This is a genomic window from Eisenbergiella porci, assembly GCF_009696275.1.
Lineage (GTDB): Bacteria > Bacillota > Clostridia > Lachnospirales > Lachnospiraceae > Eisenbergiella > Eisenbergiella porci.
On sequence record NZ_VUMI01000017.1, the window covers coordinates 1 to 103,232 of the forward strand.

At 49.5% G+C, this 103,232-nt stretch carries 106 protein-coding genes and 3 pseudogenes; 5 read left to right on the forward strand and 104 right to left on the reverse strand.

The annotated features are described in order from the left end of the window. Positions 1 to 124 precede the first annotated feature (124 nt). The 19 genes and pseudogenes from FYJ45_RS11850 to FYJ45_RS11945 all read right to left on the reverse strand — a co-directional run. Positions 125 to 382, reverse strand: a pseudogene (locus FYJ45_RS11850) (recombinase family protein); the annotation flags it as partial. 2 nt (positions 383 to 384) lie between these two features. Continuing rightward, on the reverse strand, positions 385 to 1,854 hold the full coding sequence (locus tag FYJ45_RS11855) for a DNA topoisomerase (RefSeq protein ID WP_321170230.1): 1,470 nt from the start codon (positions 1,852 to 1,854) through the stop codon (positions 385 to 387). Between the two features lie 180 nt (positions 1,855 to 2,034). Further along, entirely contained in the window at positions 2,035 to 4,041 is a 2,007-nt protein-coding gene (locus tag FYJ45_RS11860) for a CD1107 family mobile element protein (RefSeq protein WP_154464755.1), read from the reverse strand. Then, positions 4,013 to 4,279 (reverse strand): DUF4315 family protein, encoded by a 267-nt coding sequence (locus tag FYJ45_RS11865; RefSeq protein ID WP_154464756.1) that lies wholly within the window; start codon positions 4,277 to 4,279, stop codon positions 4,013 to 4,015. Before FYJ45_RS11865 ends, FYJ45_RS11860 begins: the two co-directional genes overlap by 29 nt. 16 nt (positions 4,280 to 4,295) lie before the next feature. Beyond that, positions 4,296 to 6,059 carry a CD1108 family mobile element protein gene (locus tag FYJ45_RS11870; RefSeq protein ID WP_154464757.1) on the reverse strand — a complete coding sequence of 588 codons (1,764 nt, stop codon included), beginning with the start codon at positions 6,057 to 6,059 and terminating at the stop codon, positions 4,296 to 4,298. An 11-nt stretch (positions 6,060 to 6,070) separates the two neighbouring features. Further along, positions 6,071 to 8,464 (reverse strand): VirB4-like conjugal transfer ATPase, CD1110 family, encoded by a 2,394-nt coding sequence (locus FYJ45_RS11875; RefSeq protein ID WP_276891485.1) that lies wholly within the window; start codon positions 8,462 to 8,464, stop codon positions 6,071 to 6,073. After that, positions 8,364 to 8,855 (reverse strand): PrgI family protein, encoded by a 492-nt coding sequence (locus FYJ45_RS11880; protein ID WP_154464758.1) that lies wholly within the window; start codon positions 8,853 to 8,855, stop codon positions 8,364 to 8,366. Before FYJ45_RS11880 ends, FYJ45_RS11875 begins: the two co-directional genes overlap by 101 nt. A gap of 23 nt (positions 8,856 to 8,878) precedes the next feature. Continuing rightward, a complete protein-coding gene (locus tag FYJ45_RS11885; RefSeq protein ID WP_154464759.1) occupies positions 8,879 to 9,748 on the reverse strand; it encodes a VirB6/TrbL-like conjugal transfer protein, CD1112 family in 870 nt (289 codons plus the stop codon). Positions 9,749 to 9,767: 19 nt separating this feature from the next. After that, positions 9,768 to 9,857, reverse strand: a complete 90-nt coding sequence (locus tag FYJ45_RS33150) for a Maff2 family mobile element protein (protein WP_408609495.1) — start codon at positions 9,855 to 9,857, stop codon at positions 9,768 to 9,770. 91 nt (positions 9,858 to 9,948) lie between these two features. Then, positions 9,949 to 11,613 carry a recombinase family protein gene (locus tag FYJ45_RS11895; protein ID WP_044478882.1) on the reverse strand — a complete coding sequence of 555 codons (1,665 nt, stop codon included), beginning with the start codon at positions 11,611 to 11,613 and terminating at the stop codon, positions 9,949 to 9,951. Positions 11,614 to 11,619: 6 nt separating this feature from the next. Beyond that, entirely contained in the window at positions 11,620 to 11,817 is a 198-nt protein-coding gene (locus FYJ45_RS11900) for a hypothetical protein (protein WP_070470237.1), read from the reverse strand. A gap of 253 nt (positions 11,818 to 12,070) precedes the next feature. Beyond that, positions 12,071 to 13,426 (reverse strand): virulence-associated E family protein, encoded by a 1,356-nt coding sequence (locus tag FYJ45_RS11910; protein ID WP_072853254.1) that lies wholly within the window; start codon positions 13,424 to 13,426, stop codon positions 12,071 to 12,073. Next, positions 13,392 to 14,039 carry a CHC2 zinc finger domain-containing protein gene (locus FYJ45_RS11915; RefSeq protein WP_044478888.1) on the reverse strand — a complete coding sequence of 216 codons (648 nt, stop codon included), beginning with the start codon at positions 14,037 to 14,039 and terminating at the stop codon, positions 13,392 to 13,394. The genes FYJ45_RS11910 and FYJ45_RS11915 overlap by 35 nt, the downstream gene beginning before the upstream one ends. 68 nt (positions 14,040 to 14,107) lie before the next feature. Continuing rightward, positions 14,108 to 15,715: a MobQ family relaxase gene (gene mobQ / locus FYJ45_RS11920; protein WP_070470244.1), complete on the reverse strand. Its 1,608-nt coding sequence runs from the start codon at positions 15,713 to 15,715 to the stop codon at positions 14,108 to 14,110. Positions 15,716 to 15,857: 142 nt separating this feature from the next. Next, positions 15,858 to 16,691 carry a methyltransferase domain-containing protein gene (locus FYJ45_RS11925; RefSeq protein WP_002592690.1) on the reverse strand — a complete coding sequence of 278 codons (834 nt, stop codon included), beginning with the start codon at positions 16,689 to 16,691 and terminating at the stop codon, positions 15,858 to 15,860. Positions 16,692 to 17,126: 435 nt separating this feature from the next. Further along, positions 17,127 to 17,447, reverse strand: coding sequence for a transposon-transfer assisting family protein (locus FYJ45_RS11930; RefSeq protein WP_070470246.1), 321 nt, complete (start codon positions 17,445 to 17,447; stop codon positions 17,127 to 17,129). Beyond that, positions 17,444 to 17,743 (reverse strand): DUF3847 domain-containing protein, encoded by a 300-nt coding sequence (locus FYJ45_RS11935; protein ID WP_070470249.1) that lies wholly within the window; start codon positions 17,741 to 17,743, stop codon positions 17,444 to 17,446. Before FYJ45_RS11935 ends, FYJ45_RS11930 begins: the two co-directional genes overlap by 4 nt. Positions 17,744 to 17,747: 4 nt before the next feature. Continuing rightward, complete coding sequence (locus FYJ45_RS11940; RefSeq protein ID WP_070470252.1) at positions 17,748 to 18,077, reverse strand: DeoR family transcriptional regulator; 330 nt, start codon at positions 18,075 to 18,077, stop codon at positions 17,748 to 17,750. After that, the gene (locus FYJ45_RS11945) at positions 18,078 to 18,266 is read right to left on the reverse strand and encodes a hypothetical protein (RefSeq protein ID WP_083283837.1); all 189 of its coding nucleotides are present in this window, start codon (positions 18,264 to 18,266) and stop codon (positions 18,078 to 18,080) included. It abuts the gene before it with no gap. A gap of 534 nt (positions 18,267 to 18,800) precedes the next feature. On the opposite strand from FYJ45_RS11945, the gene FYJ45_RS11950 reads away from it, so the two are divergent. Further along, on the forward strand, positions 18,801 to 19,613 hold the full coding sequence (locus tag FYJ45_RS11950; RefSeq protein ID WP_070470257.1) for a helix-turn-helix domain-containing protein: 813 nt from the start codon (positions 18,801 to 18,803) through the stop codon (positions 19,611 to 19,613). A 44-nt stretch (positions 19,614 to 19,657) separates the two neighbouring features. Here the strand turns inward: FYJ45_RS11950 and FYJ45_RS11955 are convergent, their stop codons facing one another. After that, positions 19,658 to 20,479 carry an RING finger protein gene (locus FYJ45_RS11955; RefSeq protein WP_070470260.1) on the reverse strand — a complete coding sequence of 274 codons (822 nt, stop codon included), beginning with the start codon at positions 20,477 to 20,479 and terminating at the stop codon, positions 19,658 to 19,660. Between the two features lie 127 nt (positions 20,480 to 20,606). On the opposite strand from FYJ45_RS11955, the gene FYJ45_RS11960 reads away from it, so the two are divergent. Continuing rightward, positions 20,607 to 20,933 carry a helix-turn-helix domain-containing protein gene (locus FYJ45_RS11960; protein ID WP_070470262.1) on the forward strand — a complete coding sequence of 109 codons (327 nt, stop codon included), beginning with the start codon at positions 20,607 to 20,609 and terminating at the stop codon, positions 20,931 to 20,933. 126 nt (positions 20,934 to 21,059) lie between these two features. On the opposite strand, the gene FYJ45_RS11965 is transcribed toward FYJ45_RS11960, so the two are convergent. The 24 genes and pseudogenes from FYJ45_RS11965 to FYJ45_RS12075 form a co-directional block, all read right to left on the reverse strand. Then, a complete protein-coding gene (locus tag FYJ45_RS11965; protein ID WP_070470264.1) occupies positions 21,060 to 21,536 on the reverse strand; it encodes an Hsp20/alpha crystallin family protein in 477 nt (158 codons plus the stop codon). A 195-nt stretch (positions 21,537 to 21,731) separates the two neighbouring features. After that, on the reverse strand, positions 21,732 to 22,577 hold the full coding sequence (locus FYJ45_RS11970) for a magnesium transporter CorA family protein (protein WP_070470268.1): 846 nt from the start codon (positions 22,575 to 22,577) through the stop codon (positions 21,732 to 21,734). A gap of 55 nt (positions 22,578 to 22,632) precedes the next feature. Next, complete coding sequence (locus tag FYJ45_RS11975; protein ID WP_070470271.1) at positions 22,633 to 22,890, reverse strand: helix-turn-helix domain-containing protein; 258 nt, start codon at positions 22,888 to 22,890, stop codon at positions 22,633 to 22,635. A gap of 177 nt (positions 22,891 to 23,067) precedes the next feature. Next, a pseudogene (locus FYJ45_RS33405) lies at positions 23,068 to 23,130 on the reverse strand (Maff2 family mobile element protein); the annotation flags it as partial. Between the two features lie 21 nt (positions 23,131 to 23,151). Further along, complete coding sequence (locus FYJ45_RS11980) at positions 23,152 to 24,624, reverse strand: recombinase family protein (protein ID WP_321170231.1); 1,473 nt, start codon at positions 24,622 to 24,624, stop codon at positions 23,152 to 23,154. A 50-nt stretch (positions 24,625 to 24,674) separates the two neighbouring features. Beyond that, a complete protein-coding gene (locus FYJ45_RS11985; protein ID WP_154464761.1) occupies positions 24,675 to 25,010 on the reverse strand; it encodes a recombinase family protein in 336 nt (111 codons plus the stop codon). After that, positions 25,000 to 26,634 (reverse strand): recombinase family protein, encoded by a 1,635-nt coding sequence (locus FYJ45_RS11990; protein WP_154464762.1) that lies wholly within the window; start codon positions 26,632 to 26,634, stop codon positions 25,000 to 25,002. Before FYJ45_RS11990 ends, FYJ45_RS11985 begins: the two co-directional genes overlap by 11 nt. Then, entirely contained in the window at positions 26,618 to 28,348 is a 1,731-nt protein-coding gene (locus tag FYJ45_RS11995; RefSeq protein WP_154464763.1) for a recombinase family protein, read from the reverse strand. The genes FYJ45_RS11990 and FYJ45_RS11995 overlap by 17 nt, the downstream gene beginning before the upstream one ends. Next, complete coding sequence (locus FYJ45_RS12000; RefSeq protein ID WP_154464764.1) at positions 28,349 to 30,007, reverse strand: recombinase family protein; 1,659 nt, start codon at positions 30,005 to 30,007, stop codon at positions 28,349 to 28,351. A 130-nt stretch (positions 30,008 to 30,137) separates the two neighbouring features. Further along, the gene (locus tag FYJ45_RS12005; protein ID WP_154464765.1) at positions 30,138 to 30,401 is read right to left on the reverse strand and encodes a DUF6870 family protein; all 264 of its coding nucleotides are present in this window, start codon (positions 30,399 to 30,401) and stop codon (positions 30,138 to 30,140) included. A 56-nt stretch (positions 30,402 to 30,457) separates the two neighbouring features. Next, a complete protein-coding gene (locus FYJ45_RS12010; RefSeq protein WP_154464766.1) occupies positions 30,458 to 30,808 on the reverse strand; it encodes a type II toxin-antitoxin system PemK/MazF family toxin in 351 nt (116 codons plus the stop codon). A gap of 545 nt (positions 30,809 to 31,353) precedes the next feature. Further along, the gene (locus tag FYJ45_RS12015) at positions 31,354 to 31,863 is read right to left on the reverse strand and encodes a sigma-70 family RNA polymerase sigma factor (protein WP_154464767.1); all 510 of its coding nucleotides are present in this window, start codon (positions 31,861 to 31,863) and stop codon (positions 31,354 to 31,356) included. Positions 31,864 to 32,563: 700 nt separating this feature from the next. Continuing rightward, complete coding sequence (locus tag FYJ45_RS12020; RefSeq protein WP_154464768.1) at positions 32,564 to 32,989, reverse strand: winged helix-turn-helix domain-containing protein; 426 nt, start codon at positions 32,987 to 32,989, stop codon at positions 32,564 to 32,566. A 27-nt stretch (positions 32,990 to 33,016) separates the two neighbouring features. Beyond that, positions 33,017 to 33,385, reverse strand: a complete 369-nt coding sequence (locus FYJ45_RS12025; protein WP_154464769.1) for a metal-dependent transcriptional regulator — start codon at positions 33,383 to 33,385, stop codon at positions 33,017 to 33,019. A gap of 24 nt (positions 33,386 to 33,409) precedes the next feature. Beyond that, entirely contained in the window at positions 33,410 to 35,143 is a 1,734-nt protein-coding gene (locus FYJ45_RS12030) for an ABC transporter ATP-binding protein (RefSeq protein WP_154464770.1), read from the reverse strand. Between the two features lie 3 nt (positions 35,144 to 35,146). After that, positions 35,147 to 36,961, reverse strand: coding sequence for an ABC transporter ATP-binding protein (locus FYJ45_RS12035; RefSeq protein WP_321170220.1), 1,815 nt, complete (start codon positions 36,959 to 36,961; stop codon positions 35,147 to 35,149). 2 nt (positions 36,962 to 36,963) lie between these two features. Beyond that, complete coding sequence (locus FYJ45_RS12040) at positions 36,964 to 38,442, reverse strand: ABC transporter ATP-binding protein (protein WP_154464771.1); 1,479 nt, start codon at positions 38,440 to 38,442, stop codon at positions 36,964 to 36,966. Positions 38,443 to 38,452: 10 nt separating this feature from the next. Continuing rightward, positions 38,453 to 39,154, reverse strand: coding sequence for an energy-coupling factor transporter transmembrane component T family protein (locus FYJ45_RS12045; protein WP_154464772.1), 702 nt, complete (start codon positions 39,152 to 39,154; stop codon positions 38,453 to 38,455). Then, on the reverse strand, positions 39,151 to 39,762 hold the full coding sequence (locus FYJ45_RS12050) for an MptD family putative ECF transporter S component (protein WP_154464773.1): 612 nt from the start codon (positions 39,760 to 39,762) through the stop codon (positions 39,151 to 39,153). The genes FYJ45_RS12045 and FYJ45_RS12050 overlap by 4 nt, the downstream gene beginning before the upstream one ends. A gap of 132 nt (positions 39,763 to 39,894) precedes the next feature. Next, entirely contained in the window at positions 39,895 to 40,845 is a 951-nt protein-coding gene (locus FYJ45_RS12055; RefSeq protein ID WP_154464774.1) for a helix-turn-helix domain-containing protein, read from the reverse strand. A 130-nt stretch (positions 40,846 to 40,975) separates the two neighbouring features. Next, positions 40,976 to 41,395, reverse strand: a complete 420-nt coding sequence (locus FYJ45_RS12060; protein ID WP_154464775.1) for a winged helix-turn-helix domain-containing protein — start codon at positions 41,393 to 41,395, stop codon at positions 40,976 to 40,978. A 261-nt stretch (positions 41,396 to 41,656) separates the two neighbouring features. Then, positions 41,657 to 43,024, reverse strand: a complete 1,368-nt coding sequence (locus FYJ45_RS12065; protein WP_321170221.1) for an MATE family efflux transporter — start codon at positions 43,022 to 43,024, stop codon at positions 41,657 to 41,659. Positions 43,025 to 43,034: 10 nt separating this feature from the next. Next, a complete protein-coding gene (locus FYJ45_RS12070; protein WP_235930775.1) occupies positions 43,035 to 45,533 on the reverse strand; it encodes a PEP/pyruvate-binding domain-containing protein in 2,499 nt (832 codons plus the stop codon). A gap of 3 nt (positions 45,534 to 45,536) precedes the next feature. Further along, entirely contained in the window at positions 45,537 to 46,145 is a 609-nt protein-coding gene (locus tag FYJ45_RS12075) for a TetR/AcrR family transcriptional regulator (protein ID WP_154024180.1), read from the reverse strand. Positions 46,146 to 46,572: 427 nt separating this feature from the next. On the opposite strand from FYJ45_RS12075, the pseudogene FYJ45_RS12085 reads away from it, so the two are divergent. Beyond that, positions 46,573 to 46,866 (forward strand): annotated as a pseudogene (locus tag FYJ45_RS12085) (transposase); the annotation flags it as partial. A 76-nt stretch (positions 46,867 to 46,942) separates the two neighbouring features. Here FYJ45_RS12085 and FYJ45_RS12090 read toward each other — a convergent pair. From FYJ45_RS12090 to FYJ45_RS12125, 8 genes are all read right to left on the reverse strand, one after another. Continuing rightward, on the reverse strand, positions 46,943 to 47,359 hold the full coding sequence (locus FYJ45_RS12090) for a winged helix-turn-helix domain-containing protein (RefSeq protein WP_154464776.1): 417 nt from the start codon (positions 47,357 to 47,359) through the stop codon (positions 46,943 to 46,945). A gap of 178 nt (positions 47,360 to 47,537) precedes the next feature. Further along, positions 47,538 to 49,289: an ABC transporter ATP-binding protein gene (locus tag FYJ45_RS12095; protein WP_154464777.1), complete on the reverse strand. Its 1,752-nt coding sequence runs from the start codon at positions 49,287 to 49,289 to the stop codon at positions 47,538 to 47,540. Position 49,290: 1 nt separating this feature from the next. Then, positions 49,291 to 51,057, reverse strand: a complete 1,767-nt coding sequence (locus FYJ45_RS12100; RefSeq protein WP_154464778.1) for an ABC transporter ATP-binding protein — start codon at positions 51,055 to 51,057, stop codon at positions 49,291 to 49,293. Between the two features lie 111 nt (positions 51,058 to 51,168). Next, positions 51,169 to 52,125 (reverse strand): AraC family transcriptional regulator, encoded by a 957-nt coding sequence (locus FYJ45_RS12105; protein WP_195841794.1) that lies wholly within the window; start codon positions 52,123 to 52,125, stop codon positions 51,169 to 51,171. Positions 52,126 to 52,132: 7 nt separating this feature from the next. Further along, positions 52,133 to 53,596 (reverse strand): ABC transporter ATP-binding protein, encoded by a 1,464-nt coding sequence (locus tag FYJ45_RS12110; protein ID WP_154464780.1) that lies wholly within the window; start codon positions 53,594 to 53,596, stop codon positions 52,133 to 52,135. Between the two features lie 13 nt (positions 53,597 to 53,609). Then, positions 53,610 to 54,332 carry an energy-coupling factor transporter transmembrane component T gene (locus FYJ45_RS12115; RefSeq protein WP_154464781.1) on the reverse strand — a complete coding sequence of 241 codons (723 nt, stop codon included), beginning with the start codon at positions 54,330 to 54,332 and terminating at the stop codon, positions 53,610 to 53,612. Then, positions 54,332 to 54,922: an MptD family putative ECF transporter S component gene (locus FYJ45_RS12120; protein WP_154464782.1), complete on the reverse strand. Its 591-nt coding sequence runs from the start codon at positions 54,920 to 54,922 to the stop codon at positions 54,332 to 54,334. The genes FYJ45_RS12115 and FYJ45_RS12120 overlap by 1 nt, the downstream gene beginning before the upstream one ends. Before the next feature lie 330 nt (positions 54,923 to 55,252). Next, positions 55,253 to 55,915, reverse strand: a complete 663-nt coding sequence (locus tag FYJ45_RS12125) for an SLOG family protein (RefSeq protein WP_330588648.1) — start codon at positions 55,913 to 55,915, stop codon at positions 55,253 to 55,255. A gap of 31 nt (positions 55,916 to 55,946) precedes the next feature. On the opposite strand from FYJ45_RS12125, the gene FYJ45_RS12130 reads away from it, so the two are divergent. Further along, positions 55,947 to 56,261 carry a helix-turn-helix transcriptional regulator gene (locus tag FYJ45_RS12130; RefSeq protein ID WP_154464783.1) on the forward strand — a complete coding sequence of 105 codons (315 nt, stop codon included), beginning with the start codon at positions 55,947 to 55,949 and terminating at the stop codon, positions 56,259 to 56,261. Positions 56,262 to 56,358: 97 nt separating this feature from the next. Here FYJ45_RS12130 and FYJ45_RS12135 read toward each other — a convergent pair whose 3' ends face one another. The 50 genes from FYJ45_RS12135 to FYJ45_RS12375 form a co-directional block, all read right to left on the reverse strand. Beyond that, a complete protein-coding gene (locus FYJ45_RS12135) occupies positions 56,359 to 56,889 on the reverse strand; it encodes a helix-turn-helix domain-containing protein (RefSeq protein ID WP_154464784.1) in 531 nt (176 codons plus the stop codon). A 29-nt stretch (positions 56,890 to 56,918) separates the two neighbouring features. After that, positions 56,919 to 57,950: a hypothetical protein gene (locus FYJ45_RS12140; RefSeq protein WP_154464785.1), complete on the reverse strand. Its 1,032-nt coding sequence runs from the start codon at positions 57,948 to 57,950 to the stop codon at positions 56,919 to 56,921. Beyond that, positions 57,928 to 58,077: a hypothetical protein gene (locus FYJ45_RS29585; RefSeq protein ID WP_021632293.1), complete on the reverse strand. Its 150-nt coding sequence runs from the start codon at positions 58,075 to 58,077 to the stop codon at positions 57,928 to 57,930. Before FYJ45_RS29585 ends, FYJ45_RS12140 begins: the two co-directional genes overlap by 23 nt. Positions 58,078 to 58,088: 11 nt before the next feature. Then, on the reverse strand, positions 58,089 to 58,931 hold the full coding sequence (locus tag FYJ45_RS12145; protein WP_330588649.1) for a C39 family peptidase: 843 nt from the start codon (positions 58,929 to 58,931) through the stop codon (positions 58,089 to 58,091). Further along, positions 58,931 to 59,410 carry a hypothetical protein gene (locus tag FYJ45_RS12150; RefSeq protein WP_154464786.1) on the reverse strand — a complete coding sequence of 160 codons (480 nt, stop codon included), beginning with the start codon at positions 59,408 to 59,410 and terminating at the stop codon, positions 58,931 to 58,933. The genes FYJ45_RS12145 and FYJ45_RS12150 overlap by 1 nt, the downstream gene beginning before the upstream one ends. Positions 59,411 to 59,470: 60 nt before the next feature. After that, positions 59,471 to 61,297, reverse strand: coding sequence for a VirB4 family type IV secretion system protein (locus tag FYJ45_RS12155; protein WP_154464787.1), 1,827 nt, complete (start codon positions 61,295 to 61,297; stop codon positions 59,471 to 59,473). Then, positions 61,291 to 62,256 carry a phosphoadenosine phosphosulfate reductase family protein gene (locus FYJ45_RS12160; protein ID WP_154464788.1) on the reverse strand — a complete coding sequence of 322 codons (966 nt, stop codon included), beginning with the start codon at positions 62,254 to 62,256 and terminating at the stop codon, positions 61,291 to 61,293. Before FYJ45_RS12160 ends, FYJ45_RS12155 begins: the two co-directional genes overlap by 7 nt. 2 nt (positions 62,257 to 62,258) lie before the next feature. Next, a complete protein-coding gene (locus tag FYJ45_RS12165; protein ID WP_321170222.1) occupies positions 62,259 to 63,014 on the reverse strand; it encodes a hypothetical protein in 756 nt (251 codons plus the stop codon). 3 nt (positions 63,015 to 63,017) lie between these two features. Continuing rightward, positions 63,018 to 63,380: a hypothetical protein gene (locus tag FYJ45_RS12170; protein ID WP_154464789.1), complete on the reverse strand. Its 363-nt coding sequence runs from the start codon at positions 63,378 to 63,380 to the stop codon at positions 63,018 to 63,020. Beyond that, positions 63,377 to 63,814, reverse strand: a complete 438-nt coding sequence (locus tag FYJ45_RS12175; RefSeq protein WP_235930776.1) for a DUF3846 domain-containing protein — start codon at positions 63,812 to 63,814, stop codon at positions 63,377 to 63,379. Before FYJ45_RS12175 ends, FYJ45_RS12170 begins: the two co-directional genes overlap by 4 nt. Before the next feature lie 15 nt (positions 63,815 to 63,829). Further along, on the reverse strand, positions 63,830 to 65,185 hold the full coding sequence (locus tag FYJ45_RS12180) for a hypothetical protein (protein WP_321170223.1): 1,356 nt from the start codon (positions 65,183 to 65,185) through the stop codon (positions 63,830 to 63,832). A 417-nt stretch (positions 65,186 to 65,602) separates the two neighbouring features. Continuing rightward, positions 65,603 to 66,148 (reverse strand): DUF6550 family protein, encoded by a 546-nt coding sequence (locus FYJ45_RS12185; RefSeq protein WP_154464791.1) that lies wholly within the window; start codon positions 66,146 to 66,148, stop codon positions 65,603 to 65,605. A gap of 152 nt (positions 66,149 to 66,300) precedes the next feature. After that, positions 66,301 to 66,852: a hypothetical protein gene (locus tag FYJ45_RS12190; protein WP_235930777.1), complete on the reverse strand. Its 552-nt coding sequence runs from the start codon at positions 66,850 to 66,852 to the stop codon at positions 66,301 to 66,303. Then, positions 66,843 to 67,238 (reverse strand): DUF4320 family protein, encoded by a 396-nt coding sequence (locus FYJ45_RS12195; RefSeq protein ID WP_321170224.1) that lies wholly within the window; start codon positions 67,236 to 67,238, stop codon positions 66,843 to 66,845. The genes FYJ45_RS12190 and FYJ45_RS12195 overlap by 10 nt, the downstream gene beginning before the upstream one ends. A gap of 16 nt (positions 67,239 to 67,254) precedes the next feature. Next, the gene (locus FYJ45_RS12200) at positions 67,255 to 68,127 is read right to left on the reverse strand and encodes a type II secretion system F family protein (RefSeq protein WP_154464793.1); all 873 of its coding nucleotides are present in this window, start codon (positions 68,125 to 68,127) and stop codon (positions 67,255 to 67,257) included. An 8-nt stretch (positions 68,128 to 68,135) separates the two neighbouring features. Beyond that, complete coding sequence (locus FYJ45_RS12205; protein WP_321170225.1) at positions 68,136 to 68,636, reverse strand: XF1762 family protein; 501 nt, start codon at positions 68,634 to 68,636, stop codon at positions 68,136 to 68,138. Then, on the reverse strand, positions 68,633 to 69,781 hold the full coding sequence (locus FYJ45_RS12210) for a Fic family protein (RefSeq protein ID WP_195841795.1): 1,149 nt from the start codon (positions 69,779 to 69,781) through the stop codon (positions 68,633 to 68,635). Before FYJ45_RS12210 ends, FYJ45_RS12205 begins: the two co-directional genes overlap by 4 nt. Before the next feature lie 169 nt (positions 69,782 to 69,950). After that, on the reverse strand, positions 69,951 to 70,880 hold the full coding sequence (locus tag FYJ45_RS12215; RefSeq protein WP_321170226.1) for a type II secretion system F family protein: 930 nt from the start codon (positions 70,878 to 70,880) through the stop codon (positions 69,951 to 69,953). Beyond that, on the reverse strand, positions 70,877 to 72,253 hold the full coding sequence (locus FYJ45_RS12220) for a CpaF/VirB11 family protein (RefSeq protein ID WP_154464795.1): 1,377 nt from the start codon (positions 72,251 to 72,253) through the stop codon (positions 70,877 to 70,879). The genes FYJ45_RS12215 and FYJ45_RS12220 overlap by 4 nt, the downstream gene beginning before the upstream one ends. Continuing rightward, entirely contained in the window at positions 72,243 to 72,998 is a 756-nt protein-coding gene (locus tag FYJ45_RS12225) for an AAA family ATPase (RefSeq protein WP_154464796.1), read from the reverse strand. Before FYJ45_RS12225 ends, FYJ45_RS12220 begins: the two co-directional genes overlap by 11 nt. Then, the gene (gene cpaB / locus FYJ45_RS12230) at positions 72,988 to 73,863 is read right to left on the reverse strand and encodes a Flp pilus assembly protein CpaB (protein WP_154464797.1); all 876 of its coding nucleotides are present in this window, start codon (positions 73,861 to 73,863) and stop codon (positions 72,988 to 72,990) included. Before cpaB ends, FYJ45_RS12225 begins: the two co-directional genes overlap by 11 nt. A gap of 18 nt (positions 73,864 to 73,881) precedes the next feature. Next, entirely contained in the window at positions 73,882 to 74,328 is a 447-nt protein-coding gene (locus FYJ45_RS12235; protein WP_154464798.1) for a prepilin peptidase, read from the reverse strand. After that, entirely contained in the window at positions 74,325 to 75,008 is a 684-nt protein-coding gene (locus FYJ45_RS12240) for a DUF3848 domain-containing protein (RefSeq protein WP_154464799.1), read from the reverse strand. The genes FYJ45_RS12235 and FYJ45_RS12240 overlap by 4 nt, the downstream gene beginning before the upstream one ends. Positions 75,009 to 75,154: 146 nt before the next feature. Then, a complete protein-coding gene (gene dcm, locus FYJ45_RS12245; protein WP_154464800.1) occupies positions 75,155 to 76,612 on the reverse strand; it encodes a DNA (cytosine-5-)-methyltransferase in 1,458 nt (485 codons plus the stop codon). Between the two features lie 8 nt (positions 76,613 to 76,620). Beyond that, positions 76,621 to 77,103 (reverse strand): DUF3849 domain-containing protein, encoded by a 483-nt coding sequence (locus FYJ45_RS12250; RefSeq protein ID WP_154464801.1) that lies wholly within the window; start codon positions 77,101 to 77,103, stop codon positions 76,621 to 76,623. Beyond that, positions 77,103 to 77,426: a hypothetical protein gene (locus FYJ45_RS12255; RefSeq protein ID WP_154464802.1), complete on the reverse strand. Its 324-nt coding sequence runs from the start codon at positions 77,424 to 77,426 to the stop codon at positions 77,103 to 77,105. The genes FYJ45_RS12250 and FYJ45_RS12255 overlap by 1 nt, the downstream gene beginning before the upstream one ends. A 12-nt stretch (positions 77,427 to 77,438) precedes the next feature. Then, on the reverse strand, positions 77,439 to 77,639 hold the full coding sequence (locus FYJ45_RS12260) for a mercury transporter (RefSeq protein ID WP_334296510.1): 201 nt from the start codon (positions 77,637 to 77,639) through the stop codon (positions 77,439 to 77,441). A 20-nt stretch (positions 77,640 to 77,659) separates the two neighbouring features. Beyond that, a complete protein-coding gene (locus FYJ45_RS12265) occupies positions 77,660 to 78,496 on the reverse strand; it encodes a conjugal transfer protein TrbL family protein (protein ID WP_154464804.1) in 837 nt (278 codons plus the stop codon). A gap of 70 nt (positions 78,497 to 78,566) precedes the next feature. Further along, positions 78,567 to 78,845 carry a SpoVG family protein gene (locus FYJ45_RS12270; protein ID WP_154464805.1) on the reverse strand — a complete coding sequence of 93 codons (279 nt, stop codon included), beginning with the start codon at positions 78,843 to 78,845 and terminating at the stop codon, positions 78,567 to 78,569. Positions 78,846 to 78,902: 57 nt separating this feature from the next. Continuing rightward, complete coding sequence (locus FYJ45_RS12275) at positions 78,903 to 79,166, reverse strand: DUF6133 family protein (RefSeq protein WP_154464806.1); 264 nt, start codon at positions 79,164 to 79,166, stop codon at positions 78,903 to 78,905. A 77-nt stretch (positions 79,167 to 79,243) separates the two neighbouring features. Continuing rightward, positions 79,244 to 79,606 carry an Mbov_0395 family pilin-like conjugal transfer protein gene (locus FYJ45_RS12280; RefSeq protein ID WP_154464807.1) on the reverse strand — a complete coding sequence of 121 codons (363 nt, stop codon included), beginning with the start codon at positions 79,604 to 79,606 and terminating at the stop codon, positions 79,244 to 79,246. Positions 79,607 to 79,623: 17 nt separating this feature from the next. After that, entirely contained in the window at positions 79,624 to 81,189 is a 1,566-nt protein-coding gene (locus FYJ45_RS12285) for a VirD4-like conjugal transfer protein, CD1115 family (protein WP_154464808.1), read from the reverse strand. After that, on the reverse strand, positions 81,186 to 81,650 hold the full coding sequence (locus tag FYJ45_RS12290) for a TRAG family protein (protein ID WP_154464809.1): 465 nt from the start codon (positions 81,648 to 81,650) through the stop codon (positions 81,186 to 81,188). The genes FYJ45_RS12285 and FYJ45_RS12290 overlap by 4 nt, the downstream gene beginning before the upstream one ends. Continuing rightward, entirely contained in the window at positions 81,647 to 82,696 is a 1,050-nt protein-coding gene (locus tag FYJ45_RS12295; RefSeq protein ID WP_268890936.1) for a DUF7768 domain-containing protein, read from the reverse strand. The genes FYJ45_RS12290 and FYJ45_RS12295 overlap by 4 nt, the downstream gene beginning before the upstream one ends. Before the next feature lie 110 nt (positions 82,697 to 82,806). Continuing rightward, on the reverse strand, positions 82,807 to 83,421 hold the full coding sequence (locus tag FYJ45_RS12300) for a hypothetical protein (protein WP_087415531.1): 615 nt from the start codon (positions 83,419 to 83,421) through the stop codon (positions 82,807 to 82,809). Positions 83,422 to 83,430: 9 nt separating this feature from the next. Next, complete coding sequence (locus FYJ45_RS12305) at positions 83,431 to 83,799, reverse strand: hypothetical protein (RefSeq protein ID WP_154464811.1); 369 nt, start codon at positions 83,797 to 83,799, stop codon at positions 83,431 to 83,433. After that, positions 83,792 to 84,076, reverse strand: coding sequence for an aldo-keto reductase family protein (locus tag FYJ45_RS12310; RefSeq protein WP_006354118.1), 285 nt, complete (start codon positions 84,074 to 84,076; stop codon positions 83,792 to 83,794). Before FYJ45_RS12310 ends, FYJ45_RS12305 begins: the two co-directional genes overlap by 8 nt. Positions 84,077 to 84,081: 5 nt before the next feature. Further along, positions 84,082 to 84,765 (reverse strand): hypothetical protein, encoded by a 684-nt coding sequence (locus tag FYJ45_RS12315; RefSeq protein WP_055180676.1) that lies wholly within the window; start codon positions 84,763 to 84,765, stop codon positions 84,082 to 84,084. Further along, positions 84,755 to 85,105, reverse strand: a complete 351-nt coding sequence (locus FYJ45_RS12320; protein WP_058963980.1) for a hypothetical protein — start codon at positions 85,103 to 85,105, stop codon at positions 84,755 to 84,757. Before FYJ45_RS12320 ends, FYJ45_RS12315 begins: the two co-directional genes overlap by 11 nt. 197 nt (positions 85,106 to 85,302) lie before the next feature. Next, positions 85,303 to 86,538 (reverse strand): MobP3 family relaxase, encoded by a 1,236-nt coding sequence (gene mobP3, locus FYJ45_RS12325; RefSeq protein ID WP_321170227.1) that lies wholly within the window; start codon positions 86,536 to 86,538, stop codon positions 85,303 to 85,305. Further along, positions 86,519 to 87,001: a ribbon-helix-helix domain-containing protein gene (locus FYJ45_RS12330; RefSeq protein ID WP_154464813.1), complete on the reverse strand. Its 483-nt coding sequence runs from the start codon at positions 86,999 to 87,001 to the stop codon at positions 86,519 to 86,521. The genes mobP3 and FYJ45_RS12330 overlap by 20 nt, the downstream gene beginning before the upstream one ends. A 342-nt stretch (positions 87,002 to 87,343) precedes the next feature. Next, positions 87,344 to 88,249: a hypothetical protein gene (locus tag FYJ45_RS12335; protein WP_154464814.1), complete on the reverse strand. Its 906-nt coding sequence runs from the start codon at positions 88,247 to 88,249 to the stop codon at positions 87,344 to 87,346. Between the two features lie 2 nt (positions 88,250 to 88,251). After that, positions 88,252 to 89,310 carry a DUF3991 domain-containing protein gene (locus FYJ45_RS12340; protein WP_154464815.1) on the reverse strand — a complete coding sequence of 353 codons (1,059 nt, stop codon included), beginning with the start codon at positions 89,308 to 89,310 and terminating at the stop codon, positions 88,252 to 88,254. An 11-nt stretch (positions 89,311 to 89,321) separates the two neighbouring features. Next, positions 89,322 to 89,912, reverse strand: a complete 591-nt coding sequence (locus tag FYJ45_RS12345; protein WP_235930778.1) for a DUF4314 domain-containing protein — start codon at positions 89,910 to 89,912, stop codon at positions 89,322 to 89,324. Beyond that, on the reverse strand, positions 89,896 to 90,483 hold the full coding sequence (locus tag FYJ45_RS12350) for a hypothetical protein (RefSeq protein ID WP_321170228.1): 588 nt from the start codon (positions 90,481 to 90,483) through the stop codon (positions 89,896 to 89,898). Before FYJ45_RS12350 ends, FYJ45_RS12345 begins: the two co-directional genes overlap by 17 nt. Further along, the gene (locus FYJ45_RS12355) at positions 90,470 to 91,363 is read right to left on the reverse strand and encodes a hypothetical protein (RefSeq protein ID WP_154464816.1); all 894 of its coding nucleotides are present in this window, start codon (positions 91,361 to 91,363) and stop codon (positions 90,470 to 90,472) included. The genes FYJ45_RS12350 and FYJ45_RS12355 overlap by 14 nt, the downstream gene beginning before the upstream one ends. Before the next feature lie 154 nt (positions 91,364 to 91,517). Beyond that, entirely contained in the window at positions 91,518 to 92,612 is a 1,095-nt protein-coding gene (locus FYJ45_RS12360) for a hypothetical protein (RefSeq protein ID WP_154464817.1), read from the reverse strand. Then, the gene (locus FYJ45_RS12365; RefSeq protein WP_154464818.1) at positions 92,605 to 92,826 is read right to left on the reverse strand and encodes a hypothetical protein; all 222 of its coding nucleotides are present in this window, start codon (positions 92,824 to 92,826) and stop codon (positions 92,605 to 92,607) included. Before FYJ45_RS12365 ends, FYJ45_RS12360 begins: the two co-directional genes overlap by 8 nt. 10 nt (positions 92,827 to 92,836) lie before the next feature. Next, positions 92,837 to 100,093 carry a GNAT family N-acetyltransferase gene (locus FYJ45_RS12370; protein ID WP_154464819.1) on the reverse strand — a complete coding sequence of 2,419 codons (7,257 nt, stop codon included), beginning with the start codon at positions 100,091 to 100,093 and terminating at the stop codon, positions 92,837 to 92,839. Positions 100,094 to 100,155: 62 nt separating this feature from the next. Next, on the reverse strand, positions 100,156 to 100,524 hold the full coding sequence (locus FYJ45_RS12375; RefSeq protein ID WP_154464820.1) for a TnpV protein: 369 nt from the start codon (positions 100,522 to 100,524) through the stop codon (positions 100,156 to 100,158). 118 nt (positions 100,525 to 100,642) lie between these two features. Between FYJ45_RS12375 and FYJ45_RS12380 the strand changes: the two genes are divergently transcribed. Continuing rightward, positions 100,643 to 101,302, forward strand: a complete 660-nt coding sequence (locus tag FYJ45_RS12380; RefSeq protein WP_154464821.1) for a hypothetical protein — start codon at positions 100,643 to 100,645, stop codon at positions 101,300 to 101,302. A 10-nt stretch (positions 101,303 to 101,312) separates the two neighbouring features. Here the strand turns inward: FYJ45_RS12380 and FYJ45_RS12385 are convergent, their stop codons facing one another. Beyond that, on the reverse strand, positions 101,313 to 102,353 hold the full coding sequence (locus FYJ45_RS12385; RefSeq protein ID WP_154464822.1) for a ParB N-terminal domain-containing protein: 1,041 nt from the start codon (positions 102,351 to 102,353) through the stop codon (positions 101,313 to 101,315). Beyond that, the gene (locus tag FYJ45_RS12390; RefSeq protein ID WP_321170229.1) at positions 102,346 to 103,080 is read right to left on the reverse strand and encodes a ParA family protein; all 735 of its coding nucleotides are present in this window, start codon (positions 103,078 to 103,080) and stop codon (positions 102,346 to 102,348) included. Before FYJ45_RS12390 ends, FYJ45_RS12385 begins: the two co-directional genes overlap by 8 nt. Positions 103,081 to 103,232 lie beyond the last annotated feature (152 nt).

Below are 103,232 nucleotides of genomic sequence, written 5' to 3' on the forward strand. Positions count from 1 at the left end.
TTCTACCCTCCTTGCGCCGCCCTGCGCTCTTGTTATCCTCTGTTTTGGGTCAAAAAACAGAACCAACACCACAAAACCCGCATTTTTAGGGGCTTTCTGCGTTTAGTTCTAAAATAACACAATCATCCTTTACAATGACAGTACCCACCTTGCCAGCTTCAATATCCGCAAGCATTCTCTTCCAGTCGGGTCTGTCAAAATTTGTGCCAGTCCATCCATCATCCGTGTAATGCTCAATATTCTCATATCCATGCTGTTCTGCATACTGCGTCAACATCCGCTTCTGATTGACGATACTGTTTGACTCTCCCTGCACCTCATCATCCTTTGAAAGTCGCTCGTATAAAGCTGTGATTTTAAATCTCTTATCCTTGATTTTCATTGCTATCCTGCTCCTTTGCGTTCTGAATATTTCCACTGCCTACTCTCAAAGTGTATTACATCCGTGAAATGTTTGGGTGGGCTGGTTGTTCCTTCTTTGACGGCAGCTTTCACTCGTTCAAAGGTCTGGCCTTCGGTAAGGGGCGGCAGTGCTTTGGCATCCTCGTCCTTGGTATCGTCCTCCGGTTTTTTCTTCAGGGAAGAAAGGTGTGCCTGTTCCACGGCCTTAAAACCGGGAACCGTAATGACACGCCCTTTGGCTGTAAAAGAAGTACCGCCGCAGTCCAGAACTGCGACGGTATCTTCATAAGACTGTTTTTCTCCCACAGCGCATAAGAGCCGCACCGTTACAAGGGTCAGGATATTGCGTTCACCGGCAGGCAGGGCGGCAAGGTCGGTGCTTTTTACCTGTCTGGTAGGAAGCAGAGCATGATGGTCGCTGACCTTGGCATTGTTGATGACACGGCCTGCATCAACAGTAAATGTTGGAATGGCAAACGGCAGAGCTGACGCCGCCAGTTCACAAAGGCCCGCAATCGTATCTTTCATATCCTCCGTCAAATAGTTGGAGTCAGTACGGGGATAAGTGAGTAGCTTTTTCTCGTACAATGCCTGGGCATAGTCTAAAACCTGCTGGGCGGTATATCCGAAAAGCCGGTTGCCGTCCCTCTGGAGGGAAGTCAGATCGTAGAGCTTTGGGAGCTGTGTGGATTTTTGCTTGCGCTCCACACGTTTGACCACCGCCGCCTGCGTGCTGCAGGCGGAAGCCAGATGATCGGCTGCTTTGCGGTTTTCGCATCGGTCACTGACGGCAGTAAATTTGCCGCAGTCTAAGACCACTGTGTAGAACTTTTCCTTTTTAAAATTGGAAATAGCAGCTTCACGTTCAACCACAAGAGCCAAGGTCGGGGTCATTACACGCCCAATGTTCAGGGTTTTCCGGTAGAGCGTTGAAAACAGACGGGTGCCGGAAATGCCCACCATCCAGTCCGCTTTCGCACGACACAGGGCAGCTTCATATAAAAGGTCGTAATCCCTGCCAGGGCGCAGGCTTTCAAACCCTTCACGAATAGCGGTATCCTCCATACTGCTGATCCACAGGCGTTCAATGGGCTTTTGGCACCCGGCATGGTCATAGACCAAGCGGAAAATAAGTTCCCCTTCACGTCCGGCATCCGTGGCACAGACCAGACTTTCCACGTCCGGACGGTTCATCAATGACACCAGCACTTCGTACTGTTCCTTTTTGTCCGGTGCTACAGCGTATTTCCAAACCTTTGGGATAATAGGCAGATCTTCATAGCACCAGTTGGAATAGCGGGCATCATAGGCATCAGCCGCCGCCAGCCCGATTAAATGACCGACACACCAGGAAACCACATAGCCGTTTCCCTGTAAGTATCCCTGCTCACGTTCTTTTGCTCCCAGCACGGCGGCAAGGCTCTGTGCCACACTGGGCTTTTCTGCAATCACTAATTTCAAGCGGTTTTCCTCCTTTCGCCTAACAGCTCCTTGTAGCAAATTCCCACACAGCGCCGCCCCTTGCCATAAGCACATCCATAGCAGGGCGAATCGGGGGCAGGTGCCGGTCTTGCCTCCGGTACCTGCCGCCCAGCGGGTTTCTGCTGCATCATTCGTTCCAGTCCGGGATTATTAGAAAACAAGGTCATCGTCGCCCTCGATAGGAATGTCCTCGTTATCCTCCTCATAAAGCCTGCGCTGTTCGGCTTCTTCTTCCTCGGACAATTCTTCATGGGATGTTTCCTCAAGCATGGCGGTTTCTTCGTCCTCATTGACCATCGGTTCCTCCGGCCCTTCAAACTCGAAATCGTCAATATCCTCTGCATCGTCCAGCTCATGCTTCGGCTTATAGACCTTGAAATAGTAGCCCAGGCCGCCAGCGGCCAGAGCGATCACCACAACTACCAGCATCATGCTGTTGCCGCCTTTTTCCGCAGGCTGTTCCGGTTCTTCCAAAGGGGTTTCCGGTTCAACAGGTTCTTCCGGTTCCTGTGTAACAGGCTCTGTCGGGGTCGTATCAACCGGTGCCGTTGTCTGGCTGTTTTCATCCTTCTGCGCCAGTGCCATCAGGTCACTTTCTGTCACGACATTCAGGAAATACACATTTTCGCCCTCACGCTGCTTGTCGATGATGAGATAGAAAATGTTTTCGTTGGGGGTGGTAATGGTGTAGAACTCCTTTCCCTCATCATCGGTAGCATTATCAACCACCGTAGCGTTGCCAGCAGGTGTAAAAGGATTTGCTTCGGTTTCTTCCTCCGTATCCGTTTCCGCAGCAGAGGCATCCTTTACCGTATCGGTCTTAGTAACGGTACTGCCGGTGCTGCCGGTAGGCTTGGCAGTCTGCCCGGTGGAAACTGTGCCGCCGCTTTGGGTCAAAGTGGTGCCGCTGCCGGAAGGTGTTACTGTGGTGGAAGGAGCAGTCGGAACCGTAGTGGTTCCAACAGAAGAATTGCCAGTGTCTTTCTCAGGTTCCTCATAATAAGGATTGTTGAGTTGCGTCATGCGGCTTTTATTGCCTGCATGGTCGATGGCCTGAATCGTGATTTTTTCGTAATCGTCGGCATAGTCCTTCAGCCTGATGTCCAATGTGCCATTGGTCAGCTTGGAGAAGGAATTGCCGCAGACGTAAATCTTATATACACCTGATAAATCATCGTTCGCTTCCACACGGAGCAGTTCATCATCAATCCCGACACGGACAGTCGGGGCTTCCCGGTCAAAGACTTCGATGTAACGATTCTTGGTATGCGCCTTACCGTTTTTATCGGTAACAGTCACATAAATGGTGCAGTTTTCAGAGATTTCCAGATACATCTTATCCGTATCAATCAGATCATCGGTCAGATCAATCCAGCTTCCTCCGCTATTGATCTTGGCTTTCACGTTTTCCCAGCCGGTTTCGTTTACGTCCTTGATACGGATTTCCACGTCAGCCTTATCGGTGTACCAGCCGTCCGATTCCAGAATGGAGATCGTAAACTTGGGGTCGGCCTGTTCCACACCCACACACGGGGTCAGGTCATTTTTGCAGATGGAGCAATCTGTATTGACCGCACCGGCAACGCACTTTTCCGTACAGGTGCAAGTTTCTGGTTCATCAGGTTCTTCCGGTTCCGTGGGTTCCACCGGCTCCGTAGGCTGATCGGGTTCGGTAGGAGGTTCCGTTTCTGCCGCTATGCCCACACACTGGGTCACATCCTGCAAGCAAAGGGTACATTCCTGATTGACAGCATCTGGCAGGCACAGATTGACACAAAGACAGCTTACCGGCTCCAGTGCTGCCGGTGGTGCGATGCACAAGTCCATATCAGCGGCACAGGCTGGGCACTGTGCATCATGGGCATCCTTCGTGCATTGCACTTCGCAGAAACAAGGCAGGTTTTCCGGCTCTGCCGTAATTCCGGCGCAATTCTCCGCAGTTTCTTTGCATACCGGGCATTCCAGGTTGGGCACTTCCTCCGTGCATTTCGTTTCACAGATGCAGGCCGCAAGAGCATCATTTCCCGACACCGTATCCACTTCTGTCGCATTTGCCGAAGCCATCCCCAAAAGGGGCACGGTCATAAGGAGCATGAAGAGCATCAGGCAGACAGACCCGATAAATCTTTTATTCCGTTTCGTATTCCACATTTTCATGGTTGGTTCCCTCGCTTTCCATAAAATCAGGCGTCCCGGCCTGAGAGGTGCGGAACGCCTTGATGAATGCTGCCAGTTCTTCCGGGTCTACATCCAGCCCACGAACCATACCGACAATCTCTGTGTTTTCCAGTTCTGTTTTCTGCTGTTCCAGTTCCCGGAGCCGGGTCTGCTGGGCAGCAATCTTGTTCTTGGTCTTGTCGATCTCCGACAAGACTTTCTGCAACTTAGGGTTCAATCGTAAGACCTCCTTTTTAATTCAATCGCCCGAAAGCGTAAAAATGCTGTGACCAGTAGCTGCTGTCAGTCCGTGCGTACTGGATCGGTGACCCACAATGGATCATCATATTGTCGCCAACGTATATTCCCACATGGCTCACAGGGCCGGATGAGTTATAAGTGCCCGTAAAGAAAATGATGTCGCCCGGTTTTGCTTCGCTTGGGGAGATGTGGGCACACTGGTTAAAGATGCCCTGGGCAGTGGTACGGGGCAGGTTGTGGACGCCGCTGTTGGTAAACACATAGCAGACAAAACCGCTGCAATCAAAGCTGGTGCTTGGACTGGAGCCGCCCCAGACGTAAGGATAGCCCAGGTATTTTTCTGCTTCTGTAATAAGAGCGGCAAATTCCGGGTCTGCCAGTGCTTCGCCCGGAATATCGTAATCCTCACCGGCGCTTTCATTGGCATAAATGTCATTTCCGAACAGATAAGGCTTATTGCCTTTCATGGAAAGAGTTGCCGCATAACGCTCTTTCTGTTCCTCCGTCAAGCCCTCCACGGCAACCGTGCCAAATCCTTTGTTCCGCAGGGTCACATAGAGAATTGTATACTCATAAGGGACTTCCACTTCATAGGTGTATTCCTCTGTGGTGGTTTCGCCGGTTTCCGGGTCAGTGCTGGTGGTCGTGCCGGTACGGGTTTCTGTCCGGTAGCGGATTTCCGCTACTTCACGGGTGGTCAGGCTGTACTGCTTTTCAAAGACTGCTTCCAGCTCCGCCTGCACCTGTTCAGGGGTAAAAGCGTCAAATTTGGCGGTCAGATAGGAAATCAGCTCATTGGGATTGTGGCCCACGCTGTCCACATCGTAGCGGTATTCGTCATAGCCGGAATACGTGCTTTCGATGTTCGCTAACTTCCGTTGCAGCTCGCTTTCCAGAGCGGTGTAATTAGCTTCCGTCTGGATAATGTCGGGATCTTCCGAAGTGTAGGAAGTGCCCAGGATGGAACCAATGGCTCCCTCCATCATCACAGAGCAGGAAGAAAGGGACGAGAACACCATAATAACCAACAATGCCAGAATGCCAAAGACCATAAGGCCGCCCTTGTGGTTCTTAACGGCATTTACAACCGCCTGACCTGCGGAGCTGATGACTTCCTTGGCCTTCTTGGTTGCCGCAACGCCCTGACCCGCGTTTTTCTGGGCTTTTCGGAACTCCTTGGCATATTGACGCTTGATACGCCGTTTCTGAAAGAAACTCTTGACCGTATTCTGCTGTAACTCTGGGTTGTCCCGAACAGTGGCACGAAAGGCAGCTTCCGCATTGGCCTTGTTTACCTTGACTTCCAGTTTCTCCACCCGTTTATAAGGAGCATTCAAATGGTGTTTCCTTGCTGCATGGGTGGCTGCGGTGGCGGCACCTTCAGCAGCCAGTTCCGTCCGGTGGGCAGCTTTGGTGCCGACGTTTTCTTCCTCCACCTGATGGAGCTTGGAATGGACGGCAGCGCTGGCACTCTGAGCCATGCGGCGGCTCGCTTTTTTCGGCAGGGCTTCCTTGCCACGCTTTTTCTCTACTTCCTCAAAGCGGAGCGTATGCTTCAGCTTGCTTTTTTGGGGGTCAAGTTCCTTTTGCAGACGCAATTTTTTCTTCTTGGGGATTTTCTTCTGCGCCTGTTCCAGCTTTTTGCCCAGGACTTCCGCCTTATGTTCCGCACGGGCGGCACGTTCCTCCGGGGTAAAAGTTAGCCGTTTACTGCGTTCTACATCGTCAGCGTCATAGATATTGGATTTTTTTCTCATGGCAGACCTCCTTATGCTGCCAAATCCGCAGGCTTCGTTGTCATGACTTTATAAAGCTGGGTATCCACCGGGAACTTATCTACAAACGGGATGATTTTATCCCCGAAGAACAGCAGGCCCTCACCGGCACCGCTGTTTGTGATGTGGGTCAATTCCTTTGGAGAAATCGCCAGACGCTGTGCCAGAATGTTTCGGTCACTGGCAGCCTGATTGAGCATCAGGATGAAATCACTGTTTTCCAGAATGTTTTCAATCTCCGGGCTGTCCAACAGATCTTTCACATTCTGCGTCAGGGCTGTCGGTATGCCATTCCATTTCCGGAATCTTTTGTAGATTTCGGCGGTATAGGCGGCTGTCTGCGGCTCCTTCAGGAGTAAGTGAAATTCGTCCAGGTAAATTCTGGTGGTTTTCCCTGCATAACGATTTACCGTGGTGCGCTGCCAGATGTTATTCTGAACGGTCAGCATACCCGGCTTTTTCAGGTTTTGCCCCAGGGCGCTGATGTTATAGCAGACCACCCGGTTATTGATGTTGACGTTGGTGCGATGGTTCAGATAAGACAGGGAGCCGGTCACATACAATTCCATCGCTGTGGCAAGTTCCTGTGCCTGGGGTTCCTGCTGTGCCCTCAGACAATCGTAAAGGTCGCCCAGAACCGGCATATTCTCCGGCACGGGGTTCTTGATGTATTCCCGGTAGACTTTGGGGATACAGCGGTCAATGACGGATTTCTCAATCGGCTTTAAGCCGCCCTGGGAAGCAGACAGGATCAGCTCACAGAAGGACATGATAAAATCCGCTTTCATCAACAGCGGGTTTTCACCGGTATCGGTGGAAAGGTCAATATCCATAGGGTTGATATAATCGTCACTGTCCGGGGCCAGCCGGATAATCTGTCCGCCAAGCTGTTCCACCAGCGAAGTGTATTCATTTTCAGCATCCAAAAACAGCAGATCGTCATTGGTATGCAGATACACATCGGCAGCCTCCCTCTTACACGAGAAGGACTTGCCAGAACCAGGAGTCCCCAGTACCACACCATTGGGACATTTCAGCTTCTTTCGGTCTGCCAGTATCATACGCCCGGTGGTAGCGTTCAGGCCGTAGTAGACGCCACCCGGCTGGAACACTTCACAGGCACGGAACGGCAAAAAGATTGCCGTCCCGCTGGTGGTAAGCCCACGCTGGATTTCCACCTGATTGATACCGATAGGCAGCGCAGACATAAAGCCCTGTTCCTGCTGATAATCCAAACGGATCAAATCGCAGTTGTGGGTGTTGGCGATGCCATTGGCAGAGTAAATCAGGTTCTCCAATTTCTGGCGGCTGGTGGCCGCATGGACAATCAGGATCGTGACCAGGAACATCTTTTCATCGTGGTTCTGCAAATCCTCCAGAAGTTTCTGGGCTTCTTTGCCGAAGGTAACAAGGTCAGGCGGCAGAATATCCATATCGAAACCGGAGCGCACGGCTCGTTTCTGTTCGTCGATCTTTGCCTTATCCAGATCACTCAGCTTACGCTTGACGGTTTTCAATGCGGCATTCTGGTCGAGAGCCTTGGCATGGATGCTGACGATCTGACTTCCTTCCATATTTAAAAGGTCGTTCAGCAGTGTGTCATAAATCTTGGTTGCCCGTATCTGCAAAAAAGAAACCGCACCGAAAGATGCTCCGCTGCGGAAGTAGCGCCCGTCCTTAAAGAAGAAGGAACTGGGAGCAATATAGTCTTTACTGGAAAGCCCGGTGTGGTTCAAGGAGTCCCAGTTGAAACGGAATTTACGGGTTTCCTCCAGATTCAGGCACTTATGCAGGGTGGCAAGGCGTTCATACCCACTCATGGAACGGGCTGCAACGTTCAGGGAACGGAAGTGGCCTACCACATCGTTATCAATCTGTCCCAATCGGGAACGGGCCTGCTTTACATCATCCGCTTCAATGGTATAGGTCAGGCAGATGCGCCGTTCATAACGGCTTTTGGAAACCTGACGCACCAGCATATCGCTGTATTCCTTACGGATAGCATCAAACTGGTCGCCCTTCGGATTGATGGCAAGCATCTTTTGATATTCGCTTAAGTCTGCCGGATAGCAGATGACGGAAAGTTCAAATCCCACCGCAGGGCCGAAATAATTGACCAACTTGCAGTACAGCTCAAACAGCACAGCCTTTTCATCGTCCGATGCTTCGGAGTAGTTGATGTCCTCGCAGAGAACACTTTTACTGTAAAGCCGGTTCGTGATGCGGCAGATGCCATCCTGGTACATTTCTTCGTAGGGAATGGTCTGCTGGGCTGTCAGGGCAATCTTACCTTCTTTTTTTGCCCTGCGGATTGCCTTTTCGACCCGCTTTTTGTCCGCAGGTGTCAGCTTGGTGTCGGGACGGATCACCAGATGTTCCCAGCCCACGGCTGTTCTTGCCAGTGGTTTTGTTCGGAATGGAAACAAGTTGTTCTACCTCCTTTTCATAGCGTTCCTGCCGCTCCAAAGCAGCAAAGCGATTCTGTGTCCGGTACGGTCTGGCTGCCGGTACAATCAGACGGACACGAATGATATTCTTCAGGATTTTCTCCAAAGGCTGGCCGTTCTTCTCATACAGACCAAAGAGCATGAATGGCGCAGCCAGGGCAATCAGCATAAGGAGCGCTATGTCGTTGCCCAAAGGCTGGCGCAGCAAAAAGTATGCGCCCACACCGGTCACTCCGGCCAGGGAAAAGCAGATGATCTGGCGTTTCGTCATGCCAAAGGCTACTTTATCCTTCACTTCGGTCAAATCCTTAGTTATGGTTACATAGGCCAATTTCAAACCTCCTATTTCTCAGATTAGTGGGCGTTCAGGATACTCTTTGCCACGGAGCCGGTCTTAAACAAACTGAAACACAATAGCACCGTGTATGCGGCGCAGCTCCAAATGGCTGAGTGCAAATCTCCGCCCAGCGTTAATGCGTTGACCAGTACAGCGTAAATTCCCAAACAGATCATAATGAGAAAGCCCTGCAAGCCGAGAGCGACAAGCCCACGCACATAGTTCGTTCCGATGTTGCCCCATTCACGGTTCATAAATGTGGCAAACGGCACCGGGCCAACACTGGCATAGATATAGATTTCAATCATACGGCCATAGAGAATGACCGTGATAATCAGGCCCATGGCTTTCATGGCAAAGGATACAATCCAGGTTTCCAGCATGAGTGCGAACAGATCACCCAGCTCCATTGCCTGGAGCTGGGTGGTAATATCCGCTATCGCTGTGGAAATATCAATGCTGGCGTTGGTGTTGATGACACCAGCGCTCCTTTGCACCATGGTCTGTGCGACATCGAAAATCGCTATGATGAAATCAAAGGTATGATTAACGATGATTGCCGCCGCTGCTGACTTGAAAGCCCACTTGAAAAAATCAAAGGTATCGACTTCGTGCATATTGTTCTTGTCGATAATCATTGAAATCAGCTCATACGTCAGGACGGCGGCTATTACAAGCCCCGCTAAGGGCACAACCACGTTCCGGGATAGCGATAAGATAATAGAAAAGACGTCGGAGTTCCATGTTTCCGGCGTCTTTCCCACCTCAGTTGCTATCGTGGCGACTTTTGTGTTCACATCGCTAAACATATTCGACAGATTGCCAGTGATGGCTCCGATTAAGAAGTCTTTCAGCCACTGTTCAATGGCGTCGATTATGCTTTGCATAAGCCGCTACCCGTGCCGATTAAACGGAGATCAGGGAAGAAAGCAGAGGCACAACCTTCAAGCCAAGCAGCATGACACCGCCACCGGCCATGAGCTGTGTTATCCCCAATTAGTAGGAACAATACAGCTTTCTGGCGGGCGGCGGCACGTCAAGAAATATATATGGAGTTTTTAAAGAACCTCCCCGGAGCGGGGAGCGGTCAGCCTGTGACCTGCTCCACTTCCGGTATGGGTTTGAGATTAAAATGAATTTCGATAGAAATGTGTCTTGTCTTATCGCTGCCTATGGTTTCATGGACAACGATTTCTTTAATCAGGCGGTTTAAGGTGGAAGCGTCCAGTTCGGTGATGTCCCGGTATTCCTGTATGGATTCCACCCACTGCCTTGCGTCCACGGCAAGCCGGATTTCATCGGCAAGGTGCTTCCTGCCTTTCTCGACTTTTGCCTTTAATTCCGCCTGTTCCTTCTGCGTCTTTTCCAGCAGGAGATTGAAGTTTGCGTCTGTGATTCGTCCGGCAACCATGTCCTCATAGAGCCGCAGCACCATCTTTTCCAACACTTCAATCCGTTCCTCGTCTTTGGCAAGGGTGCGCTCCATCGCTTCCCTCTGGCCTTTCTGCTCGGCTTCGCAGGTGTCGGTCAGCCGCCCGGCCACCGCTTCACTGTCGGTCAGGGCAGCGGCGGCGCACTCCCGGATTTTATTCAGCACAAGGGCATAGAGCGTGTCATAATCAATCCGGTGCTGGGTGCAGTGCTGTTTCCCAAAGGCATTGTAAGTCTTGCAGGAATAAATCCTCTGGGGGTGCTTGGCATTGGTGTAGCGGACAGTCAGGGACTTTCCGCACTCACCACATTTGAGAAGTCCGGCAAACAGGCTCGGCTCCCCGGACTGCCCCGGCCGCTGGCGGGATTTCAGCTTCTCCTGCACGATGGCAAAACTCTTTTTGTCCACCAGCGGCTCATGCGTCCCTTCCACCACAATCCAGTCCTCCGGCTTCTTGTCCCGGATAGTGCCGATTTTAAAGCGGTACTCGGTCTTTTGGGAAGCGATTGCGCCGGTGTAGACGGGGTTCATCAGGATTTCCTTAATCACTGTAAAATCCCAGATGTACCGCCCATTCTCCGGGTCTTTCTTCTCCCATTTGGTGCGGATGTTCCTGTGCCCACGCTGCCGGTTCCACCATGTGGGGCAGGGGTGCTTTTCTTCCTCCAGCCTGCGCCGGATGTAGTTGGGGCCGTGCCCGTCCAGCGCATACCCGAAAATCAGCCGGACAACCGGGGCGGTTTCCTCGTCTACCAGCAGGCGGTTCCTGTCCTCCGGGTCTTTTTTGTAGCCGAAGGGGGCAAGGCAGCCGGTGAACTGGCCTTTCTGGGCTTTCAGCACATAGGAAGAATGGACTTTCTTGGAAATATCCTTGCTGTACATCTCATTCAGGATATTTTTGAAGGGCGCAATGTCGTTGTTGTCCCGCATGGTGTCGATACCGTCATTCATGGCGATATAGCGCACGCCGTTCCTTGGGAAGAAGTCCTCGATAAGCTGCCCGGTCTGCAAGTAGTTCCGCCCTAACCTTGATAAATCTTTCGTAATGACAAGGTTTATCTGCTTCCGCTCAATGGCCTTCAACATCCGTTTCAGGTCGGGGCGTTCCATGTTCAGGCCGGTGAAGCCGTCGTCCTGATAGACTGCCGCAACCTCCCATCCCTGCTTTTCACAGAACTTTTCCAGCATATCCCGCTGGTTTGCGATGCTGGCACTCTCGCCCTGAAGGTCATCGTCTTTCGAGAGCCTGCAATAGATAGCTGCCCGGAATCCCCCGGCAAGCGCCGTGCCAATCACGTCATAATCTAATCCGTTCATCATAACCGTTTACCCACACAATCCAGACGGAACACGGTCACTTTGAACCTCGTCTTTATTATATCTCATTTCTTGCGTTTTAGCAAGATATTCTTTATCTGTTTTTCTGGTGTGTTTCTGTGCGATAAGGCTCACGAAAACGTCCGTAGCGTCCAGTTCGCCGTCAAATACTGTGGTGACATGAATCTCTGTTTTATTTTTCGCCATAGGCAGTTGTCCTCCATACATGAAATAAGCCAGACAGGGGATAGCGGCAACGAAGTCCGGCAACGGGCTTCAAAAAACCTTGGAGCTAATCCTTGTCTGGCAGTTGGGTTATTTTATACTTTTTCTTTTATTTTTCTGTTGCTTTGGTTGTTAAAGGGGAGAAAAGCCCGCAGTTACGGGATTTTTCCCGGCAACCGGGTCGGCAACGGGATAGCAACGGAGTGTGCAACGGGCTGTCCCTGCCCGGATTTTTTCAGAATGGAAGCTCCATCTGTTCCGGCACCGGCGTAAATCCTTCCGGGATTTTTTCCGTCCCGTTGCCGCTGTCCGTTGCCGGTTCTGTCCGTGCGTTTTCCCGTTCCCATCCTTTCTGCCTGCCGTACCCGGCAAACATCCGGGGGTTGGAGAAATAATTCCAGCCAGTGATGCACTGGTTCATTATCTCGTTGATTTCCCGTATCTCCCATTGTTTCGGCTCGTCAAAGTCATGGTTCAGGGCTTCTTTGTAAAGCTGTTTGGAGCAGACGGTATCGCCGGGGTAGCTGTCAAGGAAAGCCTGTATCATACCGGCCTTGGTGTCCTCCGGCATGAAGTCCCGCTGGTGTTCCTTTAAATGGCGCACCATTTCCGGGCTGAATGTCAGCTTCCACCTGCCGCTCCTGTAAATCTCCATCGCTTCCGCCCATACCTGATTCAGATAGGCTCTGGAAGCGGCTTCGTCCTCTAAAATGTGTGTTTCCGCCTGTTCCGGGCATACCTGTATAGGAATGAAGCGGCGGTTTCCTGAACGGTCAAGGGGCAGGAAGTCAAGGGCATTGGATGTCCCGCCGAACACGCACTGCCTTGGACGGTCTGCCGGGTGGGTTTCATAGGGTATCTTGTAGACTTCCTTCTGGCGGCTCAAAAATGACTTGATTTCCTCTATGCTCCTGGCGTTTGCGGTGGCAATCATCTCCGACATCTCGATTATCCAGTGGCCTTGGAGTTTGCGGTATACGTTGTCATCGTCCAGCTTCCGCAGGTCATCGGAGAACCACTCGTCTTTGACTGCCAGCAGGCGGAAGAAGGTGGACTTCCCGGCTCCCTGCCCGCCCACCAGACAGAGCATGACTTCAAACTTGCAGCCGGGGGAAAATGCCCGGTGGATGGCTCCCAACAAAAACAGGCGCAGGGATTGGAAAGTATACTCGTCCTCACCGGCTCCCAGAAAGTGACGCAGGCAGGAGCGTATCCGTTCGGTTCCGTCCCATGTCAGGCCGTTTAAATAATCCCGGACAGGGTGGTAGCTGTTCTCATCGGCGGCAAGGGCGGCGGCGTCCTGTATCTTTTTCTCGCTTGTCAGGCCATAGGTCTTTTCCAGATACAGCCGGATATATTTCATGTCCGTGTCGGTCATGGGGCTTCCGGCAGTTCTTTTGTAGCCGATTGGCTTTAAAATATCGGTGCGGTCGGTCAGCAGGTTGTAGGCAACCGCCCCGGAAAGGAGCGGGTCGCACTGGAACACGGTCAGGCAGTTGCTCATGCTGTTGCGGAAGCCGCCTTTTTCGGTGGTTTCCAGCATGGCCTTCACTTCCTCAACGCTCCGGGGCGGCTCTGCGCTGTCTGCCATGTTCGCTGTTTCCTGCCGTATCTGGGGCGGTAAATTCTGCCATCCGTCTTTCAAGGTTCCTCACTTCCTTTCCGTGTCCTGTGATAAGGGCTGCCCGCTCCTGAATGTCCCCGGAGAGAAGCACGTCCATCAGGTATTCCACCCGGCTCATGTTCTGCAGGGCTTCCACAAACCGGGGGTTCCACGCTTCATCCGGCTGGCGTGGGGCGTATTCCTCCTTCCAGCGGCGCAGGAGATGGTAATAGTCGGACAGCACCCGGAAGCAGTGCCGCTCCATGTGCCTGAATTTCTGTTCCTCCGTTTCTTTTCGCAAGCGTGGCCTTATGGGCTGCTTTTTGCCGTTCCTCCCATCCTCATAAGGGATAGAGAAGTCCTGTGCCAGCATAAGGGCGGCTTCTTTGCTGCTGATACCATGGAGCCGGGAAACAAAATCTATCACGTCCCCGGTGGCTCCGCAGCCGAAACAGTAAAAGCGGCGGTCAACCTTCATGCTTGGGTTCTTATCGTTGTGGAACGGGCAGACGCACATCCCGTTCCGGTTTACTTTGATTCCATAACGCTCCGCAGCCTGCCTTGTGGTGACGGACTGCTTCACGGCTTCAAATACGTTCAATAGGCGTTCCCTCCTGATAATGAAAAAGGCACCTGCCAGCGATTTCAAATCACAAAACAAGTGCCTGTTTAAAGTTCCATATTCTGTTGTTTCTGTGTCCGGGGCGGCTTCTGTGTCCGGGGCGGCTTCTGTTTCCCTGCCTGCTCCTGCCGGATGCGTTCCTGCCGCCCTTTCAGGCTCTCCTGTACGGATGGTTTCTTCCCCGGCTCGGCGGTCTGGCGGTACTGCTCGGATGGCAAAACCTGATTCAGCCAGTGGCGCACGTCACGCAGCACCTTCACATCTGCCTGAACCGCTTCCAGTTCCTTCTTTTGTCCGGGCAGGGCGGCGGCAAGCTGTTCCCGTTCCGCTTCCAAATCTTTGCGGGAGTAGGAATTGCCTTTCAGGTTGGCTTTCAAATACCGGATGGCGGCATTATAAGCGTCCAGTTCCTCCCGGTGGCTCTCCGCAAACTTCTCCTTTTTCTTCTTCCAGCCGATGGCGGCATACTCCGCATGGACTGGCTTGGCGGCTTCGTATTTGTCAATGTAGGAGAGCATGGTATTGATGGCTTTTATCCGCTTCTCGCTTTTTTTCATGCTCCCCATGACGGAAACAGCGGTCTGGCCGATTTCATCCAGCCGGGTGTCAAGGCTCTCCACGGTGGAGATTCCCTTTTTCCGCAGGAAGTCCATCGCCGCCTGCACTTTATTGTAATCGGCAACGGTTCCTTTCAGCTTCCCTCTGGAAGTCCAGTCGGCACGTTCCCCACTCCGCTGTTCCAGATACCGGAATAACAGTTCCGGGAGTGTCGGCTCCTTCGCCTGCTCCAATGCTTCCAGTAATACAGCCTTTTTCTCTTTTAAGTCAGACAGCCATCCCTTTAGGCTCCGTACCATCTGCCGGATGGACTGCATGAGCCGGTTGGCGGTTTTGATGTCCCGGTTCAGATTGCCGATGTTGGTCTGGATTCCTTTCTTCTCCATCTGGCAGGCGGCCGCTCCCATGTGGACGGTAGGGATTTGGTCAATCCCCTGTCGGGCATAGGAGCGCAGGTCAAGCCGTTCCGGGCGGTCATTGGCTTCCAGATAGCGGTTGGCCGTGTCCGCCCATCCCTGCCGCCAGATTTCGGCGTACTTCCGGTTGTTCCAGTCTACTGTGTTCTCCTTATGGCTTTTCCATCTGCCGGACGCAAGCCGGATGCGCTCCCCGTTCTTGTCAAGGTCGTACACTTTACGGCTCTTGGGGAGCCATTTGCCTTTTTCGTCCATCGCCCGCATGGTGAGCAGGATATGGGCGTGTGGGTTGCCGTCCCCCTTGTCATGGATGGCAAAGTCGGCAATCATGCCTTTGGAAACAAAAAACTCCCGGCAGTAGTCACGGATAAGGTCGGCGTACTGTCCCGGCGGGATTTCCCTTGGGATGGCAAGCACGAATCTCCGGGCAAGCTGGGAGTTCCATTGTTTTTCCTGCGCTTCGGCTGAGTTCCATAAAGTATTGCGGTCTGCAAACTCCGGCGGCACATGGGGCGGGAGCATGATTTCTTTGTGGGTGACTTCGTTCTTGTAGGGATAGTATTTCTGTTCCTGGTCATATTCAGAGAACAGCTTCTCGCCGCTCTGGTAGGCGGCGGCAGAAACAGCGGATTCATTGTTGCTCCGCTTGATGATGGTGATTTTACAATGCGGGCATGGCAAGAGTACGTCCTCCTTTCTCCCGGATTCGGGGCAAAAAAATAGCAGGATACCTTTTCAGATTTCCTGCTTGGGTGTGCCGTTGATGGGCGGCGGGTTATTTAATTTTTTAATAGTTTGTCAATTCGACAAATTGAAATTGAATTTATAATTTCCCTGCAAATATCTCTGCATCAATAGTGATTTCTTTTGTTTTTTTTAAATCTATTCCATCTTTATTTACACAAAACAGTAGTGGAGTCATATCCGCAAAGGTTTTTATTTCCTCGGATGTCATTGTATACGTTGCTGAAACTTTCTTGTGATAAACAACGGAATACTTCTTTTGGAAATAATCTACGACAGCCGCATTAGAATATTGATTGCTTTTCAATTGTTCTTTTGCCGTCTCTCGAAGCTCCTTAAGATGAGCATTTCCCGGAATTACCTTAATTACATAACCGCCTTCTTTCAAAACTCTGTTAAATTCGGAATAGTTAGCAGGAGTAAAAATATCTAATATGCAATCTATCCTTTTGTCTTTTATGGGCATTTCTTCCAAATTTCCCACAAACCATTTGATAGAATTACTGAAATCACTTTTTGCTGCAAGCTGAACAGCATCTTTAGAAATATCAAATGCAATAATTTCTTTATCACCTGATACTTCTTTTATCTGCTTTGAATAATATCCTTCACCGCAGCCAATATCAAGTATTGTATCAATGCTGCTAAAGCTTTTTATAAGCTGCACCACTTCATTCAGGATATGTGAATAATAGCCTTTTTCTAAAACCTCCCGCCTAATTTGAAAAGTCTCTCTGCTATAATGTTTTGAAGATTTTGTTCCTACAGCAAAGTTCACATAACCCGTTTTTGAAATATCGAAACAATGATGATTAGAACAAAATAAACTTTTTTGTTTCAATTTTAAATCTGTTTTACATATAGGACATTGAAAAACTTTTTCACTGTCACTAAATCTAAGTATTTTATTCATTATTCCCTCCGTTATTATATTACTTGCCCAATAAGCGAGCTATGCAATACGGATTCACCGCAACATAACCCGCGGTGTTATCTTAATCTCATATGCGCTGTCATATTCTCACCTCCAAACTCCGATTTGTCACCGGCTCCATTATACGCTATCTCATAAAAAAAGTATAGCCGAATTTCAGCAAACTTGTCAGATGGAAACAACTTGCAACGCAAGATAATTCCGGGCGGCAAGTCCACAAAGGGGTAGCTGGCGTAAGCCAGCGCAGGGGAAGGGTAACTTCCCCTGTGATGATTGGAGCAGATTGAAAATCTACGGAAATCATCTGCTGTCCGCAGGACGCCTCCGGCAGGGCGCAATGCACCACTTCCCGAAGTGGTGTATAATTGCGCCCTCTTTCAGAGGGGGAAGCCACGCTTACCGCTCTGGAAGCTATTATGACCGTTCCCGGTCTGGCTCTTTTCTCTTGGAATGGGGCGTTTTCTCCCTCGTCTGCGCCTTTGCTTCCGCCAGCCTGCGCCGGATTGAATTGTCCCGCTTCTGGATAAACCGCTGTCTGGTGTCAGCGATAAAGCGGCGGCACTCCGGCTCCGGGATAGCGTCCAGCTTTCGGATTGTGCTTTCCACAATCTCCCTCGCCTGCCTGTCACGAATGACCGGCACGATTTCCCGAAGTCCGGCAAGAGTTTCCTGTTTCGTGGCGGCGGCGTACTGGTAAACCATAGCCAGCTCGTCCTTTGAAAATTTCACATTCATTCCGTGTCCTCCTTTTCTGTGCCGGTTCCGGCAAATATCTGTTCTATGAGCTGCCGGGTGCTGTCCCGATGAAAGAGCAGCTTCAAGAACAGTTTGACCTGTTCCTCCGGCAAAAGCTCCGGGTGGGGCAGGTATCTTTCCAACTCCGCCCCTCTGGTACAGAGCCGGTGCGTCCGCTCTTTTCGGGTCAGCGTCTTTATCTGGTGTTCCAGAATCTTTTCCTCATGCTGCGCCCTCCGCAACTTTGCTTCGGTTTTCTCTATTTCCTGATTGAGTTTTTCCAGCTTTTCACTCATAGCGTCAGCCCTCCGTTCTGGGAATGAGTACATATATCTTGTTCGGCTCCCCAAAGCCTTGACGCACCCGCACAATCAGTCCGGCAGCTTCCAGCTCGTTTAAGGAACGCTTCACGGTCATGGTGCTGCGGGAGAGCGCCGCCGACAATTCCACAATCGGGAAACAGATAAATAAAATCCCGTTCATGTCCTCTATGCCATTTGCCAGAACATCGTCCAGCATACGGGCGTACATGATTTTTGCGGTGCTGCTGATCGGGAGCCGCAGCATGGCTCTCGGCAGAGGCATACTGGGCGGCAGGGGTGTGTCAATCGTCATAAATTCATATTCCATTCAGTTGGTGTCCTCCTTTTTCTGTTTTGAGCGTTTGGAAAGATAGCGGGGGCAAGCCACAATGACCGCCCGGAAGCTCTGCTTGCAATCATGCTGGCATTTCCGGCAAAGCTCGTTGTAGCTCCTGCGTCCACGCTCGTTTAAGAAGAAAGCAAGCTCTTTCTTCAACTTCTTTGACATTCTCGGCATAGTGCCTCCTTAATGAAAAATCCGCCCATGCTGGCGGTAACAGCCGCCGGTGGACGGATAGCAGATTTTTGTGTTGCATTTCGGGGCGATTTTCAGGGAAATTCAAGCCATAGAGCCGCCCGAAAATCCCCCGTGGTATTACGGGCAGGGTAGGCTATACCTTGCCCGATTGTTGGTTTTTGGTATCGTTTTGGTGTCCATTTTGCCGGTTCTCCCCGGTGTCGTTCCTGCCCCCGATTCTCACGGCGGCGTTTCGCTCCCCTTGGTACGCTCGCTGCGGTCAGGGTTCCTCCATTTCCCTGCCGCAGGTCACGGCGCTACATCTCCGGGGCGCATATCCCACACAAGCCGGTCATTCGGTTGAATTGATTCACCGATGAACTACTTGTATGATAGAACATTTTTGTACCCTGCTCCGTATATCCATAAAGTAGGAAATCCAGCTGAAAATCGAAAATTTCCACGTTCTCGGAAATGGTGTGGTATAATCTTTAGAGAGCGGCGGGGGAGCCGCCGGAAAGGAGCCATTCGCCTATGAAATCACGCCTTAGCATACAGGAACGGCTAAAGGATTTACGCACAGAGAGAAAGCTGAAGCTGGAAGAACTATCAAACCTGACCGGCATTTCAAAGTCTGCCCTTGGCAGCTATGAAGCGGACGATTACAAAGAAATCAATCATGGCAACCTCGTTATTCTGGCGGACTTCTACGGGGTGTCCCTTGATTACCTGCTGTGCCGGACAGAAAACAGGGAGCAGGTAAACACGCCCTTAATGGAGCTGCACCTGAATGATGAAACAGTGGAGCTTTTGAAAAGCGGCAAAATCAATAACCGTCTGCTCTGTGAGATTATCACCCACGGAAAGTTTGAGCGGCTGATGACCGATACGGAAATTTACATAGACGGTCATGCGACCGCCCGCTTCCGGGATATGAACGAAGGGCTGGAAGAACAGCGGCTTGCCCTCATTCAGAAGCACCGCTATGTGGACGGGGATTTATATTCGGAAACGCTTCTTGCCGCCCAATTAGAGGAAGAAGATTTTTTCTGCCATATAACGCATAAAACATGGGATTCCATTCTCCACGATATACGGAAAGCCCATGAACACGACATTGACAGCACGCCGGATTTCTCCCTCGCAAAGAAAATGGCGCAAGATATTCAAAACGCCCTGAAATTCCCCGGCGACCACCTGACAAAAATCTGGAAAGTCATTTTAAATATGCTGGGTATCGACTTTGACAAGCTGCCCCCTGATGAGCAGAAAGTCTTGAAAAAAGTGCTGGCAAAATCGCCGGTCATTAAAAACAATCCTTTGAATTTCCGGCGCAGGAGAAAATAAAAACTGCCGTTGTTGGAATTGCGGTTCCTGCAACGGCAGCGCCTTTATTCGCTGACATATTCTATATCAATCCTGAAATCCCCGCTGTCATAGCTGACAGCCAGCCCATAGCTTCCGATTTGAAGCGTTTCCTCGTCCTTGACCGGATAAAAGGCTTTTTGTTCTGCGTCAAAAAGAACAACTTCCTCCAATAGCTGCCCGTCAATCGTGTTTAGAATCTCCCTGATACAATCGTCACAAAAAACAGACTTCATCTTGTGGGCGCTGACAATCCGCCGCCCCCGGAAAATCTCTGCATAGCCGTCTTGTTCTCCCGGATATGATGTTACATGAATACTCGCTTCGCTGATTTCATCATAACCAAAGGACAGGCGCATACCGCCGTATTCATCATCCGGGCTTTCGTCTGTGTGATACACGTCAAGGGAATAGGTTTCTCCTGTATTGACACAAACAAGAAATGCCTGTGCCGGATAGCTTTCCTGGCAGGTGGGGCAGCTCTCGGACGTGTTCGGAATGTACTGTATCAAATTCTCCATATCCCTGCCGTATTCACTGAATACCAAATCATGGCGGATAGTCTGGGCTATCTCGTCATACTCGTCCTCGGTGGCGGTGGCAAAGTAGGTTGCTATCATATTTAGTGTTTCTTCCACGTCCTGCTCATACTGGCGGTTGTTACGGATATTCCCGATTGCAATTCCAGCCATACATAGAACCGCCGTGAACGCACACATAAGAAATGAGCCGCACCAGATACTTTGCTTATCTGACCGGCTTAGGTGTTGTGTGGAATCTTCCTCGTCCTCATAAACGAACCAAAATTCCCGCCATGTTTCCTTTACTTTTTCCCACATTCTTTTCATCTCATGCCCTCCGTTTAGCTATTAGCTAATATAACATAGTCTAACAGAATCTATGATAAATGACAATCATATTATAGGCTTATGGTGTACAAAATAATAACTGACAGCTAACAAACGGGTGGTGGCAATGGAGAGAAAAGGATTAGGAAAGCGTATCAATGAGGTACGAAAAGACCGGGGCTTTACCGCAGACAAGCTCTCGGAATTATGCAATATCAACGCAACGTATCTTCGCCAGATTGAGGGCGGTGTGAAAATGCCCAGTCTGCCGGTATTCATAGATATTTGTAACTCCCTGCGGATTTCCCCTGATTATCTGCTTCAAGATGAATTGGAAGAAAACGAAATCAGCAAAATCAAGGAGCTGGAAGCACTCTGGAAAGACGTGTCGCCCAGCAAACAGGAGCTTGCCGTTGCTATGATAAAAGCGGTGTTGGAGCATAATGAACAGTAGGACAGCCAGCCGGTTCCGGCTGGCTGAATTGTTTTTTGTTTAAATGATATAGAAAAGCCCAGAACGGGCAACTTCACAGCTTCCCGCTCCGGGCAATATCCTTTTATTCTATGTTAAGAGGTGCCGTTATCCCTCGATGGCAATGTATTTCTTTTTTTCAGCTTCCGGTTCTTTCGCTTCTTCTTTTGGAATGTTAATCTTCAATACCCCGCTTTCATATTTTGCATGGATATCGTCCTCTTTCACATTCTCGCCGATGTAGAAAGAACGGCTCATACTGCCTGCATAACGTTCCTGACGTACAAATTTGCCTGTTTCTTTTTCCTTCTCATCCTTGTCAAGGCCCTTTGCGGCGCTGATTACCAGATAGCCGTCCTTCAGTTCCAGAGTAATCTCATCCTTCTTGAAACCAGGCAGGTCAATATCCACCTCATAATGGTCATCGTGCTCCTGCACATCCGTCTTCATCATTTTTGCTGCATGGTGCCCGTATAACTTCCGCTCTGCTTTACGCATTGCTTTATCATCAAATGACGGGAACCCCCAAAAATCATCAAAAACATCATCAAATAAGTTTTCACCAAAAACACTAGGTAACATCATAAGTCATCGCTCCTTTTTTAATGTTAAAACCGAATTGTCAATCAGAACCAAGAATACTTGGGAAGAAATCGGAACCTCTCATCTGTTCCGTTTCCCTTTCCTTTGTTCTATCTGTGTTATAGCACGCTTGTTAGCATTTGTCAATGGTGAGTGCTAATTTTTTTGTGAACTTTTTGTGTCCTCTTAAAAAGCGAATCATAACCATTTTTTCTTTTTGAATTTCCAAATTAACGCTGCGACTGTCACAATGCTCACCAGAATTACCAATGGATATCCATATTTCCATTTGAGTTCCGGTATATGTGAAAAATTCATCCCGTACCACCCTGCCAGAAGCGAAAGCGGGAGAAATATTACTGTCACCACTGTAAAAATTTTCATCAGATCATTCTGCTCAATCGCCAGCTGGGATTGATATGCTTCCCGGAGCTGGGACACCATTTCCTGCAAATTCTTAACGGCACTCAGGTAACGGTCCGTTCTATTCCTCAAAGTCATCAATCTGCGGACTCCGTCTTCGCTAAATAGTTGGTTGTCATTCACGGTCATTTCATCAAAAATGAAATTAAGCTGCTCATAGTAGCGTTTCAGGCGCAACAGTTCCTGCCTCCATGCAGTAATGTATTTCAAATAGGATGCCTTGTCGCCGGACAGCACCTTGTCTTCATTATTGCTGATTTCTTCCTCAAGATTATTCAAAAAATCCATGTCTCCTTTCAGCAGTAACGAAAAAAAATGGTAGAAAAGCCGCTCATTTGTTGCTCCTTCTTCCCCTGTCATCGTATGCAGAATCATATTTGCTTTTTCTTCTGCCTCAGAGGTTTCACAAAATACCAGCAAATCCTTTCCGTCCAGATATAAGAGCATCTTAAAATCCTCTTTTTTTTCACTCTGAACATCGTACCAGTCAAATGCAAGGATATCGCAGTCCTTAAAACACTCAAAACTGTCCGTAATCTGTTCATCAATATACCGAAGAATCTTTTTATCCATATAAGGAGCAGCTTCATCGGTGTTTGTAAATGAAAATACTTTGTACATTTATCCTCCACGTCCTAACTTTGTTATATTTTCAATGTTGGAATATTGCTATTCTTCAGCAAGGAATTTTCGACTTTTTGATTCTATCTTCTGCTTCACCAGAAGAAGATTTTTCTCGTTCCAGTTCAATCACATCTGAAATATCACAATCCAACGCCCCGCAGATACGAAGCAGGGTTTCCATGCTGATATGCAATCCCTTTCCCATATTGGCAATCTGGTTTGTGGTGAGTCCTGCGGCAAGCCGCAAGTCCTCTTTTCTCATGTTCCGCTCTTTCAATGTATTCCAAAGCGGTTGATAGCTTATGTGCATTTATCGTCCTGCCTTTCTCCCAGTGCTGGGGTTCGTGCTTCCCATTATAGCAGTTTTCTTGCTAACTCGCAATATTTCTTGACGGCTCGCCGGTTCCGTCTGGATTGTGCTTTTCCTTTCCGCTTTTATTTACATCTAATTAGCCATAACCTGCTTGACACCCTGGGACTTTGCTTATGTGTGATAAAGAAGCAATAGAAGTGCAAAAAATTTTGCCGTTCCTATCCGACACTTGGCCATTGTGTCGGATAGGTCGGGCGGTTATTCGGGCAAGTCAATCTTGCCGACAAAGCTGTAATAAATCTCAATGTCCTGCCTGCGGGTGCCGTTCTCATCATAGCTGCACTCATGCACCACAATTTTCTCGATCATTTCCCGCAAGAGAGTGGGGGTCAGTTCTTCAAAGGCAAGGTGCTTGCGGACAATGCCCATAAATTTCTCGGCGTTGACGGTAGCTGCCTGTGACTTGTCCAGTTCGGCTTGCAGGGCGGCGGCTCTCTTTTTCAGCTCCGCTTGCTCGGCTTCGTAGTCAGCCGACAGTTCCATGAAACGCTCATCGCTGATTTTGCCGTTTACATTGTCCTCATACAGCCGCTTGATAATGCGGCTGATTTCAGAAATGCGTTCCTGCGCCTGTTCAAGCTGCTTGATGGCTGCGGCGGTCTTTCGCTTGCCGCCGATCTCGTTCTGCTGGACAAGTAGTTTCACAAACCGGCTCTCATGCTTGGCTGCGTATTCGGTCACTTGCCGGAGATTTGCCAGGACACCAGCGGTCAACAGATCGGTGCGGATAAAGTGCGCCGTACAGTTGCGGGTGCGCTTCTTGTAGCTGCCGCAGATGTAGCAGTCCTGTTTGCGGTCTTTGTTCTGATACCGCTGCTGATACAGCACATGGCCGCAGTCGGCGCAGAACAAAATCCCGGAGAACAGCCCCACTTCATCGTAGCGGTTCGGGCGTTTGCGCTGTTTGCGTAACTCCTGCACCCGTTCCCATGTTTCCTTGTCGATGATCGGCTCATGGTGGTTCTCGAAAATGGCCTGCTTCTCGACGGGGTTCTCTATGCTGTGCTTGACCTTATAAGAAGGCTTTTCCGTTTTGAAGTTCACCAGACATCCGGTGTACTCTCGGTTTTCGAGGATATGAACGACGGTGTTGGTCGCCCATTTGCACTCATAGCCTGGGTGATAACGGCGGGTGCTGCCTGTCCGCTGATATTCCAGCGTCCCCGGCGTGGGGATTTGCTGCTCCGTCAGCATACGGGCAATCTTGGTCGGGCCGTTCCCGGCAAGGCAAAGCTGGTAAATCTGCTGCACCACCGGGGCGGCTTCCTCGTCTATAATAAAATTCTCGTCCTCGTCCATCACATAGCCGTAAACCGGCTTGCTGGTAACAGGCTTGCCGCTCATGCCTTTTGACTTTTTCACTGCCTTGATTTTCTTGCTCGTATCTCTCACCAGCCATTCATTGAACAGATTTCGCAGCGGGGTAAAATCGTTGTCCATGCCCTCGCTGGCACTGTCCACATTATCGTTGACAGCGATAAAACGCACACCCTTTTGAGGGAACAGCATTTCCGTGTAAAACCCTACCTGCAAGTAGTTTCGCCCTAACCGGCTCATGTCCTTGACGATGACCGTACCCACTTTCCCGGCTTCAATGTCCGCAAGCATGGCTTGAAATCCGGGCCGCTGGAAGTTCGCGCCGGAAAAACCGTCGTCTCCTAATGTCAAGATGAAACTAAAAAAATTAAGGGATTATTTACACTTTTCGCTACCTTTCACCCTTAAATCCCGCTTGTAATCAGCGTTGCGGTTTCAAACACTTCTATACCTGAACGGTTCAGGTCATCAAGGAATCTTCCAACCTGGATGTAATCCTTGCCCAGCCGGGACAGGTCTTTTACCAAAAGTGCATCTACCTTTCTTGCCCTTACGGAATCAAGAAACTGCATGATCCCAGGCCGGTCAAAGGTCAGGCCACTTTGTTCATCCTGCGACTGGCCGACAACATTCAGCTTCCGCTTTTCTGCAAAACGGCGCAGGCTCTCCATCTGGATTTCTAAAGCATGGCTGTCCAGCGAAGCAACGCGGCCATACAGCCAGAAACACTTACGATTCATTCGTCGTGTCCGCCTTCGATTTCAGTTCTGCCAGCAACCGTTTGTACTCGTCCTGAAATTTCCAAACGATCTCAATAGAGGTGTCACTGTAAATGTAAATATGCTGGATCAGCAAATCCACCAGTTCTCGTGTCAGTGTTCTTACATTGGTATATGGCAGAACACTTTCGGCCGGGGATTTTTCGTCCGGCAACTGCCGCTTTTCGCTCTGTAATTCTCTGATTTTCTGTTCAAGGCGCCCGATATGTTCATCGCACTGCTTGCATCTGCGTTTATATTCTGGTTCATCACATAAGCCAGATACCATATTTTCAAACGCACTCATTTTCTCCTGCTGGCGCATTTTAATGGAGTTTTCATGTGCCAGTATTTTTTGCTCAATCCTCTGATTGTACCGATCAGCCTTATCAGATTGCCGCTGCCGTGCTTTCTCTGCCTTTCGGAGAAACTGTGCCATCGCACGAATGGAAGCAAGCACGGCCTGTTCCAATTCCTTTTCGCTCATTTTATCCTGCGGGCATCCAATGTCCGGTTTTCTTCGGTAAGTCTGACAGATATAATATGGATTTGTTCCCTCCATGCGTGTCATTGCCAACCGGCAATGACCACAGCGGACCTTTCGGTAAAATATTCGGCTGCTTACTTTAGGCGGCGCTGAATGAGATGATGCAGACAGTTCTTTTGCTGCTTCAAAAAGTTCTTTTGAGATAATCGTAGGGATTGCCCCATCAACAACCGTCCACTGACTTTCCGCCACACGCTTTATATCATGGGACCCTACCTTTTTCCGCATGGTCTTTCCATAGACAGCCTTGCCGGTATATCGTTCATCATTGAGGATTTTTCGCACCGTTCCAGAAGTCCAATAGTTGCTGTCCTGATCGACACAATTCCATTTCCGCGTTACAGATTGCGTTCGTTTGGTCTGCAAAGGGGTCAGAACACCTTCGACATTGAACTTCCGGGCTATCTCATGGGTAGACAAACCACTGATGAATAAATCAAATATCCGCCGGACTGTGGCTGCCGCAGCTTCATCCACAAGCAGGGTGTGCTTATCTTCCGGCGATTTTTGATAGCCAAAGAAAGCAAATGGAGCAAGGTAGTAGCCTTTCTCCGCAAGCTGCTTCTTTGTGGAGCGAACCTTTTCCGAGAGTTCCTTGCTATACAGGTCATAAATCACATTGCGGAACGACACATCAATCAACCCTGCGGCGCCGTATTTGTGATCCTTGCTGTCGTAGCCATCATTGATTGCGATAAATCGGACATCCAAGAAGGGAAAGATCTGTTCCAGATAGTCGCCTACCACGATGTAGTCACGCCCAAAACGGGACATATCCTTGACGATGATGCAGTTGATTTTCCGATCCCTGACCTGCCGCAAAAGGCGCTTGACTGCGGGGCGCTCCATGTTCGTTCCAGAATAGCCATCATCACAAAATTCCAGAATCCGCGCTCCTGAAAATTCGGGGTGCTGTGCGATATACTGATGGATGTAGGCCCGCTGGTTGACCACACTGTTGCTCTCATTTTTTTCATCCGACAAGTCGCCATCCTCTGCGGAAAGCCTGATGTAGACAGCAATCACCAATTCCATAGCAGGCTTAAAATCCCTCTCCATATTCACACCCCCTATACAGTAGTTTTTTCATTTCGTCCTGATATTTCAGGATAATATGTACCTGCTTGTCCTCATTCACATAAATCTTCTCAACCAATGCCAGAAGCATTTCCCGTCTCAGTTCCTTTTCCCCTTGGAACCTCGAAAAAGCAGCGAACCACTTGTTCTGTTTTGGGTTTGTTTCCGGCAGTTGAGCCTTTTCGTCCGCAAGCTGTTCCAAACGGCGTTCGATCAACGCATACTCATCATCATACCGGCTCTTCCCAAACAGATAGTCAGCCTGTGACACGATACCACTCGCATAGCTCTCAAAAAGGTTCTGGCGCAGGGTGTCGATCCGTTTTTGGCGGTCTTGGGCGGAATTGATTTCATTATCAATCGACACTCTGTGAGTTCGGACGGCTGCCGATTTCTCTACCTTTTTGATGATTGACTCCACATCTGCCAGCAGAGAGATTTGCAGACGGATCACATGAAACACCGCAGCTTTCAGTTCATCCTCCGAAAGCCCTCCGGCGTTGGGGCAACCAATATCCAGAAGGGACGCATGGCGTGGGCAGATGAAGTTGAACGAAACATTTCGCCCCTTGTTATAAACACTCTTATAGCGGGTCATGTTGCGCTTACAGCAGGCGCAAACAACAAGCCCTTCAAAAATATTCTCACTGTTGAAATGGGCATATTTCCCCAGGCGGCTGTGATATTCGTCCCGTCGTGCCTTCATAATCTCCTGTACGGCATCGAACAATTCCTGCGAGATGATGGCTTCATGCGTATTGGGAACGATGACCCATTCAGACGAGAGAATTATCTTTTGACGCTGGCCTGCATATAGCTTGGAGATTTTCTTGCCCTGTGCCATGTGACCCAGATATACCGGGTTTTGAAGGATGTTTTTTACCGCCTGCGTCTGCCAGGGGTCATTCTGCGCATAGCGCATCGTGTAGATAATCCCCTGCAAATAGCGGTGATGGTTCGGGTTTGGAACCTTTTCTTCACTCAATATTCGGGCAATCCCCGCATTGCTCATCCCATCCTTTTTCATCTGGAATATCCGCTGGACCACAGGCGCCGCTATCGGATCGACAATCAGCTTGTGCTTATCTTCGGGTGACTTCATATAGCCGTAGGCTGCGTAGTTCCCGATAAATTCGCCGTTCCGTTTTTTGATGTCCAATGCGGAAAAAACCTTATGAGAAATGTCCTTCGCATAAATGTCGTTCATCAGATTTTTCAGAGCTGCACTCATGGCGTCCCCACTGTCTGCCCGGACGCTGTCGTAGTTGTCATTGATGGAGATAAACCGAACTCCCATAAACGGCAGGACCTTTTCCAAAAAGTTTCCGGTTTCCAGGAAGTCACGGCCAAACCGGGACAGGTCTTTTACGATGATACAATCCACCCGGCCAGCTTTTACATCATCCATCATCCGTTGAAATCCTGCCCGTTCAAAATTGGTTCCGGTTTCTCCGTTGTCACGGTAACAATCGTATAATTCAAGGTCGGGATGCCTCGCAATATAGGCACACAGGTAATCTATCTGTGTTTGAAGGCTCTCGCTGTCCTTCCGGTCACGGGTATCCATAATGGACAGCCGCACATAGACAGCGACACGGTAGACCCGCAGCGATTTTTTCATTTGGGCGGCCATAGGGGACGGCAGTTGGCCGGTCTGCGCCGCAGCAATTTTGCTTCTCCGGCTTACTCTTGCCATTTATACCGCCTCCTTTTTGTTCAGTGCATCCCGATTCTTCATGTGCTGTTCGATATAAAGAATCGTTGCCCGGTATTCATTCTGATGCTTAAAGATAACTTCAATACGATTTCCTTCATGGACATAAATGCGTTCAATAATCTTCACCAGACTTTTGCGCTCCATCACATCCACATTACGGAATGATTTGAAATGGGTGATCCATTCGTTTTGCGCAGTCCCGGCCTTGTTGATGGCATCCAATTCCTGCTGGCGTCTTGTGATAGCAGCCGCAATCGCTTCGCATTTTTCTGTGTAGACCCGCTGATACTGCTTAAACTCCGCTTCACTCAACAGGTGATCCACAAAGTTCTCGTAAGCCGACATTTTGAACTGCATGGTCTGCTCATAATCTGCTTTCAGCTTATCAAGCTGACGGTCAATCTTTTTGGCCTGCATATCTTCAGCCGGGAGGGTGGCGATAAATTGTAAGGTTTTCTCAATACTCAAAACCGTTTCAAGATACGCATGAATGCTGTCCCGAACGGAATTTATCAGCAGCGCCTCACTGATGCTGTGGGTACTGCACATCCTGCGGTCGGCCCGGTTGGTGGAACAGGTGTAATAGAAATACTTCTTCCCATTGGCGGGAACCGTTTTGCGAATCATGTTCTGCTTGCAATCTGCGCAGAACAATAGGCCAGCAAATGGGTAGACAGTTTTATGCTGCGTGGCAATTCTGGTGTCTGCCTGCAGCAAGCCATTGACGGTCTTGAAATCCACCTCGCTGATGATCGGCTCATGGGTATCTGTAACGCTGATCCATTCTTCCTGCGGCTTATCCAGCAGCTTCTTGATTTTGTAATTGGGGCGTCCGGTTTTGCCTTGCACCATCACCCCAATATAAAGGGGATTTTTCAGGATGCGCCCTACGGCCACCGCCGACCATTGTGACCGTGGGTTACGCTTAAACCCGGACACATATTTCATGCCCAGAGATCGTTTGTACTCCGCAGGGCAGAGAACTCCGTCCGCATTCAGGCGGTCAGCGATCCCTTGCTGGCTCATTCCGTCCAGCTTCCAGCGAAAAATATCCCGCACAACGGCAGCCGCATAGTCGTCGATAATCAATTTATTCTTGTTATCCGGGGACTTCAAATAGCCGTAGGCCGCAAACGCGCCCACAAACTCACCCTTGCGTTTCTTGACTTCCAGGTGGCTTCGGATTTTTACCGAAATATCGCGGCTATATGAATCGTTCATCAAATTCTTGATCGGCAGGAGAATCGTGCTGGCCTGCCCCTGTAAATTAGCGGTATCATAGCCGTCGTTGATTGCGATGAAACGCACATCATGGTCGGCAAACTCCTGTAAGACTTTCCCGGTTTCGATATAGTTTCTGCCCAAACGGGAGAGGTCTTTTACAACTACGCAGTTGACAACACCGGAGCGTACATCCTGCAACACTTCCTGAATCCCAGGACGAAAAAAATCAACGCCACTAAATCCGTCATCCTTCCTCTCGGCATGGATGCGGATTTCCGGCATTGATTTCAAAAATTCCGTTATGAACTCACGCTGATTCTTGATGCTGTTGCTTTCCATTTTATCTCCGTCATCATCAGAAAGACGAAGATAGAGGTCGGCATTATAAACAGCTTCACCGGTGATTTTTTTCATAGCAATGCCTCCAATCGTATTTTTGGATTAGACCCAACAACGATTGGAGTGCAAATTTAGTCCGCTCTTATTATACCGCAGGATTGAACCGGCGTCCAGGTATTTTTGCGGTTCCATTCGTGTCAAAGTCCTAAAGGGAACGCAGATAGCTTTCAAACTGTTCTTCCAGGGTGGTATGCTCCGCCGATTCTGAAAAACCGATTTTGACTATGATTTTCCCGTGACGGAAGCAATATGGATTATGAACCTGCCGGATAAAGTCAAGAATCCTTTCCTCTTTCGGCAGGTCCGTATCGACAGCGACCTCCCGAATGTCCATAAGCTGTGCCGGATCAACCGTTTTGATGTCCACCTGGGAAAGTGCGTCCAGTTCTGACAAAGTTGGTATCTTCAAACAGGCCCCTCCTTTCTGCCTTTACCATCCTATTCAGAAGGGAACCCATCCTATGCCTATGGGTTCAACCCAATGCTGATTGCCAGTGCCACATCCACCTCCAGCATTTTTTCCTTGCTGATCTGCCCGATATAGCCACGGAGCCGCTTTCGGTCGATTGTTCGCAGTTGCTCCAACAGCAATAGCGAGGTGGGAGCAAGCCCCGGCACATTTTCCAGCAGAATATGTGTCGGCAGGCTGTTCTTGGCTTTCCTGCTGGTGATGGCCGCCGCAACGATGGTAGGGCTGAAATGGTTCCCCACATTGTTTTGGATAATAAGGACAGGACGAATGCCGCCCTGTTCGGAGCCGACCACCGGGTTCAGGTCTGCATAGAACAGATCGCCGCGCCGGATAGCCTTTCGCATAAATTGACCTCCTGAATATAAGTAAGCCGGAAACAGGGCAGGCCAAAAGACCTGCCCCATATCCAGCGAAATACAAAATCCGATTTGTTTTCTTGCTATGTGCCATTTGTCCTTGACACCCCGCACATACTGGGAAGTCATCGAGCGGCCGGCAGCGTACCGGCCCACGGGAATTTCACCCCTCCGAGGATCTCTCCGAGCTGCCCCCATTGCGTGATCCTGCGGTCAAGCAGGGCTGTGGCTGGACAGGAGTACCATTATACCCCTTGCCGGTCATGGCCTCGCCGGGTGCTGCCCGGTTGTGACAGGCTGCCGTTACTCGCTCATACGGGACAGGATTGTACGCAAGACCAATTATATGATAATCAGGTGGGATCTGCTCATCTTGTCCGTATATCATGGCGCGGCCCCTGAGTCGGCTTTTGCTCCTCGCACTGACAAGGGGGAAGTTACTGATGAATGAGTATGCGGTTGTCAAGGTCCAGGCGAAAGGAGAACTCTCAAAAAGAATGCCTTTCACCTATCGTCCTGAAAACCGGGGGGTGTCACCCCTGTTCCGCAAAAAATTTTTTTAATTTTCGGATTGCCAGGTCCAGCGACTTTGCAACCACCTGATGGCTCCTTCCTTCCAGTCTGCCAATCTGCCGGATGGATAAGCCCTTAAAAACATACAGACAGAACCGCCGCTTTTGAATTTCTGTAAGTACATCCGCAGCAAAGAGTTTTTCAAACGCTCTCCGTGCATACAGGCGGTTTTGAAACTCGGTCAGCTTTTCCTCCCATTCTTCGTCCAAAGGGCGGGTGGCACAGATCTTTGTTTCCTCCAAGCCGGTAAGGGAGTCATCTTTTCGGGTCTGGGCGCTCTCAGCCCGATCCTGCTCATAGTAGATTTGATCGGACAGTGCCTTCAGTTCCGCAAAGTCCTTTTCCGTTTTGCCAGGATTCTCCTTCAGATAATCTTCCAGAGTGATTTCCAAAATCTCATTATGAAAGCGATAAACAATGTTTGGGCTGTTTTTGTTTATCGCATAGTCGCTTTTGCGATAATCATACATCTTTCTACCTCCGATTTGTTTTTGGTTGAAAACAAATCGGAGGCGGCGGCCCCCTATTACGTTGTTCGGGGATCCGAAAATGAAAGCGGCTGACTCTGTATCGGGATACAAAATCAGCCGCTTTCTGGGTATTTGCATTGAGAAGTCCAACAGGGTAGGCAGCACCGGCAGGCGGGGGCTTGTCCCCGCTGGGGGAAAACTCCCGCGCACAAAAGCACCGACCAACACCTATTGAAATTTGTCCATTGAAAGCCGTGTGTCGTTGATACGGGACAAAAAGCAACTTCTCAATGCTGTGGATAAAATTGTCCATAGCATCGCTACTCCTTGCCCGCCATTATGCGGACGGCACACAGGCGGCTGGCATCATCCCCTTTCTTTTCCTCGTGTAGCAGCATCTTGCTGCCGCCTTTGCTGATATTCAGTTATCACTGCGAAAAAGTTCGTGTTTTGTCGCTTCAAAATAAAACAGCAGTCTTTATCCAACATTAGATAAAGACCGCTGTTCTATGGACCACTGTTCATCTGCGCTGCGATAGATCATAGGCCTCACCTCACTCAATCTGCTTAACAGGGATATGAGATAAACTGCCACATTATCAATGTATCAGACAAGTTTCTTCCTGATTTCATTAGAAAATGTAAAGTCTCCCATAATACCTACAGTAGTCGCCCTTGTTTATCAACAGCAACTATGCTTTTACTGTTTATTTGCTTCAATTTTATATCCCACACGGAAAACAGTTTTGATATAGATGGGGTGTTTGGGATCAGGCTCCAGCTTGTTTCGTAGACGCCAGATCGTGTTGTCTACGGTGTTGGTACCTAATTCATAGTCCTCGCCCCAGGCCGCATTGTAGAGCTGCTCCCGACTGAACACACGACCAGGGCAGCGGGCCATACAGTAAAGGATGGAGAACTCTCCGTAGTTCAGGCGGATTTCCACACCGGCCTTCGTGACCCGACGCTGTTCTGGAAATATCTGAATATCTCCCAGCGTCAGGGCAGAAGGATCAAGGTCAGCAGCATGGAGAATCTGAACATCTTTTCCTTGCAAAGCCCCCATGATGGACCGAAAAATGCTTCCGTCTGGGTCGGAAATTCGTATTACGATTATTTGCTCCATGCTGCTCACCCCCTTTCAAGTTTTCCTTCAAAACCGCTTTTGTGCGGCTTCTTTTAATCGCTGAAAACTTTCATCGCTAATGAGATGCTCCATCCGGCAGGCGTCAGCCTCCGCTATCTTGGGGTCAACACCCGCTGCGATAAGCTGCTCAGTAAAAAAACAATGGCGCTCGTAGATTTTTTCGGCAACCTTGCGGCCCACATCGGTCAGATGGAGAATGTAATCCTCGTCCATCGTGAGAAAGCCGCCGTCCCGCAGGGCAGCCACCGCATGGCACACGCTGGGCTTTGATACCTCCATGTGCCGGGCCACATCTACGGAGCGTACCATGCCGAGTTTCATTTGGAGAACAAGGATAGTTTCCAGATAGTCCTCCCTGGACGCATGAAGTTTCATAGAACATCTCCCTTCTAAAACAACTTACACAGCCCAACCAAGACTCTCCTGTTGGATATGGAACAGTTTATGGTACAATCCATTCTTTTTCATCAATTCATCATGTGTGCCATGCTCCACCAGTCTACCGTTATCAAGAACGAGAATTTGGTCGGCATCCACAACGGTACGAAGTCGGTGAGCAATCATAATGACCGTCTTACCCTCTACCAGTTTTGCAATGGCCCGCTGGATTAAAACCTCGTTCTCCGGGTCGAGAGATGCTGTTGCTTCATCAAGAAGAATAATCGGAGCATCTTTCAGTAATGCACGGGCAACGGAAATACGCTGACGCTCACCACCAGAAAGAGTACTGCCGTTTTCTCCGAGGACAGTCTGATAACCGTCCGGCAATCGCTGGATAAATTCGTCACAGTACGCCGCCTTTGCCGCCGCCATAACCTGTTCCTCGGTAGCGTTCATGTTACCTACGCGGATATTATTAAAAACAGTGTCATTGAACAGGGTCACATCCTGAAATACAAAGGACATACAGCGCATCAGGTGTTCTGGCTCAATGGTTCTGACATCCATACCACCAATGGTAATCTGGCCCTTTCTTACATCCCAAAAGCGGGCAATCAGTTTGGAAATCGTACTCTTTCCACTGCCGGAAGGGCCTACCAGGGCTGTTATACTTCCAGCAGGAATAGAGCAAGACACATCCTTGATAACATCGTCACAGTTATATCCGAAAGTGACGCTTTTCAGTTCAATGTCATACTTGGATACATCCTTATCTTCGCCCTCCATAGAGGGCGTGGTCAGCAGGGTACGCATACGGTTGGTAACAGTCCCCAAATGAAACAGAGAGGTTAACTGCGAAAGGATAGCAAGGATTGGGCCGTAAATCTGCGTGGAGAACATGAACAGCACCAGCAAAGGAAGCAGTTCAATTTGACTACCAGTTATCAGTACCGTTCCAATAAAAATGGTGATACCAAGACCTGCTTGCAGAACCAGGCTGGCTCCCTGAACCAGAATACCAGAGGCCAGTTCCACCCTGATGGCGATTTTTCTCATGGCTTGGAGTGCTTTGTCCAGCGTGGAGAAACGGGAACCGCTAAGGCCGCAGGACTTAATAATTTTGATACCTTCCAGGTATTCCTGAATCTGGCTGGACGCCTCCAACTTCACATCCACCTGTTTGTCAAACAGACGGAGTTGCAGCTTTCGCCCGCACCAGATGATGAGAAATGTAACCGGCATCGTGCAGAAAATCGCAAGGGCCATTCTCCAGTCAAAAAATGCCAGACAAATACAGGTCAGGGTAACAGAGATAATATTTGCGATCAGCGGCGGAATGGTACTGCTGAGCATGGATTCCATGCTGCTGCAATCCGCCATCATGTTTGTGGTAATATCAGATAAATCTTTTGTGTTAAAGAAGCTCATGGGGAGTTTGCGAAGATGTTCTGCGATCCGAAGTCTGGTCGTGCTGGCCTCTTTATAAGAAGCAATGTAGGTTTTTCTATAATCATTTTTTGCAGACAGGAATACCAGAATAGCCGCAACCACTCCCAGTCCCAGCAGCTTCCACAGTGCGTCCCATGAAATTGCTTCTCCGGTGAACGGTTTCAGCAGTTCCCAAAAAAGTAGGCAGGCTACCATTGAAGGAAGCAGCAGTGCAATATTGGTTATTGTGCAGGCTGTAATTGCTTTTTTTAAGTCGGAGTAGCCTTTCTCCGATAGCATTAACTTTTCTTTCAGCTTACTCATAGATCACACCGCCTTTCCTGTACTGATTTTCCAGTTGATCGACTCTGTATAGCTGCTCCACATCTGTGTGTATTTTCCACCCTTCTTCAGCAACTCGTCATGGGTGCCGGATTCAATCAGGTGTCCTTTTTCCATGACAAGGATCTGGTCTGCGTTACGAATCGTGGACAGACGATGGGCAATCATTACAACCGTTTTATTCTGGATTAGCTTTTCAAAGGCTTTTTGAATCAGGTACTCATTTTCCGGGTCGCTGAATGCGGTTGCCTCGTCCAGTACGATGATAGGGGCATCCTTTACGATAGCCCTTGCAATGGCAATCCGTTGGCGTTCACCACCTGAGAGATGAACGCCGGTGCTTCCAATCACAGTCTGATAACCGTTTGGAAGTTGCTCGATAAATTCGTGGCATCTTGCCGCCTTTGCCGCCGCAATCACCTGTTCCTCCGTAGCATCTGGATTTCCCATGCGGATGTTATCCAGAATGCTCTGCTTAAAGAGGAATGTATCCTGAAATACAAAGCTGACCTTATCCATCAGCGCGTCCAGCGGAATGTCCCGAATGTCAATACCGCCGATTTGGATACTTCCGTCCGTCACATCATAAAATCGGGAGATCAGGTTGGCTATGGTACTCTTACCTCCACCGGAAGGACCAACAACGGCTGTTACTTTGCCCTGAGGCGCAAGGAAAGAAACATGAGCCAGGGCCTTGACCTGAGAATCAGCTTCATAGGAAAAGCTGACATCCTGAAAAGCAATATCATAGTTTCGGATTTCAACTGCCGTATTCTTTTCCGGCAAGACTGGGATACGCAAGATTTCATCCATGCGCTCTACACTGCCGTCAATCTGCGTGAAGGACTCCGAGATATACATGATCTTATTCAGGATGCCGGAAATCGCATGGACAATAATCAGGTAGAAAATGAATGTCAGCGAATACTCCCTGAAATCCGTGGTGTGCATTCCAATCAGAACACCCACCGGAATTAAAAACAGATAAATATTGTTGATGATTGTGGTAAATGCAGGCATACAGTTTTGCCAGCCCAATGCGTATTCCAGCACGAAAGAGGTATAGTCCTTAATAGATTTGCTCAACCGCTTAAAAGAATCTGCGGTCTGATTAAATGCTTTGATCTCCGGCATACCTCGCACATATTCCACAGAGGCGCTGTTCATGTTCTCCTGGGCGGTCTGAAAACGGTGCATTTTTTCCTTTGCTTCACCGTTGAAGCCCGCAAACTGAACGATGAAGGCCAGAACAATACCAACCAGACAAACCACACCATACCGCCAGTCAATCCCAAGAAGAATGATGACTAAAACAAGCGGTGCGACCAAAGAGGCGACGAAATCCGGGAGCTGGTGGGCAATAAATTTCTCAACGCTTTCAATGTTTTCGTCCATGATTTTTCTCAGTTTGCCGCTGCCCAAGGTCAAATGATACCCAAGAGGAATGTGCATAATGTGATTGGAAAACGCCACCTTCAATTCATAAAGTGTTCCAAACGCTGCAATGTGTGAACACAATAGGGCAAAAAAGTAAAATACGATGTTTCCCAAAATACCAGTCAGGGCAAGCCAGCCCCAGGTTGAGATTGCAGAAACATTCAAGAGCGACATATCCGGGTAAACAAACAGGATTTCCCGAATAATGTGATAAATTGATAAATAAGGCGCAAAAGAACAAATTGCTGCCAGCGCAGCCAAAAACCCAGATAGAAACAAAAGCCATTTATGACCCGAAGCTAATTCCAGGCAACGTGCCAGTCCAGTCTTCGCCTTCGGCTGTTTCTTATTTTGCTGTGTCACTCCTAACCCTCCTTTTGGTCATACCCAATTTTCTCTAAAAGAAGCCCTGCTCCTCTGATTTGAAAGTCGTCGGTAATGCAGCCATTTTCAAGGCGCATTGCCCGCTCGCAACAGGCAAGCGCACACTCTGCGTCATGGGTAATGACGATAATGGTACGCCCCATCTTCGCCAGTTTGCGGATCATCCGGCTGACATTCCGCATATTCGTGCCGTCCAGCCCACTTGTAGGTTCGTCAAGTATGATAATAGGTGCTTCGTGTATCAGAGCTACGCCAAGAGCCAGCCTCTGCTTTTGCCCTCCTGACAGCGTAGAGGGATGCTGTTTGATGAACGGTGTCAGTTCCAGGGCTTCCAGAATTTCTTCTGCCGCTTGCTTCCGCTCCGGGCTGACCTCTGAGCCAGTAGTCAGTTCATCCAGTAAATCTTCACCAAAAAGCTGGCTGTCTAAATCTTGGGGAATGTACCAGACCTTTCCCAATCGGCCTTTTGGTCTGCAATGCTTTCCAAATAAAATAACTTCACCGGATTTCTCTTTCAAAAGCCCTGCCAAGATTCGTCCTATTGTGCTTTTGCCCGTCCCGTTGGGGCCAATCAGGGCAATCACTTCTCCTTTACGGCATTGAAAGTCTATATCCTTTGCTACAATCGTTTCACCAAAATAGTGGTTTAGCTTTTTCACTTCCAGGACAACCTCGCTGGTCGCCGCAGACGGGATTTCCATATACTCAATCTGATGCAGGTCAGGAATTCGAAGCCCCAATGTCTGGATTTTCTGATTAGTTAGAGCCTTCATCTGCGGTGCGGTAAATTCCCGCACAATTTTTCCTTTCTGCACACACAGGAAACGGTCTGCCAGATCCATTAAGTAATAAAGCCGGTGTTCCGCTATGATAATGGTTTTTCCCTGCTGTTTCAGATTGCGGATGATGTCTGCAAAGCGATAAGTAGATGCAATATCCAGATTGGCAGAAGGTTCATCCATGACATAGATTTCCGGGTCAATCGCCTCTGCCGATGCAATCGCAACTTTCTGGCGCATTCCATAAGACAGGCTGTGCAAACTATGTTCCAGAATGTTCTGAATTTTAATGTCAGCCGCCGCCCGGTGAACATGATTCCGAATTTCCTCATGGGAATAACCGTAATTTTCACAGCCAAAAGCCACCTCACCGGCCACCTCATTGGCAAAGAACTGGCTCCTGGGGTCTTGGAATACATTTCCTACGATTTTGCCGCGCTCCCATGCCGGAATTTCTTTCAGTGATTTCCCATCCACGAAAACCTCCCCACTTAATTCTCCCTCATAAAAGTAGGGAATCAACCCATTAATCACTCTTGTCAAAGAACTTTTTCCACTTCCTGATGGTCCAGTCATAACAATGACCTCTCCGGCGGCAATGTCTAACGATATATGTTCCAGTTGATTTCCGTTCCCACCATAGGAAAAGGTCAGGTCACGGATCATTATTTCTTTTCCCATTCCATTCCTCCTATAAAAGACAGCAGCACACGGTAGCTCCCACGCTGACAACAATCAAAATGCAATCCAGCGCAGCAATCCGGCTGACATAGTAACTTTCTTTCTTGTAGGGGCTTTCAATTCCTCTAACTATGGCAGAAGCGGCCAGCTCATCCGCAATCTTTAAGGAGCGGAATACCATCGGGACAATGGCGTATTCCAATGTATCCATTGGGTGCCTCAATACATTGCCGACCGATTTTAAGAAACCACGAATTTTCATGGCTTCTTTGACATCTCCAAATTCATACAGTACAGTCGGAGCAAAACGGAGCATGACAATCAATACAAGCATGATATGGGTTGGGATTGGCATTTTTCGCAGACTGGCTGTTAGTTTTCCAGACGGAATTTTAGCCAGAAGATATGCTGGCATAGCGGGGAGTAACAGTTTGTAAATCATGCTGAGCAGTAACGGAGAGGGGATACTGATCTGATATTTTGTTTCGATCATCAGCCATACAATCGCCACCAAATAGACCGAAAAACATCCCAAGGCCTGTTTATATAGGCCGAACCAGCAGAGGATTAAAAAAATCAAAAAGGTAAAAATCCCATGTCCTAAAAAACTTGTTGTAAGGAAGGTCACGATGCAGGCGCACAGCGTAAGGAAAAGAACTGTGCGCCCATCAATCTGGTCGATTCGTTTTTGCTTTTTTTCTCCGGCCATCATCCTACAATACCTGCTTTTTGGAAATGCTTTCTGAGCAACCGCTGGCCGAACAATGTACCAAGAATTGCAAGAGCCGCAGTAATGACAACACCCAGAAGCATCAGCGCTGGAGAAGTCACCATTGAGAGCTGCATATTCAAAGTATTTGCATCAAAACCGCTGCTTGCTGCCATTTCCTGATAGCTGTCCCAAGACCACCACAGCGGTACAGCACAGCCTACAAAATTTCCGATTGAGTTGACCATCCAACCAATTCGATTACGAACTGCACTTCGGTATGTATTCTTGCCAACCATGCATAACTCAGCAACGAGGGCTACAATCAAGAAATAAGGAACCAAGAACATATAACCCATAACACCTTGGATTAGTCCATAAACAGCAGCCCAAGCAAACAACAACCCATGTTTGTTGATGCGATTTGCCGCAACCAAATAAAATGTTGCTCCAATAAAGGCATCAATACCAGCAGAGCCGTATAAATATACTGCTGGGAAAGGCAATGTAACCATACCAATCACCATTGCAATTGCGAAATTGATGACCATCATTGCGGCAATCGTCATAATATCTCGAACGCCAATTTTTTTCTTTACCGTTTGTTCCATCTTTGAAACCTCCTTAAAATAAAATGACAGTGTAGTTAGCAACAACTAACTACACTGTCATTTTACACCGGTTTGCAGTCTCTAACTACTCCAAAGGGAAAAGTAAATCAAAAAAACAGCCCAAAAGTTAATTCATTTTTTTACTTTACGGTAATCCTTTGGAAGCATTCCAAACACTTCTTGAAAAGCTTTCGCGAACTTACTAATATTTGAATATCCAAGTCCACCAGCTATTTGGGTGATGGATTGATCTGTTTCCTGTAAATAAACAGCCGCAAGATTCATTTTGTAATTCTTGATATGCGCATAGGGAGTGTCACCATAAATCTGTTTGAAAATTGCCTGAAATGTGACCTTGCTCATTGGCTCTTTTCGCAAGAGTTCTTCTATTGATAGTTTTTTGTCGAGGTTTTCTATAAGCTGATGTCGGATGCGCTTAATGATTTCAATTTGCTCTTTGGAATAATATGTTGCTTCATACTGATCTTCAATCCGCAGTTGTTTGATATGATAAAAGAGTTCCAATAATTTAATACGGAAGTAATCTTTTCCTTCCATGCCTTTTGCAGCGTATAATTCATCAAAGATATGTAACAATCGCTGTGGTGTCCGGCATAAAAACCACTTTTTTTCTATTTCCAATTCTTGTCCAAGATTTAAGACATCAATATTATAGTAAGAAAAAATTTGTTTTGTTTTCGCATCAATAGAATCTTTATCAATCACACAACTCAATCCAACACTATATCCAAAAGGAAAAGAATATGCCGCAGGAACATTAGCAAGAGCATTGATACATAATTCTCCTTCTTTCATGTGAAAAACCTTATTATTCCTTAATTCAAACTCAACGCGTCCCTTTTGGTAATGACGAATTTCAATGATATTTTTATTGGGAATCGGTTCATGAAAAATATCTGAACAGTTAAAATCCATAAAAATTAAATTGATACCAGGGAATAATGAGTAATCATATAAAGTTCCAGTCCCATTGCATTTATATTTTACTTGAACATAATCATCATATTTATCAGAAATTACAGCACATTCCCCGTACCATTCTGACTTACGGTGTTCTACCATACCATTCCCTCTTTTTATTAAGTTAGCATTGACTAATTATATGTTAATCTGTTTTTTTATGAGTGTCAAGGTAAAAAGTTTCTTAAAAACATCAAAAGGGCTGTGCTTTTCAGCAGCAGCCCCCTTGATATTAACTCAATTCAATTTTGTACCCTATCCGAAAAACGGTCTTGATGTAGATGGGGTGTTTTGGGTCAGGCTCCAGCTTTTGCCGTAGGCGCCAGATCGTGTTGTCTACGGTGTTGGTACCTAATTCATAGTCCTCGCCCCAGGCCGCATTGTAGAGCTGCTCCCGGCTAAATACACGCCCAGGGCAGCGGGCCATACAGTAAAGGATGGAGAACTCTCCGTAGTTCAGGCATATCTCCGCACCGGCCTTTGTAACCCGACGCTGCTCTGGAAATATCTGAATATCTCCCAGAGTCAGGGCAGAAGGATCAAGGTCAGCAGCATGGAGAACCTGAACATCTTTCCCCTGTAAGGCTCTCAGGATGGATTGAAAGACACTCCCATCCGGATCGGATGTTCGTATTACGATTATTTGTTCCATGCTGCTCACCCCCTTTCAGTTTTGCCTTCAAGACTGCTTTTCTGCGGCTTCTTTTAATCGCTGAAAACTTTCATCGCTAATAAGATGCCCCATTCGGCAGGCATCACCCTACGCTGTCGTGGGGTCAACGCCGGCTATGAGGAGCGGTAATGAACTCCTAAAATAAGCAGAAGCCGCTTACTTCTATTAAATGTTAAGGTTTTGCTGTAATCACTGCCATCACCTTATTGATAAAACCTCTTGACAGTACGCAAGTTTACATTAGTGATTTTCACGAATCGAAACGTTGGGGAAACGGTATTTTTTGATTATAATAATTGCCAGTCCAGCAGAAATCACATCAGACAAAGGCTGCAATATATAAAGTCCGGTTTGTTTCCATAATGCGGTCAACAAGAAAAGCAACGGAAAGTAGAAAATCCCCTGTCTCGATATTGAAATAAGCAAAGCTCGAAAATATTGCCCCACATTCTGCATATACATACTCGATACAGCATAAAACCCAAGAAGTGGGAAAGAAATACACTGCAAACGCAATATAAGAGATGCAATCGCTATGACCTCTAAATCGGTGGATAGCAATCCAGCTAATTGCGGTGCAAAGATGGCTAAAAATACTGCTGAAACAATCATCAACGCAGTTCCAATTTTGACTGTCATCCAGAATGCCTTTTTAACACGGTCATACTGTTTTGCACCAAAATTTATGGCACAAATCGGTTGAAAGCCTTGTCCAAAACCAATCATGAGCATATATCCAATCGCTGCAATACGGGCAGAAACAGTTAAAGCTGCAATAACAGTCTCCCCAAACCCTGCTGCCACTTGATTGAGTGCCACAGATGTAATGCCTGTAATTCCTTCTCTTGCAAAATTCGGCGCGCCTCCAGCAAAAATATGGTATAGCCGTTTTTTCTTAAAACTTACATACAACAAGCTAACCGGAATATTTCCCTGTGTGTGGGAGTGAATAAAAAAATATACACAACTCAACACTTGTCCGATCAATGTAGCCCATCCGGCGCCAACGATCGACATTTGAAATCCAAAAATCAAAATTGGATCTAATATCATGTTTGCTGCCATTCCAATCAGCAAGCCAATCATTGCATCTTTTACATTTCCACACAGTCGAAATTGATTATAGACAGTTGTGGAGAAAAGGGAGAATGGAATTGCCAGCAGCATAATTTTCAAGTAGTCGGTAGAATACAAAAGAAGCTGTTCAGAAGCATTTCCCCCCAGAAAAGCAGCAAATGGTCGTGCAAACGGATAGCCAATCAGCGTCAAAATGATTCCTGCCCCAACAGCCAGAGCAACACCATCTGAAGAAATAATCTGCGCTTCGGTATCGTTCTTAGCTCCCAAAGCACGGGACATAACATTCCCACTGCCATAGCCAAACCAGAATCCCAGTGCCTGTATCAGTGACACAAAAGAAAATGCTACTCCAATGGCAGCTGTCATGCTCTTATTATCCAGCTGTCCAACCCAAAAAGTATCAGCTAAGTTATAAATAACAGTTACCATCATACCAAGCATTGTTGGAATTGCCATTTTTATAATGAGCGGCAGTAATGGTTCAGAAATCATACGTTGTCTTCTTTGTTCCTTACTTTCTGTTTTCAATGCGCCCTCCTTAGTTGACCTTTGCAGCTTCGCCTTTTGTACCGTTTACTCGGATGATATCGCCATCCTGAAATTTACTTGTTGCACAGCCTACTCCCAACACAGCCGGTATACCATATTCACGAGCGACGATAGCCGCATGGGAAAGGGCGGCGCCCGTATCTGCTACAACTGCACCAGCAAGTGTAAACAAGGGCGTCCATTCTGGATCAGTTAATCTGCAAACAAGCACATCTCCTTTTTCCAGCTTATAGAATTCTTCCGGCCCATTTATAATGCAGGCTTTTCCTATAGCCTCACCAACGCTGCCGCTTACGCCTTTCAACACATCTCCATGATCAGGAAAAACCAACAATTTGGCTCGTTCCCATACTTTTTCTGCTAGAGGACGTTTGCGTTTGCGCCGATTGATTTTCTCTTGATCTTCTGCACTAAGATTTCCGCGTCTGCACATTGAAATTACTTCTTTCAGAAATAAATATGCCAAACTATCAAAATAATTCTCATCACCCGAACTAAGGAAAGAAGCCCTGGCTAACACTCGTCGCATAATATAAAATGCAGTTTCCCACATATACTGACTTTCTTCTCTCGCAACATGGAAGTATCTAAGATTTGCTACATCATGTATAAATTTTGCGTATTTTTTTGCACCGAGCTTCTCACGCAGTTGTTCCATAAGCATTGTGTGCCGCTGTGGAATTTCCTGCTGTTGCTCCAATGCAAGCAGCGGGCGAACAATATGCAGTATGCGATCTGGATTTTCAAGAAAACTTTTTGCATGGAGGCAGTAACAGTTAAAATCAGAAGTGTAACCATGCTCTTGTAAAAATGCTTGGAACAGAGGGATCGCTTCTGGAAAATCACTGCATAGGTCAGCATAATTCTCCCCGTCTGCAATAGACTTTACAATTTTCGGATATTTTTTTAACTCACTCGCAAGAGTTGTCATATCCCGTGCGGCAACAGATGTGCGATTATTCAGGTTTTGCAGCAAATCAAAGCTGGTATACTTACAATTGATTTTTTTGACTGCCTTTTCGCATTTGGCCGATGCAAAATAACCGGAAAACAGGGAATAGTAAAAGCGAGAGTAAGAAAGTCTGCGAACATAGTCGCAAATATTTTCTATTGCAGCGCCACATTCGGAAAGTCCCATTGTTTCTACGGATAATGCTTTGTATTGCTCCAATTCTTTTGTGAAATCCTGCAATTGCTGTTCCAATATCTGACAGCAATGTTCAAAATCCTTCAGCTCCCGGACTACCTTTGCAAAATTAAAAATATTTTTTGTAATTTTCTTGTCGGCAGGCGGCAATATTTCAATCCCATCATCGTCCATCAGCGGCTGCATAGACATAACAATGCCTGCCTGGGCAAAAATGACAGACTTTTGATTATTGATGATAGCTGTCATATCGCTGTCAAAGGGATAAAAAGCATCCGGAAATTTTTCAAGCAGAAAAGACATATCTTTTTGATAGGATTTTGTTATTTTACACTTTTTTAAGTATGGTTCGATTTGCGCTTCATCTACATGGTCGGAGCTGTTTGTGTTCAATGTAGTGACAGCTCGGGCCTGCAAAATATAAATGCTCCCCCTGCAAATCGCCCATTCAATATCCATAGGGCAGCCATAATGTTGCTCAATACGAATTGCCTGCTCACAAAGGGCATGAATTTCTATATCATTCAGCGCCCGTTTTCTTTGCCTGTCCTCTGATACAGAAACTTCCTTTGTTCCTTGTTCTGCATAGAGAATTTCTATTGTCTTTTGTCCGATCGTCGATTGCAGAAGTTTACCGTTTTTGCTGCAGATGTATGTATCAGGCGTAACATGGCCTGATACAACAGCTTCTCCTAATCCGTAAGACGCATTGATTTGAATTTCTTTCGGATTCTGGGAAACAGGATTGACCGTAAACAAAACTCCGGCTGTTTCGCTCTCTATCATTTCTTGAATGACTACGGCCAGTGCAATGTTGTTCTGACCATAGCCGCGTGTCTGGCGGTAAAAAACAGCGCGGTCCCCCCACAGAGAGGCATAACAACATATAATTTGTTTTAACACATCTGAAAGACCAATTACATTCAAATATGTTTCCTGCTGTCCGGCAAAACTGGACTCTGGCAAATCCTCTGCTGTTGCCGAAGAACGAACAGCAACACGAATGGGGGTACTTCCACATTTTGCAGAAAGGCTGTGATAAGCTGCCTGAACTTCACTCACAATTTCGGCGGGAAGTGTACCGGATAAAATTTTCCTGCGAAACAGCGCTGCCGCTGATCGAAGTTTTTCCGGATCATTTTGTGCCTCATTCATGGTTTGTAAAAATAGTTCATTTAAGCCGTTTTCTTTCAAGAATAGGCGGTAAGCATCCGATGTTACCACAAAACCCGGCGGAACTGCAATGCCGGCAGATACCATTTCACCTAAATTAGCCCCTTTCCCGCCTACAATCAAAACATCATCCTTATGAATTTTTTCAAATTTTTTCACCAATTCCATTCTTTATCTCACCTCGTCAATTTTCCGTATATAGCGCTTGCAGTTTTCGCTGATAAATGTTTTCAATAGTACCTGTGCATATTGCTCATCTATCAGATCCAGGTTTGAATAAAGTATTAAGGTTCCCTTTATGACATTTATAATTCCCTTTATATCAAGAGTAATGGGTAAATCATGTTTTTCCCAATAATCTGATAAATGCTGCAGCACAGTATTTACTTGAGCATATAGCTTTTCTCGCTCTGGCAGCTCCTTGTCAATGCAAAAACGGAAAATATCAGCATACATCTGGCTCTTCTCAGCTTTTTGCTTTAGATCCCATGATGTGCGAAAAATTGCTTCACTGACGAAGAAAACAGGATTTTCTAAAGATAGATCAAACTGCTTTTCAATAAGTTTCATTTTTTGTTTGTTTCGGTAACAAATTAACTCCATTACAAAATCATCTTTGTCAGAAAAGAAAGTATAAAATCCTCCCTGCGCAATTCCAGCCCGCTTTGCTAATTCTCGAATGCTAATCTTCCGCACACCCTCATGGAATAACTCTAACCCAGCCTCTAATAGCTGAGTGTGTATCTTTTCGCGTTCTTTTTCGGTATATGCTTTTCCCATAATTTATACCTCCATCTATGAACAAATCAAAAAAATGTTCATAGGTATGGTAGCACAAACTCCTCATTGTGTCAAGTAACCAGAAGAACGGGAATGGTACATCACAAACCGCATTTAGGCTGTCTATAGCTTTCGTAATAAGCAGTTTAGGCTCATTTTTAGCTTGCTACGAATAATTTATGACTGCTGTGTCTGGATGAATCAAAATTACCGGAACCTGCTTCTTCCGTGCATACCGGACACACTGCATTGTCCCGGATCGCAGATTTCGCTCATCATCATAAACCGCCACCAGGTAGCTGGCCTGATCCACCATGTAGCAATTTCGCTTGATATAGCTCTCACGGCAATCCTCGTTTCCAATGACTTCTTTCCTGCTGCAATGTTGCAGGATGAACTCCATCCGGCGCTTACTGCGCGGGCCCCACACTCCGACCAAGGTTGGCAATACCAGCATAAGCAGTATCAGCGTATGCTTCGTGAGAAAGGTATTCGGTAGAGTATGAGTCGCAAGGGCAACTGCCTTGACAATGCTGTTATAGAAAACTTCTTTGGCTTGCTTAAAAGTGAGGTGCTGTATCTGCAAAAATTTGAGTCCATAGAACACTTCAAGCGGGAACTGCTAGACTATCTCGACTACTATAACAACCGCCGCATCAAAGCAAAGCTGAAGGGCTTGCCGCCTGCAATTCACAGACAACAAGCCCTTTCGACTGCTTAAACAATTTTTACTTTCAATTATTGTCTAACTTTTTGGGGTCACTTCACGACTGGCCACACCCAGCGATTTTGATAATCTATTTTTCAATTTTATATCCCACACGGAAAACGGTCTTGATGTAGATGGGGTGTTTTGGGTCAGGCTCCAGCTTGTTTCGTAGACGCCAGATCGTGTTGTCTACGGTGTTGGTGCCTAATTCATAGTCCTCGCCCCAGGCCGCATTGTAGAGCTGCTCCCGACTGAACACACGACCAGGGCAGCGGGCCATACAGTAAAGGATGGAGAACTCTCCGTAGTTCAGACATATCTCCGCACCGGCCTTTGTAACCCGACGCTGCTCTGGAAATATCTGAATATCTCCCAGAGTTAGGGCAGAAGGATCAAGGTCAGTAGCATGGAGAATCTGAACATCTTTTTCTTGTAAGACCCCCATGATAGACCGAAAAATGCTTCCGTCTGGGTCGGAAGTACGGATGACGATGATCTGCTCCATGCCGCGCACCCCCTTTTAAGCACATTTTCAAGATTATCTTTCTGTTACCCCACAGCATACATCAATTAGATGGAGATAGCGATTCTCGTCCAGTGTAAGAAAGCTATCCGCCCCGATTACACATTTGGAGTGGAAACCTCAATGAATCGGGCTATATCCTTTATGTATCACCCTCAAGTCATCCGTCAATGCTCCAGCCCTCTGCCTGCTCACGGATCGCAATGAAGCGCCGATATAGTCCCTCCTGCTGAACAAGCTGCTGATGTGTGCCTTTCTGAACAACCTGACCTTTATCCACCACTAAAATCTGGTCAGCGTGTTCAATCGTTGCCAAACGGTGGGCGATAACGATAACCGTTTTTCCAATGGTCAGTTCACTGATTGCCTGCTGGATCAGATGCTCATTTTCGGGGTCAATACTTGCTGTTGCCTCATCAAGAATGACAATGTTGGCATTTTTCAAAATGGCACGGGCAATAGAAATGCGCTGTTTTTCTCCACCAGATAGCGTAGAGCCACCCTCACCGATCACCGTTTCATATCCATCGGGAAGATCCATAATGAAGTCGTGACACCAAGCCTTTTTCGCCGCCTCTATAATTTCTTCCTTCGTTGCACCTGGATTGCCGAAACGGATGTTGTTTTCAATGGTATCGTGGAACAGATAGACCTTTTGAAAGACCATCGAAATATTGCGGAGCAAGCTGTCACAAGTCATATTCCGCACATCCTCACCGCCTACTGTGACCTCACCGCTGTCCACATCATAGAAACGGGCAATCAGGTTACAAATCGTGGTCTTGCCGCTGCCAGATGGCCCTACAATGGCCGTAGTGCTGCCCTGCGGGATGAAAAAACTGATATTCCGCAAAACAGGAACTTTATCGTAGGAGAATGTCACATCATGGAAAGCGATGTCTGTGTTGTGCAAAGAAATATCTTTCCCGTCTTTGTCTATCATGTCGGCGTGTTCAATGCCGTCCAGTTTATCCAGTGTAGTATCAATGACCTCCAATACATGGGCGGCATTATTCATGGCTTCCACACTTCCAAAAATCATAAAAGAGAACATATCCAGCATGAGCATTGTAGGAAGTTCCATACTGCCGTTATAGGTCAGCAGAGCGGCCACAGATACAATGGCAATGGAGGCCGCTTTCAGCGAAAACAGGTGTAGGCAGTTGAAGGGCATATATTCCACTTCAATTTTGATGTTGATTTTCTTACTGTCGTTGTATGCTTTGCGGATACCGGCAATCGACACGCCTTCCTGCTTAAAGGCCTTCACCACTTGCATCCCTCGCAGATACTCAATGGAGCTTTCCACCATATCGTCCTGCGTTTTTTGGTGGGCGGGCGCATTTTTGCGGCTGCGTGCCTCCAGCAGATGAAGAAACAGGGCAGACAGAAGGACGCCGGCCAGAGCAATTCCTCCAGCCAAAGGACTGCAAAATACAAGGAACAGTATCAGGACAATCACGGTAATATAGCCGTTGACTACGGTATTTACCATATTCATGGCATACATTTCCATAAACGAGAGATCGGTCGTTGCAGCTGCCGACAACTCGCCGATATTGTTCTTATTGAAAAATCCCAGCGACACCCGTTTCAAAATGTCTCCCAGTCGTATTCTCTCGTCAGCGGTTGCTTCATAACCGACACTTTCCTGCGTGATGGCCCGGAGATATGAGAATAAGTATCGACCCAATACAGCTAAAATCATGGCCCCCAGCATGATCCAGATGTCCCGACCCTCCAATGGCTTAACGCCATTGAAGTCATCCAGAACAGCACTCAGCCCCTCCGCAGCCAGCATAATAGGAATTGCGGTAAAAATGCTGTGAATGAAAGCGTAGATAAACCCGATGTAAATACGCCGTTTATATTTACCAGTCCACTGGATCAGCCGATTTACAATCCGAAACATATCAGTTTCCCCCTTTCCCGGAACCGGCAGACCAGTTCTGCGCTCCGATATGCGCCTCCCACATATCCCGATAGAGAGCGTCGCCATCTAAAAGCTGCTGATGAGTGCCCGTATTCTCAACCTGCCCGTTTTGCAGAACGATAATCTGATTGGCATTCTTGATGGTGGACAGACGATGTGCGATTACGAGCAATGTTTTTCCTTTTGTCAAAGCAGCAATGGACTGCTGGATTTTTTCTTCGTTCTCTTGATCGGTGAACGCAGTTGCCTCGTCCAAAATCACGATAGGTGCATTTTTCAAAATCATGCGGGCAATAGAAATGCGCTGTTTTTCACCGCCCGAAAGCCGGTTTCCCGCATCCCCGGCCATCGTGTCATAGCCATTGTCCAATTTCTGTATAAATTCATCACAGCAGGCTGCTTTTGCCGCCGCATATACTTCTTCGTCCGTAGCATCAGGGTTTCCAAGCCGGATGTTTTCCTTGATGGAGCAGTTGAACAGAAAGTTATCCTGTGTAACAAAACTGACAATATCGGCAAGTTGGGCCAGCGGCATACTGCGAATGTCTACACCACCAATGGTGATTTTCCCATCGTTCACATCCCAAAAACGAGCAATCAGGCGTTTGATGGTGGACTTGCCTCCACCGGATGGACCGACAAGCGCCGTAAACTTTCCCTCCGGGATTTTCAGATTGATATGAGAAAGCACCTGTTTACCGTTTTCTTTATCATAAGAGAACGAAACATTCTGAAGTTGAATATCTTTGGAGCGCATCTCCACTGGCTTTCCAGTATCGGGCAGTTCCTCCACATGGAGCAACTCATCCACATCGTGGACAGCGTATTCAATCGCCTTCGTCTCATTGACATAAGTGGTGAAGTTCATGAGCGGGCCTACAATGCCCAGCGAGAGGATCAGGCACATTGCAAGATCCTGCGGCGTGAGGCTACCGTTCCAGTAGAGATACATACCAATCGGAAGCGTTCCCAAAAAAGTGGACGGTAGCACAGCAGAAACAAAGTTCATCACCTTCCAGGAACTTTGATACCATTTGAGGGTGTAGTCCTTGAAATATTTAACCGCCTTTGTGAATTTTTCATAGGAACTGGAGGACTGATTAAACGCCTTGATAACTTCAATACCCTCCACATACTCCACAATCACGCCATTTACATAGTTGCTCGACTCCATGTAATCGGCATAGAGCTTGTTAAAATTCTTCATCATCATAGCAAAAGCAATCAGGACGAAAGGCAGCGTGGCCAGCATCGCCAGCGCCATACGCCAGTCGATGCAGACCAGATAGACAAAGACTGCCACGGGGAGCAGCAGGTTGGAGATACACTCCGGGATCATGTGGGCCAGCGGCAGCTCAATTGTTTCCACTCGATCCACCAGTACGCTTTTCAGCTTTCCAACAGACTCTCCGATGACTGTTCCCAGCGGTGCTTTCATCAGCCGCTGGGCAAGAGCCAAACGAATATTCTCCAAAATGGTGTAGGCGGATATGTGGGACAGGCTCGTTGAAACACCATAGAACAAGAAGCGTATCGCATAAGCGCCAAGTCCAATCCAGCACCATCTCCAAACCTCTGCCATCACAGGTGAGCCGCCGATAAAGAGCGTGATAATCTGGTAAACGCTCCAATAGGGTATCAGTCCGGCAACCACACTAATGATCGCACATAAGACGGACAGGACAATCTTGCCCCGGCACTGTGAAGCAAAGGAAAACACAACAGAAATCCAGCTTTTTTGCTTCATTTCCATTCCTCCTTTAGCAAAATAATAGAGAGCATCAATCGACTTGATACTCTCTAAGTATTGCAGATATTCATGTTGTCCGCCACTCTGCCCGGCCGGGTTTTACTCCATTCAGATTTTTATTTTTCGATATTCCAGAGGTGTTTTTCCTTTTATCTTCTTGAACGCTTCGGAAAACTTGCTGGTGTTTGTATAGCCAACTTTTCCAGCAATCATCGTAATCGGCTCATCTGTCTGTGTCAAAAGTGAAGCTGCCAAATCCATGCGATAATTCCGCATATAAGTATAAATGGCGATGCCATACACACCCTTAAAGCATTGCTTTAGAGCAGAAGTAGAAATATCAAACTTTTCAGACAGTTCCTCCATTGTGAAATGGCGATCCGGCTCGTTTGTCATAAACGACATGATTGCCTTGACTTTCTCTACCTGCGTTTTATAAAAATAGGGTCGCTCCACACCTAAAACCGTAGGGTCTACCGTTTTGAGCGTGACCAACAATTCTAACACCTTTACCCTCAGATATTCCAGCCGGATATTTTCCGGCGCCTGATACAGTTCCGAAATCACATGATCAGGAACGGAATTTCCGTGCATAATGAATGGTCGAGTCTTTAAGGTGAATTGCTGCTCGATTTGCTCCAAATCAATGGAAAACAGGGACAGAAGATCACCCAAACCCTCTACCGCTTCGGGAACAGAAATCGTAACCGTGATCCCGTGGTAATGGCTTACGGGAAAACTGCAATGGTTGTTTTCCGTGGCAGAACTGTCCAGCATAATATCGCCGGACGCAAGGTAAAGATAAGCACCATTGCTGACTTCCCACTCGACACGGCCTTCTCTGCAGTGGTGAATTGCAAAGGTGTGCGTATTATTTTCAAACTTTCTTGACGGGCAGCATTCCATGTGAAAATCATTATACATAACCCCTATTCCGGGATATACCTCATAATAGGTTGCTGTCCCATCTCCTGTTTCGTTTTTCATCTGATAAACCGAACAGGATTCATCCCGGCAGAGCAAATTCATATTTTGCTGCGAAAAAAACAGGTCGCTTCTATTCAAACTGGGATCACCTCGATTCAATAAAAAAGTTTTTGAGACGCGTAAACCCTGCGGCATCCAGCGCATAGTGTTCCAGCACAACACCATGCTCCAAATGCAGAACATGAGTACAGCAACTGACGATCAACTCATAATCGTGGGTGATAACAAGAGAGGTCTTTCCCATCTCCTGTACCGCTATAAGTTCCTCGGCCACTTCCTTCATGTGCTGTAAATCCAGACCGCTGGTAGGTTCATCCAGCACCAAAACCTTACGCTCGGAAACAAGGGCGGTGGCAATCGCCACTCGCTGCTTCTGACCACCGGAGAGCGCCATCGGGTGTCGTTCCTTAAGCTGCAACAAATCCAATCGGTCAAGAATTGTATCTACCTTATCTGAAACTGGCTCTGCCATGCTGATGAGCATTTCTTCCTCTGTGCTTTCCGTAAACAACTGGTGGTTAACGTCCTGCATGACCATATAGCACAGGGACAGCCTCTGTTTTCTATTATACGGTTTCCCATCCACTTTCACAATGCCCTTACAGTGTTTCTCCAATCCGCAAAGGCATCTGGCCAAGGTGGATTTTCCGGCTCCGTTATGGCCGATCACCGCGATAATACCCGCCTGCGGCAGTGAAAGACTATCAATATCCAGCGCGTCCCTCTGCTTTGTATAAGCAAAATGAAAGTTCTCACATTCGATAGAACCACTGCTTGCAACAGGATGTGCTGTCACAGGGAACGCACAGAGGTCAAAAGGCCGCAGTCCCATTTCTACCTGTTGCGCTGCGGACAGTTTCAAGGCGTCCGAGGCCAGATAATCTTTTTCAATTTTTCCGTCTTTCAAATAGATAACACGGTCTATCAGCTCTTTCAGATAATAGAGCCTATGTTCCGCAATAATAACTGTTTTCCCTTGCTGTTTCCAAATCTGGATCATCCGGCGCAGATCTTTTGTGGCTGACATATCCAGATTAGAAGATGGTTCGTCCAGAACGATGATGGGCGGATTACTTGCCGACACAGAGGCACAAGCAATTTTCTGCTTTTCTCCGCCGGAAAGAGAAAAGATATTTTTTCCCAACAGATTGTCCATATCAAACTGCTGGGCAGTCGATTTCACCCGATGAATGATTTCTTCTTCAGGCAAGCCCTGATTTTCACATCCAAAGGCCAGTTCACTGGTGGAGTCCACCGTAAAAAACTGCGTGCGGGGATTTTGAAAAACGCTTCCCACATATTTCGCTGTTTCATAGAGCGGAAGTCTGCTGATGTTCTTGCCATCCAGCAGAACTTCGCCGCTCAATTCACCTTCATAATAATTCGGGATCAGTCCATTCACCAGACGGGTCAAAGTTGTTTTTCCACATCCGGATTGTCCACACAAAAGGATAACTTGCCCGTCTGGGATGATTAAATCAATGTTTACAAGCCCACCGACATCTGTTCCCCCGGCATATCGAAAATTGATATTGCGAAGTTCAATCATAGACTCCTTCCTCCTAACAAATAAAGAAACCGACCCAACAGGGTATCGCCAGCAGGAAGAAGAAAATGTCCAAAGGCCCAAAGCCAATTTTGCAAATATTTGTCCGCTTCTGTGGCGCTCCAAGCCCTCGTGTGAGAGCCGCTGCAGACAGTTCTTCTCCGATTTTGGCAACCGACATCATCAGAGGAACTACCCGGTATTCCAGCATCTTCATGGGACTGCGGAGAGTAGTGATACCACGCATCTTCATGGCATCCCGTATGGCTGTATATTCTTCTTTTACAGTCGGAAAAAATCGGAACACTACGGATACAGGAATCACAATCGTCTGTGGCGTGTGCATCCTTTCCATTGCAGCAACAAATTCGCTGACCGTTGTCGTACTCACCAGATAGTATCCCATGATAAATCCAGGGAGCATATGCGTATAGATCCCAACTGCGGCTCCCAGGATAAAATTCCATGTACCAGTGAGCAGCGGTAACACCGTTAATTCCAACGCAAACAAAATAGCGTATGTAACTGAAAATCTGGCTGCGGCCACCCATTTCCTTGAAAGGAGTAGAAAAATAATCGGACAAGCCATGAGGCACGGGCGAACCATGTTCATAAATCCTCCCGTGCCGCCAGTAATCATAATGGTGCTGACAGTTACAGTCAAAAATAGTTTTGTCCTCGGATCGGTGGGAATAACAGTTTTACTTTCAAATTTTAGCCCTGTAACCGCCGCATCCATCAGGCAATCCCCGCCTTCTCAAAATGTTTCTTCAACACGACCTTGCCAAGAAGTGCCCCAAAAATACCGCCGATAAAGGTTACAACGAACAAAACAGGGAACATCCAATTTGGGGTGTAGGACATAAGCGAATCAACATACTCCTGTCCGTAACTGCTTACAAGCGAAGCAAAGAACTCTGTGCGGGTGAGGAACATCCGGCTCACATAGCCCATGATCCAAAGGGAAAACACACCATTGGCAAGGAGTGTGCATTTCCAACTTTGATACTTTCCGATCCGCAAAATTACATCTCCCAGAACACCAAAGATGATACCAAAAATTAGAACCAACACGCCGCTACCCATGACCAAATTGATTAGACCGAGGATAATGCCAGTCAGAGATACCATGCCGAATTTTTTGACCTTCGTTAAGTACAGCATAAATGGAATACCGCACAGTACAGGGCACACCAATCCTAACAGTGGGATAAAGATAGGGATATATCCCAGCATCATGCCCGCAAAGAAAATGACAAAATAAATGGCGGTGAAAATGCCTACGTTGATAAGGTCTTTGGCTTGTAGTTTGTTACTTCTTGCTTCCATTCTCTACATACCTCCATTGCAGTTAGGTATAGCTAACTATATGTTACAAAAATTACGGATTGTGATTCCGTGTAATCTAAGTTTATCATAATCCAAATGGCTTATGCCACTCTAAATAGTTTGAAAATACTCCATTTGGCTTTTGTGTTTCTTTTTGATATCATTAAAAGTTTTTCTTTGCTGATAAGATAAACGGAGTTATAAATTGAAAATCTTTTGCTCGATGTTCCACCCAGCAAAAGCGGATAAACAACTCTCATACGACTGACTTTTGAGATAAGTAAGATGTCCAATACAATCAACAATTCCGTACACGGCGTCCTTGATGGGTTATATTGGATAAGTTATATTGGCTGTGTCTGGATGAATCAAAATTACCGGAACCTGCTTCTTCCGTGCATACCGGACACACTGCATTGTCCCGGATCGCAGATTTCGCTCATCATCATAAACCGCCACCAGGTAGCTGGCCTGATCCACCATGTAGCAATTCCGCTTGATATAACTCTCACGGCAATCCTCGTTTCCAATGACTTCTTTCCTGCTGCAATGTTGCAGGATGAACTCCATCCGGCGCTTGCTGCGCTGATCCCACTTGGTGTCATGGCCGACAAACGGAAGGGCTACGATCAATTCAATATCACCATATCCTGGCTGCTCCTTCAAGCGGAGAATTTCTTCCGCCGCCCACATATCTACTCCCAGAGCGCCGCCAACATAAAAGCGCCGGACAGATTCTTCATCATGCAGTTTCTGAAAAACCTCCCGCATGGCTTTTTTAATTTTTTTGCAGAGAGAGTAATCCTCCGCATACTTAAATTTGAAGCGGCTTGGACGGTGCCCAGTAATGGCACAAGCGTATGTTTTTTCCAAAAACTTCACCCCACTTTGACTTTCACGCATATAAACAGAAAATAACGCAATTAAAACGGCGTAAAGCGGCATATTAGCAATATTATAACACATACTATGTTCATTATCCAGGCGTTTCATCTGCTATCCTTGTATGTAGCGAGGTGAGGATATGGATGAAGAATTTATCCGCAATCGGATCACCGAATTGCGTTTGAAAAAGGGCGAGTCAGAGTATCAAATGAGTTTGGCTTTAGGGCAGAATCGGAGTTATATTCAAGGGATTTCATCCGGTCGTTCCCTCCCGTCAATGGCTCAATTTCTGAAAATCTGCGATTACTTTGAGATCACCCCGTTGCAGTTTTTTGATACCGAGGCAGTCAATCCCCAACTGATCCGAAAAGCAATGAACGGAATGAGAAAACTCAAGGACGAAGATCTGATTATGCTGATTGGCTTTATCAACCGGCTGCAATCCGATGACTGACGGCAGGGGTTACGGCCCCTGTCCGTCTTATTTTTTGCAATTTGGGGCCAGCCATTACTTTTTTCTTCATCCGTAAGTATCTGTTTACCTGTACGGTTCAAGGGGGTATAAAAATGGACTGCCCCCCAGTCCACATACAAATCGGGCGGCAATTCTGCCGCCCGATTTTTGTTTCAAAGCCATCTGCAAAGGAGTAGGAATCCGCTGTCAGCAAAGTGGCAGACTGCTCCCCAGGTGTAGGATCAGGGGCTTCACAGGCATCCGCAGGGGCGCTTTCCGGCTGCACCGCCGGGGGTTCATCAAACGCATCATCTTCCGGCACAGGGACATTTTCCGGCTCGTCAGGGCAGGGCAAGTCAGAGCATAAGGTATAGAGGTTGCTGGTCTGGCCGCCGTTCTTACGCTCGTCAAACCGGGCCTGCTTGACGATATATCCCGCTTTCACCAGCTCATCCAGCGCCCGCTTTACAGTGGACACCCCATAGCCGCACTTGGCGGCTATGGTCTTGATAGAGGGAAAACACTCGCCCTCTTTATTGCAATGCAGAACCAGGACTTGCAGTACAAGCCGCGCTCTTGGTTTCAGGCCAGAAGAAAACGCTCTCTCCATATACTCAAACTTTGCCATATTCCAATCCTCCCAATCATGTCTTACTGTTACAGGCGCTTTTCTCCTGCAATATACTTCTCCATCAGCGGCCGGTAGATCTGCCCGTTGACCCGTTTTGCAAACAGGTCGTGGGATGCCGCCGCAATCTGCACATCCTCCCCAAAGAGTTCCGTACAGTATTCCTGAATTTCCTGCGGTACACAGATCGCTACCGGGCGCACTTCCAACGAACCGCACTCGGACAACGCCTTGTGGAACGCCGGAATCTCATAAGGCAGGACACTCCCGCACAGGAGCCGGTGATCCGCGTCACGGAAAATAGAGGTGGGTGTCTGCATCACACCGCAATCATAGATGATAAACTGATACGCCTTATCCAGCTCATTGGTCAGGTAGCAGTCGATCCCATCAATGGTGTAATGCTCCCCATCCGGCGCCGCTTCGTAGATGTTCAGCAGGAGCTGCAAGTGGCGGTTCTGATTGACTTCGATATACGCCACCTCCGCACCTCTGGCCGCCAACCAGGACGCCAGGTTAAAGGCCGTCACCGTTACGCCGCTTCTGCGCTGCGAACCGGCCACGGCAATACGGATATTCCGGGCGTTCCAGCGGTACGGAATGATCTCATCCGGCTCCGGTGCTTTCTCACGCTGAGTAGCTGGCTGTTCGTAGACGGGAGCCTTTACCACATACCGTTGCATCCCATCCTCGGAAAGCGCTTCTGTCAGCTCGTCCAAGGCGTCCTCCATCGTTTCACCCGTAACCAGATTCACAACACCGATGGACAGTAACCGCTGTACCTCGCCGTTCACATCCTCGCAGCCGGAGAGGATGACGATGATCCGGGCGGAGAACATCATCTGAAAGGATTGCAGGGCAAGGGTAAAATCATTGCCGCTTTCCTCGATACACGCCGCATCCACCACAAAGAATTTGGCGTTAGCGTAATTGCGCATATCTTTGGTAACGAAACTTTTCAGGCTGAACCGGCCGACCAGTTTCTTGGCGGGCAGAGTCATATTCCGCACAGCGGCGTCGATCAGACTGCTTTTCTGGTTACTCGTCAAGTATAACAGCATAGGATTCACCTCCCGTATTTTCAACGCTGGTTTTGTCATCCGCCCCACCGGTCAGCAAGAGGACGATGCCCACAATTACAATCACAATGTAGATAAACAGTTCAATCAGCTTGTTTCGGTTATTCATATCGCACCCCTTTAGTAGATCGCCCACAAGGGACCGCCTGCTGCGGCGCCCTTTCTGGCCTCATCCAGAATGATGGATATATCCCATTCCTGTTCGCTTCGCTTTTTACTGGCAGGATCGGCCACCAGGATTTTTCCTTCAGAGGTCACTCCACGCAGCACCATAAAGTGACCGCTGGATGTGAAGTGGCCTTTCGACATGAGTGCCACAATCAATTTCCCGGATGCCAAAGCATCCACCACAGCTTGCGGGTCATCGGTGCTGATGCTTTCCCATTGAAGCCCAAAGCCCTCCGCAGCCCCCGGTATCAACGAGTGATAGGACCCGTTGCCGGAACACCAATAGCCGTTCTGATACGCCCATTCTGCCATTGTGGGGGGATCAACGGTCTGGTCTGTCAGGCTGGATACCACAATCGCCATAGAGGTCGGGCCACATCCATAACCGCCGATATTATCGGTTCCATACGGAAGATCGGCCCAACGCTCATCCAACTGATTGTAGTAGACAACTTCGGTTGCCCCATCCGTAAAGATGACACCCTCATAGCTCTGGCCGCTACCGTCTACATAGTCTTTCTCATAAATGCCGAGCTGCTGGTTGTAGCCATATTCTTTCTGAAAATCCTCCACTACGCTTACCTCATCTCCAATCAGCCATTGGGACAGCACGGAAAAGGGGCTGGTAATGAGATACAGAATGAAGGCAATCAAAAGCAAAAGCCCCAGAACCGGGGCCAGGATCAGAAACAGGATTTTTTTCCGGCTTTCGGAGTCGGTGGCGGCTTTTGCTGCCACCTGCGCCAGAATTTTTGCAGTCAACGGATCAACAGCCAAAAAAATCACCTCCATCATCAGTCCGGTTCCATACCGGGGGTCTCCATCATCTGCTCCATTTGCAGATTGAACGCCTCCCGCCGCTTACCGGCACTGTCGTCAATTTCAAACTCTTTTTCGCCTTTATCATTTTCCCGGATAGATACCATGCAGTCTCCATTGGCGATGAAGCAGGCCGTAAAGAGCGCCCGAATCGCCGGGGCGGGCATCCGTGAAATCTCAAAGGGGGTCGCGGCACACTTGCTGTTCCAGGAAAAGAGGTTATAGGCGGCATCCGCCGTTATCTTCATCCAGTCATAGTCAAATTCCTCTTTCCGCATCATCTTGTCAAAGCTGATCCCCTCTGGGCAGAGGTAGCGATCCATTTTTTCAAAAAGAGCCGGATGAGAAGCCATCAGGAACAGGGCAGCATGGTAGGAAGCGTCCAAATCACCGCCCCGACAGCGTATGGCTGCCATCTTGTTGACCAGGTGTTCATATCGTTCCGCATGATTCATCTGAAAACCTCCTGCGTGAAATAAGTAAGGCGGTCGGGATTGCTCCCGGCCGCCACCGAATTACCGGCCGCCAGCCTTGCCCATATAGGAAAACTTGTAAGCCGGAATCTCAAAGTTTACATGAAGTCGCTTGGACCCGATGATAAAGAGCGCGTGTCCGCGCCGCTTGCTCTCCAACAATTCCTGCTCCGCGTCCGTCAGGTTATAGAGGTCTGTGGTTTCCTGAAGGTTTTTGCCGTCGCAGCCCATCAGGATTTTATAGCACGGAATATCCAAAAGGGCCTGCCCGTACATTTTGACCTCCGGGGCCAGGAAATCCACCACGGAATGAGAAATGATTGCCAGTCCAGCTTCATACTTTCTTGCCCGCTTCTCCACATTGCGAAGGAACACCAGGGATTGCGGAACCTGCGGGTCGATCATCAGATATGCCTCGTCACATACCAGCAGGCAACGCTCATTCCGGTCGCGGCTCATTTCCTCCCAGCACCAGCTCAACAGGTTCAGATACTGCGTGCGCTTGACATTATCCGACGCATTTTGCAGGTCGTGGGTATCCAGGCAAATAAACCGGGAATTGGCTTCCAGCGTGGTGTGGCCGTTCCACAGAAAACTGTCGCTGCCCGCTGCGGCATCGTACAGCAGCATTGCCAGATCACGATATACCAGATTCTCCTTGTTGGCCTCCGCTTTCTTTTCCAGCAGGGCGTGAAGGTCGGACAAAATGGGGAAATCCGTGGCCTTGAGCTGCCGAATATCCGTTTCCCAGAAGATGCCGAACTGGTTGTAGAGTTCAATGATCGTCTGCTTGAGAACCGCTTTCTGCATATCCGTCAGGCTGGGCAGATACAGGGAAAATTCAATCTCCAGCGTTTTCATATGCAGCGCCATATCAGACATTCCGTTTCCTTCATCGGTATAGAGTTTGTCGGTTTCATCGTCATCGTCACGGGGCGCCGGTCTGATCTGCAAGAGATTGGACCGGCCGTTCTTGCCGCCGCCAGCATTGAGCCAGCTTCCGTTCAGGTTTCGGCACATATCCTTGTACTCGGATTCCGGGTCGATGCACAGGATTTTCGTCCCTTTCATGTATTCCGAAAGCATGATGTGCTTCACAACGGTACTCTTGCCGACACCGGCCACGCCCATAATCACAAAGCTGCTGTTGGTGCGGTCGTTCCCACGTTCCCAGGTGTCCAGGATGACCAGACCGCCGTTGCTGTCCTTTGCAAAATAATAGCCCCGGCCATCGTTGTAGCCGGAGCTGGCAAAGGGAAAACCGCCCACAAAGGTACTCATGGGAATAATGCGGGACACGATGCTGTCCACCGTGGAGTTGGCCGGATAGGTGGGAGAAATGCTCTGAAACCCTTCCTTTTGGAGATTGGCAAGGGTGCGTACCTTGCACTTCTGGATGTTGAAGGCACTCTCCACACGGCGGCATACCTTTGTGAAGTTGGCTTCATCCTGTGCAATCGGCATCACGGTCAGCGACATCATGGCGACCGTTTCGCCCTCCTGGTCGATCCGCTGCATGATTCTCTCGCCATCCTCGGCGGCTTTCTCGGCGCGCTGCCGGGTCAGCGGGTCTTTGGCGCTGTCAGCGGCGCCACGCTGCTGGACAATGCTTTTGGAGATTGCGGAAATGAGCGCGCCATTATCAATGGGGGTAATCCCCACCGAAACGATTGTGCTGGGAATGTTGGTGATCTTGGAAAGCCACCCCATATCCACCTTCTGCGGATAGCGGATGGCGCCGTACACCTTGCCCAGATTTTCACCGATGACCAGACTGTTCCGCTTGATTTCCAGCCCCATCGGGGTAATGACATTTAACAGCGCTTCATTGACAGGAAACGCTTCTTCTTTTTTCTTAGAACCTAACAATGATCCACCTCCAACTGTTGATTGCGGTAAGGCACCCCAATGTAGTCCAGCACAGCGCCGCACCCCAATTTGTTGATGCAGTAATCATACTGCTGGGGATGCGTCACCTGCATAAGCTGAAATCGGTTCGGCTCATGCTCCAGATGAACGCCGTACATACAATACATACACCCCGATCTGGAAACACCAGTGGTTTTCAGAATCGGGGTGCCGTTCTTCTTGCGGCTTTCAACAATGTCCCCATATATGGGGGCATAGGGAATGCCGGTCATTTTCAGATACCGCAAAATATCTTCTTCCAGCCAGAACGCAAGGGGCTGGCTGAGAGGCCGCTGGCGCTCGAAGCCGTTGCAGCCAAACTTGATCCAGGATTGCTCCCGCAGCTTGCTTTCGCAGACCAGGACACCCGTAATCGGGTGCCGCCCGGACTGCCTTTCAAATTTGTTCAATGGCGCTTTTTTCATGTGGTAACAACACCTTGCCGAAATCTTGAAGGGAGCGTCCAAAAGGTATTTGTAATTCTCGCAGTTGTAGATCGACTTCTTTCCGTTCTTGTCCAGCAGTTCTCCATTGATTCTCGCCAGACGGTAAGGTTGTCCCTTTCTTGCGCCATTGATAACATCCGAGATCTCTTTGGAGATGATCGGATAGCCGTACTTCTCAAGAATCTGAGTGAACGGATAGCGCGGGCGAAGCCAAATAACATTGTCCTTCGTTTTTACGAAATCGCGCAGTTCGGGGTATTCCAACCCCGTGTCAACATACACAGCAGGAATATCAGGGTAGACCCGCCGTGCCAGATCAAGCAGCACGGTGGAGTCTTTACCGCCCGAAAAGCTGATAAAGACCTGCCCATCGTACCGCATATACCATTCCATGATTCTCGTCTGCGTAACTCTGATTTTTCTTTCGAGGCTCCAACCCTGCATGATTTTCAAATCCTGCCGGGTGTGCTTCATACTTAGACAACACCTACACTTTCCAAAATCGGGATCGCAGCATTGATGCGGGAATCCTCCAAATGCACATAGGCGGGGTTGTTGACCAGGTTGCACAGCCGGACAATATCCTGCTGCTCTAAAATCTCGGTCTGAATGCCGCTGTCCGAAAAATATCCGCCAAGCAGCTTGAGCTTCTGAAGCAGATCGCGCTCAACGCCATCGCTTACCCTATCCCAAATCTTGATGTAGAATTGCCGCTCCACAACCTCGCCGGAAAGAGCAAAGGAGCCCATTTCCACGATTTCCTGCTTCAGCAGTTCCTTTTGCTTCACATCGGAAGAAGAAGTGAGTGTGGCAGACAGCTCCGACAACAGCGGAGAAATATCTACCGGGCGGGATACAGCAAGAAGCTGAAACGGGTACTGTGCGCTGGACAGGCTCACCGTAAGCTGCTTGGCAATCAGCCGCTTTTCGTTTTTGCTGAACAGTTCTGTGCTGATCGGGTAGATCTTCAGATATGCCAGAGCCAGATTGTCACGGGTATAGAGGAAGTTCCCCCGAATATCCTTCACATTCACAAACTCATTGGCGGTGATCTGGGCCAGTTCTTCCTTGTCCTTGTTCTTCGATTTTTTGTGTTTGGCCGACAACTTCAGAAAAATCAGCGTCCCACCGCCCAGCAGCGCACAGACGCAGATCATAATGATCGGCAAAAGCAATTTATCGACCTCGCTTTCTTTGCCATAAAAATAGGCCCTGCTTTTCAGCAGAGCCATGTGTTACAGTTCCAAATCTTCTTCATCTTCACTTTCTTCGCCGTACCCAAAATCCAACTCGTCCGATTCAAAAGAAAAGCTGTGGTCGGAGATGCAGTCCAGGGCATCGCTGGCGTTCAGCTCATCGAAATGCTCTCGGAAGAATGCCAAATCATCCTCGTCGGCGCGCACAGTTTCGCCCTCTCTATAAAGATAGGTCTGGATTTTGGCTTCGATAGTGTCCCCCAGGGGCCACAGCGAAAGGGCCTCGGAGATTTCATCACAGTCCAGCAGTTCATCCAGCCCATCCGGGCGGCCGGGGACAAAATATTCTGTCATCAGAGAGTTAGGGGCATCCAGAGTCACCACCGAAAACATTTTGCTCATCGGTCTGCCTCCATGTCCTCTCCGGCTCCAGTGTCCATGTCCCATCCCTTGCCGAACATGAGGTTCATAAACTCTTTCATGTCGGCGGCCGACCGAACTTCAAAGGATACTGCTGTGGGGGTCGGCTGCGGAAAATACTCCTGATACATGGCGATCTGTTCATCGGTCAGAGAAATGCCCCGCCCCTCCGGGGTATCGCCGTAGAGGAAAAAAGTCCCGTGAATGGTATCCGGCCCGTACTGTCGGTTCTCCGGCAGACCTGTCAGTTTCCCGGACGCATTGCAGCAGAGAACCGTTTCGCAGGGCAGAGGAATACACTCAATATCCCCGCCCACAAGTTCCTGCCGGTGTTCCAGAGAATCCTCCAGCATGGCCGTATAAGGCGTGCGCCCAGGTTCAAACACCATAATCCGAATCGTTCTGTTGTCGTTCATATCCATTCTCCTTTTTTACGGATTGCCCGGTGCGATATGCCAATCATCATAGAGGGAGCCGCTGATCGTTACATCATCGGTGAGATTCATGGCGAGCATCCCCGCAGGCGTCCAAATATCCATCACATGAGTATTGACCGTGTAGCTCCCGTCCGGGAACCAAACCGGCGAAAAATGCACCCGCTGGTTGTAGGTACTGTAAATGTTTTTGGCGAACTGGAACCGCGCCGTTGTTCCGCTGGTGAGCCGCTCCAACAGCCGCCAATAGGTTCCATAGCCAAACTCCGGGAAGTAGGATACGGCTGTCTGCCCATAGGTATAATGCGACAGCGGAGCAGAGGTACTGACGGTTGCCGTAACAGTATTTGTTACACCATAGCCCGACTTCATCAAATCACCCGATGCGGTAGGAACTTTTTGGTCTGGCTCGATTCGGGTAGTGGCTGTCATGCTGGCGGAGTAATTGTCCCGGAAGAAATCATACCAACCTTCATCTACCCAATATCCTGTATTTTTACCTGTACTATGCCACACCCAATAGGGGTGCCATTGCGCCCACCAGACACTCCAGGCGGCATAGGTTTTGGTTTCGCGGCTTGGGACGCTGCTGGCCGTCCAACTTCCCATCGTATCGGTGGCTTTCGGGTCGGGCGGGTCGTTGCCGGAGAGATCTACCACCTTTGCCCGAATGGTGCTTTGGCTCAATGAGCCTTTGTTGGTGCTGACATAGATGGTAATATCCTGCGGCTCCGACGGTGTATGCCACTTTACCCAGGCAATCTGACTATCCCCCTCCGGGATCACAATATTGTTCATCCGGTAGGTGCTGCCGTTGATTGAGAAGGATACCGTGGCCGGGCTGTCAGGATTGATCTCCGATCCCGCATAGAGCGTTACCGGCGTGATGACATCTGTATCCACACGATACTCGTAGTCATAGTCGGTTGGCTCCGGCTGTTCGGGCGGGTCGGTAAACCATACAATACCCATACCCAGATAGGTGATAATAGTATCGTTGGAACAGGTCTTATTGGTAGCCCCTGTATAGGCCTGAAATCCCATATCCGCATATTCCAGGAACATAGCCAGCGGCAGGTTTTTATGGGTCAAACTCGTCATGGTCTTACGCAAGGACCCGCCTGCCTGATTATCATAGAGCGCGGCTTCATGGGCAGTCATGGCCATCATAATTCCGTTGTGCTTAAAATAGGCGATTGGCTCCAAAAACAGCTTGTACTGTCCGCCAATCAGTTCCTCGTATGCGATTCCGGTCTGCTGCGCCACCAGTTTTACCGCATACTCGGAGCAGAAGTATTTCTTGATTTCTTCTATGCTGGCTTTCTTGCTGCCAGTGCTTATAATACGAGGCAACGCTATATCTGGCTTTTTACAGGTGTATCCACCTGTATTTGGTGAAATACTGGCACCGTTGGCATACTGAATTTTGCTGACCTTTCCAAAATGAATCTTGATGGTTGGGGTTTGGCTGGATACATCAAATGGGGTAGACACTGGCTGCCCAGATTCCGCATCTACGACGGTGATGCGCACCCCCTCATTGCCAGGTGTCCAAGAGTTTTGTGAAGTCCCATCACCCATGCTGCCGCCACCGCCGTCCACATTTCCGCTTCCTCCGGTATCTGCCAGGGCGCTCATAGGACAAATGCCCACCAGCAGCACAAGTGTGAGCAATACTACAAATATCCGCTTCAAAAACGCACCTCCAATCAATTTAGTTGAGGACAAAAAAAGAGTACGGTATCGCTACCGTACTCTCCGGGCTTGTTATCAGCCCATGTTGCCGACCTGTTTGTTTATATCTCCATCGGAATGAACATTCTCCTGAACGGTGCCGCCGCCCTCGTCGGTGATCCAGCCAAAGCCCTCCAGATAAATGGACCCGTTCTGTGTGTCGCCGGTCTGGGGCTGGTTGCTGTCCGGCTCATGCACAATCGGCTCATCCTTTTCGCTGGCCGCCTGCTGTTCCTCCTGAGAAGGCGCCGGGGGCGGAGTGGTTTCGGGTTTCTTTTCGCTGTCGGTCAGGTTAACGTCCACCTGATCTTCTTCCTCCACATCCAAAACAGCGTCAGTCTGGTTCTGGCTGTCTGTTGCTTCGGGTTTCGAGGCGTCCGGCACCACTACCAGCGGTTCACTGGAGCTACTGTCCGGGGTATTGCTGCTATCCATATCCTCGGCAGATACATCCGAGGGGGTGGATGCCGGATCAACGGTTGTGGTCTGCCCACCCTTGCCCAACAGCACTGCGGCAATCACAATTACCACAACGGCGGCTGCGCCAAGAACGGCCAACAGCTTCTTGTTTTTTGCACTCATTTGAAAACCTCCTTGTGCGGTGATTTTATATTAAAATGATGGTAATATTTCTTGCCATCATTATACCATTTGCACAAATACGGCGTCCAGGTGTGATTCCTGCCAAATATTTTTTTGCGCTATGGAAAAGCGGCAGGGCGAAATACACAAAATTAAAACCTGGGAACATATTTGGCGTTGAGTTTCATGGTGATCTGCATGGGGGGCAGATGCCCGAACCCAAAGGAAAGCGGCACATCAACGGTGATCGTTCCTGTGACATTGAGCTGCGTAATGCCATCCGGCACAGACGGGGCCAGCGGAGCATTTTCTACATCCAGTTGCAGGTCGTACAGTCGATACTCCAAATTCTCGCCGCTGTACTTTACATACTGCCCGCCCTCGTATTCAATGCCCAAAACATCTTGCAAGCGGGCGTACACATTGCCGCTGGTAACATTCTGTGACCAGGACGAACCGGCAAGCTGGTAGCCACCGGAGTAACCCTCACGCAAACCGGCATAGGCTTCATCCCAATTCTCGGTGACTGCATCTACAATGGCGGACTGGACGGAATCGCGCACCCCCTGTGCAACGATCATCAAGCGCATATACTCAAAGGTCACACAGACCAGAATCAGGCAGCAGAGGACAACAGCCAAAATCATCGGTACGCCTTGCCCGGATTTGCTTTTCAGGACTTCTCGAATCTTCTTCACTTCCAATACACCTCCGAAGTCCCACTGGCCTTTGCTGTCAGAGTGACAGGAAAGGATGCAAACTCACCGAACAGTCCGATATTGACGGTGGTTGTGAGGGTCACTTCCACCTCGTTGCCGAGCTGGATTTTTCCGGTGTTGCTCCATGAGATATTGGGGTCAAGTCCGGTTTGCTCCCGCAAATCCGCCGCTTTTGCGTTTGTAGCAGAGCCAACCTGCCCATTGATTTCCGCAGTCCGAACCAATTCGTCCGCAAAAACATCAAGGTTTTGCTTTGCCACGAACACCGGCGCAATGCGGACCACCAAAGCCAGAACCATTGCAATCGCCAGGACCAGGACACACACATCTACAAAACCCTCGCCCCGTTTGTCCTTCAGAAGTCGTTTCACGCTTTCACCACCTCCTTTAGAACAGGTCGCCAAAGGCTTCCAGCACCACATAGCCCAGAACACCCAGATACATCAGCAGGAAACAGCCCAGCAGCATGAAGGAATACTTGCGCATTTTCCCCGGCTGCTTCATGGCCTCCAGTTTCAGTTTTTGAAGTTCCAACTGCTTGAAGGTCATAGAAAGCATCTGGAAATACATGATACCGTTATCGCCGCGCTTGACCGAGATCAAGCCGCGCACCACATCGGACAGCATGGTACTTCCAATCCGGCTCTCCATGCGGGTGAGTGCGTTTTCCTCGTTGCCGGATGCCATATCCGCAATCGTGATTTCCAGTTCCCGCTTCATGGCATGACCGGCATTTCTCTGGTAGGATTTCAGGATGTTCAGCACATCACGGGATGCCCTGAGTTCCTGTTCAATGGTGTTTACAAATCTGGGCAGCTCGGCTTCGATTTCTTCCCGGCGCTGCTGAACGATCTCGTCCGCTCGTTTCTGTTCTTTGAAGTAAACTGCCACCGCCAGAAACACAATGACCGGCGCAAGGATCGGGAAAATCAGAAGAGCCGGGATAATCAGCAGAGCAATCAGCCCAGCCTTTACCCAGGCCGCCGCAATATAGGTTTCCGGGGACATTTTAATTTCAGCGGATTTCAACTGCGCCTCCAGCTTCTTCCGCTTATAGTTGTCCAGATGTACCAGTGGCGAAAGCCGCGCCGCCATATCGAACAGGACAGCGTTGATGCTGCCTTTCTGTGACTTCCCACGGCTCGTTACGGTCAGAACCGCCTTTGTGCTTGCGGAAGTCGGCAGCCGGAGCAGCCCGGCCAATAAAAAGAACGCTCCCAGGACAAAGAGCGTCCCAAAGCATAGTAAAATGAGATACAAAACTCGCGTCACCTCAATTCTTTGTAATAGAGCCGTTTGGGGCCGGTGTTGCGGCTGTCGGCTCTGGGGCGCCCCGGCACATTCCAGTTCCCGCCGCCTCGCAGTCCCGGCGCACATTGCCAGCCGGAAGCCCGCAGGCTGGCTCCGTTTTCGGTTGCCAGGGTGTAGGTGATGATTTTCTGATAGCCCATCAGCTTCGCAATCCGGGCGCACCGGCTGTAAAGGAAGCTGCACCCGTTGTCAATACCATCGGTGCAAAGCCGGGTCACTTCCGCTGTTTTCCCATCATCCAGTCGGCGGGCAACGGGGCGCCCCACAATCGCAACTCCATGAACGGCGTCCAGATCGTCTGCGACAGCTACGCAGAATTTACAGCCCTGCACACGACCGTTGTGGCGGTGGTGCTTTTCAATAAAAGCGTTTGCTTCTCGCAAAGTGATCGAAATAATCTTCGTAGCATTCGCCTCCCAATAAAAAACGCCCACCAGATGGTGAGCGTTTTGGGTCAAGTGTCTTTTCTTAAAATATCCAAGTATTCAGAGTATGCGTAAATGCGTGTTTTTCCAGCCTGTTCACTTTGTTTCAGGATTCCTTTTCCCTCCAGAACGGCCACGGCTCTTGCAACTGTATTGTAAGCCACATCTAAAGCATGAGAGGTTTTTTTGATTTCAATGATTGGATTGGCCTCTAAATAAGCAAACAGTCTTTTTAATGTATCAGCCTGCCGTTTTGCCACACCGTCCATGAGCAGCACCATATTTTTATCATGCAAGGCTGTCAGTTGGTCGATTGTGTGGATGGCATCCTCCGCCGATTCCATGACTGCCTGCAAAAAGAAGTTAATCCATTGCTCATAGTTTCCTTTCCGACGAACCTCTGTCATGCGGTCATAGTATTCGATGCGGTTCCGTTTTAGGAAGTAAGAGATATACAGCGCTGGAGTCGTCAAAATCTTCTTTTCCATCAGAAATAGCGTGATCAGAAGCCGTCCCACACGCCCATTTCCGTCCAAAAAGGGATGGATGGTTTCAAACTGATAGTGAATCAGTGCTGCACGAACCAGAGGGTCCAAACTATCCTCCGAGTTCATGTATTTCTCCAAGTCTGAGATGGCTTCATTCATATCCTCTGGATTGGGTGGAATATATCTTGCGTTTTTCAGTGTGCTTCCCTGACCGCCAATCCAGTTCTGAGAGAATCGGAACTCACCGGGATTTTTTTCTTGTCCCCTGACACCTTCCATCAGTACCGCATGGGTTTCCTTTATCAAACGGTTACACAGAGGAAGTCCCTGAAGGCGCTTTATGGCAAATTCGCTTGCCTTAATGTAGTTGATAACATCCGCCACATTCCGATTGGCATTTTCGTCCAGAAGCGGGTCAAGTACATCATCAAGTGTCGCCTGTGTACCTTCAATCTGCGAGGACAAAAGCGCTTCTTTCCGCACATACATGGAAACAAATAAGTCCATATTTGGAATACGGGCGGCAAGTCCCTCCAAAAGTGCAAGCTGCCGGTTTGCCTGTATTAAAATTGTTAAGCCCTCATTTCCTAAATCAACGGGCGGTGCAGGTGGCAGCGGAGCTGGGACAAATGATTGATAGGCCATCTCGCCGGACAGATTTGACTTGAAATAGCCTGCTCGATTTTCCAAAACCTTCAACTCCCTTCGCATTTTCAAAATCACAAGTGGAAATTTTAATGCTTATTATACCACTTTTATTTCCACTAATCAATAAAAACAGAAATACAGGTTACTTCATATTTCCGCAAAATGCGACTAACGGAGTTTTCTGGCTGGGTTTCACGATGGATATTTCCACTTATCGTTTGTATTCCACAGGCTTGGTGAGCCGAATCACCGCCGCAAACGAGATCAGCAGCACCAGCAGACACACCGCCAGAATCCCTTTGCCAAAGCCCGTATTTACAAGCACATCGTACCAGTCTTTGTTCAGGAAGTATAACAATGGGATGTTGCCAATGAGCAGGAACGCCATTGTGATAAATTCCTTGAAAGGCTCATAAAGCAAATAGTCCAGTTCCGCCGCAACAATCCGCATATCCGAGAGTTTCCCGATGATCGGGGTGAGCGTGCTTTTCAGGCTCTTATCGTCCTGACAGGCGATTGCGGCATCCACCCATTCCCGAAACACATAATTGTCCAGCTTGGGCTTCATGTTGGAGAGCGCCTGTTTCACATCGGTGCTTATCATATTGGTTTCGGCCAAGAAGCCCCGGAACACATCTGCCACAGGTGGGTTCAGATAGTGAATGTTTTCTTCCACAGCGGTTATCATGCTTTCGCTGCGCAGATAGGAACTTGTGATGATAGACAGTCCGGTTTCAATCTCGTTGTTCATCAGCTTTTTATAGCTGTGAGAGGTGAACAGGACATACCAGAACGGGAGCAGGCCCATCCCGGCCGCCAAAACCGGCAGCATAAAGTAGTTCTGAATCACAATACAGATCACAGCGCCCATTGCCGCCAGGAACAGCGAAAAGGCACAGACGGCGGCAAACTTTCCACCCTTTCCGGTGAGGATCAGCATCTCCCGTGCTTCCAGCACGGTTTTACGGATGCCCTTCGGCTCTTTGGGGTGGTTGACCTGCTGGATTCGCTTGGAAATCGGCTGTCGCCGCCCAGAAAGCGGCTTGGTCAGTTCCTCCGCAAAGGTAAAGGGCGTCATACCTAAAATGAGGAAGATACCCGTCAGCATCCCGGCAAAGGCCAGCAAAATCAATAGAATCACGCAGTTTCCTCCTTTCCAGTATCCAGTTTTACACCGCCACCAGCGATACGCTCCAGCAGACGGGGCGGCATACCGTTTTCCAAAAGCCGCTTTTGCAGGCTGGCCGAGATCGTGGATACCTTTTGAAACTCGCCATGCACCTTTACCTTGCCATCTTGGATAGAGGTTTCCGACACATGATAGCGGTAGAGGGTGTGGAGCTGCCGGGTGCCGTCCTCCAGAATCTCACATTCGGTGATCTCCATGACACGGCGGCTGTTGTCCTCCAGCTTCTTTACAAACAGAACGATGGGAAACGCTTCCGTCACCAGGTTATACAGGGTTTTATCGCCCATGTCGTATTTCTGGGTACACAGCGTCACCATACGGTAATAGGTTGCTTTGCAGCTATTGGCATGGGTGGTGGTGATAACTGCGTGGCCGGTGCGGGCCGCCTCCTGTGCGGCGAATGCCTCGGCCGATTTCATCTCACCGACACACACAATGTCCGGGTTACAGGTCAGGGCAAACTCCAACAGGCGCTCCTGATCGTAGTTCTGCTTGGGATCGTCAGAAAAACGGGTAACGGTATGGACTACATTGTTGATGACATTTCCTTCGGCATCCTCTTTCACAAGGTCAAATTCGCGGCACCCGTTTTCAATGGTGAAGATTCTCTTTTCGTTGGGAATGGTGGAGAGAATCCAGCTCATCAGCGTGGTTTTACCGCTGCCGGTGGAACCAGTCACACAGATGGACAAACCAAACCGGAGAACTTCGGCCAGAAAGTCCAGCATTTCGGCGGTGGCTGTCCCGTAGCCAATGAAATCATCCCGGCTCAGCTTCTTGGGATTCACGATACGAATGGATGCAGCTACGCCCTTTTCTTTGTCTGTGAGCGGATTCCCCAGGACTGTGATACGGATTTTATTGGAGAGATGGCCCACCACACCCGGCTGGCTGTTATCCAGGATCATGCCGGACTTATGAAGGAGTCTGCGGATTACATCAACAGCGTGCTGGGGGGTCTGGAACCGCTCTTTGGTGGGAACCACACGCCCATCCGCATAGGTGATTTTTACATCTTTCCACGAATTGATGTTAATTTCCTCCACATCATTTGCGAAAAGATAGGGCGTCAGAAAGGAGAACTCGGCCATTTCCGTATAGAGTTTGGCAATCAGTTCCTCATGGCTCATACCCTCAACGCCCAGACTGTAATCGTTGAGATATTTTGCAATGTATGCGGTGATCTGCTGGTGCTGTTCCTCCGGGTTATCGGTAATCAGGGTCGAATACTTACTGGCGAGATATTCCTGAATCTCTGCCAGCACTTCGGGAAATGTCCGCTTGTTCCTGCTGGTATTGAAGAACAGGTCAATATTACTTACCATCTCCGAACACCTCCCCGGCAATGGCGGCAATGACCGGCTCATAGGTCTTGGCCTCTTTACCGGAAAGCGGTTCCAGCAGCTTCAGCGTCGCCGCCTGTTCCTCCAGCGAGGGAAGATACGGCAGCCGGTATTTCACACCGCCAAAGGAGTTCTCATATTCGCTGCCGCCCTGATAAGGGCGCGTGTTGGACAGCGCCTTGATGTGCTGTTCCGGCTTGAACTTTCTGTCTGCGACAAGCGGAAGATAGGACGAGAAGTAGGAGATGGCCTTCAGGTCACAGCTGCACACCCGCAGCACATCATCCGCCACCTCCAGCGCAGTGGTCGCCAGCACATTGCCGGTCAAAAGGCTGGTGCAGTCCACAATCACATAGTCTGCGATGTGCCGCAGCAGGACCAGCATATCCACCGCCTTTTCCTTGCTGTACTCCGCATGGGTAAAGACATTTTCACCGGACTTGTAGCCCAAAAAGCTGATATAGGGGTTTTTCTCACAGGGAACGCAGGTCTTGAGGACCTGTTCCTGTGTCATTCCGGGAGCCGCCAGCAGTTCACCCACGGACACATCCGGCAGTTTCTTTTCGCTGACCACAGCCGGAAGCGTGGGCACCGTCACATCGGTAAACACCAGCACCACATTTTTCTTCCGCTTGGACAATTCCAGGGCCAGTTTGACCGCAGTTACGGTTTTCCCACCCCCAGGGCTGCCCCACACGGCAAGCATCTGTTTTTGCTTATTCGCCATCGGTATGCTCAACCTCCTGTTCCTCTGCGGGTTTATTGCCGGCCGCATGATCACCGGTGCTGTCGGCCGCATTGTTGTTATCGGATATCTCACCCTGTTTGCCATCCTGAGCTGCGGCATCTTCCTCCGGCTCCACAAAGAACTGATCCTGAGCTGCCAGGAACTTCTCTGCGTTCTCACGGGTTCCACGGTACACAAATGCCAGGTGCAGACTGTTGGATTCCTCCAAATGCGCAAGGAGCTGTGCCTGTTCGGTGTTTACCAGCAGAGTAATAGTGGACGGAAGAGATTCTTCAGGGTTTTCTTCCTTGTCATTCTGGGGCGCCTGATATTCCTTGTCGGCGCCGGAACTCTGGGTTACAGCCAGGACCTCTACATACTTGAGTTCCGGGGGTTGTGTAGTTTCTTTGGTATCTTTATCGGTTGCAAAGAGCATGATAATGTCGCCCGCTTCCACCTTGCCGGAACCACCTTTGGCAAAAGTGGGAATAGTAACGGAGATCGCCACTTTGGAACCGTCCAGGCGGGTCAAGTATTCGTACTGCGTCAGCGGGTCAGAAGAAAGCCAGCTGGTGTTTACATCTGTATTTTTACGAAGTTCCACATCGGTATATCGGCCTACTACCTCGTCAAGTGATGTGGCAATGGCGTCAGACATACCGGACGCGCCTCTGGTGTAGACCTCCACCATATCTGCTGTAATATATGTGCCACGGGGAATCACCTCGGCTTTCACCCGTACCGCTTCGGTCTGGGCCTTCAAACCCGCATTGAAAAGGGGCGTGATGCCAAAGCAAACCAGGACGGCCAGCAGGATACAAACCGCACCGATAATCGTCCGGTTTCTGAAAATATTCTTGTTCAAGTTGATACCTCCATTTGTTCAGATTACAGCGGCCGCAGCCGCCAGCCAATAAGCAGTTACGCCGCCAATGCAGAAGAATGGGGCAAGTGGCAGCCGGATGGAAGAAAAGTCCTGCCTGCGTATTCCAAACAGCGCTATCCCCGTCAGCACGGCCAGGATCAGAGATAAAATGCTGTGTAGCAGACCAGGCCACACGCCCAGAACAAAGCCGCAAGCCCCCATCAGTTTAATGTCCCCACCGCCAATGGAAAGGGCTTTTCCATGTGTCAGCAATGCGGCCAGCAGGTAAGGACCTCCCGTAACAAGAAGCCCCGCCACAGAAGCGGCGGGGCGCAGTTCTATCAAGCCACAAGCGAAAATCATGGCCGGAATTAGATTGGGAATCTCTCGTTCTTTTATATCCCAAAGTGCGGCAGTTGCCAACAAAAGTCCAAATACTACCCCCTTTACGATCAGAGGATTCATAGTTCCATATCACCGATCCACTCCAAATCCGGGTTGTCCAATTCCTCGCCATGCAAATCATAGAAATACCGCAGTTCCGCAGGTGGCTCGCCATTGACATCAAACTCATGGCGGCGAAGTTCATTTAGTCGTTTTCCCGCCACTTGTTTAGCTGTATCGTAGATTTGCTCTAAATCCAGATAAGAGTAATCAATTTCCATCCATTCTGTGTAGAGCGCTGCCAAAGGCTGCTGGTAAGACAACAGAACATCTATTTCCCACTCATTCAGCCCATTCTTCAGATGGCAAAGAAACTCTTCCTTGACAATTTTCTCATAAGCGTGGTCAAGAATTTCTTTGGGCGGCAGGGCGGCGAGTTCTTCCATTCGGGCGTCAAATTCCGCTTTGGCCCGCGCATAGAGCAGGTCACCCCGGTACTCAGCGCCTTTGTCCTGAAGGAAGTAATACACCACTTCGCTGATATTGTTCGGGTTCATGCAGCGGTCCGGGACAGGGGTGTTACGGAAGGACCATGCCGATTCCAATACATTTTCCATCGAAAGCAGCATATCCCGCTGAATATCACACAGCGGAATATTCGCCAATTCATCCCGGATTGCAAGCATGGCCTGAAGCTGCTCAAAATACGGATCGCCGGAAGAAAGTTCCTCTGGTGGCCGGGCAAAACGATGGATTTCCATTCCCAGCTTTTCTTTTAATGCGTCAGTGTCCAGTACAAATCACCTCCATCACATCATTTGTCGATAGAATACGGCGATGGCGGTCATTGCGACCGCCATGCCGACGAAAATGGGCCATGGGTTCCAATTTTTACGAAACATCGTATTTACACTCCATGTTCCAATGCCTTCTGTGCGGCAAGGATTTGTTTCCCAATGGCGTAGATCACAGGAACCGTCACGGAATTACCAGCTTGCCGGTATAACTGATTGTCGCTGTTGACCGCCTGTGCCTTATCAAACATTTCGTCCGTAAAGCCTTGCAGCCGCCAGCACTCACGGGGCGTCAGCCTGCGGATCAGGCCGCACCCGGCAAAAGCTGTGCCTTGATTGCAAGAGGTTTCCAGCGTCGTGGCAATGCTTTTACCGACCCGTCCGCGCCGCGTCTTGCTCTCCGGGAAGGATAGGTTGATGCTGTCCCCGCAGCGGGCAACCGCATAGCCCTGCTTGGTGGCTTCCCGAATGTGCATACCATAGGGACACTCATTGCAGTCTTGAAATAGCACTCCATGCCGATCCTGCGCTGTAACGGTGAAAGACGGTTCCCCGCAGTTTTTGATTCTCCGTCCGTTTTGCCGTTTTTCTGCCCGATCTGGGGTCACGACAGCACGGCAGCCATAGAACACCCCGGAGCTGCCACCCCAATTACTGATGGTGCGGTTATAGGCGGAGAGGATGCAGCGGGCTTCTCTGGTGAGTTTCGCCTTTCCAGTGCAAATGTCCACAAAGGACAGAACCGCATCCTTGTCTATCCCTGCGGGAGATACCAAAACTCCGGAGTTATCACCGCCACGGTTGGTTATTCCGCAGTTATACTTGGCCTTGATACAGCGGGCGTGATCGGTCAGCTTGGGATTGCCATTGCAGAGGTCAACGAAATACAGCCCAGTCTTTCCGCCCCAGCCACCAGACTGTGCGGCCATGGTCACACTGACACCTGCTGGATCATAAACACGTTGTCCCTGCATCCCGCCTATGAGTTGGATAAGAGCTTTGCCACTGCCTGCGGGGACAGGAAATATTTGGGGTCTGCGTCCGGCTCCAGGATGTCGGCAAGCGACAATAAACACTCGCTCTCGATTTTGAGGGGGGCCGAAATACTTTGTATTGAGCAATCCGTATTCGATATAATAGCCGAGTGAGGCCAGCGTATCGAGAACGGTCGCAAAGTCCCATCCTCCATGAATGGATAGGAGATTCTTAACATTTTCAAGGACAATCCATGTGGGTCGATTTTCAGGACTTTGGCCTTTGACGAGTTCAGCAAGTGTAAAAAAGAGTCCACTTCTTGCTCCGTCAAGCCCTCGCTGGCGGCCAGCGACCGAAATATCCTGACACGGAAATCCTCCTGCCCACAGGTCTGCTCTGGGGAGATCTGCGGGGGCGACTTTTGTGATGTCGGCTGCATACCATTCATCCTCCTTTACATCGTGAATGGCTCTGTAACTGCGGTCGGCATACTTATCAATCTCACAATGCCCCACACAGCGCATCCCGCATAGCTCAAAGCCCTTGCGGAAACCGCCGATGCCTGCGAAGAAATCCAGAAATGTCATCTGTTCCATCGGCAGCCTCACAGTTCTGCCGTCATATCCTCGTCAAGCCCATCCTGCTCGATCTCATCCATGTAATTGGGTTCTTCCTGTTCGTCCTCAAGCTCCATCAGCTTAACAAAGACGGCGTTTACAACGCACGGATCAACCTCCGTGACATATCGGGTGGTCGGGTCTACCTGATACGCTTTCCTCGGCTCTCTTGTGTCGGGGAAATCCGTTTTGTCTGCCCGGTCAAGCACGGCCTGATCGAACCGTGCGTCCCAATCGGAAAACTGGATGGTGCGGGACAGCACATACATCGCCCGTTCTGTTCCATAACAGCGCACCAATTCTTCGATAAAGGCGTCCAGTTCACGGATATTAAAGGCAGTCATGGCCTTATCCTGAATGAAGTTGCGGCAGGACAGATTGATGTTGTAGCTGTCACACCAGAGAGCCGCTTCATCCTTTCGGTCGGCTTCTTCCAGCGAGGGGTAGTAAACTGGAATGGTTGCGTACATCACTCAAGCCCCCATTCATCCCCGTAGCGATACGGGTAAATTTTCTGCCCGCGCAAAAATCGGACCAGGTTTTGCACCTGATCCACCACGGACAAATTGCTTTGGTCTTTGGTCGTCATCATCACAGAGCCAAAGATACCGGCCAGAACAAGGATAACGGTGGTTGTCACATTCCCGGTAAAGAGCCAGGCCAGCGCCGCTATGCCTCCCATCACCAGAGACCCCACAATGGATTGAAAAAGCTGTTTTTTCCCAAAACCGGTAAACAGTTCGGCCTCCGGCTTCACGCCCAGCGGGATGTAGAGTTTCAAATCTTCTTCCATTTGCACCTCCCATTAGGAATAGTAGTACAGAATCAGGTCTTTGATCTGCCAGATGGATTCCGCAATGATATAGAAGATCACCGTGTTGCGGGCGCGCTTTTTATACTGCGCCGCCTGTTCCTCGGCTGCGGTCAACCGCACCATGCAGTAGATGAAACGGGCTGCCGCGCCAACGCGCACAAGCAGGATGATGGCATTTGAAATATCGTCCATCGTCACCAACGGCCATCACCTCACTTTCCCATTCCCTTGACCATCTGCACCAGCCGCACAGAATGGTATGCGTTATTGACAATGGCGCCGCCGCCACCGCCTCCGGTTGTGATAATGAAGTCCTGAAGGAACTTCGGCGTCCGCACCGCCAGAATCATGCAGGCCACGCCCCAGAAAATGTGCATATTCATCATCAGGCCAACGCCCAGCTTGGCAAGCGCAATCTGAATGATTACGGAAAGTGCAGACTGAAAAAACTTGCTCATGTAAGGCTTGAACACGCCTTTGTCATTGTCGATCAGCCCGACGCAGGCCAGCGGCATCCCCACCCGAAGAATCAGGATTTCCAGCCCCCGCATGAGAAACTGGAAATAGAGGATAAAGTACACGATGACAAATACCAGCCCGAAAATCGCCGTGACCAGTCCCATCGTGGAAATCCCGGATACCCAGCCCGCCCAATCGTAAGCGGTGGCAAGGCCAATGGCCTCCAACATTTTGTTGCTCATATCCTCCACAACATCTGCCATCCAGCCATACATGGTAGGAAAGCAGATCGCTACGGCCATCGCCTTAAAGAAATTCGTGAGAATAGCAATGGGTTCCTCGTCGGCATCCCCATCCGACCACAGCACATAGGTTTCAAAGCCTTTTTTCAGGAATTTCAGCACGATCAGGGACACACCGAAGCCAAACACAATATCAAACAGAGCCTGAAATAAATCGACTCCCGCCAATGTGGACATATACTGCTCGGCATACAGGGTAAGAGGGATGATCCCCTCCATCAGTCCATCAATGTAGGCGATGGCGCCGTTGAGCAGAGCAACGATCAGCAGTACCAGAATATATTCCAATCAGCGGCCACCTCCTTTCCGGGGGGCGGCATTGAGCCGCCCCCATCATGGATTGGAATATGAAATACCATCAGGAAACTGCGGGTTCCTCGTTTTGTACGGCGGCCTCATACGCTTCCAGCACAGCAGCGGACAGCTTCTCCCGCAGCTCCTTCGTCATAGGGAAGCAATGCTCCACCCATTCGCCCTTGACATTGCGGCGGCTGGGCAGGGACACAAACAGCCCCTTTTCGCCCTCGACGACCCGCACATTCTTCACCAGAAAGCAATCGTCCAGAACCACGCTGCACACCGCCCGCAGTTTGTCGGGACCGGTAAAAGTCTTTTTGATTTCTGCTTTGAACTCCATTGAAAAACCTCCTGTTAAAAATATGGGCGGGGCTTATCGCCTCGCCGCTGCTTCCGATCAGCCGCCGTAGTTGAACATATCCTTGATGCGCTGGGTGATGGTGGGCAGCACGGTGTCATCCACGATCAGGTACAGACCGCCCAGAATCAGGGCACCAAGAACGATGGAAATCAGCACGGTAACAGCTGTATCGAGTGTTCCCTGACCGGTACGGTCAGTCAGCGCCGCCGCCGTGCGGTCAGCCAGCTCATGAGCCTTCTGCTTGGCGGTCCAAATAGAAGTCATCGCCTTGATCTGCGTGTTACGAATAAAGTTCGCCATAATTTTTTCCTCCTGTAAAGAAAATAGTGTATTTAGCAAGGCGCGGAAATCGCCTGTACTACGGGATGTATCCCTGCTTACTGGTAGTAGCCGAGAATCAGGTTCAGGGTGGCGGAACCGAGTACGGCGCCGATGCAGGACACCACCGCCACCACAATGCGGTTGTTCCACTTTTTCTGATCCATCTCATCGGCCATGCCGCGCCGGATGCAGAAGTAGATGATAAGCAGACCGGCCACAACCGGCGCCAGCACCATCAGCCAGGTTGTCACATCACCGACCAGCTGCTCGGTTCCCTTGACGATCTGGCTTTCCTGCACACCGGCAGCATGAGCCGGTGCGGACATAAAAAAAGAGACGGCAAGTGTGGAGATTCCAACACCTGCTGCCCGGACAGACTGTTTCAGCCTGCCTGCCGTCTGGTTGATTTTCTCTTTCATGCAAGACCTCCTATAAGTTATTCATCATCAGAACCGCCGCCCATAGCGTTCTTTTGCTGTGCAAGGCGGCGCATGATGTCCTTCTGGTAGTAAATCCAGATGTTCCACAAAGCGATTTCCTGCTTCGTGTCGGTGATAACTGGCCGCTTCTGCTCCCGTTCCTCCCGCAGTTTTCGATTATGCTCCATATCGCCCAACCCCAACATCTTGTTGAACATCCACTGAGAAAGGTCGGGCGCATACATCATAGCGGGATGCTCCCGGCTGGTGATGATCTGATGGGGACGCTTGACGCGCCGGACTTCATCCGTATTGAGCAGCTTCCTCTCGGTCAGGCTCACGCTCTGGGAACTGGACGGGGTTGTGAACTTGCCATTGCTGGCTGAAAGCTGATAACTGGATGTGGTGTAGCTGCCCAGCTTGTCGGACATTTCCCGCAGCGTTTCCGGGTCGTCGCTTTGCAGGTACGCCCACACCTGACAGTTGCCCTTGATGATGTTGGCGATGTTGTCGCTGTACTTTTCTTTCAGTTGGTCAAAGCCCTGCACAAACAGCGCGTACCGCATCCCACGGCCCGCCGCTACGGTCAGTTTGTTGGTCATGTCGCTGATTGGAGTAAAGTTTCCAAACTCATCCAGCACAAAATTCACCCGTCGTTCCAAACGCCCGCCGCGCCGGTCTGCCGCCTCTGCCAACAGCTCATATTGCTGTGATACAATCAGAGAAGCAATGGGATAAAAGGTGGTTTTCTCGTCCGGCAGGATCACAAACAACGCCTGCTTTTTGCTGCCCATATCGGTCAGGGTAAAATCGCTGGTATGGGTGATGGCGTAGATGGACTTCGAGGTGAACAGCCGCAGGGTGGTCAGGGCAGAAGTGTAAAAGCTGCCTCTGGTGCGGGACGGCGCCACATCGGAAATGGACAGGAGCGCCCGCGCCGGGTGGGACGGGGCCAGTTTCTTGACATACTCCAGCAGGGGCATTTTGTTCCCAATGGTGCGGCACATCTCCGAAATGAACCAGTACACATTGGTCATGTTCTGAAATTCCGGCCGCTTCTGGTTGTCGCACACCACACAGAGGATGGCGGCCGCAATGATGGAGCATTCACCGTTCGTCCAAATTTTCTCACCCTCCGGCTTGCCCACCAGATTGTTGGTCAAGTCCCAGGCCAGCATTTCCGCCCGGTCGGTGTCGCCCTCGTTGATGGCGTCAATGACGGGCTGGAGCAGATTGTAGCGCATACTTTTGGCTGGATTCTTAAAATCCAGCACCAGCACCTCATAGCCCAGCTTTTTCAAAAATTCCGATGTGTATTGGAACAGTTCGGCCTTGGGGTCCGAGCAGAAGATGGATTCTCCCGCAAGCCCCAAAAGGCAGATGCTTTCCAAAACCAGACACCTTGATTTGCCGGAGCGAGTGGCGCCGACGCAGAGCAGATGGCAGTCCTCACCGACAAAATAGATTTTTTCCTGATCGCCCTCCTTTTTCATGCCAATTACAATGCCGCCCCTTTTCAGCGGAGCGGCCGCGTCCAAAGGCTCCCGCTTGGGAATGCCTTTGGGATGTAGGTTCAGTTTCAATTTGTCGCCTCCTTATCTTTTTTGAGAAAATCCAAACCATCGTATCCGGTATCCAAAAGCTGCCGGATCGTTGGGTTGTGCGGGTCAAGCGTGTAGCTGTCAAATGCCTTATTCTTCTCGGATTCTGTCATCCAGCGGGCCGAACCATGCTGGTATTGCCCTACGGCTCTGGGGGTCTGAATCTCCGGGGTGATCGTGTCCAGGTCTGATTCATACGGCCTCATGTTGGTCAGGAAGAACATAACCGCCAACACACTTACAAACCCTTGCAGACACAGATACAACATCATGTGCTGGCGGTTGGAAAATAGGCTGGCAAGGCAATCACCGATGGGGAGAAGTGAAAGGCGGGTGATCTCTCTTGTCAGCAGACCGTGAACCGCTGTTGAGAAAAACAGGTTGAGAATCGCGCCGGAAACGAAGATCAGCGCACAAACCATCAATTTCGGCTTTGTTTTCATAATTCCATATCATCCTCAACAGCAAAATCATCCAGAAACGCTTCATTGTCTTGATCCTCGGTCAGCTTGATTGCCTGCGGCTCCGTTTCGCCCATCTGCATGGGAATCAGAACCGGCAATAGATGCTTTTGCAAAAAGTCCTGATCCTCGCAGCGGTCAATGAATGTCCCGAAGGTGTTCAAAAACGGGGTATCCAACGGAGTACATATCATCAGGTCGCCGCGCTCTTTCCCCATCTTCACAATAAAAGATGCAAGATTGACCGGATCGGGGTCCAGGCAGAACGCTTCATGCAGACCGCCCTCCGCAGGGGCATACCCGATAAGAAAAGGATAGCCGCAAGCAGTATGGTTTTGCTTGGCTGCGCTGATAAGTTCAGGGGTGACAAACTTGGTGAGTTCTTCGGCAGCCTCATTCCTGACCGGCTTATCCAGAAGCCATTCTTTCAAACTTTCCGGCTTGACGATGCCACAGAAGTCATGTCGTTCCCAATGAATGTATTTGCCGGTCAACAGGCTTTCTGCATACACGGCCTGACCTCTGGCTCCATAAATACATCCAAAACCGTTACGGGCATACCAGATGGAGTCGTCGGCAGTCATGTCCTTGCCCTTGCTGCTCACCCCAGGTTTGAGAACCAGAAATTGATTTTCGTAGTTGTACCGGCTACTATCGGGGATGCAGTCATTGATGTCCAGAGGGCGATCCGACTGGCGGATCATTTTCTGATTCTTCACCATATCATCGGATACATAGAGAATCGGGAGTTGCAGAAAAGTAGCCAGGCCAATTTCGTCCTTCATTCCCTGAGAGATGGTGTCGCCCATAACCCAGAGTTCATCGCAGCGTTCCAGCAGTTCGTGACCCATTCGCAGACCCTGTTCCCGCTGCTCCGGCACTGCGTCATTCAGATATTGCGTGAAAATCGTGTGCGGCGCCAAGGGAATCACGCCGCAGGATGCCGCATAAGCACAGTAGTCCTTTGCCTTTTCCTTGTTCTTTTCCATATCTCCCCTCAGAGGGGAAGAAATATAGACCAGCCTCAAAATAACACCTACCTTTCCAAATTAAGCCCATCCACCCAACAGATGGACGGTGCAAAAGTCGATGAAAACTGCCCACCGGTCACGGAACATAGCCCACTAACCTCTGAGTTTCAAATTTCCAGATCTTCCTCGTCCTCTAAATCACAGGCGCTTTCCACATCGGAACCGTAATCTGTGAACGGCAAAATGTGTTCTGTGCCGTTCTCGACATTTTCCTCGGATTCATACAGCCCCATATCGGCAAATTCATTGTCGGAAACAAGAGTTCCGTCAACAGTACGGAACATCAGCGGCATATAGTTACTGTCCTCGTAATACAGAAACTCATTGGTCGCATACGCCAGTTTTGCAATATCGCCGCCGTGAAAAATGAAGTACGGAATCGTTCGTTCCCCGCTGATAGCCGGATATTTTTTGAGTTCATCGAAAAACTCTTGAAGCTCTGGACAAACATAATGAACGGTCAGTTTGCCGGTTTCATTGCGGGAAATGCGTCCGATCACATCTTTCAACGCATGATCGGCAGTCAGTTGATAGCCAGCCCAGGCAACAGCCGTAATTTGGAACGGCGAAACAGCGCCATCCGTTTCCTTATAAACCTGCGTGTTATCAAAGTCGTACCGGAGCCATTGACACTCCATATCATCATCCGCCTCTTGGCGCGGCGAAATGTCTGCTTCGATGATGAAGTGACTTCCTTCCAGGTCGAAATCCAGGATTTTCATTGTAAACTCCTATCTTTCCAAGTCCAGTCCGTCCAGCTCATAGTCTGAAACAGGCGGTTCAAAGGTCGTATCATAGGTCACATCATCAAGCTGCCGGATTGCGTCCAGACGGGCCGCTGCCTGCGGATCAGTAACAAGTTCCTGTTCCAGCAGGGCGTCCGCAACGATGGCGTTGGAAACCGGATCGGTAAAACAAAGGTTCTCACCGTCCTGTGCAGCCTGTTCCATTACAGATTCCGGCAGGATTTCTTCGGCAAGGGCCTTTGGCACTTCCAGCCCACGTTTCTTTGTGCCGACGATCTCGTAAATGCCCACGGCGATCTCCCCGCAGGTGATGATGTTTCCCCAAATATCAGGATTCGGGCGTCCATCACGCATACTTTGTCCCTCCATCTTCCTCATAAGGCATATAGGCTATGACGGTGAGGTAATCCGTACCAAGGCGCCGCAAAAGAGCATCCTGATGTTCCATGACCTGATCGACGATATGCTCCGGGCAGTATTTCATCAGGTCAGCTACATATTGCCCCACATCCAAGCCAATGGGATGCGCCAGGTATTCTTCATCCGTCATGCCCTCAAGCTGCTGGTTCAGCCCGTGTTTATACATCAGGAAACGGGCGATAGCGATGGTCTGATTTCTCTTGCTGCTCATTCTTGCTATCCTCCAATCTCCATTTCTTCCTGCTGGCCGAACTCCATATCAAAGTCAAACTCCATTTCCTGCTCCCGCAGCTCCGGGATAATGTCCTCGATTTTGTCAAGAATCCGTTCCACAGATTCACGGGCCTCGTTGGAAACATCCTGATCGAGTATGCTCATCTTAACCAAGCCCGCATGAAGGACCCGGAGTTCTTCTTCGGTGAACAGCGCACGTTCATCCACCAAACCGCTCCGTTTGGCGAAATCCTGTCCTGCAAATTCCTTGTTGTAAAAAATCTGGCGGGCCATCATTTCGCCGGAATCCGGGGCGGTGCGGTAGGTGGAGAACACATAGCCAAACAGATGATGTTCTTTGCAGGCGAGAGTCACGCCATTGTATTCTGCCAGCTTATAAGAGCCATTGGGAAGTTTCTCATTGGCGTCAGTATAAGGACAGTCGCGGCAGATACCTGCTTTATTCGCTGTGTCCTGGGCCGTATCGTTGATAAGGCGAATGAGTTTGTCCTTGACTGTGACAAAGGGGTTCTGGATCACCGTATCGGCTTTGGAGAAATAGGCCACAAGCTGGTTCTTGAAATAAATATCAGCGATGTAATCGGAAGATTGGGACCGCTTCACATCAAAGCCGCGCCGGGCAAGCTGTTCAAAGAACAGCCTGTAAAAATCGGTTTTACTTCGCAATCGGTTTCCTCCTTTCCTGATAACCTTTTCGCTTCATTACATCTTTGAGAACTTCAACGAAAGCAAAAATGCGCTCTGCCGCCGCCTGATTTTTGGGGTAAACCGCAGGCAGCGGAGGGCGCCGCTGTTTTTTCAGATCGTACCATAGACAGCCGCCGTCCCTTCGTTCAGGGAACATACAGGACGGGACAGAGGTGCGCAGGGTATAAGGGCAGTTATGGCAGGGGTGTCCTTTGGGGTATTCATATTGGTGAACCGTCAGAGGGGCAATGCCATACGAACCGCTCGGAATCGACACCGGCACACCATTTTGCTTATAGGAAGTGTTCGCTTCTATCATCCTTTCTCCTTTCTGGAACCGGGTGGCCGGTCACTTTTTGCTTTTCAAAATCATTTGAAAACAGAAAAAGCAGCCCCGCAGGACTGCTTTCTGTATGGCAATATCAATTTTTTCAAGGGACTTTTTCCGATAAACCTTCATCAGTTTTGCGGTTACAAACCGCAAAACTACTTAAAATTGTCTTTAGCTGCGGATTACTATGGTTCCAATCCCTTGTCCTTATGTCGCAGATACCACTCTTTTCGGGCTGCTTTTGACAAATCTGTACTCATCGCCTTTTGCCGGTCGTCGTATTCCATGTCAAAACTCATAGCAGCCTGCTCCAGCGCTATTAAAATTTCGCAAATCATCTGTTCGGTGAAGTAGGCTTTCCGGGCCTCTGTATATTCAAAAGACTGGACCTCACGGTCTTTGCACAGCATGGTGCGGATCACATCGAGAATTTTATTGGCGATCAGCTTATCGGCCTCTGCCACAGCCTTTTCCTGCTGTTCTTTGATGTGGGTCGGGTCGGTGTCATAGAGCATGGCAAGGCGGGTTTTGCTCTCCACATAGTCCTGAACCAGATTGCGGATGTACTCGTTGTTTTCTTTCAGGAAGGCAACAAAGGCATCCACTTCGACCTTCACATCCTCTGGCAGCAATTTGTAATACAGCCGTCCCTTTTTCGGCATTTTCTCCTTCAGCGCGAACAGGCGTGAGAGAAAGGGGGCAATCTTCATTGCACCAACAACGCTGTCCAAAGGGGAAGTCCCCAGTTCATCATCCGTGATTCGCCCAAACGCTTCCCGCAGGCGGCGATATTCCTGCGGGTGAAGCTGTTCCATATACTTCTCAAACTCGTCGATCATTTCGTCTGTGATGGCCGACAGGTGTTCCTTGGCCTGCTGTTTGTCCTCGCAATATGCCTTGATGCGCTCGGCAAAGGTATCCCGAATGAGCTGCTTACGGATTTTATCCGGGATGCTTGGATGGACAAAGGGGACCATTGTTCGCTGATTTTTATTCCAGAACACCACATGGATGTGGGGATGACCCTTTTCGTTATGGTGGGCAGCCACCCATTGCAAATCCTGCACCCGGATTCCATTGAACTTTGCCAGGGTCAAAATGTGGCGGTCGATATAGTCCTCCCACGTCTTATGATTGGACAGCCCCAATTCGGCTGCTGTTTCCGGCGAAAAGGAAATGATCCCGCGATACATATTGACACGGCGATAGGACAACTCCCGAACCAATCGGGCGGCTTCCTGCCAGGTATCAAACTCTTTGATCGCCCCCGGCTCCAGTTTACCGAACAGTCCGTGGCGCATTCCTTCATTCTTCACGGCGCCGGGTCGAGTTGCAATGTAGCCGATATGTGCATAGTTGCATTTTGGCGTTTTCTGATAGTTGGGGTGCCGGTGGCGCTGCTTATAAATCAGAATCGACACGGGAACCTCCTTGCACAGCATGGATGGCTTTCCGCATTTCTTCGTCATCCATGAAAGTACGCAGCGCATCCGCGTTCTTCTGATTGGCAAACGCCAATGCCCGCTTTCGAGCCGCCGACTCAATTTTTTCAAAAGACGAATAACGGTCTTGGTCAATAAGGTCTGCGATAATGGCGATGTTGGCATAGTAACCCGCCGCCGATATGATCGTCAGGCGGTTTATCAGTCCGGCCAACCGATTTCCCAGGGCTTTGAGCTGCCCGCTGAGTTCCTGCCGGATGACCCCGTTTATCATGTCAATATTTTCGGCGGTAGTTTCCAAATCCAGATATTCGTCAATCGCCCTGCGCACTTCTTTGGAAAAGTCCGTCCCGTTCCTGGCCGCCAGTTTATTGAGCGCCCGAATGGTATCCTTCGGCAGATGGAGCGTCTTGCGCTCTGTTTTTATGGGCGATTCCTTCAAATCAATCCTCCCTTCCAGCAGAAAAGGCGCCGGTTCATCCGGCGCTCTGACAAAATGCTTTTCACATTCTAACCATTCTAACGCAGAGGATGGTTAGAATCGGTGGGTAGAACGGATACAAAGTGCGGTATGACAAAAATCACACCAAAATCAAAAAATCATACCCTTTGAAATCCTCAAAAACCCGTTGAAAGCACTGCTTTCAAGCTGTCAGCCCGCCGTCAGGTATGACGGCTATTCCTGCCTTAACCGAGAACCGCAGGGCGTGGCCTGCGGATTCCGGTTGCGGGGCGCCCCCGCAGGGGGGCGGGCAGGTACAGATGAAAAGAAAAGTGCGGGCTGTCACAGTTCAAAGTCATCTTCCAGATCTTCTTGGGCGGGCGCCCACTCGGTAAAAATCTCCGCCATGATTTCGTCCTTTGTTCCTCGGACAGAGCAGCCCTCATTGGCGTAGTCCTCCAGATTGGAGAGCCGTTCAGGGATACGGTAGAACGCAAACTGCCGTCCCGGTGTCTGAATGAACAGCCGCATTTCATACCCGCCCTCCGGGTTCATTGCACCCATCAGTTCATCCAGGGTTCCAACCCGTTCGCAGGCTTCGTGCAGGATGGAGTGCAGCATATCCTTGGGGATCTCCGCAGACCAGAGGGAGTAATCATCTTTCCCGTGGCAGGTGATGATGTGGGCTTGGGAAAAGGCGATCCGGTCGATTTTCTCAAGCGCCGACGATAAAAGCGCCTCATACTCAGGAGTGTGGCGGCCACAGAGTTCCATATCCACCACACCTGCCACTGCATCGGCCTCTTTCTGTGTCAGGGAAATCTCTATATTGTTTTTCTCATAAACACTTCCACTTCCGTTGAGCATAAGGGAACATTCAGCAGCAATACGGAACATTCGATAATAGTCGTCTGCCGTTTCTCCAAGCGTTTTTCCCGTAGCGTACTTTACGAAAAATGGCGCGCCGCTCCTGTTTTGACCTTTCAGCCATATATCCAAATAAATTCCCTCAGAGACCCCAAAGTTTGGGATGCAGATAGCTTCACCAAACACCGGTAGCTCTCCGTCTACTCCACTGCTTTCATCGGAAAACAGAAAATACTCATCGGGAAGCAGCCCGTTGATTTCAAGATGTGTTTTCAGCTTCTCAAAAGATTCTCTTGCATTAGCCATACCTATAAGTTTTGTATAGCCTTTTTCATCCGGCTTGCTCCAGAGTCCCAGATCAAAGGTTTTTATTTTTGTCAATGTTACACCTCCATACCTTGTTCCGGTTCTTCTTCGGCATCCTGCTCAAATGCAGTTTCCAGCTCCACCATACGCTGGCGGTCTAAATCCTCCACAGAACGCCCCTTCCGCATTTCCACCAGGTCGGTGTTAAAGTCGTTCAAATGCGGTACATGAACCGCGCAGGCATATCCCTGTTCGGTGTATGCCTTCATCCATTTTGCCGCTGTAAGCTGCCCCCAATTTCGCAGTTGCCCATTCTTGTCACGGGCCAGATAGTCATTGTCCACCGCAAACACCAGCCGCTTGATCTGCGGATGGCCTTCCAGATAACGGTCAATGGCTCCATTCCAAAGGCAGCCGGTAGAGATACGGTGATCTTGCGTCCAGTCACGCCCATAAAAGTCAGCGGCAATAGAAGCATGGCTCATCAGGTCGATGGGCGCCTCGGTGACAATCAGCAGATCGGTTTTGCCCTCGTGGAAGAAGGGGTAGCTTTTATCTGAGCCGGTCGCATCCATTTTGAAGGAGCTGTTATCTCTGGCCGCCCGCATGGAGCAGTACCGGGCGGTTCCTTCCGCATCGTAGCCGACAAACACGCAGTTGCCATACTTTTTTTCCTGATAAATCATCTTCCGATTCATAAAGTGGCTGACGATTTTGGGGCTGATACCCCGGACAGAAACCAGATACCAATAGGCCCGCTTCATGTTGTCTGCCTTTTCGGGCAGCACCAGCGGCTCCCGTTCCTTTTTCTCATAAGGAACCACCTGCCTGACGGATGGAGAGAACCGCTTGCCGATCAGCTTGCCCACCGCTTCGGGGAAGGACAGGTTTTCTTCCCGCATGACAAAATCAATGACGCCGCCTTTGACTCCATCATCAGGACCCGTCCATTGGAAAAAGCGATTGTTTTCAGGGAAGATGTAAAGCCCGCCGCTGTGCTTCATGTGAACCGCCTTGCGGCCTGCCTTTTCCGGCTCATATCCATAGCCACGGGCCAGAGACAGAATATCCACGCTGTTTGCCTGCCGGATTTCATCCTCCGTAAATTTCTGATACGCAGCGGCGCTTCTTCTCATACTACATCACCTCACAATTCCAAATCAGGCTCCTGTTCTTCGCTGCTCTCCATCACAGGCTCCTGCGTCATATCCCGATGAAAATGGTCAACGCCCGGAATCAGCGCCAGCGAAGAACCATTCTCCCAATGACAGTGTATTTGGCCGAGATCGTCAACGGAATCCACAATGCCGGTCAGTCCCACAGGCATTTCACGGCAGGGATCTTCCATCTTTTCATCCAGGACAACCTTGGTTCCGGGCTGGTAATCATGCCGGATAAACTTTGCCTGTTCGTACTGATATTCCGGCGATCTGGCAGGCGCTTTCTTTTCTCCCGGACGGATCGGGATGCCTTCCGTATCGTAACGGGCGGGATCGGCGGCAGGAACTTCCCAGCCAAACAGGGACCCGGCCAGCATCGCTGCCGCCTGTGCCTTTGAAATACCCTCATGGGCATTAAACTGATTTGCCAGCACCTTGTTATACGCACGGTCGCCGGTGGAATAGGCACAGGGATAGTAGCCCTTTTCACCGCGCCTGACCTCGATAAGCTGCCCGGAACCGGGAAGAACCGCATAGCAATGCTCCGGCAGGGCGGCAGAATCAAAGTTCTTCGCCATAGTCAGCCTCCACTTCGTACTCCATAGAGTCCTCCGCTTCGTCCTCATAGAACTCATCCAGGTCAAATCCGGCATTTCCGATTTCCTCGTTGCTCATGCCGAGTTCATCTCTCAAATGGCGGTACAAGTCCCATCCGGCATAGTTCTGGGCCGCCCAGGACAGCGCCTTATCCAGTATCAAACGGGTGCGATCTTCGCCCAGATTTTCCAGAGAACCGCTGCGGATGGCATTGAACTCACGGTCGGACAGGTTCAGCAGCCGGTAGGATTTCTCCAGCTTCGGCTCCTTCGCACAGTCCGGGAGCATCAGATTTTCCGTCTGCTCCACAAAGCCGTAGTCCAGATCGTTATACTGCACACTACCGGCACGGCAGGCCGCCCGGAACTGTTCAAAACCCTTCATATTGCTGAAGCCCCGATAATCCATTCTGCCGCTGAGTATCTGGGCGCCGATGATGGTATGCAGCATTTCTTCATCCGTAGTGGCGGCCACGATCCGCATGGAACTTCGTTCCTTGCTCAGAGTGCAGCCATACAGGATAAAAACATTCACTGTGTTATCCAACCTCACAATCTAATTCCTCCGTTTCTTCCTGCAATCGCTCCAAATATTCGTCAATATCCAGTTCCTCATCCCGGAATTGGAGCAATTCCACGATTGCCGGGTTGCAGTCCTCCGGCAGATAGTCCTTAATGTCATTTTGAACATCCCGGATTTCCCCCAGGAAGCCCCAGCAGCTATCTACCTCCACATCTTCCTTGAAAAGCTGGAATCCATAGCACTGGTTGGTCAGGTAGTAATCGTACTCCTTGACCTCGGCTTCCAGGGTTTGACGAACCTTCTCCAATATTTCAGGGGTGATTTTCCCGTGTTCCTGCTCGATCATCGCTTTATCTGCATAGATCCAGCCAACCTGACCGGAATCCCACGGGCAAGAAAAGCCGCAGGTGTTCATGGTGATCCCGCTGTGATCGTACAGGTAAAGCGGAAGAATCACCATGCCCTCCATTTGCTCCACCAGCAAAAGCAGTTCGCCGGTGGAGAGGGCAGAAAGGCAGTCATCCAAAAACCAGTCCGGGACCTCATCTTGCAACGAGGCCGCATAGCTGGAGGACACATACCAGTCGCTGTCGGAACTCCAGTGCTGATTCTCCTGCAATTCCCACTCCCGTGTGGAGCGGTTGTATTCCAGACGGGCATCTTTGGCCTTGCCGGACTTGAGAAATGCGAAAACCGGGTTGTTGCGGTCGTGGCCGCTGGAGTATTCAGAAAACAATAGGCTCCGCAGGAAATCGCTTGGCTCATCATAATCGTGCTTCTCGCCCAGGTTGTATCTTCTGTGCCAGCAGACCATTTTCCCCAGGCAGTCGTGATCCTCACGAGGATTCAGAGGGGTATCATCATCCAGAATGAACAGGGTGTAGGGTGCTATTGTCGCCGCCATCGGCATATCGCCTCACCTCCTTCCAGACAGGTCGGTTTGCTTAGTTGGCGCCGTGGCGGTTGCGATACCAACCAAAATAGAAAAGGCCGCCGATCATGGCGGCGGCAGCGGATACGCTCAAAATTGCTTTTTTCATATTGGCTCCTTTCAAAAACCAGATTTACAGTTCCATATCCTGTTCTTCCTCACAGTCCAATATAGGGCTGTCCGGCGGGGACGCCCCATGTTCTTCAAACTGCTGTCGGGTCTGAATCGCAGCGGATAGTTTGGAAAGCAGGTCAAACATTTTGGTACTATCCCGGCTGCCTTTGAAATAAAGGTAATTCCATTCTCCACTTTGGGGATTGTACCGGATACTGTGAAGCGAATTGATGATCCAGCCCTGTGTTTTGAGAGGAACAGGAATTTCATGCTCCCGAAAGAGCTGCATAATGAGAGATTTGCCGTTGATTTCCCGGTTTATCACCTCCTTTCCCGCCATAATATTTCCTTCGGCCTCACGAATAGCGGAATCGTAACGGGCCTGTCGTTCTTGTGCCAACTGCTGTTCACGGGCATCTCGCTGCGCCCGCCTTTCATCAGCTTGCCGCTGCCGCTTGGCAGCAATGGGGGCATTGTGGGCTTTTGCTTCCTCATACCGTCCCAGCAGATTTGCAAATCCCAGGTCAGCCCACCGCTCCGGGGCTTCCATACTCTGATTGAAAACCCTCTCGATCTCACCCCGGATGCCATGCTCCAGCGTGGGCAGCCATTTCAGGACTTCCTCAAGCCGGTGCCGCTGGTCAATGCCCACCATAAACCCGTCACATGGAATATAAACCGTTTGGAAGAACTCCCGTTTCTTCTCCATTGTGTAGAGTTCAATGCCGTTTTCGTTGTAGAAGCGGTAGTAGTAGTGCTTGTTGCCCATCAGGTCTTTGGCAAAGACCCGGTTCTCGTCTTTTTCCTTGGGCGGAAAGATGTCCTTTTTCTTTTCATCCGGTCGGGTATAGCGGGGAGAAAGACCGGTACGCTCCAAACTGCTCTCAATCGTCTGCCGTACTTTTTCTATCCCGCCGTGGCTCCTGATAAAAAGTGAAAGATACTCTGCGTCCTGTACCGGACAGAGACGCAGACCGGTTTTCCCCTCATAGACAGCCCCTTTATATTGAAAGAGATCCAAGTTAAACTCATTTCGCAGCGGTTTCGCTTCCTGAACAGGGGTGAAGGCTCCCTCCCGGAAAATATAGCAGACAGCAGAGTGCTTTTCAGACATTACGGGCCTCCATTTCCTTTACCAGTGCATCAATGGCTTCATCACTGAATTTTGCAGACAGGTACTTATGGACACAGTCCACTTCCGCATCCCTCAGAGATTGTATAAGAGCCTTTTCCAGCTTCTCATAATCTTCCGCCTGTATGCCAGGGTAGCAATCCATAATCCGGCGCACATACGCTTTCAATAGCGAATACTGGTCAAATGCGTTCAAAATAATTTCCTTATAGCTCGGCGCCAGCGCTGGGAAGAACACAGTCAACAGATTGATTTTCCTTGCTATCAGATCGCTCTCCATCCTCATCCAAAATCACCTCGCTTTCCTGTAATGATTCAAACTCCAACTTGGTGTTGATTTCCGAGAGTTGAGCAGCCTTTTCAGACAGCTCATCCTCATAAATAAATGGCTGTCCAACCTGCTGCTGGGCAACCTCCAGTTGTTTTTTTGTTTCCTCCAACTCACGCTGGACTTCTTTAAGATAGCCGGGAATCCGTTCAGCAAGGTTTTCAATGCGGGTGATAGCACCTAAAGCGGAAGTCCCTACCTCTGTTGCATAGTGGTGGTTATATTTCAAGACCAATCGTGAAACATAACCGACCGACAGATACAACGGGAAACTGCGGTAAGCGCCGATCTCAAATTCTTCTGAATCGTCCTTTGCGCCTTCTTTTATCATGCGATAGAGCAGCCCGAAGGCTTCTCCGGCCTCTGACCGTTCTGTATAGCGTTTACCGTTCAAGACAATCGAAAAGTCGCTGCCGGCCGATTGGTTCAGCAGTTTAATATCCTCACCGATCTGGTCGATTTCCTTTTCATACCGCTTTATCTGCCCAGGATAAATAGTGCTGATTTTGCGCTCCAAAGAAAGTTGCTCGTTACTCCACGCACCCCGCAGGATTTTCAATTCCGTGACCCGGTTTTCCAATTCCATCTTCTGTGCGACCATCGGATTGTCGGTAGCGGCCGCCTTGAACTGTGCGGCAGACAGGACGGTTTCATCCACATCCTCACAAGAGCGGGCAATGTGTTTTCCGGTGAGAATCTGCGTGATATAGCGCAATTTCTGCTCCTGAATCTGCCAGAGATACGCATCAAATGTTCCTTTGGCTACGAATTGCTTTATCATAATTTCAGGGTTTTCGTTGCCCTGCCGTACCCCACGTCCATTTCGCTGTGTAATGTCAGAGGGCTTCCACGGACAGTCCAGATGGTCAATGGAGATTACCTTATTCTGAACATTCACGCCGGTTCCCAGCTTGCTGGTGCTGCCGATTAAGATACGGACTTTTCCTTGGCGGGTACGCTCGAACAGTTCCTGCCGCTGTGCTTCAGAAGTGGCGTCGTGAACAAAGGCCATCTCCGATTCCGGCACACCCTTTGCCAGCAGCACATTTCTTATTTCATCATATACATTGAATTTCCCGGCTTTGGGAGTACCAACATCACAAAAGACAAGCTGCGTGGAAGCAGAGGCGGCGGTGTCCCTCCAAACCTGATAAACATCCTCAATGCAGACACTCAACTTACTTCCTGTACCATCCGCATCCGGTCGAATCAGGCGCGGGTCAATCGCCATCAGGCGGGCCTCACCGGTCAGCTTCAGCATATTATCTTCTTCCGGCTTCACTCGGCCGGTTCGGATTGCTTCCGCCCGCATGATAAAATCGGCCATAATTGCCTGCTGTGCGGGGGTCGCTTCCACCGAAACAATCTCCGCTTTACCAGTGCGAACAGCCGGGAGTCCGGGAATATCCAACATATCCGCCGTTTTGATGTCAGCGACCTCACGAAAGACCGCCATCAGTTCCGGGAGATTGTAGAAGCGGACGAAGCGATCGCGCATCCGATAGCCGCCTCCCTCCGGCTTCAATTCCAGTACAGAGGTTCGTTTGGCAAAATGGGCGATCCAGGTGTCGAAGTAGGACCAGCCAAAGCGTTCCAACTCCTGCGGCTGCAAATACCGCTGCATGACAAATAGCTCGGAAATCGAGTTGCTGATGGGAGTCCCGGTCGCAAACACCACGCCCCGTCCTTGATTTGTTTCCTGCAAATACTGGCATTTAAGCAGCATATCAAAGGCCCGCTGGCTGGATGAGGTTGTAATACCAGCCACATTCCGCAGCTTTGTAAAGACGAAGCAGTTTTTGAAAAAATGCGCCTCGTCCACCATCATCATATCTACGCCCAGCTGCTCAAAGGTCAGCAGATCGTCTTTCTTTTCCTCGGCAGACAGCTTTTTCAACCGCTCATCCAGATTTTTTCGGAAAATGACCATCTGCTTGACAGACCAATTTTCACCGTTTTCGCTCTTGATCTCATGGATTGCATTTTCAATATCGTTGATCTGCCGTTCCAGCATAGCGATCTGCCGCTCTGTGGAGATTGGGATTTTCTCAAATTGGCTGTGCGCCAGAATCACTGCGTCATATTCTCCGGTGGCGATTTTAGAAATGTAGCGGTTGCGGTTTTTGGGAGTAAAATCCTCTGCGGTGGATACTAAAAGGTTTGCGTTGGGGAAAAAGCGATAGAACTCGGTTGCCCACTGGCCCACCAGGGGATTGGGAACCACAAACACCGCCTTGTGAATCGCCCCCAGGTTCTTGAGATACATCCCGGCGGCAATTAAAGCAGCGGTCTTTCCGGCGCCTACCTCATGTGCGGCAAGCCCCGTCCCGGTATAGATGACACGGGCAGCAAAATCAAGCTGGTGCTTCCGCAGCTTCATCTCCGTGTTCATGCCGGGAAATACGAGATGGCTCCCATCAAACTCACGGGGGCGAACTGTGTTGAAGGTTTCATTGTAGATACGCAGAAGCCTGTCCCGGCGCTCCGGTTCTTTCCAAATCCAGGACGCAAATGCTTCCTGAATCTGTTGCTGCTTGGCGCGGGCAATCATGGTTTCCTGTGCGTTGATTACATATTTGACTGATTGGTTGCCCTTTTCATTGATGTATTCCTGCCGGTCACGGACAGTTGTGGACTGCATATTCAAACAATCCTCAAAAATCTCGTAAGCATTTTTCCGCTTGGTTCCGAAAGTCTGATTGACCATTACGGAATCCGGTTCCGCATTTTTATTGGTGACACGCCAGGTCGTGGTATAGGAGAAATACTCAATATCAATGCGGCGCCGGTTGTCACCGCCCTCGATGACCTTTTCATATCCGCTGGTCTGGAAGGTTTCATACATGAATTGGCGGTAATACTCAATGGGAACCCAGATGGCGCCCATATTCACTTCGATGTCGGCAGGAGTCAGCGGCTCCGGCTGTACTTCCTCCAAAGCCTCTACATTCCGGGCAAAGAGTTCCGGTTCTTCCGCTGCCTTCTGACGTGCATAGAGCAGTTTATCCCGCACATGACCACTGAGATATTCTTCTGCAAGTTCCCAGCCTTCCAGCGGATTACCGTAGTATTTCTGGGGATTGAGATAGATGCGAGTATCCAGCTCTTGCACCAACTCCTGTGGGGCTTTTCCTGTCAGGAAGGACATATAGGGCAGATCCACCCGCAGCTTGTGATTCAGGCAGATTTGAAGGGCGTCCTCGGCGGTGTCTGCATGGTTGACCTGACGGAAGGGACGGATGGTGGCTTTGGTGAAGATCGCTGATTTCTCCCAACCAGTCCTGTCTTTTCGCTCATCCTCGATAGAACGCAGCAGAGGGAATTGGTCATCATCAGAAAAAGCGAGGATGTTGCCTTTGCTGTTGATGGCTCCATACTTTGCAACGAAGCGGTCATATACCTGATTGAGTGTGTCCTGTACTTTCTGAAGATCAGCCGGGTCGTACTCATGGGACTGGATGTTGATGACCTCCAGCAGCGCAGTGCGAATCTCACACAGTCCCTTGATTCTCTTGGCCTTCATGCCGGTGTAAGGCTGCGGGATCAGCTTATCTTTTTCACAGAAGAAGATCTCGCCATCCCGAACAACATAGGTGAAGTTTTTGGTTCCGGCCGGAGCGTCCTCGTACTCTGGATTGCTTTCTTCCGGTTCGTCTGCTTCCATTTCTTCATCCGGCTCTGCGGTGAAACGGGCGTACAGGGAATCAACCGCTTGGGTAAGATGCTGGTTCAGGTCAAAATCTTCCGGGGCAACACAGGCCGTCCCATCTTCGTTTCCGTACATATTCCGGCTGCTCACCATCTCGCCCATGAGCATTTCGGGATTATCTTTGAAATAGCGGTTATAGGCGATCCATTTGCTGCGATCCAGGTCAGTTTCAATCCAGGACGGAAGATTCGTGCGATCAAGTTCTATGGGCTGCGCTCTCTTTTTCAAGAAAACAACATCCGCTGTTACATCGGTTCCCGCCAAAGCCTTGAACGCTGTGTTGGGTAGGCGAATGGCTCCGATGAACTCTGCCCGCCGTGCGATATATTCCCGCAGGCTCTCGTCCTTGCGATCCATAATTCCTTTGCTGGTGATAAAGGCAATGATGCCGCCCGGTTTTGCAAGGTCCAGGGACTTGATGAAGAAATAGTCATGGATGTACGGGTTCAGGTCATTGTAGCGCCGGTCATAGATTTTCACGGAGTTGAACGGGATATTGCCCAGGATCACATCAAAGCTGTTGTCCTCAAATTTGGTAGCTTCATATCCCATGATGGAAATATCCGCATCAGGATAAAGCTGCTTTGCGATTCTGCCGGTGATGGAATCCAACTCTACACCAAACAGCTTGCTCCCTTGAAACTGCTCCGGCAGCACAGAGTAGAAGTTACCGGTTCCCATGCCGGGGTCCAGGATTTTTCGGTCAGGGCCGCCCTCGAAGCCAAACCGTTCCAGGGCGCGGTAAATGTGCCGGATCAGGTCAGGCTCGGTGTAGTAGGCTGTGATGGTGGAGTTCATGGCCGCCTTATATTCTACATCCGTCAGCAGGGACTTCAATTCCTGATATTCGTTCTCCCAGCCAGAGGCAGTACTGGAGAAAGCGTTGGCAAGCCCGCCCCATCCGACATAGCGGGCAAGGATGATTTGTTCTTCTGGTGTCGCTGTCCGCTTTTCCAGTTCAATCTGCTTGAGCAGCTTAATCGCCATGACATTGTTTTTATATTTGGTCTTTGCTCCACTTGGATACAGGTCATAGTCCTCGGAAAAACGGAAGTTGTGTGCGGCGACCTGCGGCGCCGCAGGCGGCTCACGAAGGGGCGCCGGATCAGTGTGCATGGTTTCATCCATAACAGCGGGCGCCTCTGCTGCCGCACCATCGTCCATTCGGACAAAGGCGCGAATGGGGCGCAGTTCTTCCAATTCTTTTTCCAGCCGGTATTGTGTATCCTCCAGATCGTCCATATCGGCAGCTTCCTGTTGAGAGAGGATTGCGCCGCCGTCCATACGGGTCACATAGGCATCATACTCCCGTGTAATGGCTTCCAAGTCGCTCTGTACCCGGAGATAGTCGGGATTGGGCTGTTCATCCACCACGGCTTGGTACAGGGCCGAGCCATCCTCGGTCAAATACCCCCATACAATTTCCTCATTGAGATATTGCCCTTGCAGATAGCGGAGCATCTGGGTTGCGATACCTTGGCGGCGGTAGTCCTCCAGAACTTCAATCATGCTGATATGAGGCCGCCCCTCAAAAATGCTGTATCGGATGGTTCCAACCGTCAGTTCACCTCGGACTGCCTGCATCAGCATATCAATCTGTCCATGATGGGCGTCCAGGGCTTCGTCCAAAATCTGCGTTTCCTCCGGCGGGGCTTCCGCAGTATCTTCTACCGGCTCCGGGGCTGCCATGCGGCGGGCGTAGGCGTTGATTACCTCCAAGGAAATCCAATCAGGCTTTTCCGGCAGTTGGGCATACAGTTCCCGCATTTTCTCAATCTGTGCATCCACGCTGCCTGCCCACAAATGCTTTTCTGCCCGCTGTCCCGCCCCCAGAAAATACTCGCAGTCAGCACACAGACGGTCTAACAGACGGTATTGGTCACTGAAAGGCTGCACTTCATCCTGCTGCTCCGGCTGGCTGACAACAGGGGTTTCCAGATAGCGACCTTCATCCACCAGGCGTTGCACGACACCGGCAGCCCGCGCCCAGGACAACTTTGTTTCCTGTGTTTCGCCCTGCTCATCCTGCCATTCGATAGTGACACCTTCACTATTGAACATGGCGTATTTCACGCCCATTTCATCGCCGGAGAACCCTTCATATCCATATAGCTTTTTTAGGAAAGTAGTAAATTCTGATCCGGTGGGGTGGGTCTGAGCAAACTCGTAGATTTGTTCTTTTTTTCCTGCGGTAAGTGGGCCTCTTTGCATGACACGCTCAACAAGCAGATCTTCCGTACTCTTTTCCAAGGACAGAAGGGAGAGCTGCTCAGGCTGTTCTTCTTCCACGACCGGAACAGCTTCGGCAGCCGGGCGCAAATCCACATCGACTTCTTCATCGTTGACCATCATAGAGGCCCGCACCGGCTCATAGCCTTGGCTGCGAATATTGTTCAGCCAGGTGGCAAAGAAACTGTTGAACCCGTTGATTGCTTTCTCGTATGCGGGGTCGTCGGGATCAGCCTCGTTATATACACCAATGCCGCTGTTCTCATAACTGAAAGCCCGAAGTGTCCCAGCCTCTTTGTCGATTTGGAAGTCCATATAAGGGTCATACATCCGGTCGCCGTTCTGCATATAGTAATTCTCCATGCAGTAATGGGAACCGTATTTATGGTGAATGACCAGAGGATAGTAGGCTTCTCCGGCCTCCAGCCGCAGATACTCATATTGACCGGACACAATCTCCGGGAACAACTCTTGAAAGCGGCGGAAATTCTTGTGCGCCGTCGTGTTTCCTTTGACGGGCGGCGGTGTAGGCTGCTCCGCTGTATCTGTGGGGCGAGCCGTTTCGGGGGCCTCCACAACAACAGGGGGATTTTCGTCAGGAACGGATGCAGGCTCGTCACCGGCTGCTGGCGTGTCGTTTTCCATTTGAACAATCGCCTGCGGCTTGACCGGTTCCACTACGGTTTCTCCGGCTTCATAGGCAACAGCATCCAGAACATAATCAAAATCCGCTTCTCCAATGGTCATTTGCCGGTGAGGACCGCCCATTTCATCAACTTCATCAGGGATGTTATAATCCCCGATGGGGTCAGGCTGCTCCTCTACAACAGGATTGGGATAGTCGCCATCCTCGATCATGGCATCCAGTAAAAACGCCAGCCCGTTCCAGGGAATGTAGGTATAGCCTTCATCAAAGAAAAATGAAATGCCATCTTCACCATGCAACCGGGTACGATAGAGAAGATCGCCCTGATATTCACGGTCGCCATAGGGAGTAAATAGAGCCGCAATCTGCCGCCCTTTGTCTGACCAGTCAGGGTTGAGCGGCGGTTCTGACAATACGCTGCGAACCGCGCTGTGCAGCTCTGGGGGGTATAGATTGGTGCTGGTCAGGATGTACTCATAATTGCGCCGGACTTCTGTATCGGTAAAATGACGTGTAGGTTGTACCTCAGGAACAGAAAAAGAGCCGTCCATTTCAGACGGCTCTCCCACAGGTGCGGCGCTTGGCGCCACTTCTGTATTTGGCTGTTCCTCGGTCAGCGGGGAATCAGGACTACGCTCTGGAGTACGGTTTCCTCCGCCATCAGTTTCAGACTGTTCAGGTGTCGCGTCCGCACCATGATGTCCTCGGTCTGCGGAAGCGGCTCCTGCTGGAGCATTTGCTGCGTCAGGGCTTCGATCTTCCCGGTCGCCTCGTCCTGTACCCGGTGCATGATCTCCATCAGACTGCCATCCATTTTCAAAGTCGTAAATCGCTCCGGGTGATTCTCTCTGAGGTATTCCAGAGCCATCCGGCCGTACCTGCCCAGAGGTTGATCTGCTTCGCTGCTGTTGGAGATTTGCAGATCGGGAAGCATCATCCCGTCCTGCTCGCTGTATTTCAGATTGATATTCGGTTTGCTCATGTTGTGCCATCCTTTCACGATTGATAATCTTGATGTTCCGTTCTACTTCTAACAGGATACCTTTGGAAAGGGCGGTTACTGCCGTACCCAGATGTGCAACCAGCGGGAGTGTATTAAAATGGCTGACCGTCGCCATACCGTCACTCAACTGGATTTCTTCACCCGGCAGGTGACACTTTTTGCCTATGAAATAAGAAATGCTGTCGGTCAAAAGCTGGATGTATTGGGCTTCAAAACCACCGGCCGGGATCTCGGTGAACAAATGGCCTTTGGTTTCCTGCTTGAGTTCCTGCAAATAGTGGTTGTAATTCTCTGCGACAGATTCGCTTGCCATCGCATACAGCGCTTGGGGAAAATCCTGCTTGGGGAAACCGTGGGCATACGACAGGCGCTCGGTCAGGGCCTTTTTCATTTCATCGGAAAGCTGCCAGTCCGTAGGATGAATCTCTTTGCCAGTAGTTTGGCTTACATCAAAGAGATAGTCAAGAGTGAGTTTGGCATTCCGGTAGACGCAAACGGCAACGCCCTTTGCACGGGGAATCAAATTTCTGCCTATGGCTGCCCATTGCTTTCGTGTGGCCAGAATCGAAACATCCTCGTCCTGTGCGTACACAAGAAGTATGTTGTCAAAACTGTGCTTATGGAACTGCGATGCAAATGCCAGATAATCCCGCCAGTTGTGTTCATTTCGGACGATATAGGGAGCCATGACTTCATATATCGTCCGCAGGCGTTCATCATTTCTCAACGGTATCTGACCTCCTTCCTGTATTGGTGATTATGGCCGGTTATCCGGCTTCTTGCTCGGATTCCTGTCCTTTCTGAGCAAAGTAGAGGGCAAGCGCCTCGTCCACAATGCTGTCGAACTCTTTCTGGCTGATGCTGGCGGTAAAGTATTTCTTGTAAATCGCCGGTTTGACCTTGAACGCCGTAGCCGTGGATTTCTTGGGTTTCCGGTTAAATTCGCCGGACAAAATCTGTTCGGTACGCTCCGGGGTCAGCTTTCCGGTATATTCCCGCAGCAGGACAACCTTTCCCTCATTGACCTTGTACTCGCTTCCCGAAAGTACATCGTCAACCATCTCCTGTTCCTGTTCGGTCAGATAAGAGAGCTGCACAGCTACCACAATCGGGAACTCAGCATCATCAATTCGCCTTTTCAGCGGAGTAATCAACTCATTGATGCGAAGATAGTTCGCAACGGCGCGGCCTTTTAAGTCGTATTCAGCACCTAAAATATCCCGGCTTTTCGTCCTGTGGCACTGAGTGCCACTTGTGGGATTTTCCCTGATTTCATCAGGGTTTTCCAGCCTTTTCAGTTCCTCGATAATATCGTTCCGGCGCCCCTGACAGACCATCTTGGAATAGCGCAGAGCCAGCACCGCCGCTTTTTCAGAGGGCAGCATTTCGGAGAAGGAGCGTTGCAGGACATTGGTTTCGATCACATAAATCCAGGCATCTTCATCGGAGAGATTTTCCTTGACGATACAGGGAAGTTCACGGTTTGCAATGGCTGCGGCGTTCTGCCGGTTATGACCGGCCAGCATTTCATACTCAAAGCCATCTTCATCCCGTTCGATCTTGCGGATGATGGTGGGATTCAGGACCCCATGTTCCGAAATGCTTTCTACCAGATCATTGAGCCGGTCGCCCTCATACAGCCGGAACGGATGATCCCGGAAGCTGCGAATAATTTGTGGGGAGAGCATCTGAATTTCATTATTCTTGTCAGGTACGGACTTGGATGCTGCTTCAACCCCGGCTCCTGTGGCTTGTGTAACACCCAGAAGATCGTCAATGGACTTGATGCGCGGATTGATTTTAGGCATTTGCCAGCACCTCCTTTGCGAGATTCATATAAGCTGCGGCAGCTTCATTTTTGGCATCCAGTTCCATGACGCTTAACCCCTTGCTGTTGGCCGTTCCAACCTTCACGGTGGCTGGAATACGGCTTTCAAAAATATGGAGATGCCCAAAGGCTGCATGGACCTGTTCGCTGATTTCCCGGTAAAGGGTGGTGCGCTTGCTGCACTTGGTAAAAAAGATACCGGTGATTTCCACTTTGGGGTTCAGATTCTGCTTAATTTTGGAGATGGTATCGGTCAGTTCCTTCAGGCCAACCAGGGCAAATAATTCGGCGTCAAACGGAATCATAATCCCATCGGCTGCGGTAAAGGCGTTGATGGTAAGGGAACCGAGAGAGGGGCCGGTATCTACAAGGATGTAGTCATAATCGCAGCGCAGGGGTGACAGCAGCTTGTCCAGACAGTCATCCTGCCGTTCGATCAGCATATTCACTTCTGCCACAGTCAAAGCCTTTTTAGACGGGATCAGGTCAACCCGCCCAATATTCAAGATATAGGAGTCCTTGTCCGGCAGAACCTCATCCATCAGCATCTTCATCATTAGGGATGCCGTTGATTCCTTTACAGTCGCTGGCGCAATACCAAAGCTGATAGTCAAATTGGTCTGGGGGTCAAAATCCACCGCCAACACTCTTTGTCCCATCTCCGCCAGGGAGTAGGCCAGATTCCGGGTGCTGCTGGTTTTCGCCACGTTATGCGAAGCTTCGCATAACACTGGTTATGAAAAGTAAGTTATTATGCAAAGTGGAGCCCACACTTTGTTGATTATATAAAGTGTACGGGCTCTTTAGACTTTGCATAATTCGGAAGAACTCCTTACAGCGATTTCAACCAATCAAGAAG

Bases quoted from the DNA above. Each gene is read 5' to 3' on its own strand.
- FYJ45_RS12055 (WP_154464774.1), bottom strand. From the start codon at position 40,845: ATGGTAGAACACCGTAAGTCAGAATGGTACGGGGAATGTGCTGTAATT.
- FYJ45_RS12000 (WP_154464764.1), bottom strand. From the start codon at position 30,007: ATGAAAAAAATCACCGGTGAAGCTGTTTATAATGCCGACCTCTATCTT.
- FYJ45_RS12130 (WP_154464783.1), top strand. From the start codon at position 55,947: ATGGATGAAGAATTTATCCGCAATCGGATCACCGAATTGCGTTTGAAA.
- FYJ45_RS12275 (WP_154464806.1), bottom strand. From the start codon at position 79,166: ATGGCGAACTTTATTCGTAACACGCAGATCAAGGCGATGACTTCTATT.
- FYJ45_RS12345 (WP_235930778.1), bottom strand. From the start codon at position 89,912: ATGGCGAAGAACTTTGATTCTGCCGCCCTGCCGGAGCATTGCTATGCG.
- FYJ45_RS12300 (WP_087415531.1), bottom strand. From the start codon at position 83,421: ATGAAAATCCTGGATTTCGACCTGGAAGGAAGTCACTTCATCATCGAA.
- FYJ45_RS11930 (WP_070470246.1), bottom strand. From the start codon at position 17,447: ATGAATGTGAAATTTTCAAAGGACGAGCTGGCTATGGTTTACCAGTAC.
- FYJ45_RS11955 (WP_070470260.1), bottom strand. From the start codon at position 20,479: ATGAAAAGAATGTGGGAAAAAGTAAAGGAAACATGGCGGGAATTTTGG.
- FYJ45_RS12125 (WP_330588648.1), bottom strand. From the start codon at position 55,915: ATGAAACGCCTGGATAATGAACATAGTATGTGTTATAATATTGCTAAT.
- FYJ45_RS12270 (WP_154464805.1), bottom strand. From the start codon at position 78,845: ATGGAGTTCAAAGCAGAAATCAAAAAGACTTTTACCGGTCCCGACAAA.
- FYJ45_RS11940 (WP_070470252.1), bottom strand. From the start codon at position 18,077: ATGGAATATGAATTTATGACGATTGACACACCCCTGCCGCCCAGTATG.
- FYJ45_RS11860 (WP_154464755.1), bottom strand. From the start codon at position 4,041: ATGAAAATGTGGAATACGAAACGGAATAAAAGATTTATCGGGTCTGTC.
- FYJ45_RS11985 (WP_154464761.1), bottom strand. From the start codon at position 25,010: ATGAATCGTAAGTGTTTCTGGCTGTATGGCCGCGTTGCTTCGCTGGAC.
- FYJ45_RS12220 (WP_154464795.1), bottom strand. From the start codon at position 72,253: ATGGTAAGTAATATTGACCTGTTCTTCAATACCAGCAGGAACAAGCGG.
- FYJ45_RS12020 (WP_154464768.1), bottom strand. From the start codon at position 32,989: ATGGAGCAAATAATCGTAATACGAATTTCCGACCCAGACGGAAGCATT.
- FYJ45_RS12145 (WP_330588649.1), bottom strand. From the start codon at position 58,931: ATGATGGAGGTGATTTTTTTGGCTGTTGATCCGTTGACTGCAAAAATT.
- FYJ45_RS11950 (WP_070470257.1), top strand. From the start codon at position 18,801: ATGAAATCACGCCTTAGCATACAGGAACGGCTAAAGGATTTACGCACA.
- FYJ45_RS12115 (WP_154464781.1), bottom strand. From the start codon at position 54,332: ATGGATGCGGCGGTTACAGGGCTAAAATTTGAAAGTAAAACTGTTATT.
- FYJ45_RS11995 (WP_154464763.1), bottom strand. From the start codon at position 28,348: ATGGCAAGAGTAAGCCGGAGAAGCAAAATTGCTGCGGCGCAGACCGGC.
- FYJ45_RS29585 (WP_021632293.1), bottom strand. From the start codon at position 58,077: ATGAATAACCGAAACAAGCTGATTGAACTGTTTATCTACATTGTGATT.
- FYJ45_RS12375 (WP_154464820.1), bottom strand. From the start codon at position 100,524: ATGAGCAAACCGAATATCAATCTGAAATACAGCGAGCAGGACGGGATG.
- FYJ45_RS12165 (WP_321170222.1), bottom strand. From the start codon at position 63,014: ATGGCTCTGCTGAAAAGCAGGGCCTATTTTTATGGCAAAGAAAGCGAG.
- FYJ45_RS12010 (WP_154464766.1), bottom strand. From the start codon at position 30,808: ATGCGAAAGGCTATCCGGCGCGGCGATCTGTTCTATGCAGACCTGAAC.
- FYJ45_RS11990 (WP_154464762.1), bottom strand. From the start codon at position 26,634: ATGGAGAGGGATTTTAAGCCTGCTATGGAATTGGTGATTGCTGTCTAC.
- FYJ45_RS12380 (WP_154464821.1), top strand. From the start codon at position 100,643: ATGGCTGACCGTCGCCATACCGTCACTCAACTGGATTTCTTCACCCGG.
- FYJ45_RS12030 (WP_154464770.1), bottom strand. From the start codon at position 35,143: ATGAGTAAGCTGAAAGAAAAGTTAATGCTATCGGAGAAAGGCTACTCC.
- FYJ45_RS11870 (WP_154464757.1), bottom strand. From the start codon at position 6,059: ATGAGAAAAAAATCCAATATCTATGACGCTGACGATGTAGAACGCAGT.
- FYJ45_RS12095 (WP_154464777.1), bottom strand. From the start codon at position 49,289: ATGTTTCGGATTGTAAATCGGCTGATCCAGTGGACTGGTAAATATAAA.
- FYJ45_RS11885 (WP_154464759.1), bottom strand. From the start codon at position 9,748: ATGCAAAGCATAATCGACGCCATTGAACAGTGGCTGAAAGACTTCTTA.
- FYJ45_RS12150 (WP_154464786.1), bottom strand. From the start codon at position 59,410: ATGAATCATGCGGAACGATATGAACACCTGGTCAACAAGATGGCAGCC.
- FYJ45_RS12320 (WP_058963980.1), bottom strand. From the start codon at position 85,105: ATGATAGAAGCGAACACTTCCTATAAGCAAAATGGTGTGCCGGTGTCG.
- FYJ45_RS12305 (WP_154464811.1), bottom strand. From the start codon at position 83,799: ATGCGTGATGGACGCCCGAATCCTGATATTTGGGGAAACATCATCACC.
- FYJ45_RS12225 (WP_154464796.1), bottom strand. From the start codon at position 72,998: ATGGCGAATAAGCAAAAACAGATGCTTGCCGTGTGGGGCAGCCCTGGG.
- FYJ45_RS11975 (WP_070470271.1), bottom strand. From the start codon at position 22,890: ATGCACATAAGCTATCAACCGCTTTGGAATACATTGAAAGAGCGGAAC.
- FYJ45_RS12240 (WP_154464799.1), bottom strand. From the start codon at position 75,008: ATGGAAATCCATCGTTTTGCCCGGCCACCAGAGGAACTTTCTTCCGGC.
- FYJ45_RS12355 (WP_154464816.1), bottom strand. From the start codon at position 91,363: ATGCCGATGGCGGCGACAATAGCACCCTACACCCTGTTCATTCTGGAT.
- FYJ45_RS12015 (WP_154464767.1), bottom strand. From the start codon at position 31,863: ATGTATGATTATCGCAAAAGCGACTATGCGATAAACAAAAACAGCCCA.
- FYJ45_RS12060 (WP_154464775.1), bottom strand. From the start codon at position 41,395: ATGGAACAAATAATCGTAATACGAACATCCGATCCGGATGGGAGTGTC.
- FYJ45_RS12255 (WP_154464802.1), bottom strand. From the start codon at position 77,426: ATGGAAGAAGATTTGAAACTCTACATCCCGCTGGGCGTGAAGCCGGAG.
- FYJ45_RS12050 (WP_154464773.1), bottom strand. From the start codon at position 39,762: ATGGAACAAACGGTAAAGAAAAAAATTGGCGTTCGAGATATTATGACG.
- FYJ45_RS12090 (WP_154464776.1), bottom strand. From the start codon at position 47,359: ATGGAGCAGATCATCGTCATCCGTACTTCCGACCCAGACGGAAGCATT.
- FYJ45_RS12185 (WP_154464791.1), bottom strand. From the start codon at position 66,148: ATGAGTGCAAAAAACAAGAAGCTGTTGGCCGTTCTTGGCGCAGCCGCC.
- FYJ45_RS11925 (WP_002592690.1), bottom strand. From the start codon at position 16,691: ATGAATAAAATACTTAGATTTAGTGACAGTGAAAAAGTTTTTCAATGT.
- FYJ45_RS12160 (WP_154464788.1), bottom strand. From the start codon at position 62,256: ATGAAGCACACCCGGCAGGATTTGAAAATCATGCAGGGTTGGAGCCTC.
- FYJ45_RS11935 (WP_070470249.1), bottom strand. From the start codon at position 17,743: ATGAGTGAAAAGCTGGAAAAACTCAATCAGGAAATAGAGAAAACCGAA.
- FYJ45_RS12310 (WP_006354118.1), bottom strand. From the start codon at position 84,076: ATGAGCAGCAAGAGAAATCAGACCATCGCTATCGCCCGTTTCCTGATG.
- FYJ45_RS12100 (WP_154464778.1), bottom strand. From the start codon at position 51,057: ATGAAGCAAAAAAGCTGGATTTCTGTTGTGTTTTCCTTTGCTTCACAG.
- dcm (WP_154464800.1), bottom strand. From the start codon at position 76,612: ATGGAACAGATGACATTTCTGGATTTCTTCGCAGGCATCGGCGGTTTC.
- FYJ45_RS11965 (WP_070470264.1), bottom strand. From the start codon at position 21,536: ATGATGTTACCTAGTGTTTTTGGTGAAAACTTATTTGATGATGTTTTT.
- FYJ45_RS12385 (WP_154464822.1), bottom strand. From the start codon at position 102,353: ATGCCTAAAATCAATCCGCGCATCAAGTCCATTGACGATCTTCTGGGT.
- FYJ45_RS12250 (WP_154464801.1), bottom strand. From the start codon at position 77,103: ATGTACGCAACCATTCCAGTTTACTACCCCTCGCTGGAAGAAGCCGAC.
- FYJ45_RS12025 (WP_154464769.1), bottom strand. From the start codon at position 33,385: ATGAAACTTCATGCGTCCAGGGAGGACTATCTGGAAACTATCCTTGTT.
- FYJ45_RS12140 (WP_154464785.1), bottom strand. From the start codon at position 57,950: ATGCTGTTATACTTGACGAGTAACCAGAAAAGCAGTCTGATCGACGCC.
- FYJ45_RS12175 (WP_235930776.1), bottom strand. From the start codon at position 63,814: ATGAACGACAACAGAACGATTCGGATTATGGTGTTTGAACCTGGGCGC.
- FYJ45_RS12360 (WP_154464817.1), bottom strand. From the start codon at position 92,612: ATGTCTGAAAAGCACTCTGCTGTCTGCTATATTTTCCGGGAGGGAGCC.
- FYJ45_RS12235 (WP_154464798.1), bottom strand. From the start codon at position 74,328: ATGAATCCTCTGATCGTAAAGGGGGTAGTATTTGGACTTTTGTTGGCA.
- FYJ45_RS12075 (WP_154024180.1), bottom strand. From the start codon at position 46,145: ATGGGAAAAGCATATACCGAAAAAGAACGCGAAAAGATACACACTCAG.
- FYJ45_RS12340 (WP_154464815.1), bottom strand. From the start codon at position 89,310: ATGAGAAGAAGCGCCGCTGCGTATCAGAAATTTACGGAGGATGAAATC.
- FYJ45_RS11895 (WP_044478882.1), bottom strand. From the start codon at position 11,613: ATGATGAACGGATTAGATTATGACGTGATTGGCACGGCGCTTGCCGGG.
- FYJ45_RS11910 (WP_072853254.1), bottom strand. From the start codon at position 13,426: ATGGCAGACAGCGCAGAGCCGCCCCGGAGCGTTGAGGAAGTGAAGGCC.
- FYJ45_RS12260 (WP_334296510.1), bottom strand. From the start codon at position 77,639: ATGGACGATATTTCAAATGCCATCATCCTGCTTGTGCGCGTTGGCGCG.
- FYJ45_RS12120 (WP_154464782.1), bottom strand. From the start codon at position 54,922: ATGGAAGCAAGAAGTAACAAACTACAAGCCAAAGACCTTATCAACGTA.
- FYJ45_RS12290 (WP_154464809.1), bottom strand. From the start codon at position 81,650: ATGAAAACAAAGCCGAAATTGATGGTTTGTGCGCTGATCTTCGTTTCC.
- FYJ45_RS11960 (WP_070470262.1), top strand. From the start codon at position 20,607: ATGGAGAGAAAAGGATTAGGAAAGCGTATCAATGAGGTACGAAAAGAC.
- FYJ45_RS12070 (WP_235930775.1), bottom strand. From the start codon at position 45,533: ATGGAATTGGTGAAAAAATTTGAAAAAATTCATAAGGATGATGTTTTG.
- FYJ45_RS12040 (WP_154464771.1), bottom strand. From the start codon at position 38,442: ATGGGAAAAGAAATAATGATCCGTGACCTGACCTTTTCCTATGGTGGG.
- FYJ45_RS12045 (WP_154464772.1), bottom strand. From the start codon at position 39,154: ATGATGGCCGGAGAAAAAAAGCAAAAACGAATCGACCAGATTGATGGG.
- FYJ45_RS12135 (WP_154464784.1), bottom strand. From the start codon at position 56,889: ATGGCAAAGTTTGAGTATATGGAGAGAGCGTTTTCTTCTGGCCTGAAA.
- FYJ45_RS12370 (WP_154464819.1), bottom strand. From the start codon at position 100,093: ATGGACGGCTCTTTTTCTGTTCCTGAGGTACAACCTACACGTCATTTT.
- FYJ45_RS12170 (WP_154464789.1), bottom strand. From the start codon at position 63,380: ATGAGCAAAATGTTTTCGGTGGTGACTCTGGATGCCCCTAACTCTCTG.
- FYJ45_RS12110 (WP_154464780.1), bottom strand. From the start codon at position 53,596: ATGATTGAACTTCGCAATATCAATTTTCGATATGCCGGGGGAACAGAT.
- FYJ45_RS11900 (WP_070470237.1), bottom strand. From the start codon at position 11,817: ATGGCGAAAAATAAAACAGAGATTCATGTCACCACAGTATTTGACGGC.
- FYJ45_RS12280 (WP_154464807.1), bottom strand. From the start codon at position 79,606: ATGAAAGAGAAAATCAACCAGACGGCAGGCAGGCTGAAACAGTCTGTC.
- FYJ45_RS11970 (WP_070470268.1), bottom strand. From the start codon at position 22,577: ATGTACAAAGTATTTTCATTTACAAACACCGATGAAGCTGCTCCTTAT.
- FYJ45_RS11945 (WP_083283837.1), bottom strand. From the start codon at position 18,266: ATGCCGAGAATGTCAAAGAAGTTGAAGAAAGAGCTTGCTTTCTTCTTA.